The sequence below is a fragment of the Afipia sp. GW823-FHT06G09 genome (genome assembly GCF_058794875.1).
The window spans coordinates 280538-392835 of sequence record NZ_JBXAHF010000002.1 but is presented as its reverse complement, the minus strand read 5'-3'; the positions used below and the strand labels follow the sequence as shown (position 1 = coordinate 392835).

At 60.1% G+C, this 112298-nt stretch carries 108 protein-coding genes and 1 tRNA gene (2 of these 109 running past the window's edge); 57 read left to right on the top strand and 52 right to left on the bottom strand.

Features of this window, described 5'->3' with window-relative positions:
* From mtgA to AC1Q67_RS09470, 3 genes are all read left to right on the top strand, one after another.
* Positions 1–540, top strand: partial view of a monofunctional biosynthetic peptidoglycan transglycosylase gene (gene mtgA, locus AC1Q67_RS09480; RefSeq protein WP_492234320.1) — the 3' portion only. 135 nt of this gene lie to the left of the window's left edge; the window shows 540 of its 675 coding nt (coding positions 136–675); its start codon lies off the left edge, out of view; its stop codon occupies positions 538–540.
* A gap of 140 nt (positions 541–680) precedes the next feature.
* Entirely contained in the window at positions 681–863 is a 183-nt protein-coding gene (gene rpmF / locus AC1Q67_RS09475; RefSeq protein WP_002713690.1) for a 50S ribosomal protein L32, read from the top strand.
* A 147-nt stretch (positions 864–1010) separates the two neighbouring features.
* On the top strand, positions 1011–1703 hold the full coding sequence (locus tag AC1Q67_RS09470) for a hypothetical protein (RefSeq protein ID WP_492234321.1): 693 nt from the start codon (positions 1011–1013) through the stop codon (positions 1701–1703).
* A 6-nt stretch (positions 1704–1709) separates the two neighbouring features.
* Here AC1Q67_RS09470 and AC1Q67_RS09465 read toward each other — a convergent pair whose 3' ends face one another.
* Positions 1710–2027: a hypothetical protein gene (locus tag AC1Q67_RS09465; RefSeq protein WP_492234322.1), complete on the bottom strand. Its 318-nt coding sequence runs from the start codon at positions 2025–2027 to the stop codon at positions 1710–1712.
* A gap of 284 nt (positions 2028–2311) precedes the next feature.
* Here AC1Q67_RS09465 and AC1Q67_RS09460 point away from each other — a divergent pair, with 284 nt between their 5' ends.
* On the top strand, positions 2312–4006 hold the full coding sequence (locus AC1Q67_RS09460) for an EAL domain-containing protein (protein WP_492235678.1): 1695 nt from the start codon (positions 2312–2314) through the stop codon (positions 4004–4006).
* A gap of 57 nt (positions 4007–4063) precedes the next feature.
* On the opposite strand, the gene phaR is transcribed toward AC1Q67_RS09460, so the two are convergent.
* Positions 4064–4663 carry a polyhydroxyalkanoate synthesis repressor PhaR gene (gene phaR / locus AC1Q67_RS09455; protein WP_492234323.1) on the bottom strand — a complete coding sequence of 200 codons (600 nt, stop codon included), beginning with the start codon at positions 4661–4663 and terminating at the stop codon, positions 4064–4066.
* Between the two features lie 296 nt (positions 4664–4959).
* Here phaR and AC1Q67_RS09450 point away from each other — a divergent pair, with 296 nt between their 5' ends.
* The 3 genes from AC1Q67_RS09450 (at position 4960) to yddG (ending at position 7949) form a co-directional block, all read left to right on the top strand.
* Positions 4960–6135, top strand: a complete 1176-nt coding sequence (locus AC1Q67_RS09450) for an acetyl-CoA C-acetyltransferase (RefSeq protein WP_492234325.1) — start codon at positions 4960–4962, stop codon at positions 6133–6135.
* Positions 6136–6273: 138 nt separating this feature from the next.
* Entirely contained in the window at positions 6274–6999 is a 726-nt protein-coding gene (gene phbB / locus AC1Q67_RS09445) for an acetoacetyl-CoA reductase (RefSeq protein WP_492234326.1), read from the top strand.
* Positions 7000–7073: 74 nt separating this feature from the next.
* Positions 7074–7949 carry an aromatic amino acid exporter YddG gene (gene yddG, locus AC1Q67_RS09440; RefSeq protein ID WP_024575523.1) on the top strand — a complete coding sequence of 292 codons (876 nt, stop codon included), beginning with the start codon at positions 7074–7076 and terminating at the stop codon, positions 7947–7949.
* Here yddG and AC1Q67_RS09435 read toward each other — a convergent pair.
* Positions 7946–8383: a cupin domain-containing protein gene (locus AC1Q67_RS09435; protein ID WP_492234327.1), complete on the bottom strand. Its 438-nt coding sequence runs from the start codon at positions 8381–8383 to the stop codon at positions 7946–7948. The two genes, yddG and AC1Q67_RS09435, sit on opposite strands and share 4 nt — an antisense overlap.
* Positions 8383–9150, bottom strand: a complete 768-nt coding sequence (gloB, locus tag AC1Q67_RS09430; RefSeq protein ID WP_492234328.1) for a hydroxyacylglutathione hydrolase — start codon at positions 9148–9150, stop codon at positions 8383–8385. Before gloB ends, AC1Q67_RS09435 begins: the two co-directional genes overlap by 1 nt.
* A 127-nt stretch (positions 9151–9277) precedes the next feature.
* Here gloB and AC1Q67_RS09425 point away from each other — a divergent pair, with 127 nt between their 5' ends.
* Positions 9278–10033: a methyltransferase domain-containing protein gene (locus AC1Q67_RS09425; RefSeq protein WP_024575520.1), complete on the top strand. Its 756-nt coding sequence runs from the start codon at positions 9278–9280 to the stop codon at positions 10031–10033.
* Between the two features lie 57 nt (positions 10034–10090).
* Here AC1Q67_RS09425 and AC1Q67_RS09420 read toward each other — a convergent pair whose 3' ends face one another.
* The 5 genes from AC1Q67_RS09420 to AC1Q67_RS09400 all read right to left on the bottom strand — a co-directional run bounded on the left by AC1Q67_RS09420 (position 10091) and on the right by AC1Q67_RS09400 (position 17101).
* A complete protein-coding gene (locus tag AC1Q67_RS09420) occupies positions 10091–10804 on the bottom strand; it encodes a DUF4167 domain-containing protein (protein ID WP_492234329.1) in 714 nt (237 codons plus the stop codon).
* A 449-nt stretch (positions 10805–11253) separates the two neighbouring features.
* On the bottom strand, positions 11254–12141 hold the full coding sequence (gene prmC, locus AC1Q67_RS09415; protein ID WP_492234330.1) for a peptide chain release factor N(5)-glutamine methyltransferase: 888 nt from the start codon (positions 12139–12141) through the stop codon (positions 11254–11256).
* Positions 12138–13223 carry a peptide chain release factor 1 gene (gene prfA / locus AC1Q67_RS09410; RefSeq protein WP_492234331.1) on the bottom strand — a complete coding sequence of 362 codons (1086 nt, stop codon included), beginning with the start codon at positions 13221–13223 and terminating at the stop codon, positions 12138–12140. Before prfA ends, prmC begins: the two co-directional genes overlap by 4 nt.
* A gap of 60 nt (positions 13224–13283) precedes the next feature.
* Positions 13284–15551: a phosphoenolpyruvate--protein phosphotransferase gene (ptsP, locus tag AC1Q67_RS09405; protein WP_492234332.1), complete on the bottom strand. Its 2268-nt coding sequence runs from the start codon at positions 15549–15551 to the stop codon at positions 13284–13286.
* A 296-nt stretch (positions 15552–15847) separates the two neighbouring features.
* The gene (locus AC1Q67_RS09400) at positions 15848–17101 is read right to left on the bottom strand and encodes an aspartate kinase (protein WP_492234333.1); all 1254 of its coding nucleotides are present in this window, start codon (positions 17099–17101) and stop codon (positions 15848–15850) included.
* A 149-nt stretch (positions 17102–17250) separates the two neighbouring features.
* Between AC1Q67_RS09400 and AC1Q67_RS09395 the strand changes: the two genes are divergently transcribed.
* From AC1Q67_RS09395 to AC1Q67_RS09385, 3 genes are all read left to right on the top strand, one after another.
* Entirely contained in the window at positions 17251–17706 is a 456-nt protein-coding gene (locus AC1Q67_RS09395; protein ID WP_024575514.1) for a PH domain-containing protein, read from the top strand.
* 39 nt (positions 17707–17745) lie between these two features.
* The gene (gene ubiG, locus AC1Q67_RS09390) at positions 17746–18495 is read left to right on the top strand and encodes a bifunctional 2-polyprenyl-6-hydroxyphenol methylase/3-demethylubiquinol 3-O-methyltransferase UbiG (protein WP_024575513.1); all 750 of its coding nucleotides are present in this window, start codon (positions 17746–17748) and stop codon (positions 18493–18495) included.
* Between the two features lie 94 nt (positions 18496–18589).
* Positions 18590–19489 carry an EamA family transporter gene (locus AC1Q67_RS09385; RefSeq protein ID WP_492234334.1) on the top strand — a complete coding sequence of 300 codons (900 nt, stop codon included), beginning with the start codon at positions 18590–18592 and terminating at the stop codon, positions 19487–19489.
* Between the two features lies 1 nt (position 19490).
* Here the strand turns inward: AC1Q67_RS09385 and AC1Q67_RS09380 are convergent, their stop codons facing one another.
* Complete coding sequence (locus tag AC1Q67_RS09380; protein ID WP_492234335.1) at positions 19491–19940, bottom strand: EamA family transporter; 450 nt, start codon at positions 19938–19940, stop codon at positions 19491–19493.
* A gap of 134 nt (positions 19941–20074) precedes the next feature.
* Positions 20075–21049: an AraC-like ligand-binding domain-containing protein gene (locus AC1Q67_RS09375; protein WP_492234336.1), complete on the bottom strand. Its 975-nt coding sequence runs from the start codon at positions 21047–21049 to the stop codon at positions 20075–20077.
* Between the two features lie 602 nt (positions 21050–21651).
* Between AC1Q67_RS09375 and AC1Q67_RS09370 the strand changes: the two genes are divergently transcribed.
* Positions 21652–22236, top strand: coding sequence for a TetR-like C-terminal domain-containing protein (locus AC1Q67_RS09370; RefSeq protein ID WP_492234337.1), 585 nt, complete (start codon positions 21652–21654; stop codon positions 22234–22236).
* A gap of 9 nt (positions 22237–22245) precedes the next feature.
* Here AC1Q67_RS09370 and AC1Q67_RS09365 read toward each other — a convergent pair whose 3' ends face one another.
* From AC1Q67_RS09365 to AC1Q67_RS09350, 4 genes are read right to left on the bottom strand one after another with little or no spacing between them, the layout of a single operon-like run.
* Complete coding sequence (locus AC1Q67_RS09365; protein ID WP_492234338.1) at positions 22246–22713, bottom strand: DUF1178 family protein; 468 nt, start codon at positions 22711–22713, stop codon at positions 22246–22248.
* The gene (locus tag AC1Q67_RS09360; RefSeq protein ID WP_492234339.1) at positions 22710–23603 is read right to left on the bottom strand and encodes a carbon-nitrogen hydrolase family protein; all 894 of its coding nucleotides are present in this window, start codon (positions 23601–23603) and stop codon (positions 22710–22712) included. The genes AC1Q67_RS09365 and AC1Q67_RS09360 overlap by 4 nt, the downstream gene beginning before the upstream one ends.
* On the bottom strand, positions 23600–23875 hold the full coding sequence (grxC, locus tag AC1Q67_RS09355) for a glutaredoxin 3 (RefSeq protein WP_492234340.1): 276 nt from the start codon (positions 23873–23875) through the stop codon (positions 23600–23602). Before grxC ends, AC1Q67_RS09360 begins: the two co-directional genes overlap by 4 nt.
* A gap of 32 nt (positions 23876–23907) precedes the next feature.
* Entirely contained in the window at positions 23908–24729 is an 822-nt protein-coding gene (locus AC1Q67_RS09350) for a ComF family protein (protein ID WP_492234341.1), read from the bottom strand.
* A 98-nt stretch (positions 24730–24827) separates the two neighbouring features.
* On the opposite strand from AC1Q67_RS09350, the gene AC1Q67_RS09345 reads away from it, so the two are divergent.
* Entirely contained in the window at positions 24828–25688 is an 861-nt protein-coding gene (locus tag AC1Q67_RS09345) for a methyltransferase domain-containing protein (RefSeq protein WP_492234342.1), read from the top strand.
* A 1157-nt stretch (positions 25689–26845) separates the two neighbouring features.
* Here AC1Q67_RS09345 and AC1Q67_RS09340 read toward each other — a convergent pair.
* From AC1Q67_RS09340 to AC1Q67_RS09330, 3 genes are all read right to left on the bottom strand, one after another.
* Positions 26846–27250 carry a (deoxy)nucleoside triphosphate pyrophosphohydrolase gene (locus tag AC1Q67_RS09340; RefSeq protein WP_492234343.1) on the bottom strand — a complete coding sequence of 135 codons (405 nt, stop codon included), beginning with the start codon at positions 27248–27250 and terminating at the stop codon, positions 26846–26848.
* The gene (argJ, locus tag AC1Q67_RS09335; protein ID WP_492234344.1) at positions 27247–28488 is read right to left on the bottom strand and encodes a bifunctional glutamate N-acetyltransferase/amino-acid acetyltransferase ArgJ; all 1242 of its coding nucleotides are present in this window, start codon (positions 28486–28488) and stop codon (positions 27247–27249) included. Before argJ ends, AC1Q67_RS09340 begins: the two co-directional genes overlap by 4 nt.
* Before the next feature lie 158 nt (positions 28489–28646).
* Positions 28647–29573, bottom strand: a complete 927-nt coding sequence (locus tag AC1Q67_RS09330) for a peptidylprolyl isomerase (RefSeq protein ID WP_024575502.1) — start codon at positions 29571–29573, stop codon at positions 28647–28649.
* A 398-nt stretch (positions 29574–29971) separates the two neighbouring features.
* Between AC1Q67_RS09330 and secA the strand changes: the two genes are divergently transcribed.
* Positions 29972–32806, top strand: coding sequence for a preprotein translocase subunit SecA (secA, locus tag AC1Q67_RS09325; protein WP_492234345.1), 2835 nt, complete (start codon positions 29972–29974; stop codon positions 32804–32806).
* Positions 32807–32879: 73 nt separating this feature from the next.
* On the opposite strand, the gene AC1Q67_RS09320 is transcribed toward secA, so the two are convergent.
* The 4 genes from AC1Q67_RS09320 to AC1Q67_RS09305 all read right to left on the bottom strand — a co-directional run bounded on the left by AC1Q67_RS09320 (position 32880) and on the right by AC1Q67_RS09305 (position 37010).
* A complete protein-coding gene (locus tag AC1Q67_RS09320; protein ID WP_492234346.1) occupies positions 32880–34367 on the bottom strand; it encodes a L,D-transpeptidase family protein in 1488 nt (495 codons plus the stop codon).
* A gap of 389 nt (positions 34368–34756) precedes the next feature.
* Positions 34757–35719: an acetyl-CoA carboxylase carboxyltransferase subunit alpha gene (locus tag AC1Q67_RS09315; RefSeq protein ID WP_492234347.1), complete on the bottom strand. Its 963-nt coding sequence runs from the start codon at positions 35717–35719 to the stop codon at positions 34757–34759.
* Between the two features lie 167 nt (positions 35720–35886).
* Complete coding sequence (gene xerD, locus AC1Q67_RS09310; protein ID WP_492234348.1) at positions 35887–36846, bottom strand: site-specific tyrosine recombinase XerD; 960 nt, start codon at positions 36844–36846, stop codon at positions 35887–35889.
* Between the two features lie 17 nt (positions 36847–36863).
* Positions 36864–37010 (bottom strand): hypothetical protein, encoded by a 147-nt coding sequence (locus AC1Q67_RS09305; RefSeq protein WP_006022431.1) that lies wholly within the window; start codon positions 37008–37010, stop codon positions 36864–36866.
* A 193-nt stretch (positions 37011–37203) separates the two neighbouring features.
* Between AC1Q67_RS09305 and AC1Q67_RS09300 the strand changes: the two genes are divergently transcribed.
* From AC1Q67_RS09300 to AC1Q67_RS09285, 4 genes are all read left to right on the top strand, one after another.
* On the top strand, positions 37204–37827 hold the full coding sequence (locus tag AC1Q67_RS09300; protein WP_492234349.1) for a shikimate kinase: 624 nt from the start codon (positions 37204–37206) through the stop codon (positions 37825–37827).
* The gene (gene aroB / locus AC1Q67_RS09295; protein WP_492234350.1) at positions 37824–38966 is read left to right on the top strand and encodes a 3-dehydroquinate synthase; all 1143 of its coding nucleotides are present in this window, start codon (positions 37824–37826) and stop codon (positions 38964–38966) included. The genes AC1Q67_RS09300 and aroB overlap by 4 nt, the downstream gene beginning before the upstream one ends.
* Positions 38967–39045: 79 nt before the next feature.
* Positions 39046–40395 carry a hemolysin family protein gene (locus AC1Q67_RS09290; protein ID WP_024575495.1) on the top strand — a complete coding sequence of 450 codons (1350 nt, stop codon included), beginning with the start codon at positions 39046–39048 and terminating at the stop codon, positions 40393–40395.
* Between the two features lie 113 nt (positions 40396–40508).
* Positions 40509–40883 (top strand): endonuclease domain-containing protein, encoded by a 375-nt coding sequence (locus AC1Q67_RS09285; protein ID WP_492234351.1) that lies wholly within the window; start codon positions 40509–40511, stop codon positions 40881–40883.
* A 223-nt stretch (positions 40884–41106) separates the two neighbouring features.
* On the opposite strand, the gene AC1Q67_RS09280 is transcribed toward AC1Q67_RS09285, so the two are convergent.
* Positions 41107–41412 (bottom strand): BolA family protein, encoded by a 306-nt coding sequence (locus tag AC1Q67_RS09280; protein WP_492234352.1) that lies wholly within the window; start codon positions 41410–41412, stop codon positions 41107–41109.
* A 141-nt stretch (positions 41413–41553) separates the two neighbouring features.
* Here AC1Q67_RS09280 and AC1Q67_RS09275 point away from each other — a divergent pair, with 141 nt between their 5' ends.
* On the top strand, positions 41554–42201 hold the full coding sequence (locus tag AC1Q67_RS09275) for a J domain-containing protein (protein ID WP_024575493.1): 648 nt from the start codon (positions 41554–41556) through the stop codon (positions 42199–42201).
* Here AC1Q67_RS09275 and AC1Q67_RS09270 read toward each other — a convergent pair.
* Together AC1Q67_RS09270 and AC1Q67_RS09265 are read right to left on the bottom strand one after the other, a co-directional pair.
* Positions 42176–42706 carry a DUF1801 domain-containing protein gene (locus tag AC1Q67_RS09270; RefSeq protein WP_492234353.1) on the bottom strand — a complete coding sequence of 177 codons (531 nt, stop codon included), beginning with the start codon at positions 42704–42706 and terminating at the stop codon, positions 42176–42178. The genes AC1Q67_RS09275 and AC1Q67_RS09270 overlap by 26 nt on opposite strands.
* Positions 42703–43341 (bottom strand): DedA family protein, encoded by a 639-nt coding sequence (locus AC1Q67_RS09265; RefSeq protein WP_492234354.1) that lies wholly within the window; start codon positions 43339–43341, stop codon positions 42703–42705. Before AC1Q67_RS09265 ends, AC1Q67_RS09270 begins: the two co-directional genes overlap by 4 nt.
* A gap of 298 nt (positions 43342–43639) precedes the next feature.
* Here AC1Q67_RS09265 and cobS point away from each other — a divergent pair, with 298 nt between their 5' ends.
* Genes cobS through AC1Q67_RS09250 form a run of 3 tightly spaced genes read left to right on the top strand, consistent with a single transcriptional unit; the run spans position 43640 to position 47597 of the window.
* Positions 43640–44635, top strand: coding sequence for a cobaltochelatase subunit CobS (cobS, locus tag AC1Q67_RS09260; RefSeq protein ID WP_024575490.1), 996 nt, complete (start codon positions 43640–43642; stop codon positions 44633–44635).
* Between the two features lie 36 nt (positions 44636–44671).
* Positions 44672–46567 carry a cobaltochelatase subunit CobT gene (gene cobT / locus AC1Q67_RS09255; protein WP_024575489.1) on the top strand — a complete coding sequence of 632 codons (1896 nt, stop codon included), beginning with the start codon at positions 44672–44674 and terminating at the stop codon, positions 46565–46567.
* Positions 46568–46571: 4 nt separating this feature from the next.
* Positions 46572–47597, top strand: coding sequence for an esterase-like activity of phytase family protein (locus tag AC1Q67_RS09250; protein WP_492234355.1), 1026 nt, complete (start codon positions 46572–46574; stop codon positions 47595–47597).
* A 189-nt stretch (positions 47598–47786) separates the two neighbouring features.
* Here AC1Q67_RS09250 and rpmB read toward each other — a convergent pair whose 3' ends face one another.
* Complete coding sequence (rpmB, locus tag AC1Q67_RS09245; protein WP_006022419.1) at positions 47787–48080, bottom strand: 50S ribosomal protein L28; 294 nt, start codon at positions 48078–48080, stop codon at positions 47787–47789.
* A 382-nt stretch (positions 48081–48462) separates the two neighbouring features.
* Here rpmB and AC1Q67_RS09240 point away from each other — a divergent pair, with 382 nt between their 5' ends.
* The 5 genes from AC1Q67_RS09240 to AC1Q67_RS09220 all read left to right on the top strand — a co-directional run bounded on the left by AC1Q67_RS09240 (position 48463) and on the right by AC1Q67_RS09220 (position 54841).
* Positions 48463–49299, top strand: coding sequence for a DUF3108 domain-containing protein (locus AC1Q67_RS09240; RefSeq protein WP_492238149.1), 837 nt, complete (start codon positions 48463–48465; stop codon positions 49297–49299).
* Positions 49300–49645: 346 nt separating this feature from the next.
* Positions 49646–52969 carry a helicase-related protein gene (locus AC1Q67_RS09235; RefSeq protein ID WP_492234357.1) on the top strand — a complete coding sequence of 1108 codons (3324 nt, stop codon included), beginning with the start codon at positions 49646–49648 and terminating at the stop codon, positions 52967–52969.
* Position 52970: 1 nt separating this feature from the next.
* Positions 52971–53240, top strand: a complete 270-nt coding sequence (locus AC1Q67_RS09230) for an RNA-binding S4 domain-containing protein (protein WP_024575485.1) — start codon at positions 52971–52973, stop codon at positions 53238–53240.
* 93 nt (positions 53241–53333) lie between these two features.
* The gene (gene fdxA, locus AC1Q67_RS09225; protein WP_006022415.1) at positions 53334–53672 is read left to right on the top strand and encodes a ferredoxin FdxA; all 339 of its coding nucleotides are present in this window, start codon (positions 53334–53336) and stop codon (positions 53670–53672) included.
* 386 nt (positions 53673–54058) lie between these two features.
* Positions 54059–54841, top strand: a complete 783-nt coding sequence (locus AC1Q67_RS09220) for a CarD family transcriptional regulator (protein WP_492234358.1) — start codon at positions 54059–54061, stop codon at positions 54839–54841.
* A gap of 119 nt (positions 54842–54960) precedes the next feature.
* On the opposite strand, the gene AC1Q67_RS09215 is transcribed toward AC1Q67_RS09220, so the two are convergent.
* Together AC1Q67_RS09215 and AC1Q67_RS09210 are read right to left on the bottom strand one after the other, a co-directional pair.
* Complete coding sequence (locus AC1Q67_RS09215) at positions 54961–56448, bottom strand: M48 family metalloprotease (protein WP_492234359.1); 1488 nt, start codon at positions 56446–56448, stop codon at positions 54961–54963.
* Between the two features lie 4 nt (positions 56449–56452).
* The gene (locus AC1Q67_RS09210; RefSeq protein ID WP_492234360.1) at positions 56453–57262 is read right to left on the bottom strand and encodes a thermonuclease family protein; all 810 of its coding nucleotides are present in this window, start codon (positions 57260–57262) and stop codon (positions 56453–56455) included.
* A gap of 225 nt (positions 57263–57487) precedes the next feature.
* Here AC1Q67_RS09210 and AC1Q67_RS09205 point away from each other — a divergent pair, with 225 nt between their 5' ends.
* The 5 genes from AC1Q67_RS09205 to AC1Q67_RS09185 all read left to right on the top strand — a co-directional run bounded on the left by AC1Q67_RS09205 (position 57488) and on the right by AC1Q67_RS09185 (position 63383).
* A complete protein-coding gene (locus AC1Q67_RS09205) occupies positions 57488–58693 on the top strand; it encodes an ABC transporter substrate-binding protein (RefSeq protein ID WP_492234361.1) in 1206 nt (401 codons plus the stop codon).
* Between the two features lie 61 nt (positions 58694–58754).
* Positions 58755–59543: an enoyl-CoA hydratase gene (locus tag AC1Q67_RS09200; protein WP_492234362.1), complete on the top strand. Its 789-nt coding sequence runs from the start codon at positions 58755–58757 to the stop codon at positions 59541–59543.
* A 33-nt stretch (positions 59544–59576) separates the two neighbouring features.
* A complete protein-coding gene (locus AC1Q67_RS09195) occupies positions 59577–60326 on the top strand; it encodes a VOC family protein (protein ID WP_492234363.1) in 750 nt (249 codons plus the stop codon).
* An 8-nt stretch (positions 60327–60334) separates the two neighbouring features.
* Positions 60335–62452 carry an acetate--CoA ligase family protein gene (locus tag AC1Q67_RS09190; protein WP_492234364.1) on the top strand — a complete coding sequence of 706 codons (2118 nt, stop codon included), beginning with the start codon at positions 60335–60337 and terminating at the stop codon, positions 62450–62452.
* 127 nt (positions 62453–62579) lie between these two features.
* Positions 62580–63383: an SDR family NAD(P)-dependent oxidoreductase gene (locus AC1Q67_RS09185; protein ID WP_492234365.1), complete on the top strand. Its 804-nt coding sequence runs from the start codon at positions 62580–62582 to the stop codon at positions 63381–63383.
* A gap of 18 nt (positions 63384–63401) precedes the next feature.
* Here the strand turns inward: AC1Q67_RS09185 and AC1Q67_RS09180 are convergent, their stop codons facing one another.
* Both AC1Q67_RS09180 and AC1Q67_RS09175 read right to left on the bottom strand, forming a co-directional pair.
* Positions 63402–63674 (bottom strand): GlsB/YeaQ/YmgE family stress response membrane protein, encoded by a 273-nt coding sequence (locus AC1Q67_RS09180; RefSeq protein ID WP_024575475.1) that lies wholly within the window; start codon positions 63672–63674, stop codon positions 63402–63404.
* An 82-nt stretch (positions 63675–63756) separates the two neighbouring features.
* Complete coding sequence (locus tag AC1Q67_RS09175; protein ID WP_024575474.1) at positions 63757–64383, bottom strand: YidB family protein; 627 nt, start codon at positions 64381–64383, stop codon at positions 63757–63759.
* Between the two features lie 152 nt (positions 64384–64535).
* Between AC1Q67_RS09175 and AC1Q67_RS09170 the strand changes: the two genes are divergently transcribed.
* The 4 genes from AC1Q67_RS09170 to hxsC all read left to right on the top strand — a co-directional run bounded on the left by AC1Q67_RS09170 (position 64536) and on the right by hxsC (position 67880).
* Positions 64536–64612, top strand: a tRNA-Arg gene (locus AC1Q67_RS09170).
* 321 nt (positions 64613–64933) lie between these two features.
* Complete coding sequence (locus AC1Q67_RS09165; protein WP_492234366.1) at positions 64934–65245, top strand: hypothetical protein; 312 nt, start codon at positions 64934–64936, stop codon at positions 65243–65245.
* Positions 65242–66705 (top strand): His-Xaa-Ser system radical SAM maturase HxsB, encoded by a 1464-nt coding sequence (gene hxsB / locus AC1Q67_RS09160; RefSeq protein WP_492234367.1) that lies wholly within the window; start codon positions 65242–65244, stop codon positions 66703–66705. The genes AC1Q67_RS09165 and hxsB overlap by 4 nt, the downstream gene beginning before the upstream one ends.
* Positions 66705–67880 carry a His-Xaa-Ser system radical SAM maturase HxsC gene (hxsC, locus tag AC1Q67_RS09155; protein WP_235097872.1) on the top strand — a complete coding sequence of 392 codons (1176 nt, stop codon included), beginning with the start codon at positions 66705–66707 and terminating at the stop codon, positions 67878–67880. Before hxsB ends, hxsC begins: the two co-directional genes overlap by 1 nt.
* 307 nt (positions 67881–68187) lie before the next feature.
* Here hxsC and AC1Q67_RS09150 read toward each other — a convergent pair whose 3' ends face one another.
* Positions 68188–68493 (bottom strand): hypothetical protein, encoded by a 306-nt coding sequence (locus tag AC1Q67_RS09150; protein WP_235100098.1) that lies wholly within the window; start codon positions 68491–68493, stop codon positions 68188–68190.
* On the opposite strand from AC1Q67_RS09150, the gene AC1Q67_RS09145 reads away from it, so the two are divergent.
* From AC1Q67_RS09145 to AC1Q67_RS09135, 3 genes are all read left to right on the top strand, one after another.
* Positions 68405–68668, top strand: a complete 264-nt coding sequence (locus AC1Q67_RS09145; RefSeq protein WP_492238148.1) for a peptidoglycan-binding domain-containing protein — start codon at positions 68405–68407, stop codon at positions 68666–68668. The two genes, AC1Q67_RS09150 and AC1Q67_RS09145, sit on opposite strands and share 89 nt — an antisense overlap.
* Positions 68669–68845: 177 nt before the next feature.
* Positions 68846–69694: a hypothetical protein gene (locus tag AC1Q67_RS09140; protein WP_235097874.1), complete on the top strand. Its 849-nt coding sequence runs from the start codon at positions 68846–68848 to the stop codon at positions 69692–69694.
* Positions 69695–69742: 48 nt separating this feature from the next.
* Positions 69743–70267: a hypothetical protein gene (locus AC1Q67_RS09135; RefSeq protein WP_235097876.1), complete on the top strand. Its 525-nt coding sequence runs from the start codon at positions 69743–69745 to the stop codon at positions 70265–70267.
* A 9-nt stretch (positions 70268–70276) separates the two neighbouring features.
* Here AC1Q67_RS09135 and AC1Q67_RS09130 read toward each other — a convergent pair whose 3' ends face one another.
* The 3 genes from AC1Q67_RS09130 to AC1Q67_RS09120 all read right to left on the bottom strand — a co-directional run bounded on the left by AC1Q67_RS09130 (position 70277) and on the right by AC1Q67_RS09120 (position 74677).
* Entirely contained in the window at positions 70277–72763 is a 2487-nt protein-coding gene (locus tag AC1Q67_RS09130; protein WP_492234369.1) for a patatin-like phospholipase family protein, read from the bottom strand.
* Positions 72764–73201: 438 nt separating this feature from the next.
* Positions 73202–73468: a hypothetical protein gene (locus AC1Q67_RS09125; protein ID WP_235097880.1), complete on the bottom strand. Its 267-nt coding sequence runs from the start codon at positions 73466–73468 to the stop codon at positions 73202–73204.
* 39 nt (positions 73469–73507) lie between these two features.
* The gene (locus AC1Q67_RS09120; RefSeq protein ID WP_492234370.1) at positions 73508–74677 is read right to left on the bottom strand and encodes a tyrosine-type recombinase/integrase; all 1170 of its coding nucleotides are present in this window, start codon (positions 74675–74677) and stop codon (positions 73508–73510) included.
* Between the two features lie 238 nt (positions 74678–74915).
* Between AC1Q67_RS09120 and AC1Q67_RS09115 the strand changes: the two genes are divergently transcribed.
* From AC1Q67_RS09115 to AC1Q67_RS09095, 5 genes are all read left to right on the top strand, one after another.
* Entirely contained in the window at positions 74916–75392 is a 477-nt protein-coding gene (locus AC1Q67_RS09115; RefSeq protein ID WP_492234371.1) for a hypothetical protein, read from the top strand.
* Positions 75389–75628, top strand: coding sequence for a MerR family transcriptional regulator (locus tag AC1Q67_RS09110; RefSeq protein WP_235097886.1), 240 nt, complete (start codon positions 75389–75391; stop codon positions 75626–75628). Before AC1Q67_RS09115 ends, AC1Q67_RS09110 begins: the two co-directional genes overlap by 4 nt.
* A 380-nt stretch (positions 75629–76008) precedes the next feature.
* A complete protein-coding gene (locus AC1Q67_RS09105) occupies positions 76009–76581 on the top strand; it encodes a hypothetical protein (RefSeq protein WP_235097889.1) in 573 nt (190 codons plus the stop codon).
* Entirely contained in the window at positions 76581–76931 is a 351-nt protein-coding gene (locus tag AC1Q67_RS09100) for a hypothetical protein (RefSeq protein WP_235097891.1), read from the top strand. Before AC1Q67_RS09105 ends, AC1Q67_RS09100 begins: the two co-directional genes overlap by 1 nt.
* Positions 76932–77008: 77 nt before the next feature.
* Positions 77009–78043, top strand: coding sequence for a DUF4417 domain-containing protein (locus AC1Q67_RS09095; RefSeq protein ID WP_235097892.1), 1035 nt, complete (start codon positions 77009–77011; stop codon positions 78041–78043).
* Here the strand turns inward: AC1Q67_RS09095 and AC1Q67_RS09090 are convergent.
* From AC1Q67_RS09090 to AC1Q67_RS09080, 3 genes are all read right to left on the bottom strand, one after another.
* Positions 78030–78920 carry a hypothetical protein gene (locus AC1Q67_RS09090; protein WP_492234372.1) on the bottom strand — a complete coding sequence of 297 codons (891 nt, stop codon included), beginning with the start codon at positions 78918–78920 and terminating at the stop codon, positions 78030–78032. The two genes, AC1Q67_RS09095 and AC1Q67_RS09090, sit on opposite strands and share 14 nt — an antisense overlap.
* 879 nt (positions 78921–79799) lie before the next feature.
* Entirely contained in the window at positions 79800–82439 is a 2640-nt protein-coding gene (locus AC1Q67_RS09085) for a hypothetical protein (RefSeq protein WP_492234373.1), read from the bottom strand.
* The gene (locus AC1Q67_RS09080; protein ID WP_492234374.1) at positions 82429–84075 is read right to left on the bottom strand and encodes a site-specific integrase; all 1647 of its coding nucleotides are present in this window, start codon (positions 84073–84075) and stop codon (positions 82429–82431) included. The genes AC1Q67_RS09085 and AC1Q67_RS09080 overlap by 11 nt, the downstream gene beginning before the upstream one ends.
* A gap of 107 nt (positions 84076–84182) precedes the next feature.
* On the opposite strand from AC1Q67_RS09080, the gene AC1Q67_RS09075 reads away from it, so the two are divergent.
* Positions 84183–85100, top strand: a complete 918-nt coding sequence (locus tag AC1Q67_RS09075; protein WP_492234375.1) for a hypothetical protein — start codon at positions 84183–84185, stop codon at positions 85098–85100.
* A gap of 770 nt (positions 85101–85870) precedes the next feature.
* On the opposite strand, the gene AC1Q67_RS09070 is transcribed toward AC1Q67_RS09075, so the two are convergent.
* On the bottom strand, positions 85871–87292 hold the full coding sequence (locus tag AC1Q67_RS09070; protein ID WP_492234376.1) for a Shedu immune nuclease family protein: 1422 nt from the start codon (positions 87290–87292) through the stop codon (positions 85871–85873).
* 172 nt (positions 87293–87464) lie between these two features.
* Positions 87465–87752, bottom strand: a complete 288-nt coding sequence (locus tag AC1Q67_RS09065; protein WP_235097903.1) for a hypothetical protein — start codon at positions 87750–87752, stop codon at positions 87465–87467.
* Between the two features lie 552 nt (positions 87753–88304).
* Between AC1Q67_RS09065 and AC1Q67_RS09060 the strand changes: the two genes are divergently transcribed.
* From AC1Q67_RS09060 to AC1Q67_RS09040, 5 genes are all read left to right on the top strand, one after another.
* On the top strand, positions 88305–89066 hold the full coding sequence (locus AC1Q67_RS09060; RefSeq protein WP_492234377.1) for an XRE family transcriptional regulator: 762 nt from the start codon (positions 88305–88307) through the stop codon (positions 89064–89066).
* On the top strand, positions 89067–89687 hold the full coding sequence (locus AC1Q67_RS09055) for an RES family NAD+ phosphorylase (protein ID WP_235097907.1): 621 nt from the start codon (positions 89067–89069) through the stop codon (positions 89685–89687). It abuts the gene before it with no gap.
* 94 nt (positions 89688–89781) lie between these two features.
* On the top strand, positions 89782–91587 hold the full coding sequence (locus AC1Q67_RS09050) for an ATP-dependent nuclease (RefSeq protein ID WP_492234378.1): 1806 nt from the start codon (positions 89782–89784) through the stop codon (positions 91585–91587).
* Entirely contained in the window at positions 91584–93311 is a 1728-nt protein-coding gene (locus AC1Q67_RS09045) for a UvrD-helicase domain-containing protein (RefSeq protein WP_492234379.1), read from the top strand. Before AC1Q67_RS09050 ends, AC1Q67_RS09045 begins: the two co-directional genes overlap by 4 nt.
* A 91-nt stretch (positions 93312–93402) precedes the next feature.
* Complete coding sequence (locus tag AC1Q67_RS09040; RefSeq protein WP_492234380.1) at positions 93403–94254, top strand: hypothetical protein; 852 nt, start codon at positions 93403–93405, stop codon at positions 94252–94254.
* Between the two features lie 365 nt (positions 94255–94619).
* On the opposite strand, the gene AC1Q67_RS09035 is transcribed toward AC1Q67_RS09040, so the two are convergent.
* The 7 genes from AC1Q67_RS09035 to AC1Q67_RS09005 form a co-directional block, all read right to left on the bottom strand.
* Positions 94620–95891, bottom strand: coding sequence for a DUF2130 domain-containing protein (locus AC1Q67_RS09035; protein ID WP_492234381.1), 1272 nt, complete (start codon positions 95889–95891; stop codon positions 94620–94622).
* A 158-nt stretch (positions 95892–96049) separates the two neighbouring features.
* A complete protein-coding gene (locus tag AC1Q67_RS09030) occupies positions 96050–97618 on the bottom strand; it encodes an AAA family ATPase (protein ID WP_492234382.1) in 1569 nt (522 codons plus the stop codon).
* Positions 97619–97662: 44 nt separating this feature from the next.
* A complete protein-coding gene (locus AC1Q67_RS09025; protein ID WP_235097918.1) occupies positions 97663–98067 on the bottom strand; it encodes a DUF6634 family protein in 405 nt (134 codons plus the stop codon).
* A gap of 66 nt (positions 98068–98133) precedes the next feature.
* Entirely contained in the window at positions 98134–98922 is a 789-nt protein-coding gene (locus tag AC1Q67_RS09020) for a metallophosphoesterase (RefSeq protein ID WP_492234383.1), read from the bottom strand.
* Positions 98919–99521, bottom strand: a complete 603-nt coding sequence (locus tag AC1Q67_RS09015) for a hypothetical protein (protein ID WP_492234384.1) — start codon at positions 99519–99521, stop codon at positions 98919–98921. Before AC1Q67_RS09015 ends, AC1Q67_RS09020 begins: the two co-directional genes overlap by 4 nt.
* Positions 99522–99692: 171 nt before the next feature.
* Positions 99693–100265: a hypothetical protein gene (locus tag AC1Q67_RS09010; protein WP_492234385.1), complete on the bottom strand. Its 573-nt coding sequence runs from the start codon at positions 100263–100265 to the stop codon at positions 99693–99695.
* On the bottom strand, positions 100265–100591 hold the full coding sequence (locus AC1Q67_RS09005) for an HNH endonuclease signature motif containing protein (protein WP_492234386.1): 327 nt from the start codon (positions 100589–100591) through the stop codon (positions 100265–100267). Before AC1Q67_RS09005 ends, AC1Q67_RS09010 begins: the two co-directional genes overlap by 1 nt.
* 138 nt (positions 100592–100729) lie before the next feature.
* On the opposite strand from AC1Q67_RS09005, the gene AC1Q67_RS09000 reads away from it, so the two are divergent.
* Positions 100730–100996, top strand: coding sequence for a helix-turn-helix transcriptional regulator (locus tag AC1Q67_RS09000; RefSeq protein ID WP_492234387.1), 267 nt, complete (start codon positions 100730–100732; stop codon positions 100994–100996).
* A gap of 200 nt (positions 100997–101196) precedes the next feature.
* Here the strand turns inward: AC1Q67_RS09000 and AC1Q67_RS08995 are convergent, their stop codons facing one another.
* Complete coding sequence (locus AC1Q67_RS08995; RefSeq protein WP_492234388.1) at positions 101197–101472, bottom strand: hypothetical protein; 276 nt, start codon at positions 101470–101472, stop codon at positions 101197–101199.
* 610 nt (positions 101473–102082) lie between these two features.
* Positions 102083–102325, bottom strand: coding sequence for a hypothetical protein (locus AC1Q67_RS08990; protein WP_492234389.1), 243 nt, complete (start codon positions 102323–102325; stop codon positions 102083–102085).
* Between the two features lie 570 nt (positions 102326–102895).
* Here AC1Q67_RS08990 and AC1Q67_RS08985 point away from each other — a divergent pair.
* The 6 genes from AC1Q67_RS08985 (at position 102896) to AC1Q67_RS08960 (ending at position 108275) form a co-directional block, all read left to right on the top strand.
* Positions 102896–104371 (top strand): TolC family protein, encoded by a 1476-nt coding sequence (locus AC1Q67_RS08985; RefSeq protein ID WP_492235679.1) that lies wholly within the window; start codon positions 102896–102898, stop codon positions 104369–104371.
* 13 nt (positions 104372–104384) lie between these two features.
* Positions 104385–105776: a multicopper oxidase family protein gene (locus tag AC1Q67_RS08980; RefSeq protein WP_492234390.1), complete on the top strand. Its 1392-nt coding sequence runs from the start codon at positions 104385–104387 to the stop codon at positions 105774–105776.
* Positions 105777–105788: 12 nt separating this feature from the next.
* Positions 105789–106274 (top strand): cupredoxin domain-containing protein, encoded by a 486-nt coding sequence (locus AC1Q67_RS08975; RefSeq protein ID WP_492234391.1) that lies wholly within the window; start codon positions 105789–105791, stop codon positions 106272–106274.
* A 16-nt stretch (positions 106275–106290) separates the two neighbouring features.
* Positions 106291–107361 (top strand): lipid II:glycine glycyltransferase FemX, encoded by a 1071-nt coding sequence (locus AC1Q67_RS08970; RefSeq protein WP_492234392.1) that lies wholly within the window; start codon positions 106291–106293, stop codon positions 107359–107361.
* A gap of 27 nt (positions 107362–107388) precedes the next feature.
* Positions 107389–107688 (top strand): copper-binding protein, encoded by a 300-nt coding sequence (locus AC1Q67_RS08965; RefSeq protein WP_235097944.1) that lies wholly within the window; start codon positions 107389–107391, stop codon positions 107686–107688.
* A gap of 98 nt (positions 107689–107786) precedes the next feature.
* Entirely contained in the window at positions 107787–108275 is a 489-nt protein-coding gene (locus AC1Q67_RS08960) for a DUF411 domain-containing protein (protein WP_492234393.1), read from the top strand.
* Positions 108276–108414: 139 nt separating this feature from the next.
* Here the strand turns inward: AC1Q67_RS08960 and AC1Q67_RS08955 are convergent, their stop codons facing one another.
* From AC1Q67_RS08955 to AC1Q67_RS08940, 4 genes are all read right to left on the bottom strand, one after another.
* On the bottom strand, positions 108415–108666 hold the full coding sequence (locus tag AC1Q67_RS08955; protein WP_235097950.1) for a hypothetical protein: 252 nt from the start codon (positions 108664–108666) through the stop codon (positions 108415–108417).
* An 869-nt stretch (positions 108667–109535) separates the two neighbouring features.
* Positions 109536–109913: a copper-binding protein gene (locus AC1Q67_RS08950; protein ID WP_235097951.1), complete on the bottom strand. Its 378-nt coding sequence runs from the start codon at positions 109911–109913 to the stop codon at positions 109536–109538.
* A 208-nt stretch (positions 109914–110121) separates the two neighbouring features.
* Positions 110122–110967 carry a universal stress protein gene (locus AC1Q67_RS08945; protein ID WP_492234394.1) on the bottom strand — a complete coding sequence of 282 codons (846 nt, stop codon included), beginning with the start codon at positions 110965–110967 and terminating at the stop codon, positions 110122–110124.
* A gap of 90 nt (positions 110968–111057) precedes the next feature.
* Positions 111058–112298, bottom strand: the 3' portion of a protein-coding gene (locus AC1Q67_RS08940; protein ID WP_492234395.1) for a Glu/Leu/Phe/Val family dehydrogenase. 19 nt of this gene lie beyond the right edge of the window; the window shows 1241 of its 1260 coding nt (coding positions 20–1260); its start codon lies off the right edge, out of view; it ends in the stop codon at positions 111058–111060.

Sequence of the window (112298 nt, the reverse complement as noted above, 5' to 3'; positions counted from 1 at the left end):
GTCACCCGCAAGTGGGTCGATCTTGACGACATGTCCGAGGCTCTGCCGCGTTCCGTGGTGGCCGCCGAGGATGCCAAATTCTGTTTTCATCACGGCATCGACTGGGATTCTGTCCGGAACATTATTGAGGACGCACAGGACGGTGAGGTCGCCCGCGGGGGATCGACCATCACACAGCAGGTGGCAAAAAACCTGTTCCTCTGGCCGGGCCGAAGTGTGGTGCGCAAGGCGCTCGAGTTCCCGCTGGCAATGTGGATCGATCTGGTGTTGTCGAAGAAGCGCATTCTGGAGCTTTACCTGAATGTGGCTGAGCTCGGGCCTGACGGCCAGTTCGGAGCCGAAGCGGGCGCAAGTTACGCGTTCGGCCGCCCGGCGGCGGCGCTTTCGGCCCGTGAGGCAGCCCTTTTAGCCTCGATCCTGCCCAATCCGGTCACCAGAAGTGCCCGGAATCCCGGGCCGGGCGTACGGCGGATGGCGGGGACCTATGTGGTGCGGGCCCAATCAGCCGAAATCTCCGACTGCTGGGAGCGAAATCGCTGATTTTGGGCCTTTTTGACCCATTTTCTCGACCTATCCGGTCTAGCTTTCGCGGCGGCCTTCCTCTATAAGCGCGGCCTCAATCCGAATTCTGGAGAGCCCCCGCCCGGCGGGTGAGCCTTGATTTAGAGGACGACGATCCCATGGCCGTTCCACGCAGGAAAACATCGCCGTCACGCCGCGGCATGCGCCGCTCGGCGGACGCGCTCAAGAAGCCGACTTATGTCGAGGACAAGGATTCGGGCGAACTTCGCCGTCCGCATCACCTCGATCTCAAGACCGGCATGTACAAGGGCCGTCAGGTCCTGAAGGTCAAGAAGGACTAACGTCCGGATCGCAGCGCGCTGCGTTCAGGCAGCGCGCTTGCCCGCGATGCTGGCGGAGGCGCGCGAACGCGGCTTCATAAGAACGCCACAGACGCATGTGATGACCAGTGCATCACAGGATACTTTTTCAGAGAGAGCCTGCCGACGATGATCGGTTTTCCGCTGCTTCTGATTCCGTTCGCGATCTACAACATCTTCGTGTTCCTGATGCCGGGCGTGGCGTTCACCGCGCCGGTCACGACTGTCCCGTTGATATCGGGCGTGCAGTGGGCGCCGACATTCGGTGACGCGCTGCTGGCGCTTGCCGCGCTTCTCCTGATGTTTGAAGTCATCAAGGCTGCGCGTCCCGGCGCGCGCTATCTGACGGATCACCTGTTGTCGCTGATCGTGTCCGGCGCTGCGGTTGCGGAGTTTCTGCTGCTTCCGCAGTTCGGTACGTCGACATTCTTCCTGTTGACCGTGCTGATGGTCGTGGAGTTTTTCGCCGGGATCTCGATCGGCTTCCGCAACCGGCAGCGGCGTGTGCCGGCTGCCGTGCCTGCGGCCGCCGAACGCGAGCCTGCACCCGTCCCGGCCAGTCCTGCACCAGCCAATCTCGCGCCCGCCGAGCCGGCTTTCGACCCGCCGCATCGGGATGTGAAATCGGTTGAACCTGCATTCTCTCCGTCGCACCCGGCCGAACCCGAAACCTCACCAAAGCCGGTGCCGACCTTGGCTGTGATCCGCAATTCCAACGGCGTCACTCCGGCGGCGGATCGCAAGGTTTTGGACTGGAATGTCAGTGATCTCGTGTCGGACACCACGCCGGATGGCGCGGTTAACATGCCGCCGAAGCCCTGATCGGTCTCAGGCGATCTGCGACAGCGCTTTGCCGTAACAGTTTGCACGTGGTGCTGCGGCACGGTCATAGACCGCGCGGGCGTCCGCCGGAGTCGCGCGCCTTAAGGTGCGTGTCTGAGGCGTCTGCTCGGCCATGGCAATCAGGTGCGCCACGAAGGATGCGTCCGGGCGTGCCGGGCGCAGCGGAGGCGTCCGGGCTGGACGCCCAAGCTGCACCAGAGCCCGGCTGGAAACAGGCTCCGCGGCGGCGGGGGACGCGCCGGTAGCAGGCTGCTCCGCCTGCGCGCCTCGTGCGGTTGTCGCTGCGATCCTGGATACGATCATGGCTTGGCTGCCTGTCTCATTTTGGGACGCAAAGCGCCTCCTTCCTATGACATCGCAAGGGTCGTGCCGGATGTGGTTGGCAGCGGGTTACCTGCTTTTGGACATTGATAATCAAGCGGTTTGTCGGATTGTTCAGGAAGTTGGCCTAGGCTGATGGGCGCCGGACGATTTACTCTGGTTGTCGAATCACCCCGCCGTCTCGGAACGAGGCACCTTTGAAAGCTACGACGTTCCAAGCTTCGCTGGATACCGGACCTGCGATTGCACCCGGCGAGACACCCTTTTTGCACAGGGTTCTTCCCGCTGCCGGGAACGAATTGCTCGCCACCCTTGGGCAGGCCAGTTTTTCCTGGGAAATCGCGGGCGACACCCTGCACTGGAGCGACAACGTCGCGGCTGTGCTTGCCGATATTCCGCTACTGTCATTGTCGAGGGCCAGCGAGTTTGCGAAGCTGATCGAGCCGCTGCGCGCCATCCGCAACGACGCGGTGCTGAACTCCACTGCCACGGACAGCGGCGAGGGTGTGCCGTACCAGATCGAATACGGCGTGCGCGCCAGCACGTCGTCGCCGGTGCTCTGGGTCGATGAATGCGGCCGCTGGTTTGCCGGCGCGGATGGAAGGCCATCCCGTGCGCTGGGAATCATTCGCATCAACAACGAGCGCCACGCCCGGGACGAGCAGCTTCTGAAGCTTTCGCAGGACGATCCGCTGACCGGCGAATTCAATCGCACACGTCTGATTGCCGCACTGGCCGAGGCGATCGAAGAAGCCGGCCGTTTCCGCTCATCCTTCGCATTCATGCTGGTCGGCATCGATCACCTTGCACAGATCAACGATGCTTTCGGCTATGAGGTTGCAGACGAAGTTATCGTCGAGGTCGCGAAACGCATTCGTACGCGGCTGCGCGGCGGCGATGTGCTCGGCCGGTTTTCCGGCAACAAGTTCGGCCTGATCCTGAAGAACTGTTCCGTCGACGACATGCATGTCGCCGCCGAGCGATTCCTAGCAGGAATTCGGAATGAAATCGTGCCGACGCGCTCCGGCCCGGTAGCGCTGACCGCCTCGATAGGAGCAATCAACGCACTCCGGCACGCCAGCACTGTCGAAGAGGCGATGAGCCGGACCCAGGAGGCGCTCGATCTCGCCAAGGCGCGGCGCCGGGGTTCGCTGATGGTCTGGCGTCCGAATGTCGAACGTGACGCCCAGCGCCGGGTCAATATCCGGGTCACCGATGAAATCGTCACGGCGTTGAACGAACGCCGGATCGTGATGGCTTACGAGCCGGTTGTGGCCACGGTTTCGCGGCAGCCGGCGTTTCACGAGTGTCTGGTGCGGATGCGTCAGGAGGACGGCGAGTATTCGCTGTCGCCGGACATTGTCCCGGTCGCCGAGAAACTCGGCCTGATACGGCTTGTCGATCACCGGGTGCTCGAACTCGTTGTTGCGGAACTCGCGGATGCGCCTCACGCACAGCTCAGCCTCAACATTTCGCCCGATACGACCATGGATCCGGACTGGTGGGCCAGCATCGAATCGCTGATGCGGGCGCATCCGGGGGTCGCCGAGCGGCTGATCGTCGAGATCACGGAAACCGTTGCGATTCAGGATCTGGACGACGTTCGCGGCTTTGTTACGCGGCTGAAAAACTTCGGCAGCCGGATTGCGATCGACGATTTCGGCGCGGGTTACACGTCGTTCCGCAACCTGCGAAAGCTGGGCGTGGACATCGTGAAGATCGACGGCGCGTTCGTGCAGAACATCGCGCGATCATCGGATGACCGGGCTTTCGTGCAGACCCTGATCGATCTCGCCCACCGGCTCGGTATTAAGACGGTCGCCGAATGGGTGCAGGATGAAGAGTCCGCCAACCTGTTGCAGGGCTGGGGTTGCGACTACATTCAGGGGCGGCTGACGGGATTGGCGTCACTGACGAAGCCCTGGGCCATGGTTGAAAAGCCGGCCGCGGCAGCTAACTAACATCACCGTATCGGCGGCAGAACCTGCCGCCGCGTCAGGTTGCAAGAGCTGCTTCGGTCAGCCCTTGTTCTCTGATTCCTTCGACATCCGCTCGAGACGATCCTGCATCTCTTTCATCTGACGCTTGAGATCGTCGATGTCGGCCTCCGGGGCCTCGTTCGCGGTCGGCGGAGATTCGGCGGAGGGAGTTTGATTCCGCGCCGGCGCCCCGAACGGCTTGAACATCGCGAACGTGCGCTCGAACATTTCCATGTTGCGGCGGACGTGCTCCTCAAGCGGCGCGAACGGCGTGTTGCTGAAGGTGTTCGTCATCTGCTTGCGGAATTTTTCCTGCTCGCGGGTCAAGGTGTCGATGGATTGTTCGAGATACTTCGGCACCACCATCTGCATGCTGTCGCCGTAGAAGCGGATCAACTGGCGCAGGAACGTGGTCGGCAGGAGGTTCTGACCGGCCTTGTTTTCCTGTTCGAAGATGATCTGGGCGAGCACAGAGCGGGTAATGTCGTCACCGGTCTTCGCGTCGTAGACGAGGAAGTCTTCGCCTTCCTTCACCATCGCGGCGAGGTCTTCGAGCGTCACATAGGTGCTGGTGCCGGTGTTGTAGAGGCGCCGATTGGCGTACTTTTTAATGGTAATTGGCTGGTCGGATTTTGCCATGGAGTCACACGTACCTAGCGTAAAGAGGAACCGGCGAACGTTGCCGAGGGCAGTGCAAACAATGCATCGCAATAAACTAAGCACTTTCAGAAAGGTACGGCTACCGTTTTGTGCAGGACGGTTAATGTCAGGGCAGGGCGGGAAGCCGGAACCGCCCAGCAAACCGCCAGAATGCCTTTGGCTGGTTGACACGAAACGGCTAGGTTAACAGGATAGTGCGAGAGCCAGCCCGAGCCTTGCGGCGGCTTTCCCTCGCGCCCTCACGTCTTTCGACTTCAAAAAAGCAGGAGATGCCCATGTCCGACGATGTCGTCATCGTCAGCGCTGCCCGCACCCCGGTCGGCACGTTCAACGGCGCGTTCGCCAATATCCCAGCCCACGAACTTGGCGCAGTCGCTATCAAGGCTGCGCTTGAGCGGGCCGGTGTTGAGCCAGCGCGCGTTTCCGAAGTCATCATGGGCCAGATCCTGACCGCCGCTCAAGGGCAGAACCCCGCCCGGCAGGCCGCCATGAAGGCCGGCATTCCCGTGGAAAGCCCGTCCTGGGGCGTCAATATGCTCTGCGGTTCGGGATTGCGCACGGTGGCGCTGGGCTATCAGGCGCTAATGAACGGCGATTCCGAGATCGTGGTCGCCGGCGGCCAGGAATCCATGAGCATGTCGCCCCATGCACAGCATTTGCGCGCAGGCGTGAAAATGGGTGCTCTCGATTTCGTCGACACCATGATCAAGGACGGCCTGTGGGATGCCTTCAACGGCTACCATATGGGTAACACCGCCGAAAACGTCGCGCGTCAATTCCAGATCACCCGGCAGCAGCAGGATGAGTTTGCCGTCGGTTCGCAGAACAAGGCCGAGGCCGCACAGAAGGCTGGCAAGTTCAAGGATGAAATCGTCCCGTTCACCGTGAAGACCCGCAAGGGCGACATCGTCGTGGAAGCGGACGAAGGTCCGCGTCATGGCGCGTCGATGGATGCGATGGCCAAGCTGAAGCCAGCCTTTGAGAAAGACGGTTCGGTGACCGCCGGTAACGCGTCGGGCATCAACGACGGTGCCGCGGCGCTGGTGCTGATGACCGCAAAGCAGGCGGCCAAGGAAGGCAAGACCCCGCTCGCACGCATCGTCTCGTGGGCGCAGGCAGGTGTCGATCCGTCCATCATGGGCACCGGACCGATCCCGGCGTCCCGCGCAGCGCTCAAGAAAGCAGGCTGGAAAGCCAGCGATCTCGATCTGATCGAGGCCAATGAGGCTTTCGCCGCGCAGGCCTCCGCCGTGAACAAGGAAATCGGCTGGGATCCCGCCAAGGTCAATGTCAACGGCGGGGCGATTGCCATCGGTCATCCGATCGGTGCGTCCGGCGCGCGCGTTCTTGTGACATTGCTGCATGAAATGCAGAAGCGCGATTCCAAGAAGGGCCTTGCGACGCTTTGCATCGGCGGCGGCATGGGCATTGCATTGTGTGTTGAACGATAAAATTCTCTGAACGCACTGCACAATACAAAATCAAAATGCCCGGCAGTTTGCCGGGCATTTTTTCTTGCTGTTATCGCAATTGGCCTGAATACTTGTTTTCCAAAAACACTTCAGTGAACTGCGGAGGGGATACCTGATATGGCACGCGTGGCATTGGTAACAGGCGGAACGCGCGGCATCGGCGCGGCGATCAGCAAGGCGTTGAAGGCTGCGGGTTACAAGGTTGCGGCGAGTTACGCCGGCAACGACGAAGCCGCGGCGAAATTCAAGGCCGAGACGGGAATCCCCGTTTACAAGTGGGACGTCGGTGCGTTCGATGCGTGCGCGGACGGCGTGAAGAAAGTCGAGTCCGAGATCGGGCCGATCGACGTGCTCGTCAACAATGCCGGCATCACCCGCGACGTGCCCTTCCACAAGATGACGCTCGACCAGTGGAATGCGGTTATGAACACCAATCTCGGTTCGCTGTTCAACATGACGCGGCAGGTGATCGAGGGCATGCGCGGCCGCAAGTTCGGGCGCATCATCAACATCTCGTCGATCAACGGCCAGAAGGGCCAGTTCGGTCAGGTCAATTATTCGGCAGCGAAGGCCGGGGATATCGGATTCACCAAGGCGCTGGCGCTTGAGAATGCGCGGGGGGGCATCACGGTGAACGCCATCTGCCCCGGCTACATCAACACCGAAATGGTGCAGGCCGTGCCCAAGGACGTGCTCGAGAAGAATGTCATTCCCCAGATTCCCGTCAGCCGCCTCGGCGAGCCTGAAGAAATCGCGCGTGCCGTGGTATTCCTTGCCTCCGATGACGCCGGCTTCGTCACGGGGTCAACAATGACCATCAACGGCGGACAATACCTGCAATAAGCGAGCGATCCCGAATAGCGGGAATCGCTTTTCTGGATGTGGCGTTATCGCGGATTGAATGGCATTGATCCGCGATGACGTCATCAACCGCTACTCTTGTCGGCCTCGCTGCCATTGTGATGTGGTCGCTGCTTGCCGCGCTCACCGTGGCGACGGGCCGCGTTCCGCCGTTTCAGTTGCTGGCCATGACGTTTGCCATCGGTGCCTGCGTCGGCCCGTTGGCCTGGCTGTGGCGGCCATCGGCGATCCGCGCCTTGCGCCAACCGCTGCTGGTGTGGCTGGTCGGCATCGGCGGATTGTTTGGCTATCACGCGCTGTACTTCCTGGCGTTGCGACTTGCCCCGCCGGCCGAAGCGGGACTGCTGAATTATCTCTGGCCGCTCCTGATCGTGCTGCTCTCGTCGTTGCTGCCGGGCGAGCGGCTGGCGCCGCATCATATCGTTGGTGCGGTTTTGGGCTTCGCCGGGACGATCCTGCTGTTCGCAGGCAACGGCGGATCGGCACCAAATCCCGCGCATATTCCCGGATTCATCGCAGCCTTTGTCGCGGCCTTCGTGTGGGCGGGCTACTCGGTGATGTCGCGCAAGCTGGCGGCCGTGCCAACGGACGCGGTTGCCGGGTTTTGCCTTGCCACCGCAGTGCTGGCTGCGGCCTGCCATTTCGCTCTTGAGACGACGGTCTGGCCGGAAACAACAGCGCAATGGCTTGCCATCGTGGCACTCGGGATCGGGCCGGTGGGGATTGCGTTTTTCGTCTGGGACATCGGGATGAAACGCGGCGATATTCGCGTGCTGGGCGCTGCGTCCTACGCCACGCCGCTGCTCTCGACCGCATTCCTGATCATTGCCGGGTTTGCCAAGCCCACCGCGACGCTCGCCATCGCCGCCGCGCTGATCGCGGGCGGGGGATTGATCGCGGCGAAGGACATGATCGTCAAACGATCCCCTTAAGCCGGTGACCAATCTGGCGGCGCGAGCTCAAACTTTGCAAAGTCAAATCCGGGCGCCACAGTACAGCCGACCAGCGTCCAGTCGCCGGTGCTCTCCGCGGCCTGCCATGCATGAGCAGGTACAACAGCTTGCGGTTGTTCGCTGGCATTGAGATCCGATCCAAGCAGGATGGCGCGCTCGCCGCCGTCATCGGCGATCCGCAGTATCAGCGGATCGCCGGCATGGTAGTGCCAGATCTCCACCGCATCGACGCGATGCCAGTGCGATGTCTGGCCTCGCGTCAGCAGGAAGTAGATCGCGGTGGACGCGGCCCGCCCGCCATCGACGGAGCGCGAATCGCGAAACGTCTCGCGATAGTAGCCGCCTTCGGGATGCGGCTTCAGGCCGAGGCGCGCGATGATGTCATCGGCGGTCAATGCGGGCACGTCGTGCATCACGCCTTGTTCTTGCGTTCGCGCAGTTCGCCGAAAACATCCGCCGGGCTTTTTCCCGCGAGGCCGACAGCGGCGGCAACGGACGGAACGTCGGCGCGCAGGAACGTGTTGGCCTCCTTCTCGTCGCGGATCAGCGTCGGAACCGTCGGCTGGTTCGCGGCACGCAGCTTCGCCACTTCCTCGGCACGGGCCTTCAGCGCCGGATTGTTCGGCTCGATGCCCAGCGCGAACTTGACATTGGACGCGGTGTACTCGTGCCCGCAATAGACGCGCATGTCATTCGGCAGCGCGCGCAGTTTCAGCAGCGATTCCCACATCATCGGATAGGTTCCCTCGAAGACGCGGCCGCAGCCGATCGAGAACAGGGTGTCGGCGCAGAACAGCGCACGATCGGCGTCGAACACGTAGCTGATATGATCGAGGGTGTGACCCGGAGTTTCGAGCACGCGTGCGGTAAGATTGCCGACCTTGACGGTATCGCCTTCCTTGACGCGCTCATCGACAAGGGGAATCGCCGCGGCCTTGTCGTGCGGCGCCACCACGCGGCAGTTGTACTTGTCCTTGAGTTCGGCGATGCCGCCGACATGGTCCATGTGATGATGCGTGACGAGAATATCGGTCAGCGTCCAGCCCTCGCGCTGCAATGCCTTGATGATCGGTCCCGCTTCCGGTGCGTCGATCGAGGCGGTCGCCTTGGTGACCGGATCGTGAATCAGATAGCCGAAATTGTCGGACAGGCAGGGGAACAGGCGAATCTCGGCAGTCATGACAGCTCCATTTGTCGAGGATGGGCCACGCTAACACGGCCATACCGGCGGTGAAATACGTTAACGCCGTTCCGTGGATCGTCTGCGGACCGCTGCGCGCCGTATTCCAGCATGATAGACTGATCCCATGACAATCGACGTGATCGATCTGCGCAATTTCTATTCGCAGCGCCTCGGTGCGGTGGCGCGGCGTTTGATCAGCCGCGGCATTCAGCGGCACTGGCCACAGGCGGATGGTCTACGCGTCGCCGGACTTGGTTACCCGACGCCGTATCTCGGGCTGTTTCGAGAGGATGCTGAGCGGTGCATCGCACTCATGCCGGCCGCGCAAGGTGTCCTCAAATGGCCGACCGCACGACCGACATTGTCAACGCTGGTCGACGAATTCGCGCTGCCATTGGCGGACGCTGCGGTCGATCGCATTCTGCTGGTTCATGCGCTGGAAATATCGGACGATCCGGAAGGGCTGTTGCGCGAAGTCTGGCGCGTGCTGGCGCCCTCGGGACGGATGATGGCGATTATTCCCAACCGGCGCGGGGTGTGGTCGCGGACCGACAACACGCCATTCGGGCACGGCCGTCCGTATTCACGCTCGCAGATCACGCAACTTCTGAGACAGACATGGTTCACGCCGACGGCCTGGGGCGAAGCCCTGTTCGTGCCGCCATTCCAGGGCGGATGGGTGTTGCGTTCGGCGGTGGCGTGGGAGCGGATGAGCGCTGCGGTGTCGTCGCCGTTCGCCGGCGTTCACATCGTGGAAGCATCCAAGCAGGTTTATCGCGCGATCCCGGCGCATCGCGAGCGCACCCGGCTTATTCCCTCGATGCCGCCGGTTCTCCTGCCGACGCCGACACGGCGCGACGACCGGCCCGCCACAGGCTGAATGAAAAAGCCCGCCTGAGAGAACTCAGACGGGCCGTCACACCAGATCGAATACAGCTTACTCGCCTGCCGAGTTGAGATCCTCGCTGGCAGGCTGCGCGCCCTGACCTTCAGGACGCGGTCCGGGCGGCCGGCGCCGGCGGCGATGGCTGAAGCGTTCGCCATTCTGGTTGCCGTTGCTGTCCGTGTTGTTTCCATTCGGTTGCGGCTGTGCGCCTCCGGTGATGAAGGACGGAAGGCGATCGACCTGAGCGCCTTCGGCGGGCTGAGGCTGTGAACGCTGGTCGCGATCGCGGAAGTTCTGCTCGCGGGGCTGCTGCTGCTCACGCGGATACGGCTGGGCCTCACGCGGCTGGAATTGCGGCTGCTGCTGTTGCGACGGCGCGAAGCCGGGCTCGGCGCCGAAGTTGGAATAGCTGTCGCTGTCGTCGCCATTGTCGTCGAGGGCATCGCCTTCCGGACGCGGCATCGGTTGCTGCTGCGGCTGGCTCTGGCGGAACTGTTCCTGCGCCGCGGCGATCAGGCGGAAATAGTGTTCGGCGTGCTGGTAGTAGTTTTCGGCGGCAACGGGATCGCCGGAGGAACGCGCATCGCGCGCAAGCTGAACATACTTTTCGGCGACATGAGAGGCGGTGCCGCGAATCTTGATATCCGGCCCGTTGGACTCGAACACCCGGGTCATCGGGTTCTGTCCGCGCCGGTTGTTATTATTGTTGTTATTATTATTGTTCCGGCTGCGCATGCGCTTGTTGTTGTTCGGGCCGTTTCTCATCTGATGCCTTTTACCGATTTTGGATCGTGGTGATTGATGTGCGGACACGGCGCAATGCATTCGCGCAGGCGGCGATACCGTAAATAGTCAGACCGTGGTTTTCGTACGTCGCGTTCAACAAGGACGCGTTCTCCAAATGCCCGAAGGCAATGAGCCGTCTGAGCCGGATCAGCCTGAGCTAACAGGCGCGATGTTTTGCAGTTGAGTGTACAAGCGCAATATCAGGCTTTCGTTCGCTTCGCGGTCCCGAGCAGCGCAGCTCTTTCAGCCTTCGCGCTCGTCATGACCTGCCTTTTAGGAACCTTTCACCCGGCGGGCATCCCTTGCGGAATTTTTGGCTTCGACCCGTCATCTCTGAGCGGGGGCCACGGCCCTGAACCGATGCTGTGGCCGGAACGTAGTCGCTCCGGGGCAATATTCCAAGAGGTTTTTTCTGGCCCGGATACCCTTTAAATCGCCGCTTTTTGCCCCATGACGGCCCGATGAATGCCGCCCAGATCGGCCACAGGCGGCCGTGGGAGAGTTAATTTCGCGGCACGCATCAGATCGCTCACCGGCGTGCTTTGATCGTGTCCGGTCTCGACGATCAGGACGCCGCCCGCGCCGAGCAGGGCTGCCGCCTGAGGGATGATGGCACGATAGGCGTCGAGACCATCCGTGCCGCCATCCAGCGCCAGATGCGGGTCGTGATCGCGCACGTCGCGGTCGAGTGCGGCGATGTCCGAGGAGCGGATGTAGGGCGGGTTCGAGACGATCAGATCGAATGGGCCGGACAGCGCAGCCGCATAGTCGCACCGGACGAACGAGACCCGCCCGGCGAGGCCGAACCGGCGTGCATTCAACTCCGCGGTTGTGAGAGCTGCCGCGCTGATGTCGGTGCCAATGCCCGTCGCTGAGGGGAATTCGGAGAGCAGCGCGAGCAGAATCGCGCCGGACCCGGTGCCGATGTCTGCGATGCGGAGCGCCCTGGTCCCGGCGTCGCTCCGGAAAGTTTCAAGCGCAGCCTCGACGATGGTTTCGGTGTCGGGGCGCGGGACCAGCGTTGCATCCGACAGGTGGAAATCGAGTCCCCAGAATTCCTTGCGGCCGAGAATGCGGGCCACCGGTTCATGCTCGATCCGGCGCTGCGCAAAACCAGCGATCATTTTTGATTCATCGCCGGTGATCAGGCGGGCTGACTGGATGGCAAGGCCGGTGTGATCGAGATCAAGCGCCGCGCCGATCAGCATCCGAGCGTCGAGGTCCGGCGTTTCGACGCCGTTTGTCTTGAGTTGTGAGGCCAAGGCACGCCGCGTCGCCTCGATAGTCAGTCCGGCGAACGGGTCGTTCGCGCTCACAGCGTGTTGCCCTGTTCCGCGAGCAGCTTGGCCTGATGTTCCGTGGTCAGGGCATCGACCAGTTCACCGAGCGCGTCGCCCGCGATCACCTGCGGCAGCTTGTAGAGCGTGAGATTGATGCGGTGGTCGGTGACGCGGCCCTGCGGAAAGTTATAGGTCCTGATGCGTTCGGAGCGGTCGCCGGAGCCGACCTGGCCCTTCCGCTCGGCGGAGCGTTCGGCGTCGATACGCTGCCGCTCGGCGTCGTAGATGCGGGAGCGCAGGATGTTCATCGCGCTGGCGCGGTTCTTATGCTGCGATCGGCTGTCCTGCATGTTGACCACAATGCCGGTCGGAATGTGTGTGATGCGGATCGCGGACTCTGTCTTGTTGACGTGCTGACCGCCGGCGCCCTGTGCGCGCATGGTCTCGATCCGCAGATCGTCATTCTTGATGGCGACGTCGACATCTTCAGCCTCCGGCAGCACAGCCACGGTCGCCGCAGAGGTATGGATGCGGCCCTGGGTTTCTGTGTCGGGTACGCGCTGCACGCGGTGCACGCCGGATTCGAATTTCAGCTTGGCGAATGCGCCGCGGCCTTGCACCTCGGCGACAATTTCCTTGTATCCGCCCATGGTGCCCTCGGAGGCGGAAATCAGGTCCACCTTCCAGCCCTGCAATGAAGCAAAGCGCTCATACATGCGGAACAGGTCGCCGGCGAATAGCGAGGCTTCGTCGCCGCCGGTGCCGGCGCGGATTTCGAGCATAACGTTGCGCTCGTCCATCGCGTCCTTGGGCAACAGCGCGATGCGGATATCCTGCGCGAGTTGATCGCGCCAGGCTTCAAGCTGCGGCCGTTCGCCCTCCGCCATCGCCCGCATGTCCGGTTCGGTGGCGGGATCGGCGATCAGTGCATCAATGCCGGCGATCTCGTCCACTGCCGAACGATACGCCTTCACGGCGTCGACCACCGGCGTCAGTTCGCTCAGTTCGCGGGTGATGCGAACATAGGTTTCCGAGTTCACCTGGCCGAGCAGTTCGGCCTCAAGTGAAGCATGACGCGCCAGCAAGGCATCGAGTTTAACTTCGGGCAGTGTGGTCATGGGTCTCGATCGATCAAAATGAATTCAGCGGCGGGGCTTCGGCAATGTCCGGAAGCGTCGCTACAACGAAAGCCCTTCGGCTTCGGCGAATTCCATCAGCTTGCTGCGAATCGATACGCTTCCGGCCGGCGCATCCAGCAGCGGCATGATCATGGCCTCGGCTTTCCTGGCGTCGAGATCGAGAATCAGAGCCTTCACCGGACCATGCGCCGTCGCCGACAGCGACAGCGAGCGGTAGCCAAGCGCGATCAGCGCCAGTGCGCCGAGCGGCTGCGAGGCCATCTCGCCGCACAGCGAGACGGACTTGCCTGCCGCGTTGGCCTTCTTCGCGATGTCGCGCAGGGCCCGCAGGATCGGCGCCGACAGCGTGTCGAAGCGGTCCGTGACCCGCGAGTTGCCGCGATCGACCGCGAACAGAAACTGGAACAGGTCGTTCGAGCCGACCGAAATGAAGTCGACCCGCTTGAGCAGTTCGTCCATCTGATAGAGCAGTGCCGGGACCTCGACCATGGTGCCGACATCGACGCGCTCGGGCAGCGTGTGTCCGTGCTGGCGCAGATAGGTCAGTTCGCGCTCGATCACGAGCTTGGCCTGATCGAATTCATCGACCTGCGAGATCATCGGGAACATCACGCGCAGGTAACGCCCCGAGGCCGCACGCAGCAGCGCGCGAATCTGGCCGCGCAGCAGGCCGGGCCGGTCGAGGCCGAGCCGGATCGCGCGCCAGCCGAGCGCCGGATTTTCCTCAACGATGGTGTCCATGTACGGCAGGGCCTTGTCGCCGCCGATATCGAGGGTGCGGAAGGTCACCGGCTTGTCGCCGGCCGCGTCCAGCACGGTGCGGTACAGCGCGAGCTGTTCGCTGGTACGCGGCAGGCTCTGGCCGACCATGAACTGCAGTTCGGTGCGGAACAGTCCGATGCCGGACGAGCCGGTGTCGTCGATGTGAGGCAGGTCGATCACAAGACCGGCGTTGATCATCAGGTCGACTGGCTGGCCGTCCTTGGTTACGCAGGGCTTGTCGCGGAGTTCGCGGTACTGCTCCTGCCGGCGCGCGCGGAAGCGAACGCGTTCGGCGTAAGCGGATTGAATTTCGTTCGACGGGCGGATGTAGATCGACCCCGAGGTGCCGTCCACGATGATCGCGTCGCCGGGATCGGCGATGCCTGCGGCGTTCGCCACCTCGCCGACGGCGGGAATGCCGAGTGCGCGCGCGACGATTGACACGTGCGAATTGGCGGTGCCTTCTTCGAGCACAAGGCCGCGCAGCCGCTTGCGATCGTAATCGAGCAGGGCTGCCGGGCCCATCGAACGCGCAATCAGGATGGCGTTGTCGGGCAATTGCTCGCGTGACGGCGCGTGGTCCTGTCCGACCAGCTGGCGCATCAGCCGGTGGCCGAGGTCTTCCAGATCGTGCAGACGATCGCGCAGATAGGGATCGGTCGAGCGCAGCATGCGCGCGCGGGTATCCGACTGCACGCGCTCCACGGCGGCCTCAGCCGTAAGACCCGTGGCCACGGCTTCATGCAGTTTGTGCTGCCAGCCCTGGTCGTTGGCGAACATGCGGTAGGCCTCGAGCACGTCGCGGTGCTCGCCGCCTTCGGCGACATCGCCACGCTCCAGCATGCGGTCGAGATCAGAGCGAAGTTTCAGGATCGCCGTGTCTAGCCGCTTGAGTTCCTTGGGCAGGTCTTCGGCAATGTAGTTGGTGATGACGACGCGCGGTTCGTGCAGCACCACATGGCCGAGCGCGATGCCGTCCGAGAGGATCGCGCCGGTCTTATGCAACGAATGACGTGCGGCGGGCTCGGCGCCGGGACGTGCGATCGACGACAACTCGCCCGAGGCGATCATCTCCGCGACCACCATGGCGGTGGTCTGCAGTGCCTCGACTTCCTCTTCGACGTAGGTGCGGTGCGCGCGGTTCTGCACCACCAGCACGCCGAGCGTGTTGCCCGAGCGCAGGATCGGCACGCCGAGGAACGAGTGATAGATTTCTTCGCCGGTTTCCGGGCGATACGAGAACGCCGGATGCGACTGCGCGTTCGACAGGTTCAGCGGCGTGGCTTCGGAGGCCACAAGGCCGACAAGGCCTTCATGGGCGTTCAGCACCGTCTGGTGGACGGCGTCGCGGTTCAGGCCTTCGGTGGCGTAAAGCTCAAGGGTGTTGTCGACGCGCAGCACGTAGGTCGAGCAGACCTCCGCCACCATATTGGCGGCGATCAGCACCACGATCTTGTCGAGCCGCTCCTGAGCGCTGACCTGTTCGGCCATCACTTCGCGGAGCCGTCTCAACAAGACGCGGGGGCCTCCCAGCGCGCTCCGCATCCGTTGACATCCTTACCCGCAATTCCAGCACGGCCCGCAACCGGCTGCCATAGCGTTAACTAGCAGTAAAATAACGACTTTTCAGGTCTCGCGTAAACCGCTTGGCCGGTTTTGGGACATCGCAGACGGTCCAGAACCAGAGGCGCGGGCGCGGGTGCCTTATCCTGAGGCTATATCGAATTGAGGCGCGTTTTGCCAAGCAAAACACTTGCCAAAAAATACCTGCCAAAGATGAGAGGCAGTCCAGCAAAATGACCCCGGCAAATGCCGCGGCGGAGTGACGGCGGGACCGGGCCTCAGGCCTGATCCAGCCCGTAGAGCGTGTGCAGCGTCCGGACCGCCAGTTCGGTATAGGCGGCGTCGATCAGCAGCGAGAACTTGATCTCGGAGGTGGTGATGGCGCGGATGTTGATGTTGCGCTCGGACAGCGCCTTGAAAGCCTGCGCGGCGACGCCGGCATGGCTGCGCATGCCGATCCCGATCACCGAAACCTTGGCGACATCGGTGGCCGAGTCCATCGCCTTGTAGCCGATCTTGTCCTTCGCCTTGGCGATGGTGTCCTTGGCGCGGGTGTATTCAGAGGCGGGCACGGTGAAGGTGAGGTCGGTATATTTGCCGTCCTCGGACACGTTCTGCACGATCATGTCGACATTGATGCTGGCATCCGCCAGCGGCCCGAAGATCGCGGCGGCAATGCCCGGCTTGTCCTCGATATGGCGCACGGAAATCTGCGCTTCGTCCTTCGAGAAGGCGATACCGGTGACGACCTGGCTTTCCATGATTTCCTCCTCGCTGCAAATCAGCGTTCCCGGCGGCGTGCCGTGGGGATCGATATCTTCCGGCTTGTCGAAGCTCGAGCGCACGAACACCGGGACGTTGTGAACCATGCCCAGTTCCACGGAGCGGACCTGAAGCACCTTGGCGCCGAGCGACGCCATTTCCAGCATTTCCTCGAATGCGACCTTGTCGAGCCGCTTCGCCTTTGGCACCACGCGCGGATCGGTGGTGTAGACGCCATCGACATCGGTGTAGATGTCGCAGCGGTCGGCATGGATCGCGGCCGCGATCGCAACGGCAGAGGTGTCGGAGCCGCCGCGGCCCAGCGTGGTGATGCGGCCGGTTGCTTCGTGGATGCCCTGGAAACCGGCGATGACCGCGACTTCCTTGCGCTCCTTGAAGCGCTTGATCAACTCAGTGCCGTTGATGCCCGTGATGCGCGCGGAGGCATGCGCGTCACTGGTGTGGATCGGAATCTGCCAGCCCTGCCACGAGCGCGCCTGGACCCCCAGCGCCTGCAACGCGATGGCGAGCAGACCGGACGTGACCTGTTCGCCTGATGCGACGATCGCGTCGTATTCGCGCGCGTCGTGCAGCGGAGATGTCTCGGTGGCCCACGCCACCAGCTCGTTGGTCTTGCCGGACATGGCCGACACGACAACGGCGACGTCATGACCGGCGTCGACCTCGCGCTTCACATGCTGCGCGACGTTACGAATACGGTCGATGTTGGCGACAGACGTGCCGCCGAATTTCATCACAAGGCGGCCCATGGTAAATGGCGCGGTCCCGGTTAGCTGATTTCAGTAAGGAGCCGGTTCCGTGCAAAACGGAGGCATGGCCCCGAAAAGGCGGCTATACATACCCAGCAGGTCGGGGGCAAGCAACACGCTTGGTCCTGAGGACGTGATTGGGGACAGGAATGGGCCGTTATATCGACGATATCCTGCAGCCGGGGGAGAAGATCCTGTATTCGACCACGATTCACGGGATCGTCTATGCGCCAGGGCTGCTATGCCTCGCCGGTGCGGCGGCTTGTCTGGTGGCCTCGGGCGGGGGCGTTATTTTCCCGCTGGCCGCAGTGGGCGCCTTGCTGGGGCTTGCAGGCGTGTTTCTGGTGCTCAAGGCTTGGTTTCAACGCTGGATCACGGAGACCGACGTGACATCGCTCCGGGTGGTTCACAAGGAGGGATTTATCCAGCGTCAGACTTTTGAGATCAGTTTGGATAAAATCGAAAGCGTCGACGTGACCCAGAGTATCCTCGGGCGGATTTTTGGGTGGGGAGATGTCAGGGTTAACGGTGTCGGGGAGGGCACGAAGACGATAAAGATGATCGGCGCGCCGATCGAATTCCGCAATCACATCACGGCGCGCTAACGTTCGACAGGCATGTCGATAACCCGGTAAACGCTCGGTATGAGTACAAATTCTCCATCGGTGTCCACGGTCGATCCCGGCGAAGTCGCGCGGTTCTCGGAGCTGTCCGAACAGTGGTGGGACCCGAAGGGCAAGATGGCTCCGCTGCACAAGATCAATCCGCTGCGGCTGGCCTATATCCGCGATGCGGCGTGCCGCAAATTCGACCGCAACCCGAAGAGCCTGAACTGTCTGTCGGGCCTGCGCATTCTCGACATCGGCTGCGGCGCGGGCCTGCTGTGCGAACCGCTGACCCGGCTTGGCGCCCAGGTGATTGGCGTCGATCCGTCGGACACCAACATCGCCGTCGCAAAACTTCATGCCGAGCGGGGTCACCTCTCCATCGACTACCGCTGCACGACCATCGAAGAGATGGACCCGCGCGAGCGCTTCGACATCGTGCTCGCGATGGAGGTTGTCGAACATGTCGCCAATGTCGGGATGTTCCTCGACCGCTGTGCGGCGCTGCTCAAGCCGACCAGCATGATGGTGGCCTCGACCATCAACCGGACTTGGAAGAGTTTTGCGCTTGCGATCGTCGGCGCGGAATACATCCTGCGCTGGCTGCCGCGCGGCACCCATCAATGGGACAAGTTCGTCACGCCGGCCGAGCTGACGCTTCATCTCGAGCGCAACAAGCTCGCCATCAGCGATCAGGCAGGCGTGGTCTACAATCCGCTGGCCGACCGCTGGAGTCTGTCGTCCGACATGGACGTGAACTACATGGTGATCGCGGAAGCGGCGGTCTAGGATCGTGCAACACCGGCATGAGATCGTGCCGGTTGACCCGGGCGGCTGACAATGCCCTCTGGGGTGCGGCGCTCCTGCCGCTCCGGCCTTGCCCATGACCCAGTTCGTTTGGCTCTGGATCCCTTTCACCCTGCTGGCGGCGGGGGGACAGGTCGTGCGCAACGCCATGCAGCGCGGGCTGACGGCCCAGCTCGGGACGTTAGGGGCGACCCATATCCGCTTCCTGTTCGGATTTCCGTTTTCGCTGGTCTTTCTCGGACTGATTCTTGCCGTCAATGGCGACCGGTTGTCATGGCCCGAGACCGGCTTCTGGGCGTGGCTGGTGGTTGGCGGCATGGCGCAGATTCTTGCCACTGCCCTGATGCTGATGGCCATGAACGAACGCTCGTTCGTGGTGACGACGGCATATCTGAAGACCGAGGCCATTCAGGCGGCGATCTTCGGCTTTGTGTTCCTGTCGGATCATCTCACGGTACTGAAGATTGCGGCGATTCTGATCGCCACCATCGGGGTGGTGATTACCGCGCTGCGGCCCGGCGGCATGAAGGGGTTCGGCGATCTCAAGCCCACGTTACTTGGCCTTGTGGCGGCTGCGTTCTTCGCGCTCTCGGCGGTCGGTTATCGCGGCGCCATTCTCAATGTCACCGGCGTGAGCTTCGTCACTGCGGCGAGCGTCACGCTGGTGGCGACACTGCTGATGCAGACCATCGTGCTGTCCGGCTGGCTGATCGTGCGTTCGCCCGGAACGATGACGGCGATCTTCCGGCTCTGGAAGCCGTCGATGTTCGCAGGCTTCATGGGATCGTTCGCTTCATTGTTCTGGTTTCTCGCTTTCGCACTCACGGCTGCGGCGAATGTGCGGACGCTGGCGCTGGTCGAGGTGCTGTTCGCACAGGCCGTCGCCTACTTCTCGATGAAGCAGAAAATATCGCTGCGGGAGATGTCCGGCATCGCGCTGATCCTGATCGGCGTTGCGATGCTGGTGGCGGGCTGAACTATTTCTTGACGGCGAGCAGCACCGCGCCCGCGGCAATGAGCGCAATGCCAAGCCAGCCGGTGGCGGAGGGCCGCTCGCCAAGAAACAGAAACGCGAACAGCGCCACCAGCACGACGCTCAGCTTGTCGATGGGCGCGACAAGTGTGGCTGGCCCGAGTTTCAGCGCACGGAAGTAACACAGCCATGATGCGCCGGTTGCGAGCCCGGACAGGACGAGAAATGTCCATGTCCTTGTTGAGACCGGTCCCGGTGCACTGAACTGTCCGGTCGCGAAGAGAATAACCGCAAAGCTGGCCAGCACGATAACGGTGCGGATGAACGTTGCGAGGTCGGGGTTGATATCCTCGACGCCTATCTTGGCGAAAATCGCGGTCAGCGCGGCAAACGTCGCCGACAGCAGCGCCCACATCTGCCATGAACCGGACCAGGATATCGAATCGGGACTCATATCAGGTTCTCGGGTGGCTCCCAGGTTTGTTCCAGGACGCAGACTCATGAGCGCCGAGCCATTGCGCCTCGTCGGGTTACCCTAGCGGACCGCCGATGGAGGTCACCACTTTTTTCTCTCGAAGCGCGCCTAGGTCAGAGCCGGCCATCTTGCCGAGATTGCGCCGCCGATTTCTGATACTCGCGCGGTGAAGCCCCGTACGCTGCTTTAAAGCAGCGGCCAAAGTGCGTCATGTCCGAAAACCCCCATCCCTGCGCGATTTCGGCTATTGTTCGATGCATCTGGTTGGGATCCTCGAAAGCAACCCGGCAATGAGAGAGCCGCCGGGACAGAATGAGACGGTGAAGCGAGAGATCCTGTTCGGCAAGAATTGCGTTCGCATATCGGACGCTTATTCCGACAATATCGGCGACCTTCTGTCCGTCGAGGTCGGGATCGGTGAGCCTCGCTTCGACCACTGCACGAATCTGTCCCAGCAACAACGCTTTTGGATTCGAAACGCGGGCAGTAGCGCTCCCAGTTGTTCTCGAAATAGATAATCCGATTAAGTCGAGGACATGATTTCCGACCATTTCTTCCATTAAAGAAGTAATCGTCCCAGCGAGCAATGGCAGCTTTGCAGCAACAGAAAGTGCCAGATCATCGTCCGCCCGCTCTGCCGACACACGGCGCCCGATCAAATCCTGGCAACCACCGATTCGTGCGCGTAGCTCGCGACGCGGTGCCTTGATAACAAGGGTTTTCGAATCTTGCGAAAACCGCGCATCATAAGGCAAGCGCGGCTCAAGAAGTGTCAGCGAACCGGCGTCCAGGCTAACCTCGCGCGCGTTCTGGACGATAAAGATTTTACCCGACAACTGGTAACACAGGAACACTGTGTCTGGACTGGTGCGCCCAACGTGGGCCAACGTGTGAGCGACCTGCATCGGCGAGTTGTTGAATTCAACAAGGTCCAGATTGCCGAAGTTCGCGGCTTTGATCTCAGCCTGAAACGTCGCCCGATTCTCCGGCACAGAGTCATGACCGATGATCTCTTTGCAGGCGACGCTGTGCCAATAATCAAATCGGTCGCGGGGGTGAACCGCAGAGGTCGAGAATATCGCTTTCAACTGGTTGCCGTTCCTTAACCGTCGCTTAGCCGACGAATTGATCCATGGTAGCCGAATACAAGCACACACCATTTGCTAGCAACAAACGCAACTCGAAACTCCGTTGTTGGAGGTTCACTCTCAGGGAACCTAGGATTTTTTCGCCGGCATTAACGAAAATACGGGCTGCAGATGCAACGACCGACGATGCACGACCGTCAGGCGACACAACTGTCAGAACAACTGCCAGTAGAGCCGGGAAACGTTCCCCGCCTACGAGCCATTGTCCTCGCTAATGAGTCGAGGACCAGGCAGACGCTGGGGTTTCCGTCCTTGAGTCTGGCGAAGCCGAAGCGCGTAGCTTTCTCCACGCCACTTTACGCGAGATGCACGTCGGTCGATGGATTGTGGGCCACAAACTGCCGGGTCTTGAGCGTTTGGGACCTTGGGGCCCAAATTGAGGCGACTCTTCCGGGCGATCTGACCCAGTTCCACCTCTTATTCACGCCCCCTCCAAGGCTGGTCTCCAAACAATGTAGGAGAGTCAGCACACGCGGCAACCTGATCGAAGTTTTGTATCTGAGAAGACAACCGACCTTCTTCCTGAACGCGAGTCTGGATTTATGAGCGAACGTAGCTTTAACGTTGATCAAATGTTGTCAGCATCCTGGGATCAACTGCTCGCTAGAGATCTCGCCTCAGAGGTAAAAGATTTCTGCGGCGACAAGCGTTATCCGATCCCGGAATTGCGGAGATTCTTCGCCATAAAGGGGTATCGCGACCTGCTCGTTAGGTTGAAGACAGCATGCAAGGACCAAACGTCATTTGACGCCTTGAAGTCGGTTGCCCGAGAAATGCGACAGTATGCGTTGGACCGTCCCGCCTTGTGGGCTGCCACATCCAGAACGGCCACAATTGATTGTGCCGAGTGGCGGGCAGGCGACAAAGAACTTTGCGACTTCATTCAATCTGTTCTCGCTGAATGTGGAGTGCATGGGCAACACGCAGAAAGCGCTTGGTATATGCTTCGCAGCTTAGTGCGCGGCTTTACCATGCATCAGATCCTGGGTTCATTCTCGCAAGTCCATTCGTATGACGAGAGCTTCGAAAGGATGGTCGAGATGTACGTGGCCGGGGTGTGCTCGGTCGGAGCTTCTGCCAAGGCTGCCGTGCGCGACCATGCCGGAGCAGGGCTGGCCGCTTCATGAGAACGTGCCTTAATTCCTGTCGCCGGGCAGCACAGGAAGAGGAGCCACTTCGATGCCTTCGTCGATCAGCGCGCGCGCCTCTTCGGTGGTTGCCTCGCCATAGATCGCGCGATGCTCGGTGTCGCCGTAATGCATCTTGCGGGCTTCTTCGGGGAACTTGTTGCCGACATTGTCCGCATTCTTGAGAACGTTGTCGCGCAATTCCTTCAGCTTCGAAAGAAGCTCGCGTTCCTGCGGCGCCATCACCAGTGGTGTTGACGGTGTCTCTTCGGCAGGCGCTGCTGCAAGCTCAGGCGCCGATTTGGATTTTCCCTTGCGCGTGATGCGCGGAGCCATCATGGCCTTGTCCACCTTGGTGGACTCGCACGTCGGGCAGGCGATGAGCCCACGCTTGTGCTGACTGTCGTAAGCAGCGGAACTCTGGAACCAGCTTTCGAAGTCGTGGCCGCGCTCACAGCGCAGCGAATAGCGGATCATGCCGATCCTCGTACGAGATGCAGATAGTCCGGCCCGCCCTTCGGGTCCTTGAGGCCGAAGCGGCGGCCGTGCTGCAGGGACGGAATGCTCTTGCGCACCGCCTGAACCTTCGCCGGGTCGATCTTGGCCAAGACGACGCCGGTCTCGGTGCTGCCGCCTTCCGCAAGGATTTCGCCCCACGGATCGACGATCAGCGAGTGGCCATAAGTCTCGCGGCCGCTTTCATGCTTGCCCGCTTGTGCGGCGGCGAAGATGAAACAGCCATTCTCGATCGCGCGCGCGCGCAGCAGCGTGCTCCAGTGCGCTTCGCCGGTTCGCACCGTGAAGGCGGACGGCACCGCGATAAAGGATGCGCCGGCTTCTGCGAGCGCGCGATACAGCGCCGGAAAACGGACGTCGTAGCAGATGGTCAGCCCGAGCCGGCCCCATGGCAGGTCGGAAATGACCGCGGTTTCGCCCGGCTGATAGTTCGCCGACTCGCGGTAGCTTTCGCCGCCGTCGAGTTCGATGTCGAACATGTGGATCTTGTCGTAGCTCGCGAGGATATTGCCATCCGGCGCGATCAGGAACGAGCGGTTGGCCGCCCGTTCCGGTGTGGCGCGCACCGCGATCGAGCCGATGTGCAGATAGATTTTCAGCTCGCGCGCCAGCTCGCGATAGGCCTTGAGCGAACGGTCGTCTTCCTCGTTCGCGAGCAGTTCGAACAGCGCCTTGCGGTTCTGCTGGATGATGTTGGTGACTTCGGGCGTCTGGACATAGTCCGCGCCCTTGTCTTTCGCTTCGCGGATCAGCGCGATGCCCTGCTCGAGGCTGGTCTCCGGCAGCATCGCGGTGCGCATCTGCACCATGGCTGCGGTGAAGGGTGCGCCGCTTGCGACGGTTGTTGTCATGAGGACACCTTCTGACCCGCGAGCAGGCCATCGAGCCTGCCTTCGCGATCGAGTGCATAGAGGTCATCACAGCCGCCGACATGCTGCTTGTCGATGAAAATCTGCGGGAAGGTGGCGCCGCCATTGGCGCGCTGGACCATTTCGGCGCGCCAGTTGGGATCGACTGCGACGTCGAATTCGGTGAAGGCTGCGTTCTTGCGCGTCAGCAGGGACTTCGCAGCGCTGCAATAGCCGCATCCGGGGCGCGTGTAGATTTCGACGAGGGCGGCCATGGTCTGCCTTTGTGAAAGGGGAATAGCCCAAATTATATGGGGGTCTGAACGGTGTCCACAACCCGCGCGAACACCAGCACATCCACCGACGCAGCCCTGGCCCGCAGCAGCGCGCGTGCGCAGGCATCGACGGTCGCGCCGGAGGTCAAAACATCGTCAACCAGCACGATCCTGCGGCCCTGTACGGAAGATTTGTCTTCCGGAGGCACCTTGAACGCGCCCTGCACGTTGAGCGCGCGGTCTGCCTTGGAAAGACCAACCTGTTGCAGCGTCGGCCGCACGCGGCGCAGGACATTCCCGATCACCGGCAGGTGCGCGGATTTGCCGATTGCCGCCGCCAGCGCGCCGGACTGGTTGTAGCGGCGGCTCCAGCCGCGCCGCCAATGCAATGGCACCGGGATAAGGGCATCGGCCTCGCCGAGAAGTTCCTGACCGGCCCGGGCCATCCAGCGCCCCATGGTCGGGGCAAGATCGGTGCGGTCCTGATACTTCAGCGCGTGAACCATGGTTCGCGCCACCTCGTCGTAGCGGACCGCAGCGCGGGCGCGCTGATAGGCCGGTGGATTGGCGATGGCCTGCATCGACAGCAGACCGGGTCCCGGATCGTAGACGAAGGGAATGCCGAGACGCGCGCAGAAGGGCGGCGCGATGAACGACAGCTTGCCCCAGCACGCCGCGCAGAGGCCGTCGCCCGTGACGGGTTCATGGCAGGAGACGCACAGCGTGGGGAGCGCGATGTCGAGGGCTGCGCGTGGCAGCGAGGCGAGGGCCGCGCCGCAGGCTTTCAGCGTGCCGCGAAATCGTCCGCGCCACCGGCCTGAAGGATGCGACGATGCCTGATCCGGTTCGGACATGATCTACCCCGTGCTCGAAGCGTAATTCCAGCCTCTGCGCGAAACAAGCGGAGTTAAGGGAATTGCCAGGCCGGTCCTCAAGGGCGTACCTACCGTCCATGAGTTCACCTCCGACCGATCTGCCACCGCGCCTGTTCGATCGCGCCTTGCTGCGCCACCGGCAAAGCCGCGCCGCACGGCAGGGCGCCGAGTCGTTCCTGCTCGACCGCGTTGCGGAGGATATGGCGGAGAGGCAGCAGGCGGTGCTGCGCGAATTTGCCGAAAGCGCCGATCTCGGCACGCCCGGGGATCAGGTGCGTGCTGGACTCGCGCGCCATGTTCGGCAGTTGCGCGCAGTGGCGTTGCCGGTCTCCGACACCGAGCCGCTCGCGCTTGCACCGGCATCGTTCGATCTCATCGTTTCCGCGCTGGCGCTGCAATTCGTCAATGACCTGCCGGGCGTGCTGGCGCAAGTCCGCCGCGCGCTGAAGCCGGATGGGCTGTTTCTCGCCGCAATGATCGGCGGCGATACGCTGACCGAGTTGCGGCAATCCTTTGCGGCGGCGGAAGCCGAAGTGGAAGGCGGTCTCTCGCCGCGCGTCGCGCCGTTCGCCGACCTGCGCGACCTTGGCGGGTTGTTGCAGCGCGCGGGCTTCGCGCTGCCGGTGACGGATGTGGACCGCATCGTGGTGCGTTACGGCAATGCGTTCGCGCTGATGCAGGATCTGCGGCGGATGGGTGCGACCAACATCCTGAACGAGCGCCGCCGCACGCCGTCACGCCGTGCGACATTCCTGAAGATGGCGCAGATCTATGCGGAGCGGTTTTCCGATCCGGACGGACGCATCCGCGCCACCTTCGATGTTGTCTGGCTGTCCGGCTGGGCGCCGCATGAGAGCCAGCAGAAACCGCTCAAGCCCGGTTCGGCGAAAATGTCGCTGGCGGACGCGGTGAACAAGGCGCGCAAGGATACGACGTGATTTTTCTCGATGTCGTCCCCGCGCAGGCGGGGACAACGATTGAGTGTATGGCAAGAGTTTCCCACTCATAGTTCGTCATGGCCGGGCTTGACCCGGCCATCCACGTCTACTCTTCGATATTGCAAGCAAGGCGTGGATCACCGGGTCAAGCCCGGTGATGACGACTGAGAGCGTTGCAACGGCGTGCGTCATCTTGACTTCCCGATTCAATTTTCAAACAGCATGCGCGTGTGGGGCTTGCCCCATTCGCGCCAACGAAAGGCGTGCGCCATCGTTCTCGCGCATCGCGCGAGGTAAACTTGTAGTTCCGCCCCAAACTTTGAGGGGCATGGAGCGCCGCGAGGCGCACCTGGTGTTCGTTTCGCTTCCGGCATCGCTTGCGAGGCGATGGGATTCCGGAAGCGCATCGCCTTGCGGCGCTCCACTGCGGGACTTTGGGCGAGGGGACCGTACTTCCGGGTGCGGACGGGGGAGGTTACTCGACCCCTGATCCGGACGGCTTTCGCCGCCTTCGTCCGCTCCGCGTCCAGCCGCGAACGGCAGAGCCACATAGTTGGCCCGGACGGTGACCCCAGCCTCCCGGGCGCAACGGGTGCGAACCGTGCGCGCAGGCGCCGCATCCTGCTTCGCTTCAAAGCGCCCTCGAGAAGCGCCCCTCACAAACAGGACATGGCGAACTTAAGCGCGGTACGGAGCGCGGGGACGCGTATCCCCATCACGAAATGTTGCAGCCCGTCATTGCGAGGAGCGAAGCGACGAAGCAATCCAGTCTTTCGTGGCGACAAGTGAAGATGGATTGCTTCGCTGCGCTCGCAATGACGCACATGATTGCCGAGATATTGCGCATCTCTCAACGCGTCGTCCCCGCGCAGGCGGGGACCCATGCTCCCTGAATTGTCGATGTGAGGAAGATGCTGGAGCAACCTTCTCGCCATCACCACGGGGTGCGGTGGTTATGGGTCCCCGCCTGCGCGGGGACGACATCTGATGTGATGGGACAGTGTGCGCCGTTCAGAGCCTCATCACCCACAGGTGTCATCACCGGGCATAGGACGGCGTCGCTTCGCTTGCCTATGTCACGGTGATCCCGATGAATTGAGCATTGTGCCTCGACAATCGGGATGGCCGGGTCAAGCCTTGCCATGACAGTCGAGGATTTACAGCAGCAAATCCGTCAGATGCGCGATCAGCGGAATATCCGCGGGCGGCATCGGATAGTCGCGCAGCTTGTTGGCGCGCACCCATGCGAGCTGCTGGCCTTCATGCGGCGTCACGGTGCCTTCCCACTTCCGGCAGATGTAGAGCGGCATCAGCAGATGGAAGGTCTCATAGCTGTGGCTGGCGAAGGTGAGCGGCGCGAGACACGGCTCTTCCACCTTGATGCCGAGTTCTTCGCGCAATTCGCGGATCAAGGCGGGCTCCGGCCGCTCGCCCGGCTCGAGCTTGCCGCCGGGAAACTCCCACAATCCCGCGAGCGTCTTGCCCTCGGGCCGCTGCGCGATCAGGACGCGGCTGTCCGTATCGATCAGCGCGCAGGCGACAACGAGGACCAGTTTGATCACGAGCGGTAGTCGCCGTTGATCGCAACGTATTCCTTGGTGAGATCGCAGGTCAGCACGCGGTCGCGGCCCTTTCCAAGCCCGAGCCCGACCTTGATCTGAATCTTGTCCTGCTTCATCAGCGCAGAGACTTCCTTCTCGTCGTAGGACGGATCGCGCGCGCCCTTGCTGGCGACGCGGATGCCGTTGAACGCAATCGACAGCTTGTCGCGGTTAGCCGGTTCGCCAGCCTTGCCGACGGCCATCACCACACGCCCCCAGTTGGCGTCCTCGCCGGCAATGGCGGTTTTCACCAGCGGCGAGTTGGCGATCGACATCGCGATTTTCCGCGCGGACGTCTTTGACGTGGCACCCTCGACCACGACCTCGACCAGCTTGCGCGCGCCTTCGCCGTCGCGTGCGACCTGCTCGGCGAGGTCCGCCAGAATGCCGTTGAACGCCTTGGTGAACGCTTTCAAGCGCGGATCGGATGCGCGCGTGATCTTCGGTGCGCCATGTGCTGCTGCGGCGCCGGTGGCGAATGCCAGCAGCGTGTCCGATGTCGAGGTGTCGCCGTCGATGGTCACGGCGTTGAACGTATCCTCGACACCGGTCTTGAGCAGCGATTGCAGCGCGGCTGCCGAAATCGGCGCGTCGGTGAAGATGAAGGACAGCATGGTCGCCATGTCCGGCGCGATCATGCCCGCGCCTTTCGCCATGCCGTTGATGGTGACCTTGGCCTTGCCGAGCTTCACGGTGGCGGTGGCAACCTTCGGAAAGGTGTCGGTGGTCATGATCGCGGTGGCCGCGTTCATCCATCCATCGGGTTCGGCGGCCTTTGCGAGATCGTCGAGCACGCCGTTGAATTTCGTCGCGTCGAGCGGCTCGCCGATCACGCCGGTGGAAGCGAGAAAGATCTTGTTGGCACTGCTGTCGGTCGCTTTCGCCGCGATGGAGGCGGTCAGCGTGGTCGCCTGCTTGCCGGTCTTGCCGGTGAAGGCATTGGCATTGCCGGAGTTGACCACCAGCGCGCGCGCCTCGCCGCCCTTGAGCCTAGCGCGGCACCAGTCCACCGCGGCGCTCGGGCATTTCGATTTCGTGAACACGCCCGCCACCGTGGTGCCCTTGTCGAACAGCGCCAGCAGCACGTCGGTGCGGTTCTTGTAGCGGATGCCGGCGGCCGCCGTCGCAAGGCGCACGCCGTCGATCTGCGGCATGTCGGGGACATCGGTGGGGGCGAGCGGGGAAACGGCGGTGGACATGAGATCGGTGGCCCTGGATCGAGGAATGTCAGCGTGTGGCCGGATGATTCCAGCCCTCCACGTCTTACGCCTACAATTGTGAAGGCCCCAAGACGTAGATGCCCGGGGCAAGCCCCGGGCATGACGTCAGGTTACTGAAGGTTTGGCGTGAAGTCGATTTACTTCTTCGCAGGTGCGGCCGGAGCAGCCTTCGCATCAGGCTTCGCCGCCGGAGCCGCAGCGTCCGCCGGCTTGTCGAGGCGCTCGACCTTGGCTTCGGTGCGCAGCTTGGTGACGTAGTCGGCCTGTGCCTTGCGGATCACGAAGTTCTGGATCTGGCCCTTCACCTGCTCGAAGTCCGGCGGCTTGCGGTCGCGGGCTTCCTCGACCTTGATGATGTGCCAGCCGAACTGCGACTTCACGGGATCGGAAATCTTGCCGGGCTCAAGCGCGAAGGCGACGGCGGAAAATTCCGGCACCATCTGCTCCTTGGTGAAGAAGCCAAGATCGCCGCCGTCGGCTGCGCCCGGGTCCTTGGACTTTTCCTTGGCGAGCTTGGCGAAGTCGGCGCCCTTCTCGAGTTCGGCCTTGATCGCCTTCGCTTCTTCCTCGGTGGGGACCAGAATGTGCCGGGCGCGGACTTCCTTCTCGCCCGAGACCTGCTTGGTGGCGTCTTCATAGACCTTCTTCATGGCCTCGTCGGTGACGGCCGCCTTGCCTTCGGTCGCGAGCAGGCTGTCCATCAGAAGGCGGTCGCGCGCGAAGGCGACTTTCTGCTTGAACTCCGCCGAGTCGCCGACCTTCTTGGCTTCGGCGGCCTTGGCGACGATTTTCATATCGATCAGGAAGGCGATCAGATTGTCGCGGCGGGTTGCGGGGTCCATCTGCTGGAGGCTCGGTCCCAGCTCTTCCTCGGCGACGGTCAGATCGCTCTGGCGGATCTCAGCCCCGTTAACCTTTGCGATCACGGCATTGGCATCCTGCGCGCGGAGCGGCTGGCCGGTGCTCAGAACGACCGTGAGACAAATTGCAGCGGCCGATGTGAGCAGTCCTAGTCGCGCGCCCAGTCCGGTGTGGGAGGCTGTGCGGTTCGGAGAAACGGTCATGGAAAATCCTTATGGGTCAAAGGCTGGTTACCGAGCCGGCGTTCGCTTCGTGATGATGCGAATCTCAAAGACCGGAGGACCGGGCGGTTCGGGAGGCCGGACACTCGCCCAACCTCTGCCCGGACGCAACGTGAAAAACCCGCCAAAATCATGAAATCCTTGACAGGTTCGCGCGTTGACAAGGCTTTGGACGGCCCATATCTCTCCCGGCAGGCTCTCCTGGCTGCTGCGGGGCTTTGCCGCGCTCAAGCGGGTGAACCTTTAGAATTCGCTCCCGCACTCATCCTCGAGGATTCGCGCAAGGGTTTGCTCCATCAGCAATTCTGCGGACGTTTCATACCGGTTTCAGGGCTGCGGTGACTTCAGCCGCAACGCCAACTGCAAGACAGGAATTATTCATGCTCGGCGCGCTCGCCCGCAAGTTTTTCGGCTCCGCCAACGACCGGCGGATCAAGGGATACCAAGCCCGCGTCGATGCGATTAACGCGCTGGAACCCGAGATCGCGGCCCTGTCCGACGAGGCGCTGAAGGCGCGGACCGCCGAGTTCCGCAAGCAGCTCTCCGAAGGCAAGTCTCTCGACGATATTCTCGTGCCTGCCTTTGCGACCGTTCGCGAAGCGGCCAAGCGCACTCTCGGCCAGCGCCATTTCGATGTGCAGCTGATCGGCGGCATGGTGCTTCATGAAGGCGACATCGCCGAAATGAAAACCGGCGAAGGCAAGACGCTGGTGGCGACGCTGGCGGTGTATCTCAACGCGCTGGCCGGCAACGGTGTCCACGTCGTCACCGTCAACGACTACCTCGCCAAGCGCGACGCCGGGTGGATGGGACAGATCTATTCGTTCCTCGGCATGACCACGGGCGTGATCGTTCATGGTCTGGACGATGCGGAACGTCAGGCGGCCTATGCCTGCGACATCACCTACGGCACCAACAACGAGTACGGCTTCGACTATCTGCGCGACAACATGAAGTACCGGCTGGAGGACATGGTCCAGCGCGGTCATTTCTTCGCCATCGTCGACGAAGTCGACTCGATCCTGATCGACGAAGCCCGCACGCCGCTCATCATTTCCGGCCCGCTCGACGACCGCTCGGAATTCTACAACACCATCGACACCTATATTCCGAAACTGGAAAAGGTGACGGACTTCGAGGTCGACGAGAAGCAGCGCACGGTCACGCTGACCGAAGCCGGCATGGAGAAGATCGAGAACCTGTTGCAGGCCGCCGGCCAGCTCAAGGGCGACTCGCTCTACGACGTCGAGAACGTCTCCGTCGTCCACCACATCAATCAGGCGCTGCGTGCGCACTCGCTGTTCCAGCGCGACAAGGATTACATCGTCCGCGACGGCGAAGTGGTCATCATCGACGAATTCACCGGCCGCATGATGCCGGGCCGCCGCTATTCGGAAGGCCTGCATCAGGCGCTGGAAGCCAAGGAACATCAGCCGGTCCAGCCTGAAAACCAGACGCTGGCCTCGATCACGTTCCAGAACTACTTCCGCATGTACGACAAGCTCGCCGGCATGACCGGTACGGCGGCGACGGAAGCGGACGAACTGTTCGACATCTACAAGCTCGAGGTGATCGAGGTCCCGACCAACGTGCCGATCGCGCGTCTCGACGAGGACGACGAGGTCTATCGCACCGCCGAGGAAAAACATCGTGCGATCCTCGCGGAGATCGAGCAGGCCAACAAGCGCATGCAGCCGGTGCTGGTCGGCACGGCGTCGATCGAGAAGTCGGAAGTGCTGGGCGAGTATCTCGCCAAGAACGGCTACAAGCAGATCGACTTCGGCAATCCGAAGGCGCTGGAGAAGCTCTACGCGGCCGCGCGCGCCGGCAAGCCGGCCAAGCTGTTCGCGGTTCTGAACGCGCGCTTCCACGAACAGGAAGCCTACATCGTGGCTGAAGCCGGCGTGCCGGGCGCGATCACCATCGCGACCAACATGGCCGGCCGCGGCACCGACATCAAACTCGGCGGTTCGCTGGAAATGCGCAGCCAGATCGAGACCGCCGACATCACGGATGAGGCCGAGAAAAAGGCCAAGATCGAACAGATCAAGGCCGACATCGAACGCTTCCGCGAGATGGTGTTGAAGTCGGAAGAAGTCATCGAGATCGAACCGGCGAAGGGCAGCAAGCCGGCCAAGACCATCACCAAGCCCGGCGGCCTCTATATCATCGGCTCGGAGCGTCACGAATCCCGGCGCATCGACAACCAGCTCCGTGGCCGCGCCGGCCGCCAGGGCGATCCCGGCCGCACCAAGTTCTATCTGTCGCTCGAAGACGATCTGATGCGCATCTTCGGATCGGATCGGCTCGACAGCATGCTGACCCGTCTTGGCCTCAAGGAAGGCGAGGCGATCATCCATCCGTGGATCAACAAGGCACTGGAGAAGGCGCAGCAGAAGGTCGAGGCGCGCAACTTCGACATCCGCAAGAACCTGCTCAAGTTCGACGACGTGCAGAACGACCAGCGCAAGGCGATCTTCGACCAGCGCATCGATCTGATGCGCGACCAGAATGTGGCCGAGACCGTCGCCGACATGCGCCATGCGCTGGTTGACGATCTGGTTGCCAAACACGTGCCTGAGCATGCCTATGCGGAGCAGTGGGATGTGGCCGGGCTCAAGGACGAACTGAAGCGCGTGCTCGATCTCGACCTGCCGGTCGATGAATGGGCCAAGGAAGAGGGCATCGCCAACGAGGAGATGCTGTCGCGCATCGAGCAGCGCGTTGACGAGCACATGGCGGCGAAGTCGGCCCAGTTCGGTCCCGATGTCATGCGCTATGTCGAAAAGTCGATCCTGCTTCAGACCTTGGATCATCTGTGGCGTGAGCATCTGGTGATGCTGGATCACCTGCGGCAGGTGATCGGCCTGCGCGGCTACGGCCAGCGCGATCCGTTGCAGGAGTATAAATCCGAGGCGTTCAATCTGTTCGAGGGCCTGATCTCGCATCTGCGCGAGGCAGTGACTGCGCAACTGGTGCGGGTCGAAATCGTGCCGCCGGACGAGCAGCCGGAGCTGCCTCAGATGGAGGCGCACAAGCTCAATCCGAATACCGGTGAGGACGAGATGGCCTTTGCGCAGGCCGCTCTTGCGCCGGTCCCGGCCTCACAGCGCGATCCGCAAAATCCTGCGACCTGGGGCAAGGTTGGCCGCAACGAGGATTGTCCGTGCGGCTCCGGCAAGAAGTTCAAGCATTGCCACGGCAAGTTCGCCTGAGCGGCTTCAAGTCTTCAAATGCAAAACGCCGGTCGAGAGACCGGCGTTTTTTGTGGGCGATGACGATGCCGGTTTACCGGACTGTCGACCAGCGGCTGTCGAAGGAGTTCGCCTGCACTGCGGGCTGAGCACCGGCCAGCGATGGCTGCTGCGCCGGGGCGGCAGGCGCTGCTGCGGCTGTTGTGGCCGGCGCGGCAGCGGCAGGCTTGGCGGGCGCCTGAGCCTGCTGCGAGCGTTCGAGTGGAATGACGCGCGGCGGCGTGCTCTTGGCGGCTTCCCTGGTCGGCCCAGGTGATTTCGCCTTCGGGGCCGCAGTGACCGCGGTCGGCTTTGCCGGGGCTGCGGCGGGCGGTTGTGGATCCGATCCACGCAGGCCCACGGAACGGGACAGCTTGCTGAAGAAGCCTTCCGAGGAGCTTGCGCTGGCATTCGCGGACGCCGCAGGCGTGGTGCTGGTCACGGCCACCATCGGCTCGCTGTTGGACGAGGTAAAGCTGAACGACGGTACCGCCGGCTCGGGCGCCTTTGGAATCGTTGCGTGCGCCGGAACAGTGCCGGGAGCGGGACCGTTGGACGCGACGGCATAGTCGGTGACGTCCCGGTCGATCGCGGCTTCGCCTTCCGGCAGCTTGGAGGCGAACACCGGATGCATGCCGCCGTCGATCCCGGCGCGCGAACGCGCCGTCGCCGTGCCACGCGAGATCAGTTGCGCGGTCTTCAATTCATCCTGACGCTGCTTGTCCTGGACCGCTTCGGCGATCTCGGGCGAAACCTGATAGGCGGGGCATTGCGCGGAGGCGTTGAAGGTCAGCGGGCGGGTCGAACCTGCGGGCTTCTCCGCGTCGAAGACGTACTTCTTCTCGCAGAAATCGACCTTCGGCTCCTGCTTGGTGACCTCGAAGTGATCGTTGCCTTCCTTGATCATCTTCCAGAACGGCATGTTCGGATTGTTGCGGTGGCGGGCCATGTTCTGCGGCGTCATGCGGAACGGATAGGCCTGCACCTGAAATGCGTTCTGGCCGCCGAAGAAGGATTCACGGCCGAGCGCATAGATTTCCGAGATCTGTTCGTCGGTCATCGCGTAGCAGCCGCGCGACGAGCAATCGCCGTGGACCATCAACTGCGATCCGGTGCGGCCCCATGCCTTGTCGTAGGCATTCGGATAGCCCATGTTGAACGACAGGAAATACGCCGACGTCGGATTCATCTGCGCGGGCGTAATCGAGTAGAAGCCTTCCGGCGCCTGACGGTCGCCTTCCTTGATCTTCGGTCCAAGGTCTCCCGACCAGCGGCAGATCGGATAGGTCTTCAGCAGCGCGAACTTGCCGTTGCGGTCCTGCTTCCAGACTTCGAGTTCGGCTTCCTGCTTGAACAGGCGGACAAGCATCGGCGACGCCTTGTCCATGTTCTTCGATTCGATGTCGGCGAGCAGCTTGTCGGGAATCGGGCGGTTGGCCTTGGAGCTGGGCGAGAGCTGTTCGCCGTTGCATCCAGCAAGCAAAACGCCGGCCGCAAGCGCAGCCGACGTGACAAGCGCGCGAATGTGCGTGCGGTCAATCATGCAAGGCTCCGCGGCAGACCGGCAATCCCCATACTCCGGCTAGACCCAAGACTCGACCCCGGTGACAGATCGTCTTCCGGCAAAGTGGCGCGCAGGAGGCGGCCGGAAAACACTGTCTGTTAAAACAGGCCGCACGTGTTTTCGTCGTAAAAGCAGCGTTCGCTTTTTGGCTAAAAACGTGCGTCAGCAATTGAGCAATTATTATCCTTAAATACCCCTCCGTCGCAAGCCGAGCGCCCCGTCCCGCAGAGACGGGAAGCGTTTTATGGTCAACGCTAAGTAAATCAAAATGCAGAGGAAAAACGGCTAGGGCAGAAGCGGGCTTGTCTCGAAAAAGCCACGATGTGACTTCGCCGCATGGATTGCGCAGATTTGGCTTGGGCGATGCCCTAGCTGAGCTTGCGTCCGATATCGAGGAATTTCTGCCGGCGCTGGTTGCGGACTGCCTTGGAATCGAGGCTCCGCAAATCGTTGAAGGCCTGGGCGACAGCATCGCCGGCCCGGGCGATCATGGCGGCCGGATCGCGGTGCGCTCCGCCCGGTGGTTCCTTCAGGATGGTGTCGATCACACCGAAGCGGGCGAGATCCTGTGCGGTGATCTTCATGTTGATCGCGGCTTCCTGCGCTTTCGTCGAATCGCGCCACAGAATCGAGGCCGCGCCTTCCGGCGAGATCACGCTGTACACCGCGTGTTCGAGCATCAGCACGCGGTTCGCGGTGGCAATCGCGATCGCGCCGCCTGAGCCGCCCTCGCCGATGATGACGGCGACATTGGGCACGCCGAGATTGAGACAGGCGTCGGTCGATCGCGCGATCGCTTCCGCCTGTCCGCGCTCCTCAGCGCCGATGCCGGGATAGGCGCCTGCGGTGTCCACCAGCGACAGCACGGGAATACCGAAGCGATCCGCAAGTTCCATCAACCGGACGGCCTTGCGATAGCCTTCGGGCTTGGCCATGCCGAAATTATGCTTGAGCCGGGTTTCGGTGGTCGAGCCCTTCTCCTGGCCGATCACGCAAATGCTCTCGCCTCTGAAACGGCCGAAGCCGCCGATCAGCGCTTCGTCGTCGCCGAACTTGCGGTCGCCCGCGAGCGGCGTGAACTCGGTGATGAGCTGCTTGATGTAATCCACGCAATGCGGACGCAGCGGATGGCGCGCGACTTGAGTCTTCTGCCAGGGCGTCAGATCCGAATAAAGCTCGGTGAGCGCCTGCGCTGCCTTCTCTTCGATGCGCGACACTTCTTCGCCGATGTCGCTGCCGCTGGCGGCAAGCGCACGCAACTCGTCCACCTTGGCGTCGAGTTCGGCGACGGGTTTTTCAAAATCCAGATAGCTGCGCATCAGGTCCGGCATGTGACAAATATAAGGGGCAGGCGCGCTTGGGCGAAAGGCGCACGAATCGATCTTTTGGCCGTTCTCAATCGAGGGTCGAAGTCATTCGTGGGGCCTTTCAAGTCAAGAAGCGTCCCCAAGTCAAGCGCCGCGATAGAAAGTGCCAATATTGCTGGGTTTTTGGTGGGTCATTTGTCGGCCAGCGGATGCAGATCACGCACCAGGCTCTTCAGCCTCTCCTCGACGATGTGGGTGTAAATCTGGGTCGTGGAAATATCGGTATGACCAAGCAGCGTCTGGACGATTCGCAGATCGGCCCCGTTGTGAAGAAGATGAGAGGCGAAGGCGTGACGCAAGACATGGGGGCTGATCAGGCGGGGTGCAATACCGGCGGCGACCGCCAGTTCTTTGAGGTCGCGGGCAAAATGCTGCCGTGTCAGATGGCCGCTCTCACCCGATGACGGGAACAGCCATTTCGACGCGGCGGAAGATTTCTTCTGCGCGCGCCGCGCTTCTTCGAGTGCGGCGAGATAGTCGGCCATCGCCTGCTTCGATGTCTCGTTGAGCGGGACCAGACGTTCCTTGTTGCCCTTGCCGCGCACCACGATCATGCGCGCGTCGCGCCGCGCGGCGGAGAGAGGCAGCGTCACCAGTTCCGAAACGCGAAGTCCGGTCGCATAGAGGATTTCAAGCAGGCAGGAGAGCCGCAACGCGCGCAATTTCTGCAGCGGCGATTGTTCGGAGATGCTCGCCGATGTCTTCGCCTGTGTCAGCAGACGGTCGACGTCGGCGATGGACAGCACCTTTGGCAACGCGCGTCCGCGTTTGGGGCCCGACAGGATCGCTGCGGGATCGTCGTCGCGCCTGCGCTCGCTGAGAAGAAAACGAAACAGATGGCGTGTCGACGAGAGCTTGCGCGCCACGCTCGACGATTTGAATCCGCGAGTGTCGAGGTCGGCCAGATAGTCGCGCAGTGTCTGGGTGTCGGCGTTCAGGAAGGTCGATTTTTTTTTCGCGAGAAATTCGGAGAGGTCTTCAAGATCGCCGCGATAGGCATCGAGCGTATTGTCGCCTGCGCCCTGCTCGGCCGCGAGCATATCGAGGAACAGGCCGGTGAGCCGTGCGTCGGAGGATTTGTCGGACGGCATGACGTTCCTCCAGCCGCCTACTTCTTGAGGAATCTGTCGGGCGGAACGCTGACCGTCATTTCGCGCGGCTTGGGATTGACGAAATTGGCGAGCGCAAAGATGCCGCCGTAGATCAGCCCGCCGAGCACCGCCACGACAGTCAGGAAGCGAAACAGGCTGGGCATCGCGAATAGCCTCGAAATTAACCTTTGAGATGCGGCGCCAAAGGCGTGTTAACCGCCGGAACACTGCGGTTCGGACCGACTAAACTACCAACATGTTCGCGCCGTTTCGGCAAGAGTCTCTGGCAACGGGATCGGCAGGAGTAGTATAGGTGACACATTAGCTTAGCCGCATTTGCGGCCAACCGGGCCAGAGATGACCGAAACCGCAGCCAGCCATCAGGACGGCATGACCCATGAGGCTGACATCGTCGCGGCTCTGGGCGGCCGCTCGATCGTGCTTGTCGGCATGATGGGGTCGGGCAAATCGACCATCGGGCGCCGGCTCGGCGCGAGGCTTCACATCCCGTTTCTCGATGCCGATCATGAAATCGAGATTGCCCATGCGGGCATGACGGTCAGCGAAATCTTCGCGCAGCATGGCGAACCATATTTCCGCGATGGCGAAGCGCGGGTGATCGCGCGCCTCCTGGAGGCCGGCCCGAGCGTGATCGCCACCGGGGGCGGAGCGTTCATGCGCGAGGAGACGCGCAAGCGGATTCACGACAAGGCCGTCTCGATCTGGCTTCAGGCGGATGGCGACATCATTCTGCGGCGGGTCAAGCGCCGCGCCGACCGGCCGCTGCTGCAAACCGCCGATCCCGCTGCGACCATTGCGCGTCTGATCAGCGAGCGCAGCCCGTTCTATCAGCTTGCCGATCTGGCGATTGCCTCGCGCGATGTGCCGCACGAAAAGATCGTCGATGAATGCATCGATGCGTTGTCCGCCCATCTGCTGTCCGGCGGCGCGGCGTCCTCTTCCTCAAGCGAAACACAATGACGGTTGCTATCAAGAACAACAATCCGGTGACTGTCGGTGTCGCCCTCGGCGATCGCGCCTATGACATCGTCATCGGCCGCGACGTGCTGCCCTCGCTCGGCCATCGCATCGCCGCGCTGCGCCCCGGTGCACGCGTCGCCATCGTGACCGACCGCACCGTCGCCAAACACTGGCTCGGCAAGACCGAAGCCGCGCTGGCGGACGCCGGCATTGCATCGTCGCGCATCGTGGTGGGCGAGGGCGAGGCATCGAAAAGCTATGCGGTGCTGCAGGAGGTCTCCGAAGGACTGATCGCAGCGAAGATCGAGCGCAACGATCTGGTGATTGCGCTGGGCGGCGGCGTGATCGGCGATCTCGCTGGCTTCGCGGCATCGATCGTCCGGCGCGGCGTCGATTTCGTGCAGGTGCCGACATCGCTGCTCGCGCAGGTCGACTCGTCGGTGGGTGGCAAGACCGGGATCAACTCGCCGCATGGCAAGAATCTCGTCGGCGCGTTTCACCAGCCGGTGCTCGTGATCGCGGATACGGCGGTGCTCGACACGTTGTCGCCACGTCAGTTCCGTGCAGGCTATGCGGAAGTCGCCAAGTACGGCGTGCTCGGCGATGCGGAACTGTTCGACTGGCTGGAGGCCCATCACGGCGAGATATTCTCCGGCGGCGCCGCGCGCGAACAGGCCATCGCGGCCAGTTGCCGCGCCAAGGCGGCGATCGTGGCGCGCGACGAGCGCGAAACCGGCGACCGCGCGTTGCTCAATCTCGGGCACACGTTCGGCCATGCGCTGGAGGCTGCGACCGGTTTCTCCGATCGCCTGTTCCATGGCGAAGGGGTTGCTGTCGGCATGGTGCTGGCCGCTGAATTCTCGGCGCGTCTGAACATGATCTCTCCGTCCGATGCCGCGCGCGTGCAGCGTCACCTCGCGTCGGTCGGTCTGCCGACGCGCTTGCAGGATATCGCCGGCTTCCAGCAGGAAGGTCTTGCGGATGCGGACACGCTGATGACGCTGATGGCGCAGGACAAGAAAGTGAAGCGCGGGCGATTGACGTTCATCCTGCTGGAACAGGTCGGCAAGGCAGTGATCGTCAACGACGTCGATCCGTCGGCGGTTCGTGCGTTTCTTCAGGAAAAATTGTCAGGGTGAGGGTGAAGCTGTCTCAACGCGGCATGCCAGGACTTATCGTCGGCGCCCCGCATAAGGACGAGGCAGTCGCGGGACAAACATGAATTCAGCCGCCGTCAATCTGCTCATCGCCATCCTTCTGCTCGCCGCCAACGCATTCTATGTGGCGGCGGAATTCGCGCTGGTGAAAAGCCGCGGGTTTCGCGTCAAGGCGATGGCCGAGCAGAACCGCTTCGGCGCTCGGCTGCTGATGAAAATGATGGGCAATATCGAAGCCTATCTCGCGTGCTGCCAACTCGGCATCACCATGGCCTCATTGGGGCTCGGCTGGGTCGGCGAGCCGACCGTTGCGGCGCTGCTCAAGCCGGTGCTCGAGCCGCTGGGAATGCCGGAGTCTGCGCTGCATTTCACGGCCTTCATCACAGGCTTTCTGGTGTTCTCGTCGCTGCATATCGTGATCGGCGAGCAGGTGCCGAAAACGCTGGCGATCAGGCAGCCCGTGCCGGTCTCGCAATGGATCGCGTATCCGCTCTATGTCTCCTATCTCGTTCTTTACCCGCTGAACTGGCTGCTCAACGGCGCGTCGCGCGCGATCCTGCGGATGCTCGGCGTCAAGGAATCGTCAACGAACGAAATCCTCACCGATTCCGAAATCGAAGGGCTGGTGGAAGAATCGGCCGAGCACGGCAAGATCGAGAGCGGCGAGGCCGAATACATCCAGAACGTGTTCCGGTTCGGCGATCTTGCTGTGTCCGACGTGATGGTCCACCGCACTAAGATGGTCAGCGTCAATGCGGATGGCCCGCCTGACGCGGTCATCAAGGGAATTCTTGAGTCCGAATATACCCGGATCCCGCTTTGGCGCGAGAAACCCGAGAACATCATCGGCGTCCTGCACGCCAAGGATCTGCTGCGCGCCATCCGTGCCAACGACGGCGATCTGTCCAAGATCGACGTCGGTGCGCTCGCCTTGCCGCCGTGGTTCGTGCCCGAGATGCGGCCGCTGTCCGAGCAGCTCAAAGCCTTCCGCCGCCGCAAGACTCACTTCGCGCTTGTGGTCGACGAGTATGGCGAGGTCGAAGGCCTCGTGACGCTGGAAGATATCCTGGAAGAAATCGTCGGCGATATTTCCGACGAGCACGATGTTGCGGTCGCCGGTGTCCGGGCTCAACCGGACGGTTCGGTCGTGGTCGACGGCTCGGTGCCGATCCGCGATCTCAATCGCGCGATGGACTGGCATCTGCCGGACGAAGAAGCGACGACCATTGCCGGTCTCGTCATCCACGAGGCGCGCTCGATCCCCGACCGGGGCCAGAGCTTCACCTTCCACGGATTCCGTTTCAGGGTGCTCCGGCGCGAGCGCAACCGCATCACGGCGCTGCGGATCGTGCCGCTGCCGCGCGAGAGCGACACGCCCGAGAAAAAGCCGAAGGCGGGAACTTCGTTCTAGCGCCACTGACGTCGATGTGAGGCGATGAGATAGAGAGGAGCGCTCCCTGCTCCCCTCCCCCTTGCGGGGAGGGGTCGGGGGTGGGGGTTGGCCAAGCGTGACGTGAGCGGGCAATGAATGATCGTCAGCGACAGCTCGCACGGCGTATGCGCGCCCAGCCGACCGATGCTGAACGTGTCCTATGGCAGCGCCTTCGTCACGACATTGCGTTGACCGGCTCGCACTTCCGGCGGCAGGGATTGATTGGCCCGTTCATTGTCGATTTTGTCAGTCGCCGGGCAAAGCTTGTTATTGAGCTTGATGGTGGCCAGCACGACGTGCGGCGGGTGGCTGACGAGACGCGAACGAAAAAGATCGAGGCAGAAGGTTATCGTGTATTGCGGTTCTGGAATCACGATGTGATCCAGAATCTGGACGGTGTGCTTCATGAGATTCAGGATGCGTTGACCCCCACCCCCGCCCCCTCCCCGCAAGGGGGAGGGGAGTGATTGATGGATCGTGCCGCTGCCGCGCGAGAGCGACACGCCCGAGAAAAAGCCGAAGGCGGGAACTTCGTTCTAGCGCCACTGACGACGATGTGAGGCGATGAGATGGATGCGAGGAGCGCTTCCTGCTCCCTCGTCCTTGCGGGAATGGGTCGCAGAGAGGGTTTGCAGATCTTTGGCGCGCGGCAGTTAAATTTGCGGCGGCTGATCGACAACAATCAGTGCATCAGTGTTTGCACGCCTTTGCAGGGGCGGGACGCCGGGCATCCTCGCCAGGGGCATAGGTGTGCATCGCCAGCGCGTGGACAGAGCCTGCGAGTTCCGGCGCCAGAAGCGAATTTATCATGCGATGGCGCTCGATCCGGCTCTTCCCTTCGAATGCCTTCGACACGATATATATCCTGAAATGCGTCTCGCCGCCCGGCCTGTGGCCCGCGTGGCCCTCATGCAGATGGGATTCGTCGGCGACATCGAGGCTTTCGGGCGCGAAAGCTTCGCTCAACTTCTTTGTGATGTGATCTTTTGTGGTCATGATCTGCGCAATATCGTGCGTTATTCGCCAAGGTCAATGACCGTTTCAATTGCGGTTCACCGTCGCGGTGATGTATACTCCGCGACCGTAAAAAATCGCGTCAAAACCTGAAGCTTCCAGCAAGGCGTTACCACAGCAGCCATGGCCATCGACTCATCCAAATTCTTCGACAGCATTCGCATCAAGCCCACTAAAACCGCGGCGAAGCAAAAGGTTGCGCGCGAGGAAGTGGCGATGTGCGAGGCGCCCGGCTGCAAGAACAGGGGTGCGCATCGCGCACCCAAGGGCCGCGGTCAGGAGAAGGATTACTGGCATTTCTGCCTGAACCACGTCCGCGAATACAATCAGGGCTACAATTTCTTCCAGGGCATGAGTGACGAGGCGGTCGCGACCTACCAGAAGGATGCGCAGACCGGTCACCGCCCGACCTGGAAGATGGGTCAGAACGGAGCGAAGGGCAAAGGCAAGTCCGGCGCGGTCAACCTGGAAGACGCCGTCGATCCGTTCAGCGTCTTCAGCGAGATGAATGGCCGCGGCCGCTGGCGCTCGAACGCGAAGGCAGAGGAGCCGAAGGCGGAGACGCGGAAGATCTTCAACGCAGAGAAAAAGGCGCTGCTGGTGATGGGTCTCGGCCCCGATGCGACGCTTGAGACCGTGAAGGCGAAATACAAGCTGCTGGTGAAGCAGCATCATCCCGACGCCAACGGCGGCGATCGGTCGACCGAAGATCGCCTGATCGAGATCATCAAGGCCTACAACTATCTCAAGACGGTCGTGCGCGCGTCCTGAGCACGGCTGTCTTTGGTTTGCCGGGTGCGCGCTTTTTCTTTGAAGCTGCCTTCCTTGCTGACGCCACCTTCCTGGGAGGTGTTTTGCGTACGTGATAGGTCAGCGCCAGCCCGATGCAGTGGCGAAGCGCCTTTTCGGGAAACCGCGTTGCAACCTTGAACAGGATGCTCCGGTTACCGCCGTATTCCATCTGCGTCGGATAAAGCTCCCGGAAGGTTGGGACGAGATCGGTCTGGCAGTGGAAGTACATCGCGATGCGGCCATCCGACTTCTCGCGGTCGATCCGGATCGTGCTGCCGCTGCCGGATTCAGTCGTGAGATAGCTGGGCTGACCCCATTTCAGCGTTTCTTCCAGCGGTCCGACACCGTCGATGGCTTTTGCAGTCTCGAAAATGATCGCGCGCAGCGTCAGTAATTTCGCGCGGGCATCTTCGGGATAGGCCGCGAAAACCTTCGCGACATTGCGGTCCCTGAAAGTCCCGCCCTGTCCGGTCGTGCGCGTCATTGTATGCCTCTGCTAACGGCCGCATTGCGGCTGCTGCGCCAGTAATGAATGGCCACCGCGATCGTCCCGATAGCGATGATGCTGCCCACCAGCGGCACGCCGTAATGTTCGATCTTCATGCCCCAGCGCTCGGCAGCTGTGCCGGCCAAAATACCCGGCAACGCATGCGCCGGCGCCCATAACAGGCAGGCTGCTATGCTGGCGGGATAGAAGCGCCATGGCGGCATGCCGAGTGCCCCCGCGACGACCGGAACGAGCGCGCGGACAGGCGGCACAAAACGCGCGAAGAACACCGCAAATGTCCCGTAGCGGTGAAAGAATTCCTCGCTTTGTGCCATGACCGCCGGGTATTTCGACATCGGCCAGGATGTCAGGATCTCGCGCTGGCTGACATAGCCGATCGAGTAGGCGAGAGCCTCTCCGATGACCGCCCCGGCGATGGCGCAGGCCAGCACCGGCGTCAGTTGGAGATTGCCGGCCGGGATCAGCGCGCTGAGCGCCAGAATGACGGTCGATCCCGGTATCAGCGAACCGAGAATGGGAATGGCTTCGAGGAACGCGGCCAGGAAAATTGCGGCATAGGCAAATGCGGCGTGAAGCGAGACGAAGCTGATCAGTTGATTGAGATCACTCACCGGATGCCCGCTGCTGGCGCGATTCCTGCACCATAACATACACGGGAAACCGGAGGTGGCGCCGCAGGGGACCCGGCAAAACGGTCAAATCGGCTCGGTGAAAATCCGCCGCGTATCGCCGCAATCGCAGGGCAGACCTACCAAACGCGCAAAAATAGCTTATCTCAATGAAAATACACTGGAACTTTCATTGTATGGTGGGCTTCTGCCGTTTGCATCTGTCTGCTAGGTTGAATCACGCACCCCACCCGCAGCAAGCACGTCTGGTTTCGGGAGCATCCGGGACCACGGAGGACTGATGAGCGCCGCCACGACTCTATCGCAGGAACCCACGAACCTTCCCGACATGAAAGTGTCGGTCCGTCAGGTCTTTGGCATCGACAGCGACCTCGAGGTTCCTGCCTATTCCAACAGCGATCCCCATGTGCCCGATGTTGATCCGGACTATCGGTTCGATCGCGCGACCACGCTCGCCATCCTCGCCGGCTTCGCCAAGAACCGCCGTGTCATGGTCACCGGCTTTCACGGCACCGGCAAGTCGACCCATATCGAGCAGGTTGCTTCGCGGCTGAACTGGCCTTGCGTGCGCGTCAACCTCGACAGCCACATCAGCCGTATCGATCTGGTCGGCAAGGACTCCATCGTGGTCCGCGACGGCAAGCAGGTCACCGAATTCCGCGACGGCATCCTGCCGTGGGCGCTCCAGCACAATGTCGCGCTGGTGTTCGACGAATATGACGCCGGCCGCCCGGACGTGATGTTCGTGATCCAGCGCGTGCTCGAAGTGTCCGGCCGCCTCACGCTGCTCGACCAGAACAAGGTCATCAAGCCGCATCCGGCGTTCCGCCTGTTCTCGACCGCCAACACCATCGGTCTCGGCGATACGTCGGGCCTCTATCACGGCACCCAGCAGATCAACCAGGGCCAGATGGACCGCTGGTCGATCGTGACCACGCTGAACTATCTGCCGCATGACGAGGAAGTCGAGATCGTGCTCGCCAAGGCGAAGCACTATCGCACCGATGCCGGCCGCGACACCGTCAACAAGATGGTCCGCCTCGCGGACCTGACGCGCAACGCGTTCGCCAACGGCGATCTGTCGACGGTGATGTCGCCGCGCACCGTCATCACCTGGGCCGAGAACGCCGAGATCTTCGGCGACATCGGCTTCGCATTCCGCGTCACCTTCCTGAACAAGTGCGACGAGCTTGAGCGTCCGCTGGTGGCGGAGTTCTATCAGCGCTGCTTCAATGCGGAACTGCCGGAATCCGCGGTCAATGTGGCGTTGAGCTAGGATTGCCTCTCCCCTTGAGCGGGGAGGAAAGGTTGCATGAGCACGTCCAATATCAAGTTCAGGACCGGGTCGAAGGAATCGCCGACGGAGCCGTTCAAGCGCGCGGTGACGTCCGCTTTGCGGGCCATCGCCAAGCAGCCTGAACTTGAAGTGACGTTTGCCGCCGAACGTCCGGGCCTCTCGCCCGGCAAGGCGCGGCTGCCTGAACCGGCGCGAAAACTGACCCGCAAGGACGCGGCCATCGTGCGCGGCCATGCGGACTCCATTGCACTGCGGATCGCCTGTCACGACCCGAAGGTTCACCGCAAGCTGGTGCCGGGCAATCCGCAGGCGCGCGGCGTGTTCGATGCCGTCGAGCAGGCCCGCGTCGAGGCCATCGGCGCCAAGCGGATGAGCGGCGTCGCCAAGAACCTCACCGCGATGCTCGACGATCATTTCCATCGCGGCAAATACGACGAGATCACCGACCGCGCCGATGCGCCGCTGGCCGATGCGCTGGCGATGATGGTGCGTGAACGGCTGACCGGCCAGGCGCCGCCGGTGGCCGCGCGCAAGATGGTCGATCTCTGGCGTCCGATCCTCGAAGACAAGATCGGTGCGCGTCTCGACCGATTGAAGGAGTTCACCGAAGATCAAACACGCTTCGGCGATGTGGTTCACGATCTGCTGGACGCACTTGAGCTCGGCGACGAAAGTAACGCCGATCAGGACGAGGACGACAGTCAGGACGAGAATCGCGACGGCGAGAAGGACCAGTCCGGTGCGGACGGCTCGCCCGACAGCGAAGCCGCCGAGGAGATGAGCGCCGACCAGTCGCAGTCCTCCACCGAGGAGATGTCCGAGAACGCGATGGAGAGCGCGCAGGCGTCCGCCAGCGATGCGTTCGACGACAACGAAATGGGCGAGGACGAAACGCCGGGTGAAGCGCATCGGCCGCCGGGCCGCGGCGCCAACGAGCCGCGCGGGCCGGAATACCATGCCTTCGCGCCGAAATTCGACGAGGTGGTCTCGGCGGAAGATCTCTGCGAGCACGACGAACTGGAGCGGCTGCGCAGCTATCTCGACAAGCAGCTCGCGCATCTGCAGCACATCGTCGCGCGGCTCGCCAATCGCCTGCAGCGCAAGCTCATGGCGCAGCAGAACCGCGCCTGGGACTTCGATCTCGAGGAAGGCATTCTCGATCCGGCGCGGCTGTCGCGTGTCGTCACCGATCCGTTCCATCCGCTGTCGTTCATGCACGAGAAGGAAGCGACCTTCCGCGACACGGTGGTGACGCTGCTGCTCGACAATTCCGGCTCGATGCGCGGCCGGCCCATCACGGTAGCTGCGACCTGCGCCGATATTCTGGCGCGGACGCTGGAGCGCTGCGGCGTCAAGGTCGAGATTCTCGGCTTCACCACGCGGGCGTGGAAGGGCGGTCAGTCGCGCGAGGCGTGGCTGGCGGCGGGCAAGCCTGCCAATCCGGGCCGCCTCAACGATCTGCGGCACATCATCTACAAGTCGGCGGACGCGCCCTGGCGGCGTGCGCGCAAGAACCTTGGCCTGATGATGCGCGAAGGACTCCTGAAAGAAAACATCGACGGCGAAGCGCTCGACTGGGCGCACAAGCGCCTGCTCGGACGCTCGGAGCAGCGCAAGATCCTGATGATGATTTCGGACGGCGCGCCGGTCGACGACTCAACGCTATCGGTCAATCCGGGCAACTATCTCGAGCGGCATCTGCGCCACATCATCGAAGAGATCGAGACCCGCTCGCCGGTCGAACTGATTGCGATCGGTATCGGCCACGACGTGACGCGCTACTATCGGCGCGCCGTCACCATCGTGGATGCGGAAGAACTCGGCGGCGCCATCACCGAGAAGCTGGCTGAGCTTTTCACCGAGACTCATACTGAGGCTCCGACGCCGCGCCGCCGCAGACTGCATTCCTGAGATCATGGCCATCGACATCAGCCGCCGGTCGTTTCTGCGGAACGCCATGGCGGCGCTGCCGGCCGGCATGATCGGGGCCGGAGCGGAGTTCGCCCAGGCGCAGACGTCTTCGCTTGTGGTCAATGCCCGCAGGATCGAATCGTTCGATCCGCGCGATGCGTCCCACATCCGCTATGGTGCGCTGGAATTCCGCAGCGGGCTGGTGCTGACCTCGCCGTTCCGCGGCTTCGGCGGGTTGTCGGGATTGCGGCTCGACAAGAAGGGCGAGCAGTTCATCGCCGTCAGCGACAAGGGCAACTGGTTCACGGGCCGGATCGCCTATCGCGGCAAGGTCATGACGGGCCTTTCCGACGTGAAGTCCGCGCCGATGCTGGACAGCGACGGCAGGAAGATTACGGCACGCGGCTGGTTCGACACCGAGTCGCTCGCGCGCGATGGATCGGCGCTCTATGTGGGTCTTGAGCGCGTCAATCAGATCCTGCGGTTCGATTTCAGCAAAGGCGGCGTGCGCTCGCGCGGCGAGGTCGTGCCGGTGCCGCCCGAAATCGGCAAGCTGCCGTTCAACAAGGGGCTCGAGGCGCTTGTGTTCGTGCCGAAGGGACAGCCGCTTGCGGGAACGCTGATCGCGATTTCCGAACGCGGGCTCGATCCATCGGGAAACATTTTATGCTTTCTGATCGGCGGGCCTTCACCCGGACAGTTCACGGCAAAGCGCACCGGCAATTTCGACATCAGCGATGCGGTTCTGCTGCCGTCCGGCGATCTGTTGCTGCTGGAGCGGAAGTTCTCGCTGCTGGAAGGCGTTGGCATCCGCATCCGGCGCATTCCCGCCAAATCCATCGTTCCGGATGCGGTGATCGATGGGCCGACGATTTTCGAGGTCGATCTCGGATACGAGATCGACAACATGGAAGGGATCGATGTGCATGTCGCCGACGATGGCGCGACGGTGCTGACGATGGTGTCCGACGATAATTTCTCGATGATCCAGCGCACGCTGTTGCTGCAGTTCACGCTCATTGAGGAGTGATTATCGTCCACCGCTCGCGTTTTCTTCGTGATTGCGAGCGAAGCGAAGCAAACCGCTCTTTGAAACAGAAAGAAATGGATTGCTTCGTCGCTACGCTCCTCGCAATGACGGTGTCTGGCTTCGCACGAAAACAAAAAAGGCCGGGTCGAAACCCGGCCTTTTTGAAATCTAAAATTGCGGATCGAAGGATCAGCTCGCTGCGGCGAGCTTCTTCTTTTCGATCTGGCGCTTCAGCTCGACTGCCTTCGGCGACAGGTCGCCGGAGTTGGCCTTGAGCAGGAACGCGTCGAGGCCGCCGTTGTGGTCGACCGACTTCAGCGCATTGGTCGAGACGCGCAGGCGCACGTTGCGGCCCAGCGTTTCCGAAATCAGGGTGACGTTGCACAGGTTCGGCAGGAACCGGCGCTTGGTCTTGTGGTTCGAGTGGCTGACCTTGTGGCCAACCTGAGGGCCCTTGGCCGTCAATTCGCAGCGCCGAGACATCGTGTAATCCTTTGGCGAAACCTAGTGTCGCCCCGGACCGCCCAAAGGGGTCACGTGGGGGTTTAAACCGTCCATTTCAGGAACGGCGGAGCTATAAGGGGCTGGCGGCCCAGCGTCAAGGTTGAGAGGCGGTTTCAGCGGCTTTTCTGCGCGCCAGGGGGCAGGTAGCGGCGGCAGGAAATGACGATTTTGCCCGTCAAACCAGTGATTTCCTAACATATAATCGACGTAATCCGTGACCAGACAGATATCTGAGGCTATCGATACGACTTTCGCGGCCTATTCGGGAACAAGTCCCGCAGACGCTGCGCCCGGTGGCTCCGGTCAATCGCTGGTCAGCAGGATTTCGTCGGCAATGCCCCGGTTCCCAAAGCTTTCTTGGATGCTCTCCCGGACCGCCCAAAACCAGCTTTGTCTGGGTGTTGTGGCCGTCGTGGCTCCATTGGCGATGTCTGCCAGCCCGGCCAGCGCCCAGGGCCGTCTGGACGCCAAGTATGAAGCAACGCTCGCGGGCCTTCCGATCGGCAAGGGCGCCTGGGTGGTCGACGTCGCCGAGGATCAGTATTCGGCAGCCGTCAGCGGCGCCACCACGGGGCTGATGAAATCCATAGGCGGCGGCAATGGCACCGGCACCTCGCAGGGGCGGATCACCGCCGGCCAGTTTGCGCCACTGAGCTACATTTCGACGGTCAACTACGGCAAGAAGGCTGAGGTCATCCGCATCACGCTCGGCGGCGGCAATGTCAAAGACTCGTCCATCGAGCCCAAGCCGGACGAAAATCCGGACCGGATTCCGGTCACTGACGTGCATCGCCGCAACGTCCTTGATCCGATGACGGGTGCGCTGCTGAAAGTTGCGGGCACCGGCGATCCGGTCGGTCCCGAGGCCTGCCGCAAGACGCTGTCGGTGTTCGACGGCAGGATGCGCTACGATCTGCGTCTCGATTACAAGCGGATGGAAACGGTCAAGGCCGAGAAGGGCTATCACGGCCCCGTCGTGGTCTGCGCGGTCTACTTCACCCCGATCGCCGGCTACGTTCCCGATCGCGCCTCGATCAAGTACGTCGCCGCCCAGCGCAACATGGAAATCTGGTTCGCGCCCATCGCCGGAACGCGGGTGCTGGCACCCTTCAGAATTACGATTCCGACACCGCTCGGCACCGGCATGATCGAGGCGACGGAATTCATTTCGGCGCAAAAGACCGCCAAGACGAACTGATCAAGACGAGCGCCCCGATCCGGCAGCGCTGCGATTCAGGAACGAATCTCACCGTGAATCGTGTTGACTCTCCGGCCAATCCGATTCGACTCCGGATTTAACGATTTTATCCCGATCGCGGCATGCGAGGAGTAACTTCAAACCCCATATAGTATCGCCGGTCACCAGATTGTGCGACATGTTGAGGCCATATCGCCTGCTAGGCCGAGAGTCAGCGATTCGGGCTTCTTTCGTTCCTTACCCGTTCCAAAGCTTAAGTTGCGGCACGAAAAGCGTCGCATTGTGAGACACTTCTTTCAAACTTGCTGCGGCGTCCGCGTCGTGTGCGTCATGCGGACCTCTCGAAATGCCTCTGTCGTCTTCCGTTCCGCTGTTTTCCAATGAGCGCGCCCCCGGAGCCGGTGTTACGGCGGTGCTCGGCCCGACCAACACCGGCAAGACCCATCTCGCCATCGAGCGGATGCTGGCCCATTCGTCGGGCATCATCGGCCTGCCGCTGCGCCTGTTGGCGCGCGAGGTCTACAACAAGATCGCAGCACGAGCCGGCGCAGGCGCGGTCGCGCTCATCACCGGCGAAGAAAAGATCAAGCCGCCTCACGCGCGCTACTGGGTCTCCACGGTCGAGGCGATGCCGCGCGATCTCGATGTGTCGTTTCTGGCGGTGGATGAAATCCAGATCGCGTCTGACCTTGAGCGCGGCCACGTCTTCACCGACAAGATTCTGAACCGGCGCGGGCGAGACGAAACCCTCTTGCTCGGCGCGGCGACGATGCGGCCGATCATCGAGCGGCTGCTGCCCGGTGTGAACATCGTCACCCGGCCTAGGCTGTCGCAGCTTGAGTTTGCAGGCGACCGCAAGATCACGCGGCAGCCGCGGCGCACCGCGATCGTCGCGTTCTCGGCGGATGAAGTCTACGCCATCGCCGAACTGATCCGGCGCCAGCATGGCGGTGCAGCCGTGGTGCTGGGCTCGTTGTCGCCGCGCACCCGCAATGCGCAGGTGGACATGTTCCAGTCCGGCGACGTCGATTATCTCGTCGCCACCGATGCTGTCGGCATGGGCCTCAATCTCGACGTCGATCACGTGGCTTTCGCCTCCGACCGCAAGTACGACGGCTATCAGTTTCGCCGCCTGACGCCGTCCGAGTTTGCACAGATCGCGGGCCGCGCCGGCCGTGCGACACGCGACGGCACGTTCGGCACCACGGGCCGCTGCGCGCCGTTCGAGCCGGAACTGGTCAATGCGCTGCAGAATCACACCTTCGACAGCGTGAAAATGTTGCAGTGGCGGAACACGCGGCTGGATTTCTCCTCGCTGGGCGCGCTCCAGGTCTCGCTGGCGCTGACGCCGAACCACGAGGTTCTGACCCGCGCGCCGATCGCGGAGGACATCCGCGTGCTCGACCACGCCGCGCGCGATGAGGACGTTCGCGACATGGCCAAGGGGGCCGACGCCGTGGAACGGCTCTGGGAGGCCTGCCAGATTCCCGACTACCGCAAGCTGTCGCCCGCCGCCCACGCCGAACTCGTCACCACGCTGTATGGTTTCCTGATGCGGAAGGGCCGGATCCCGGATAACTGGTTCGAGGCCCAGATCGCGCAAACCGACCGCACAGACGGCGATATCGACACATTATCGGCCCGGATTGCGCAGATACGGACCTGGACATTCGCGGCAAATCGTCCCGATTGGCTGGTGGCCCCCGAGCGCTGGCAGGCAATTGCCCGCGCCGTCGAGGATAAATTGTCGGATGCCCTGCATGAAAGGCTAACTGAGCGTTTCGTTGATCGCCGGACCAGTGTATTGATGCGGCGCTTGCGGGAAAACACGATGCTGAATACTGAGATTGGGAAGACGGGCGAAGTGATCGTAGAGGGCCATATGATTGGCCGTCTCGACGGATTCATGTTCGCGCCAGAGTCCGCTGAAGCGGGCTCCGATGCGAAGGCCTTGCAGGCCGCGGCGCTCAAGGCGCTGGCCGGCGAAATCGATGCGCGCGCTGAAAAGCTTTCAAAGGCACCGGACGAACAGTTTGTGCTGGCGTCCGACGGAACGCTGCGCTGGACCGGCGACGCCGTCGCCAAGCTTGTTGCGGCCGACGATGCGTTGCATCCGCGTATCCGCATCATTGCGGACGAACGGCTGACCGGTCCGTCACGCGAGGCCGTGCAGACGCGGCTCGATCTGTGGCTGAAGACGCATATCGAAAAGATTCTCGGGCCGATGTTCGAGCTGTCGAAGGCCGAGGATGTCACCGGGATCGCGCGCGGCATTGCCTTCCAGCTGATCGAGGCGCTCGGCGTGCTGGAGCGGCCGAAGATCGCCGCCGAGATGAAGGATCTCGATCAGCCGTCGCGCGCAAGCCTGCGCAAGTACGGCGTGCGTTTCGGCGCCTATCATATTTTCCTTCCCGCACTGCTGAAGCCCGCCGCGCGCGGTCTTGCATCGCTGTTGTGGGGTCTGAAGCGCGACAATGTCGACTGGTCGGCATTGACCGGCGCGCAGCATCTGGCGGCGAGCGGGCGCACCTCGTTCCCGGCGGACAAGGCGCTCGATCAGGAGGCCTACCGCACGCTCGGCTACAAGCTGTGCGGCGACCGCGCGGTGCGCGTCGATATTCTCGAACGCCTCGCGGATCTCATTCGTCCGGCGCTGTCGTGGCGTCCCGGCTCGCCCGGTGACAAGCCGGCAGGCGCATTCGACGGCCGCTCGTTCACGGCGACACAGGCCATGACGTCGCTGACCGGCTCGGCAGGTGAGGACTTTGCTTCGATCCTGAAGGCGCTCGGCTATCGCATGGAAAAGCGTCCGCCGCTGCCGGAGGTCGTTGCGCCGCCCGTCGCTGCGGACACCGTGGCGGATGCGGCCGCTGAAACAACCGACACTGTGTCGGTATCCGAAGCTGTCGTGACGGAGCCCGAAGTTACAGCGGCAACGGAGTCGATTGCTAACGTGACGAACGACGCAGCAACGACCGATGCGCCGCCAGCGGCGGATGCATCTGCCTCGCGTCTACCCGAAGTGAATTTCGCCCCGCCGTCGGAAACCTCCGAATCTGTTGCGGAAGCGGCTGTGACCGAGACATCCGAACCGGCTGCTGTGGCCGAAGCCACTGAGATGGCGGCTGTTGAAGCGCCTGCTGGCGAGGCCGCGCCTGATCAGGCCGCCGAAGCGACGGCTCCCCCTGAGCCTGTGCTGGTGGAAGTCTGGCGGCCCGGTGGCCGCTCCGACGAGCGCCGTCCGCGCCATGACCGCAGCCGCTACAAGGGGCCGGATAAATCCGCCGCTCCCGCAGCCGAAGGTGAAGCCGCTTCCGGCGATGACAAGCGCGAGCGTCATGGCCGCCATCGCCGCGACCGCAACAACGAACATCGCCGGCCACGCGGTGACGCTCCGGCGGTTGCTGCGGAAGGCGCGGATGCTGCGCAGGCACGTCCGCCGCGCGAGCACTTCAAGGGCAAGGACCGCAATCAGGAGCGCGGCAAGGGCAAGTTCGACAAGCGTGGCCGTGACGGGCGCAAGGATGATCGCGACCGCGGTGGCGGCTCGCATCGCACTTTCGCGACCAGCGCCGTGCCGCGTGAACGTGACCGTCCCGCCGATCCGAACTCGCCGTTCGCAAAGCTCGCGGCGCTGAAGGAGCAGCTTGCGGGCAACCGCAAGGAATAATTTGGATCGTCAGCGCCTCGACAAGTGGTTGTGGCACGCGCGGATCGTGAAAACCCGCGTCGATGCGGCAGCGCTGGTCGCAAAGGGTCGCGTTCGCATCAATGGTATGCGCCAGACGTCGCCGGGACATGCGGTGAAGGCAGAGGACGTTCTCACCATCGCGCTCGACAGCCGGGTTCGTGTGCTGAAGGTGACCGGATTTGCGGACCGGCGCGGGGATGCGGCCGCCGGGCGCACGATTTACGCCGATTTGCAAACGCCCCCCGAGTAACCAATTGCCTCGAATGACGGGCAGAACTTCCCTTGCGGCGATGCACATCCTGCGCTACGCCAAACCTGAATTTTAGACCTTCCGGAGCCTTGGATGACGTACGTCGTCACTGAAAACTGCATCAAGTGCAAGTACATGGACTGCGTGGAAGTTTGCCCCGTGGATTGCTTCTACGAGGGCGAAAACATGCTTGTGATCCATCCGGACGAGTGCATCGACTGCGGTGTGTGCGAACCTGAGTGCCCGGCTGATGCGATCAAGCCGGATACCGAACCCAGCCTCGAGAAATGGCTGGAGGTGAACGCGGAATACGCCAAGTCCTGGCCGAACATCACCCAGAAGAAGGACGCGCCGGACGACGCCAAGGAATTCGACGGCGTCGAGGGCAAGTTCGACAAATATTTTTCTGCCAATCCGGGCTCCGGCGACTGATCTGGCCTGTCTGCGCCGCCCGAGGTGCGGGTAACTTTTAACCCTACCCTGCGATCAGGGCCTCCCGGACACCGTCCGAGGGGGGCTGTAGGGCATAAATCATTGATTTTTGCGGGAAATGTGCTATTTTGGGCACATTATAGAGCCGAACCCCCTTTTGTCCCCGGCTTAGGACTCGGACGGGTTCCCCGAGAAACCATTTGAACAGGGGCGTGGCGGTTCCACGCATAGGCGCTGTGTCAGACAAATTGCGTCATAAAAAGAACTCCAAAATAAAAGACAAGGGTTCCAAGGATAAGGGCACCAAGAAGGCGTCTGCGATTCGCAGCGCGCCGAAAAAGGATGCTCGCGCATCCGCCCCAACCTCAAAAAACAAAAGAAGCACAATGCCCAACAAAAAAACTGCAAAGCCGTCTGCGAAGGCCCCAGCAAAGTCCGCTGCGAAGCCTGCGAAGACGGTGTCGAAGGCTCCTGTCGCCAAGGCCCCTGTGAAGACCGTTGCGGGCAAGCCTGCCGCGAAGCCGGCTGCCGCCGCGCCGCGCGTGGAGGAGCCGAAGAAGCCGCTGACCCAGCGTCAGGGATTCAAGACCAACGAGTTCGTCGTGTACCCGGCGCATGGCGTCGGCCAGATTCTGGCGATCGAAGAGCAGGAGATCGCGGGCGCGCGGCTCGAGCTTTTCGTCATCAACTTCATCAAGGACAAGATGACGCTGCGGGTGCCGACGGCGAAGGTCGCCAATGTGGGCATGCGCAAGCTGTCGGATCCGTCGCTGGTGAAGCGCGCGCTGGAAACCCTCAAGGGCCGTGCACGTATCAAGCGCACCATGTGGTCGCGCCGCGCGCAGGAATACGAAGCGAAGATCAATTCGGGCGACATCGTCGCGATTGCCGAAGTGGTGCGCGACCTGTTCCGCTCGGAATCCCAGCCTGAGCAGTCCTACAGCGAACGCCAGCTTTACGAAGCGGCGCTCGATCGCCTGTCGCGCGAGATCGCCGTGGTTCAGCATGCGACGGAAACCGAAGCGGTCAAGGAAATCGAATCGAATCTCGCCAAGAGCCCGCGCCGTGGCGCTGCCAAGGCTGATGCCGATGCGGGAGCCGATGCAACTGCTGACGACGCCGACGATAGTGATGGCGACGACTCCGTGTCGGAAGACGAAGCCGCCTGATCGCATCGCGAGCGATTGAATCAAAAGCCCGGCTGCAGAGCCGGGCTTTTTTATCGAGAGTCATTTTTGTCAGGACATGATCTTGTCCGAAAACCGGTTCCCACTTTTCGGGATCATGCCTAATCCACGACGATCTTCACGCGATCGCGCGGCTTCACCGTTGAGCGGCTGTCGAAACCGTTCAGAACGCGAAACCGGTCGACCGGGCGGTCGACGCCCTGCATCCGGGACGCCAGCGATTCAATCGTGTCACCGGGCTGTACGGTCACGATCTTGATCCGCAGCGGCCGTGCCGCCTGAATCTCGGCCAGCGTCAGACGCCGGAAGGAATTCACCGTTTCGCGGAAGCTGCGGTCGCTTTCCGGCGTTTTCTTCTTCGCTGCGAAAATGAAGCGGTAGACATCGCTGCCGAAACGCAGGGCGTAAATCCTGAACTGCCACTGATCGCCGCTGGCCGTCGCGGTCGCGGACGGAAAGCCGTTGATGGTCACATCCTCGGTCGAGGCCTTGTCGACATTCTCCATCCAGCCGGAATTGAGATAGTCGCCAAGCGACTGCTCCGCGGGGACGCGCACCACGTCAAAGCGCATCGCCTGGGTGCCGCCTTCGCGAACGCCAACGACGGCCTGCGCGGTGTTCTCCAGCACGAAGCCGTCCGGCACCTGGAACGTGAAGCCAAGCTTGGGATGCAGGAAGCGGCGTCCGCGCACAAACCCTTCGCTGGGATCTTCGCCATAGACCAGATTGTCGATGGCGGAGAGATAGGCATCGCGGTCGCGTTCGCCGGCTTCCGGCGACGAGTACTGCCGCGCATTGGCCTGCGCATTCTGCACCCGCTCGGGGGTCGCCGGATGCGACGACAGGAAGTCCAGCGAGCGCGGATCGGCGGGCGCACGATTGGCTTTCAGCGCAGCGTTACGCTCCATCGCGGTGAGGAAGCGGGAAGCGCCGAACGGATCGAACTTGGCGCGCGCCGAGATGCCGACGCCGATCCCGTCGGCTTCGAATTCCTGTGCGCGCGAAAAGCTCGCCATCGTCAGCTTGGTCTTGGCCAGCGCCAGCGCGTTCATATCGGGGTCATTGCCCATGTCGGCGACGACGCGGGTGACGACGGCGGCCTGCTTGGCCTGGTCTTCGCGGATCGCCGCATGCTTGGCGAGGACATGCGCCATTTCGTGGGCGAGCACCGATGACAATTCCGATGTATCGCTGGCGAGCGCAATGAGGCCGCGCGTGACATAGAGCTGCCCGGTCGGAAGCGCGAAGGCGTTGACCGCGCCGGAATTCAGGATGGTCACCTTGTAGGTGAGATCAGGCCGCTCGGAGGCCGCGACAAGGCGATCGACGGTCTTGGTGATCAGGGCTTCCAGCCGCGGATCGTCATACGATCCGCCGTAGGACGAGAGAATGCGGCTGTGTTCGCGCTCGGTGGCCGGCGTCTGGGCCGCGGGCTTGTTCGGCTTGACCGGAGCGAACCCCGGACTGGATGCGGTCTGGAACCGGCCGAGGTCGCCGCAAGCGCCCAACGCCAATGACGCGCACAGCGTAGCCGCCGCGAAAACACGGTTGAGGTTCCTCGCCTCGCGTTGGTTCGCAGGTGTTGCCACGCCGCTATTTGCCCTCGTCCCTCGGTATCGTGTCCTTTGCGGCCACATTAGCCGCAGAAATCAACTCGATCTGCCCCACGTGAGTGACCTCAATCCTTGGGCCGCCACGCTTCTCGATCCAGCCTCGAACTTGAATTCTCTTGTTTTTCAGAGACTTAAGGTCGATCCCGGCGCCTTCCAGCGACGGCATCATGCGCCTTGAAATAGTCACGGCAAAGTCCCGTGTCCATCGCCGGCCGAAATTGACATAAAATACCGTCCCGGCGAGACGGGCCGACGAAACCGTCCCCTCCACCACGGCAAACCGTCCAATTCCAGCCAAAATATCGTCGGTGCTTTCCGCGTTTTTTAAGGCAGCCAGATTGGCCCAAATGCCGCGCCTTGCAGCGCGGGCGGAGGCTTCGGCAGCAAGCAGCACAGCGGAACACGCCTTGTCCGCCGCAGAGGGAGACGCCAGCGCTTCGCCGCGTGCCAGAAGTTCGGATTGAATGGGAGTCTCCGAACCTTGCAGAAAGACGAAGGCGGCCTGACGGCCGTAGCGATCCGGCCTGTCATCGGAGCCGTGCAATGTGACATCGCGGCCGTTGATCAGCGAAGCCAGCACTTCCTTGCCGCGAGCGGCTGCTTCTCCCGCCGGCTCGATTCCGGCGAGACGCACCTCACGCCCGTCATCGAGCCGGAATGTGCGGATGTCGAACACCTCGCTGACGCGGCCGTCACCTTGGCGAGCGAACTCGCATGCGGCATGAAGCGAGCCGCTGCTCGCGATCAGCAGCAGCGCGCAACAAAAGGTGATCGGGATGCGGCGGTTCATCACCACGCTGTCAGGCCTTGCGGGCACGCCGAAGCGAGTTCGGCACCAAACCAGTTTCGACCTGCGGAATGTGTTGCGGCTTGCCGATGTGAGTCAAGTGCGCGCGCATGTTGACCGGCGGCATTTGCATGGCCGGTTGCTTGCTGCCATGTCAGGGTTGCGCCATGATGAAAGCAATCAAAGATGCCGCCCGCGAAGGCGCGTCATCGATCACGGGAGACAACATTGAAGAAAATTCTCGCAGCCCTTTTCTCGTCCGCATTTGTGCTCACCTCGGGCGGCGCAATGGCGCAAGGCAAGCCGCCGCTGAAACTCGGCGCGATCCTCGACATGTCCGGCCTCTATGCCGACATCACGGGCGTCGGCAGCGAGACCGCCGCGAAAATGGCGGCGGAGGATTTCGGTGGTGAAGTGCTGGGCCGCAAGATCGAGATCATCGCGGCGGATCATCTCAACAAAGCCGATCTGTCGTCGAGCATTGCGCGCGACATGTTCGACAATCAGGGCGTTGAGGCGATTGTCGACGTTGCCGCGTCCGCTACCGCGCTCGCCGCCAATGAGATCGCCAAGGCACGCAACAAGATCATCATGTTCAACGGTCCGGGCTCCATCCGCCTGACGAACGAGGCCTGCGGCCCCTACACGGTCCACTACGTGTTCGACACGTTCGGGCAGGCCAACTCGACAGGCCTCGCTGCCGTGAAGGCGGGACTCGACACATGGTTTTTCCTGCAGGCTGACTACGCGTTCGGGCAGGATCTGGAAAAGGACACATCCGCCGTCGTGACCAAGATGGGCGGCAAGGTGCTTGGCACCGTCAAGCATCCGCTGAACACCTCGGACTTCTCGTCGTTCCTGCTGCAGGCGCAGAGCTCAAAGGCGAAGGTGATCGGCCTCGCCAATGCAGGCGGCGATACCATCAATGCCATCAAGCAGGGTGCGGAATTCGGCCTGATGAAGGGCGGACAGAAGATGTCGCCGCTGTTGGCTTTCATCACTGACATCGACAGCATCGGGCTCGAGACCGCGCAGGGCCTCGTGCTGGCCGAAGCCTGGTACTGGGATTTGAACGACGACACCCGCGCTTTCACCAAGCGTTTCCAGGAACGCGTCAAACGCGTGCCGACCTCCGCGCAGGCCGGCGTCTATTCCTCGGTGCTTCACTATCTCAAGGCGGTGAAGGAAGCAGGCACCACGGACTCGGCTGCGGTGATGAAGGTCATGAAGTCGACCCCGATCAACGACATGTTCGCCAAGGGCGGCAAGATCCGCGAGGACGGCCGCATGATTCACGACATGTATCTGTTCGAGGTGAAGAAGCCGTCGGAATCGAAGGCGCGCTGGGACGACTACAAGCTGCTCGCCACCATTCCGGGCGATCAGGCGTTCCAGTCGCTGGACGCGTCGCGCTGTTCGTTCATCAAGAAGTAATGTTGTCGCAAGCGCCGGCTGAGGCCGGCGCTTGTCCTCTGTTCAGCACAGGAAAATCCCCATGAGCGGCACCGTTCTGCAAAGCCTCGACCGTGGTCTTCTGACCATCACCATGAACCGGCCCGATCGCCGCAACGCGATCAATGCGGAGATGTCGGCAGACCTGATCGAGGCGGCGCGGCGGGCGGCGGACGATACGGAGGTTCGTGCGGTGCTGCTGCGCGGCGCCAACGGAACGTTCTGCGTCGGCGGCGACGTCAAATCGATGGCCGAGAACAAGACGACGCTGTCATACGAGGTGAAGCGCGCCAATCTGCGCCGGGGTATGGAAATCTCGCGGCTGTTGCATGAATTGCCGAAGCCGGTCGTCGCGCAGATCGACGGCGCGGCGGCGGGAGCGGGTCTCTCCATCGCGCTGTCCTGCGATCTGCGCGTTGCGGGGGCGTCTGCGAAAATCACGACGGCCTTCGCCAAGGTCGGCTTTTCCGGCGACTACGGCGGAACTTATTTCCTGACCCAGATGCTCGGCAGCGCCAAGGCGCGCGAGTTGTATCTCATGTCACCGGTGCTTACGGCGCAGGAGGCGCTGGCTCTCGGCATGGTCACCAAGGTCGTGCCGGACGCGGAGGTTGCCGATGCCGCGACGGAGCTTGCAATGTCGCTGGCGCAGGGGCCGACCGTGACGCTCGGCTACATCAAGCGCAACATCAACAATGCCGAACATCTCTCGCTCGAAGCCTGCTTCGATGCCGAGGCTGCGCATCATACCCGCTGCAGCGAAACGGCGGATCACCAGGAAGCCGCGAAGGCCTTCATGGAAAAGCGGGCTGCGGTGTTCAAGGGACACTAGTCCACTAAAAATCAAAAGCGGGAGTGAGCGCGAATGACGGACGCGACGAGGCTGCGGCAGATATGTCTCGTCGCGCCGCAGCTTGAGCCGGTGGTTGGCGACATCGCCGCCATCATGGGGCTGACGGTCTGTTATCGCGATCCAAATGTCGCCCGCTACGGTCTGGAAAACGCGCTGCTTCCGGTCGATACAATTCTGCTTGAAGTGGTGGCCCCGTTTCAGGGCGGTACGGCTGCGGGCCGCTTTATCGAAAAGACCGGCGGGCATGGCGGTTACATGGCGATCTTCTCCTGTGCCGATCCGCGCGAGCGGCAGAAGAATGCCGGAGAGATCGGCGTGCGAACCTCTCATGTCATCGATCGGCCGCCGTATCTCGGCGTTCAGCTTCACCCGCGCGATTGCCGCGCGGCGTTCATCGAGTTCAATCACACCAGTGGCAGCGACCACATTCGCGGCGCCTATCCACCGGCCGGGCCCGATTGGGACAAGGCGATCCGCGGCGATGTGACGACCGCGCTGACCGAGGTCGTGCTGACGAGTCCCGATCCGCGCGGGCTCGCGGATCACTGGGGCCGGATCATCGGAATCTCTGCGGTGGGAGCGGACATCACGCTGCCCAATTGCAGGATTCATTTTACCCAAGGTGGCAACGAGATCATGAGCGCGCTGACGTTTCGTGTCCGCGATCCCGCCGTTGTGCTTCATGCCGCGCAGGCGAGGGGATACGCCATCGCCGGAAATTCGTTTCGTATCGGCGGCGTCGATTTTCGTATCACCGCCTGAGACAAGACGTGACAAAGCATCCGCTGGATACATTCTTTTCACCGGGCAGCATCGCAATCATCGGCGCGTCGCGGGACGACAAGAAAATTCCCGGTCTGCTGCTGACGTTCCTGCGCCGGAACGGATTCGCTGGCGAAATATTCCCGGTCAATCCGGCCTATGACAGCATCGGCGATCTCGGATGTTTTGCATCGGTCGCTGCGATCGGAAAGCCGGTCGATCTCGCCATTGTCATCATTCCGGCGCGGGCGGTGCTCGGCGCGTTGCAGGAATGCGCCGCGGCAGGTGTGAAGAATGCGATTGTGATCTCCTCGGGGTTCGCGGAAGAGGGTGGTGAGAGCGCCGGCATGCAGGCCGAGATTGCCGAACTCGCAAAACGCACCGGCATGCGCATCTCCGGGCCGAACGCCGAGGGTTACTATAACGAGCCGCAGCGTATCGCGGCGACGTTCAGCCCGACGGTCGATGTCAGGCCGGACGCACCACGGCTGCTGGCAAGCCAGCGCCGTGTCGGCATCGTTGCCCAAAGCGGCGGCATCGGCTTTGCGATTTACAATCGCGCAAAGGCCATGGGCGTCGCTGTCAGCAAGGTCATCAGCACCGGCAACGAGTCCGATCTCGCCGCCGGTGAATTCCTCGACTATCTGGTTCAGGATGATGCGACCGACGTCATCCTGATGTTCATCGAAGGCATTCGCGACCCGCAGATGTTCGCGGCCGCGGCGCGGCGTGCGGCGGAGACCGGCAAGCCGGTGATCGTGATCAAGGTCGGCCGCTCGGGTGCGGGTGAGCGGGCCGCGGCCTCTCATACCGCGAGCATGGCGGGATGGACGGCCGCTTACGATGCGGTGTTCGCCAAATACGGCTTTGTCGTTTGCAACGATCTTGATGAGGCGGTGGCGATCGCTGCAGCATTCGCGGCGGCGCCGCTGCCGCGCGGCGACCGCGTGGCCGTTGTCACTGTCTCGGGCGGCGCGGGGGCCTGGGTCGCGGATGCGCTTGCGGGCGAGGGATTGCAGATTCCGGAGCTCGCCGCATCGATGCAGGAAAAAGTGCGTGCACTGATCCCGTCCTATGGTTCGGCGCGCAACCCGGTCGATATCACCGCGCAGGCGGTTCATAGCGGCGGATTGCAGAAGGTGATCGAACTGCTGGAGCAATCGAGCGATATCGATGCCATCGTCGTCGTGGTGTCGCTCGCCAGCGAGACGCGCATTCCGGTCAAGGCGGATGAAATCAAGCCGCTGATCGATGCACAGCGCAAGCCGATCCTGTTTTTCACTTACACCTTGCCGTCGCAGTTCGCGCGGACGGAACTGGCTGCTTCCGGGATTGTGGCCTTCTCCGGCATTACGTCGCTGGGGCGGGCCGTGAGCCAGCTTGTGAAGCGGAGCCGGTACGCACTCGCACCACAGGTGGAGGCCCATCCGTCGCGATTGGAGACGCCTGTGCCCGCGCGTCTGTCCGAGCATGAAAGCAAGGCGCTGCTGCGTAACGCCGGCATCGATGTGCCGCAGGAAATTCTGGTGCGGGACAAGGCCGCGCTCGCTGCGGCGCTCTCGACGACGGGTTTTCCGGTGGCGATGAAAATCCAGTCGCGCGACATTCCGCACAAGAGCGAAGCCGGCGGTGTGCAGGTGAACATCCGCGATGCCGATGAGGCTGCGGTAGCCTATGACGCACTGATCGGAAACGCGCGGCGGTTCAATTCCGCGGCCGGTATTCAGGGCGTGCTGGTGGGTCCGATGGCCGGGCAGGGCGTCGAGATGATTATCGGCACCATCAACGATCCCACATTCGGCCCCATCATCATGACCGGGCTCGGCGGGATCGCGACCGAATTGTTCAGGGACGTGGTCTATCGGCCGGCGCCGGTGAGCGAAGCGGAAGCCGCCGCGATGGTCGCCGAACTCAAGTCGGCTGCGCTGCTCGACGGATTCCGGGGCGCTGTGAAGGCGGACAAGGATGCACTGACCAAACTGATTGCGCGGATCTCCCTGCTTGCGGCCGAGTTGAAGGACTCTGTCTCGGAGATCGAGATCAATCCGGCGCGCGTGCATGAGGAAGGGAAGGGTGTCACGATCGTCGATGCGCTGATTGCAGGAAAAGCAGCGTCAGCGGGCTGACGGCGCGCGCAAGCATCATCGCGCATCTGCCATTCCTGCGCCGGATCGGATCAAAAATCGCTGTTCCGGCCGGAATTTGGCCGCTAGGTTGCGGCCCACAACGACAGCCTCGCAAGAAGGACAACAGATGGCCAAGGATGGATTGACGGCAATTGTAACGGGCTCGGCTTCGGGTCTTGGCGCGGCATCTGCCGCTTTGCTGGCAAAGCAGGGTGCGAGGCTGGTCATCAATTATTCGTCGAGCCAGAAGGAAGCCGAGCAGACAGCCGATGTGTGCCGCAGCGCCGGTGCAGAGGTTGTGGTCGTGCAGGGCGATGTGTCGCGCGACGAGGATTGCAAGAAGATCGTTGCCGCGGCCGCGCCGTGGGGCCGGCTCGACGCCCTGATCAACAATGCCGGCATGACCAAGCATGTCGATCACGGCAATCTCGATGGCCTGTCCGCCGAGGATTTCCAGCGCATCTATGCGGTGAACAGCATCGGTCCGTACCAGATGATCCGCGCGGCGCGCGCGTTGCTGGAGGCGGGCGCCAAGCACGCCGACCGCAGCTCGTCGGTGGTGAATATTTCGTCGATCGCGGGTATCGCCGGTATCGGTTCGTCGGTGGCCTATGCGGCGAGCAAGGGCGCGCTGAACACCATCACGCTGTCGCTGTCGCGTGCGCTCGCGCCTGTGATCCGTGTCAACGCGGTCTGTCCCGGATATATCGATACGCCGTGGTTCACCAAGGGCCGCGGCGCCGACCAGGCAGCGAAGGTTCGCCAGACGGTGATGGAACAGGCGCCGCTCCACATCGCGACCACGGCAGAGGATGTTGCCGAACTCGTGTGTTTTCTCGCGAGCCCGGCGTCACGCAGCATGACCGGAGAGATCGTGCGTATCGATGCCGGCGTGCATCTGGGCCCTGCGCTCCTGCCCAAGCGGACCTGAGCGCAGAACGCCTGCCGCTCAGACCTTGTTGCCGGGATCGGAGACGACGCCGCGCGCCACCAGCCGGTTCCAGATGAACAGCACCACCAGGGCTCCAATGGTGGCGGTGATGAATCCGGCGCCCTGGTTCGGACCGTAGTGGCCGATCGCCTGACCGATGAAGGTCGCCAGAAATGCGCCGGCGATGCCGAGGACCATCGTCAGGATGAAGCCGGTCGGATTATTTGGCCCCGGTGATAAAAGCCGTGCAAGAAAACCCGCGACCAGTCCGACGATGAGAACGTAAAGCATTGCTGGTGTCCTTCGTGCTGAAATTCAAAGAGCCGCTTGTCGGCGTGGAGCGAACAATCGCTCCACGCGGTCGTGATCCCGGTCAGATCCAGCGCGAGGCTTCCTTTTCGGTCGGAAGCCGTCCATCCGGCGTCAGCTGATTGATGACATCAGGCAACTGCCTGGCAAGACCCGCAAGCAGCTCGTCGCGTGACAGGCCGGTCTGTGATGTCAGCGTGCTGATCTGATCCGCACCGAGCGCGGAGGCGAGATCACCGGGGGAGATCTGCTTGTTGGGACCGGCGCTGACCCATGAGTTGGCGGTCTCGGTATGGCCCTTTTCCTGAAACTGCTTGAGCAGATCGTTCAGTCCGCCGCTCAGAACGCTTCCTGCTGCGCCGCCTGCCAGCAATCCGCCGAGAGCCCCTCCGAGCGGACCCTTCATCAGGTCGCCGAGTCCGCCGCCAAGACTGCCGCCAAGACTACCACCAAGTCCGCCGGTGCTGGCGGTCGTGGTACCCGGCAACGGGGTTGGTGCAGATGGCGCAGGCGCGTTGGGGCTTGTGCCCTGCTGGCTTCCGCCAAGATGTTTGACCGCCTTGTAGGCAAGAAGAGCAAGGATCGCCATGGTCATTGGCGACATCCCGCCGCTGCTCTGACCCGGTGAGCTTGGTTCACTTGGCCCGCGAGGTCCGTTTTGCATGCCGTTGAGAATGTCGAGCAAACCCATCGTTATCTCCTGTCGAACGCCCGCCCAGCGGAAAGACTAGTGTCCCGCCATGACGGTTACAAGGCGGGGTGGCGGTCGTGCACGCCCTCTGGTATGGAATTGCGAAAGTTTTAAGCGCTCTTGCCGTTCATCTTCGGTAAGAGATTGAGACCGGTCCCGTAGCTCAGCCGGATAGAGCGACGGTTTCCTAAACCGTAGGTCGGAAGTTCGAGTCTTCCCGGGATCGCCAGTCTTTCAACTCTAGAAACCCCTGCGAATTGGGCGTTTATCGACTTTCTCCATTTGTTCGCGCACCGATTTTGGTGCCAGTTCGTCGATTCCGCCTGGTTCGAGCAGTACGTGTGATTACAAGCAGTTACACAGGGTACCGTCTGCTCCATGCAACACGGATGCAACACGAGGAGGTCGGCTGCCGCCTGACGCGGACGACCGCCGCGAAGTAAAATAACGCGCCTGTAGACGAGGCTTGGTGGCGCTCGGTGAGACTCAAAACTTGCGCATCCGATGGTCCTGAGCGAGCATCTCGCGGGGATATGTCTGGGGGAGTGGAGTGACCGCAAACGCTGGCGACGACGCTGTTGCGTTCCGAGTTGAGTTCGATGCGCGCGTCCACTCGGAGCAGGCGCTGTTGCGGGCTTGTTACTCTCTCGACCATCTCTGTGTTTTCAAAATCGAAAACCAAAATGACCGTCGCTTCGTCTATTGTTCGCCTCGACGCGGGGTCGAAGGCATTGAGCCTTTACTTCGTTCGGCCGTGATCGATTTTTCAGTGCGTGAGAGCGTGGAAGCCAGAACGGGAGATCTACGTAATCTGATTTGGCGAACTGCGTTCGCCGAAGCCCGCGGGAGCGATACGAAATGAGCGAGCTTGCCAATTCGCTCGAGGCTTACCAACTAATGCCTTTTCGATTCCGGCGCCTCGAACGGACTCCGGATACCGTTCTAGTGACATCAGAAGCTGGTGAGCACGCCTTCCTCGACGAAAGCTCTTTCAATCAGCTTGTGAATTTGAAGCCGTTAAACCTTGGGATAGCCGACGACCTCGACGCCCGACAAATTCTCTGTAGGGATGACCGCTCGCTTGCGGTGAGGCTCCTTGCCACAAAGCTAAGGACGCGCAAATCTTTCTTGCGGCACGGGCCATCCTTGCACATTTTTGTCGTCACACTGTCTTGCGATCATTCGTGCGCTTATTGCCAGGTTTCGCGCCGCATTGGCAGCGCCGAGATGCCTGAAGGTGTCGCAGTTGCCGCCGTGGAGCGGATGTTCGAATCCCCGTCACCTGATCTCACTGTTGAATTTCAGGGCGGTGAGCCGCTGCTTGCATTTGATCGAATATCCCAGATCGTCAGACTCATCGAAGCCCGCAACGTTGATGGAAGGAGGCGTATTCGGTACACACTTACTTCCACGCTACATCACCTCGACGAGCGCGCGCTTCAGTTTCTGCAGCACTACAATTTTCACGTATCGACATCGCTCGACGGCCCGGCCAATCTGCACAATGGAAACCGGCCGTTGCCAACGCGAGATTCGCACACAAGAACTCTCGAAGGTATCGCAAAGGCGAGGGCCGCTCTTGGCATCGATGGCGTTGCGGCGCTGACGACTTTAACGAAGGCATCCCTGGAACAACCTGAAGCGATTGTTGACGAGTATGTTCGTCTAGGATTTCGCTCTGTCTTTCTGCGGCCGCTCAGTCCATTCGGTTTCGCAGCGCGCGCCGCGCGACGAATGGAGTACGGTACATCAGCCTTTCTCACATTCTACGAGCGCGCCTTGGGCCATGTTCTCGATCTAAATGCGAGGGGCGTTGAAATCGAGGAGGTATACACGGCCATTCTGCTAAAGAGCATCTTCACCTCATATTCAACTGGCTATGTCGATCTGCGTTCTCCGGTCGGCGCAGGTTTCGGTACGCTTGTCTATAATTATGATGGTGATGTTTACGCCTCCGACGAGGGGCGGATGCTGGCGGAGATGGGTGATAACTCCCTGCGGATGGGTAGCGTTCAAGATTTCTATCGCGACCTGATAGATTCCGATGCGATGCATCTTCTCGCAGCCAGCGGCCTTGCAGAGTCGCTTCCCGGTTGCGCGGATTGTGCTTTCGTCCACTACTGCGGCCCCGATCCGGCAAGGTCGCTTTCGTCGGCGGGAGAGCCTGCGGGACACCGTGCCTGGAGCGATCATTGCGGACGTCACACCGGCATTTTTGAGCTCCTCTTTGGCATTGTGCGCAAAGCAAATCCCGCCACCATGCGAACCTTCGACCGTTGGGTGCACGGAAGTCCGGGTGTGGACCGCGCGGAGTGCGCCTAATGTCGCTGGCGCTACATCTACGGGGCAAAATTTGTGGTCCGTTGCAACCAGGCCTCTACAAAGTGCTTAATGCCCGCGAGGCGATCGAATTGCGGGTGCCGTTGGAACGCGTCCTTATCGATTTTCGCTCAGGCTGCGATGTTGAAGCTGAGGCACTGAGGTCCATAGGCGTCGGCGGCGCGCTTCGCGAGTCGGAAGTTACGGGATTTCCGCTACCGTTTCTTCAATCACTTTCTATCGCCGCCGCAGTGAATGTCGGTGACGTAATCAGGCTTCAGCCGAGTGGGAAGATCAATGTCCTCTTCCGCAGGGGCGCAAACGCCAATACTCTTTTCCTAACGGAGAACTGCAATAGCCTCTGTGTGATGTGCAGCCAGCCGCCTCGTGAAGTCGATGACTCCTGGCGAGTGGATGAGATCCTCGATCTTCTCCCGTTAATTGACCATGATCTCGATACCCTCGGTCTGACAGGAGGCGAACCAACATTGCTCGGCGGGCGCCTTGTCGAATTGCTTGAGGCAGGAATGAGATCGCTCCCCACGACTACTTTCCATATTCTTACGAACGGGAGGCGTTTTCTGGATCGGGAATTCGCCGCAGCGTTCGATAAGCTCAGGGGCAGGGTCACTTGGGCCGTGCCGCTCTATGCAGATAATGCTCGTCTACACGACGAGGTGGTTGGTTCAAAAGGAGCATTCTCTGAGACAATGCATGGCCTGCATAATCTCGCGGAATATGGCCACAGCATTGAACTACGGACAGTCCTGCACGGGATGACGCTCCCGCGAATAACGCAGCTTTGTGAGTTCATCAGTCGCAATCTTCCGTTTGTACAACATGTGGCGTTGATGGGCATGGAGCCAATGGGTCTAGCCCGCACAAATGCACCTAGGCTTCGGTACGATCCAGAGCGATTGGGCCCCACGATCCTTGCAGGAACAAGTCGGCTGCACCAAGCGGGACTGCGGGTGTCCCTTTATAACATCCCGCTTTGTATGTTGGATCCTGTCCTTCGGCCGTTCGCTAAGAAGAGCATTTCTGACTGGAAAAACGAATTTGCGGCCGCTTGTGAAGATTGTGCACTCAAGGACGATTGTTGCGGATTTTTTCGATCGGCAGATCAAGAATGGCGGCGCCGCGTCGCGCATCCGCAACTGGCTACGGCGGCGGCATGAAGAGGGATTGGAAAAAGTTTCTTCGGGACGTTCTGGCATGGACCGTGCCCGTTGCGGGAACGGTTACGGTTTGGTCTCAAGCCAATGCACTTGTGTCACGAGACCACAGCGGGACTGATCTGCGCTCCGGTGGTAGCGGCTCGCCATTGACCTTCGAGCGACCTAACTACATCGATGGACCTGATATTTACGCAGCGCACCGAAGTCACTCGAGCCATCGCAGCCACTCGAGCCACAGGAGCCACTCTAGTCATTACTCCGGAAGCGGAGGTTCATATTCTGCTCCATTCTATGTGCCTCCGCCCGTCTACACGCCGCCTCCCGCAGACAGCGCGAAGCAGACTCCCAAAGCAGCAGCGCCCTCTGCACCTGGCGCGTCGCCGTCCACCTCGACGGAGCCTTCAACCATGGCGCCGGCGACATCTTCCCGCCCGCCGACCGTAACGTCGGCTCCGCTTCCACCGGTGAGTGGGGTCGCCCCCTTGCCATCTCCTGCACCACCGGCGCCGTCGCTGGCGCCACCCATGCAATTGGTACCGCAGCAGAGACTGGTTTCGCCGCCTACGACACCGCGGCCACCGCCGGCGGTCAGACCGCAGAACCCGGAGATCATGGTTATGCGTGTTCAACTCGAGCTGAGGGCACGTGGGCTATACAGCGGCCCAGTCGACGGAAAGTTGAGCCAGGAAACGCAAAATTCCCTCAGAGCATTTCAAATCATCAATAAGCTTGGTGAGACCGGCACGATGGACAATGGGACGTTGGCTAAACTCGGAATTGTCTATTAGAGGCGCAATCTGCGCGGCAGCCTACGTTGCGAAACTTCTGAGCAACTCCTGCAGTTCTCAGCGCACTAAGGCTGTTTCTTGAGTTTTCAGAGTAACTTAAGGTTATCACGCAAAGGTTGTGCGCGAGATAAATATCTACTAACTTGAAGCCTTCGAATTTCCGGCAGGCGTTCAAAAATGAGATTTTCGACTTTTATTGCAGTGCTGGCGTTAGCCAGCTTAGCGATGCTGCATTCTGCGACCTACGCCAAGGATTATACTTGCGGCGCGCTCGGATTGACCGAAGACGTTCTTCAGGACGGCGCTATTTTTGCTCAAACGGACGCAGGCTGGACGCGGTTTACGTCGGTCTCCGCGTTGAACCTTGCGGCGCCCAAGAAGCAAATGTTCGCTTACGTCGTTCGTCCCTTTTTCGGGAACGACAGGCGCGGAATTCTTGTCATTAAATCGAACCGCACAGCATTGGCCGGCGACAATGAAGAGCTGACAAAAAAAGTTCTGTTGGTTCGAAAAGACGTCAAGAGCGATGAGGGGTGCGACAGCGTGCCAGACTTCCCTCGGGAAGGATTACGAATTCCAACCCAAGCCTACGAAGACTACCATGATTATCCAGCGCGAGATCCGGCGTCTGTCCGCGCAGTCGAAAAGGTCATAAAGAGTTTCCACTTTGCTTATCGCTCCGATGCAAAACGCCGCTGCGTGCGCACGGACGACGATAGCTATGATAGTTGGCCTTGGAACCAAAACAGCAATCGAGCCCAATTCTCTTTCAATGAGCATGTGGTCGCGAGCGGAGTACTAGGGGAATGGCGATTGGTTTTTCCCGTGGCGTCTCCTTTTGAAAGAACGGCTGACAATCGGACGCGGGTGGTCAAATACCAGACATCGAACGGAAACGCCTGTGTGACTTTTGCAATCCCATTGGTTCCTCAGGAGTATATTATACGAATCAATGACTTGGAAGGTCGCGAAGCCCCGCCCTCAAATCGCCGCTTGCGAGAGAAACGTTGGCCAGGTCTTAACTGAGTATTATTGGAGTAGCGTAATGATAGGCGCGATCCGGGAGGCTTCGCTTTGAGTATTCTCGCCAACCAGAATCCTGCGGACGGAGGAAGCTACCGCCACGCTGCAGCGGAGATCGTGGCCGTTGCAGCCGGCTGCCTGCTGTTCGCCGCAAGTAGGAAATTGGTTTGGGGCCGTGAAGAGTCACTCGCCGAAGTGGGACTGTGGGCACTCGCGATTCTGCCTTACGCAGGCTATTTCTTCGTTATGAAGTTCGCGCCGTCTTCGCGCGCGGCCGTCGAGAGCGCTGACTTTCTTGCGATTTGGACTTCTTCGCTTTTAGCTTTCGTACTTCTACGCATTACTTCTTTGTCGAAGTTCTACGAGAATTCGATTTACGACACGTTCGGGCCGGGTACGCTTCGGTATTTAGTACTCTCGGCGATCTACATCGGATTGGGGTTTGTCGCCGTTGTTGCGTGGCGATTTCTTAGAACTCGTTTTGATAGCTTGGGTGGCGTTCTCATACAGAGACTCGTCAGCTTCTTTCTAGGCGTCGCGCTCTTTCTCAGCGGCATTTTCCTAATTGCGCTCTAGAGCCCGCAGCTAGGTAGATTTGGTTGCTCTGACTTTCGAGTAGAGCGTAAGTCTGTCCCACCTCACCAAAATTTTCGCAGGCTCGAACTCGATGCCAAGTCCGAGAGTATCAATAGCGTTCTTCATGTTTATGTAGCCGACATCCCGATAGGCCTCGATTTGTTGAGGAACGAAAAACTGATTGGTGGTGGATTGGTGTGGGAAATCGGGATACTGCGCGCGATATCCTTTCGCAGCAAAACTGGCGTCTGATGCCAGCGATAGTTTCACATATACAAGAACCCCGACTTTTCCATCAGGATACTCAATCGGAGCGGCGAAGAAGGGCTTCCGAACAAAGCGGACGCCATCCGGGTACCCCGGATGCGGTTGAGAAATGAGCTCGTCCAGCCGTCCCTCGAGGTTTATCCGCACATTAAAGTCTTCAGCAACACGCTGAACAACAGAATAGAGGGCGGGCATCGAGCTCGGGGCATCTTGCTCCCCATCCAACGTAACGATGATCGACACCTTCCGCCGTATGAGTTCATAAATTCCCAGATTGTCGAAGTGTCCACCGTCCGAGAGCTCGATGAACGAGGAATCACTCCGAAATCCAGATAGAGTCATGCCGTATCGAAAGCCAGGATTGAAATGATTTGGCATTTGGATTCGGCCTTTCGCTTCCCTCTTGTTGGGACGCCCGACCCATAATCCCAACCGCAAATTCAGAAGCATAAGAACAATCGAAAGGAGTCGGTCGCGTGTTACGCCGGCCCCGACGTAGGCCGCATTTGCGTTGAGCGCAGCGCCGGAGGCCGCCATCCCAGACGCTAAGCTTATCGGCCCGTGTTTGGAAATATGACGTGTTGTGACCTCCCAGCCAGTCGCCGGGGAGCCCATGTGTAGCGGAGTCAGAACGAAGCTATCTCCCCCGCGCGACATGATCGTTCGATCAGGATCGTTTACGAGTACTGCATTCGTATTCAGGATGGGGAAGGGGATAGGTCGCTTCGAACCATCCGGGTCAAGCCGGGGTGGCCAGAGTTCGGAGAGCGATAATCGGTCGGCGTCGGGGGAAGCGCCGACCAAGTTGTTTTGAACGCTCTCCGTAGATGGCATGAAAGCTTCCATCAGCCGATCGCGGTAGAAACGATGCAGGCCCACGTAGTTTACATTCGTGCGAAACGTCAAAAATATCGCGACGCCGCTTAGACCGAGAACGGCTCCCCGCAAAAGATTTTGCTTAGTCGAGTCGGATCCGACAACACACTCCGGGCAAAGAATAAGCTGTGCAATTAAGTATGCCCCGATGCCTAGTGCGTAGATAAACACCCCCGACGCGGCCATAAGGATCCAGCGAACGGCATTGCTCGGCGGCTTGTTTTGCGCTTGCGCCCCATGACCCGCGAAAGCGGACACAAGACCACTTACAGCCGCGGTGGCGGCGGCGGCCAATTTTAAAAGTGGGTCGGGATTGTTCGCTAACAGATACGGCACAACAGGAATCGTCGAGATAGCGAAGGCAATCAAAATCCGCGGAAGCCAACTACCAGCAACCACCTCCATAGCCCGTCGCCATTCGTAATTCATCGACATGTCTGCTCCCCGCACCTGGAGAACCCTGACGACGACAAAAAGAAGTGCAACTACGGTGGTGGTTATCGCAAGACCCTGAAGAATCGGACCGGCTTTTACGGCGATCTCCAAAGTAACCAAGCTTACGGCGACGGAGAGCGCGAGTGCAGCCTGAACGATCAAATACAGTCGACGTTTGGATATAGAGACGTGGTCGCGGTCTTTAGCGGGCGAGATCATCGTATCCAATGCAAATCCGAGCGCCCAAACCGTGAAAAATATAACCCCAAGGAAACCGGCTAAGGCTGAGAGTCCGAAAAACGTCTCCACAGGCCATGTCTTTGCGCACGACTCTCCGCACTGCCATCGTACTAAAATAGGAGAATAGAAGTTCGGCATATCCCTCAAAATCGTGTCGAACAATCTACAGATCACGACGCAGACCCACATCGCGAGGGCCGCGACTGGCAGCCAGGTTATGAGATTCAGAAAAAGAGTTCTGATCGTGACCGCGGTCATGGACCAAATACTCAATCCGTTCCCTGGTGTAAGGTATTTCCCGTGATTTCTGAGATAAGAAAGCCGCTTATCTTTTAGTTCATCGTGAGACTTGAGCGACCGATCGACTCCAAACGGAAAGTCGGATTTCTGGGTACCGCTCGAAGCATCCGTGCGCCAGAGCCACTGGAGTGCGGACGCAATGTAGCCGCCGCCCGAAACACTCGACATATAGTCAAAGTTTTTTAGGACGCCGTTGGCGCCAAGCGCCTGAAGAGCTCCTAAGCAAAAGATAGCCGACCGAATTCCTCCCCCCGATAGCGCAACGCCTGTCCACTCGTTGGCGTCGTATCGCTCTCGACCTCGTGCAATCTCTTCCTTCTCCCGCTCAAGCAGCTTCTCAATATCGTCTCTGCCGTAATAAAATTGGTCCGAAGACATAACTTCGTTCCTTCAAAATAAACGTGGGTGTAGGAGAGTAGACAACCAGGTAAGCCCACAAAGGAGCAAGCGGGTGGTGTAAGTAGCGCTTAGCGATGCATAGAAATAATTCTGGTCGTTCAGGGAGTGTAAATTAATTCTCCTCGGGTTGGCCAGCACGTCGGTAAGTCTGACGGAGCTTTTAGGCATTTGGCAAGGTCAATATTCGGATGGCACGACCGCGACAGAGCCAGTATCGGTGTAATCGTCGTATCTTCTAACCGGCGACAGTTGCAGTTGGCGATCCACGCGTCCCCTGCTTTTTTGAAGGCGATCGTATCGCGGGCGGGGACAAGGGTGCGGACGAACGCGGGGTTGCGAATGGCTCGTCTGCACCAAGGATGATCCTCTGCCGGAAGTCTGTAATGCCGAAGCACGAAGGCCACCCGTTCCGGCCGCTTAGCCGGCGACTGGTGTTTTGCGGGAAGAGACGATCAGGTGGCCTTCCTCAACTTGTCGCGAGAGTTCTTGGCTTTGGGACAGATCGCATACGGCGCTTGGCATTGGAGTCTCGTGATCTATTGCTAACTGATGCACACGCCGGAATCTGTTTGGCGTTGCCCAGTTGACTGACTCTCGTCCGCCAGCCAGCGTGCTCAAACCGCCGCATACCGGCTTCGATGTTTGGACGGCCCCAAAAAAAGCGGCGATGATAACTTCAGCCATGCATTTTCTTGTGTTTAAACGCAACTGTCGTCGATAGCATCAACTGGCCAGCACGATAGATTGGGTGCGTTGCGTCGCCTTCTCGACATCCATGCGGGCCTCGAACAGATAGCCGTAGGTGTCGAAGGTGAGGTCGATCGACGCGTGGCCCATCATCGTCTGGATCCTCTTTGGTGAGAAGTCGGCTTCGATCCAAACCGAGGCGCAAAAATGCCTCAGCGCGTGCATGCCGTACTTAGCGACGAGCTTGACCGTCTTTGTTCCGTCTTTGTCGACGATAACCTTCCTGTTGCAGACTCCGGCCTCGATTTGGACGAGGCGTAACCAGCGGTTCATGATGTTCGAATGGTTCTGCACCGTGCCGGTCGAAGTCGGAAAGACTAGGCCATAGTCGCTCTTCGGGCAGCGCAGCTTCCACTCTTTGAGCGCCTTGGCGACGATCTTTGGAAACACGATATCGCGCGTCCCGGCATCCGACTTGGGCGAGCCGATGTTGCCCCAGCGGTCGGCGCGCCTTGTCACGGACATTCTGTTATTCTTGAGGTCGACGTCGCTCCAACAAAGCGCGCGGAGCTCGGAACCGCGCAGGCCACAGAAAACGAGGACGAACAACATGGCGAGCCAGTCAGTCCAGTTCTCTGTCGTCGTGTCGATCATCGACCGGACTTCCTCGAGCCGCGGCATCGGCGGACGCTTCTTGTTCCTTTTGCCGTGCTTGTAGGGCGCGAGCGAGATGACGTTCTTGACCACCCATCCCTTCCGCTGGGCATAGCGGAGCACGGCACCCACTTCGATGCGGACGCGCCGGACAGTCTCCCTGGACAGCGATTTTTCCAGCACGTCCTCATAGAGAGTATTGGCATCGGCAACGGTGAGTTCGCCGATCTTGCGATCGCCGATGAGCGGTACCGAGTAGTCGCGCATCCGCTGCTCGTAGACGTCGACCGTCGTCTTTTCTAGTCCGTTTCGCTTGCAGTCCTTAATCCATGCATCCGCAGCTTCCTTGAACGTAGGGGATTCGCCGGCGGGCACGTGGGTGCCCTCCGCGATCTCCGAGCGCGCCGTGACGAGCCATGCGTCGGCCTCTCGGCGCGTCGCAAATTGTCGGTGCCTGCGCTTCTTTTTCAGGTCCCGATAGTCGACCTGCCAAGAGACGGTCCTCTTCTTTGTTTTCGGGTTGGTTACAAAACGCTTCCGGATACTTGCCACTTGACACCGCCTCTTACTGGGAATATCCCATTTACTTAATGGGTATATCACAGTTAGCAATGTCGCCGGTCAACCCTTTAAACTCGCTTGGTTAATGGCAAACTCTCGTGAATTGGTGGAGTGCATAGCGACGGTCACGGGCCGACCCGTGCCCAAGATTGTTGGCCATATGAGAAACTTGCGCGAGGCCAAGCCGAGTTTGGTGACGACCGGTGGAAGAGGGATCACTGCTCCGCGCATGACGGCCGCCGACGCAGCCTCTCTTGTTTGCGCCGTCTTTGGCTCGGAATCGGTGCAGGAGAGTGTCTCGACTCTCGTCGCGTTGAAGAGCCTTCCTGCATCGCCACACGGCGTCCGTGTACGACGGCCGACACCTCACGAAGACAGAGCACGGATGGTACCCCTCTTCACACTCGGACTGGAGCCGTCACATACGATCGTCGACGGACTGGCAGCAGCAATCGAGCTCTTCGACAGGGAGGAAGAACTTCGTCAACATTTCGATCCGCATGCACGGAGGGGCGAGGAGACCGGAATCTATGCGAGATTCGCGGTCCATTATCCAGAATACTTCGCTTCGCTTACGGTCGGCGTGCATGGTCAGTTTTCGGAGGGCTGGATCTACGGCCAGAAGCGCCAGCGGAAGTTCAGGCAGATTCGTGAGTGCGATGAGGGCGCGTTGCGCGACATCGCGACGTGCTTGAGGACGCCATGATCATGCGCGACCCTGGGGATGAGGAGCGCGGGAGTGGTGATCTATTGGCCGGAGGGGATCAGATCACGGAGTTCCTATTTGGAGCAGTGGATGATCGCCTGCGGAGGCGAGTCTACCATCTCGCCAAAGACCACGAACTCCCCGCCTTCAAAGTCGGCAGCACTCTCTACGCGCGAAAGTCCAAGCTTCTGGAGTGGATCCAGCTTCATGAGAAGCGTCCGCTATTTCCCAAGTGAATGCCACCTGGAGCGGGCCACGTGCCCACAGGAGGGGCGCAGGAGTCGGATGAGCCAATGTTCGGTTTCCGCAACCAACCCCCCGAATACACCCCGTAAAAAAGTGGGTTGCCTGATGCCGTGGCATTCTTCGCCCATTCCCTGTGACCTGAGTATTCGTAACCAAGCTCCGTGCTGGAACGCAGCGGGTCGTCTACTAAACCGACTCGGGGTATCGCAGGCTCGCCTGCCTGCGGCGATTCTCCGTACGGGTGCACCGCAGGGCCAAAGATGCATCCGGCAACTGGCTGAATCTTTGTAGGTTTTGGGGAGATACAGAATCTAGTTGCATTTGGGGCGCAAAACCCCCTATATGTATCTCACTAATCGCAGTGAGATAAATGAAGAATCTTTCCCTTCCCATGCTTCGACCCGGCAACGAGCCCATCTTGGCGGGACGGCTCACGGGCAAACGCGCCTTCGTCACAGCCCTTGAGGCGCTGCCAGAAATGGTCGAGCCCACACTAGTCCTGCTTGATTTCCGTAATGTGGACTTCGCCACTTCGAGCTTTCTCAGCGAGGTGGTGCTGCCGCTGCGCGATCACCTGCGTTTTCGCCATCCGCCGGGCTACGCCGTTGCCGCGAATCTTTCCGACATCGTGCGCGAGGAGATCGAGGAGATGTTGCGCCGCTCGGGCGATGCATTGCTCACTTGTAGGACCGATACCGAGGGGCATATCCGAGACGTACAGCTTTGCGGAAATCTCGAGGACAAGCTTCAAGAAACGCTCACCCTCGTCAGCCGCAAACGCGAAACGACCGCTGCCCAGCTACATGCTGAATCGCGGACCGTCGATGCTGTAGGTCCGACCGCATGGAACAACCGGCTCACGGCTCTAGCCGCGAAAAGTCTGGTCGTAGAAGTCCTGCAAGGCCGGACCAAGAAGTACCGGCCTGTTCTAGAGGTGAATTAATGGGACTCGATTTCATCCGGCTGACGGCCCCAGTCTTCACGCGCGCACTTGATCGCCGCGCCATCGAGATGCGCACGCCGAAGCTCTTCGGACGCGACATGGCGATTGTCTCGCGTACTGCGATCGCGGACATCTGCGGCGGTGCCGAGGTGATGGTGGGAGAACGGATACTGCTCCGCATGATGAAGGACAAGATCGTGGCGCAACGCGGCAATCTCGTGATCGCCGAATGTGTTAGCCCACCCGCTGAATTTGTAGCCCACCTGAACTCAGGGGCGGGTGTGGCACGGGGCGAGATTAAGTCCCTGCAACCCATCAGTCAGACCGTGGAGATTGGCATTTGCGACTGACGCCCCCGACACAGGAGGAGGCTGCCCGGAGCCTACGTCGCGAGCGGCGCCGGTGGGATGAAGGCGATGCACTGCCGATGGCGCTCGGATGCGCCGCCTGTATCGACCGTGAACTATGCGGCGGCGTGCGCAAAAAACAGGACTCATATTGGTGCTTCGACGATTGCTGTGGCGATCCAACCACCTGCGACGGCATGTGCCCGCGCAACGAAGCGGGCTTCATCGAGCGTATGCGCGAAATCAACGGGCTTGAGCTGGACAATCTACCACGCACGCAGCCCTGCCCCGCAACCGGCATTCCATCCTATGTTCCCTACATCTATCACGGCAACCGCCGCGCCTTGCCGCTCGACATACCGGCAGTCGCCCTGCCGCTGCGCCGATTCTACCGGTCCGACGGCAGCGTTGCGTTCACCAGCCGAGCGCACATCGAGGCTACCTTCGGCATCGCGCCGGGCACGCGCATCGTGCTGATCGGCAGCGGACGCGACAAGCCGATCGAAGCGTGGTGGGGGCTCAGCGACCAACGTCGCACGGTCATCGCAGCGTTGCGTGCGCTCGGCATCTCCCTAATCACCGGGCCGAACTACTCGATCTTCACCGACGAGGTTCGCTACAATGACATGTACAACATGAAGCGCATCGGCACCGCGTGGCAGGAGATCGTCGCCGGCGGCGTGCCCGGCGCCTATCACCTGAACGCGCGCACGCCACAGGACTATCGCCGCCTCGCGAGATTCATCGGTGAGCGCGAGGAAGTGAGCGAAGTGGCGTTTGAATTCAAGACCGGCGCATCTTGGAGGAAACGACGCTTGTTCCATCTCGCCGAACTGGCCCAATTGGCGGGTCGCGTGGGCCGTCCGCTCAACCTAATCATGGTTGGCGGCATCACCGCCCTGCCGATGCTTGCCGCCGCCTATGCAAAGATCACTTACATCGACACTTCGGCGTTCATGGGTGCTGTCCACCGCCAACGGATCTACGTTGCCAATGACGGCAAGATGCGGAAGGTCTCCGAGCTCACATTGACCGGACAACCGGTGGACGGGTTGGTGGCCGACAACATCGCGACGATGCGGGCGCGCGTCGATGGTTTTCTTAATGGCGCGTAGAAGAACCCGGCATCATCGGTCGGCAGCGCACCGCCGCCAGAAATCCTTGAAACGGGGTCTTCTGCGCCAGCCGCGCGGTTTTTAGTTCGGGCTGAGGTCCGCTGATCAGCAGGGCGTGGTCCCCCGAACGGAAACGCAAATCCGCATTCAAATGCGCAAGCCCGAGAAAGAGATCGCGGAAACCTAGGCCGTGACCCGACCCACGGCCGTGGCGCGAGACGTTTTCCTGCAAAGCTGCGTGCATTGCTAGGCCGTGGTCGGCGAGATCACCGAATTCTTCAGCCTCGCGGAGCGTCGCGAGCACTCCCACTCCGCCGTCCGCCGCGACGAACTCGAACAATGTCGGCTGCGATTGAAATGCGAGTATGCCGGACGCCGCGCGCCCCGAATGCTCGTGAATATTGGATTCTAGCTCGCGAAGTGCGGCCGCCAGACATTGCGCCGTCCGCTTGTCCAGACCCGCCGCCTCCGCCGCGGCCCGCGCCGCCATCAGGAAACGGTTGCGTTGGACATCGTCGTCTTCATTTAAGGGATCGAAGATCGTACGCAGGAAGCCGCGACGGCCCGCCTGATCCAACCACGAGTTTTGCCGACCCGAGAGCGCCATCCGCAAATCTATCTGCGTTTCGTCATCGAGCCACGCACTGCGCAACAACGGGCCACTGCGGCCATTCGTTTTCTCAAACATCAGCTCGATGAGAGGGCAGACCTCCGCCGCGGCGTAACGGGTCCTCGCTTGTTCCGTAAGACGACCGCGCGCATGGGCGCCGACGAGGTCGTCCACTACCTCAAAGGTCAGGTTCGCATGAGGCTCAATTCGGTCGGGAAAGTTCACAATTTGCTCTGCGATGCTTTCGGGCGAGGACTTCCGGATCATAAGATGCAGACATCTTAAGCGAGTCGCCAAAGGCGTACTATCCGGAGCCCGGCCGTACTTAAGTGGATTTCCCCGGAAAAGCACGCGATGCTGTTTGTGTTCTGCGCGCGCCGGCATCCTTTGCAAATCCTCGCGACACCATCGCCGAGTTGGGAATCACCTAGCACCGTGGAAATTTCTGCGTCCAGTGTCCGACGCATCGCAACACCGCACATTCGATCTCGGTTAACCATGCTGCCGCTTCGATGCGGATCTGCGTCCATTTCAGCTTGTGACCAGCAGCATCGTAGGTTACTTATTGTCACCAACAAAGTTCGTAACCCACAAGCGCGAGTGCACCGAATGCCAAGGCTGCGAAAGAGCAGGGACGACCCGATAGCGAGGCGCTGCGGTAGCGGCTCCCGGATCGCAACGTCGAGATCTCAAGGCGAGGACCAACAAAAATGACAGGCGAGCATTCCATGGGCGGGCTACAACCGAACGCAAAGATGCCCGAGCGCGTCAGACGACGGCCAACTCCTGAGGACTGGTCGGACGACGAATTGATGACGCTTGCTGAAGCGAGCGCATTGTTTTGGCCAGATGGGCCGCTCACCACAACGAGCCTGCGCACCGCCGTCCGCGATCAGGTATTGGAGGTCGCGGAAATCGCGGGGAAGCTCTTGACCAACAAGCGAGCCATCGGCCGCATGTCGGAGTGCCGGCCCCGTCGCGAGAATGAGCCCGTCAGCCCAGGACAACAGAATAGTGTGCCACGGTCGGTCGCAGAAGTTCGCGCCAAACGCGCACTGGAGTTGGAAAGAACCAGGATGGCAGGCTCGGGCCAAACGCGTTCGAAATGAATATAAGCATCGACGAGCAGTGCGGCCGCTTCTAGCGTCACGCGGCCAATGCGCAACCCGTAAACTGTGCAGTATCGCGGTGCATTGCTTTTAGAGCCGATCTGACCGTGTCCAGAGAGAGTGGCAATCGCCGCTCCTTCCTCAACGTTCGCCAGAACTCGGTGACGTTGTCGACCCTCCCGCCGCGTTTCGCAATCTCATCCACCAGAAAGGCATGCCACTTGGCGAACTCGTCGCGTGACAGCGGCTCGGCGATGGCAAGGTCGAACGTTCCGTTCCGATATTCGGAATAGAGCCGCTGCAACCGCTGTGGGCTGAGCCGGAATAGTTTACCGGCTTGTTCCGAATTCAGCTTCCAGTCGCGCAGCATGCCCGCGATGACCGGAAAATGCGCCCGCAACAGCTCCCGTCGAAATGCGGTGACATCGTCCGCTGTTGACCACTTCGCCTTGGTGATGGCGGCAAGACATGCCTTGTCAGCGATCGATAGCGCCGGCTTCACCCGGCCTGCCTTGACGGTGAAGAGCGATGGGTCCGCGGGGCGAGTTTTCCGCTGCCTTGCGAGGAAGCCATTGATAGAAGCGAAAGGCAGCGGAAAGCCAAACCGCTTGCGCAATGCGCGACAGAATTCGTTGGGCGTCTGCGCGTCCGGTCGCTTGGGCCACTCGCGCCGGATGAGCGCGAGCCATTCCGCGTGCTCGCTTGCTGAGACCGGAGGCGCGATGGCCCAGTCGAATACACCGGCCCGATAATCGGAACGCAGTTCGGTCATCAGGCCAATCGGACACCGGAAGAGCTGTGCCGCTTCCGGCACGGTCAGCTTGCGTGCATCGATCATCTCGAACACGAATGGAAAGTGTTCCTTCAGAATCGCTCGGCGTTGCTCCGACCGGTTGTCCTTCGTCCACAGCACGGACGCAATCAGCGCGATCCGCTGTTCCTCGTCCGGAGCGCGATCCACCCGTGTCGGAGGAACATGTCTCGCGGGTACCGGCTTCCTCTCGATCGAGCGGACCACGGTACGGACGAAATCGAATGGAAGGCGAAGGCCGAACTTCTTGCGCAGTTCGATACAGAAGGCCCGATCGCCCTGACCCTCCGGCCGGTTAGGCATCTCCCTGATCACGATCTCGCGCCAGTGATCGCGATCCTGTTCACGGTCGGTGCCAATGGCCAGCTCAAACGTGCCAGCCTTGAATTCCCCGCGAAGCTCCGAGAGCTTCGTCCGCGAAACCGCAAAAAGCGATGCGGCATCAGATACGCGGAGCTTGCGGGCCTTGATCAGTGCGAAGACGAACCCCGCGTTTTTGCGCAACATGGCGCGGCGAAACGCGATGCGACGTTCGCCCTCGGGCCACTTCGTGAGAGCGATTTTGTCAAGACGAGTCCGCTCGTCGGACGAGCAATCGCGGAGCGCACCGGACACTCGGTGGTCGGGACGTCCGCGATGTTCTTCTCGATCGGCGCGCGCGAGGCGGTTTCTGAAACCGTTCTTCGCGAAGCCGAACAGCGCATCGGCCTCCTTCATGAGAAGGCGACCCTGCGCAACCAGCGCTTCGATGTCGCGGCCGTACGTCGCGAATAACGGCTCACGTTTGGCAAGACGTTCCTCCCGGTTCTTCGACCAGGTGACGCGGGACAACGCCGCGACCGAGGGAAAAAGCGCACAGGTTGGATCGGCAAACCGGTGCGCGGGAGGAGCATCTTCCCCGATCCTTGCGGATCGATTCCGCAGGTACCGGCGTAACCTGGTAAAGCTTTCCCGCCTCATGCCGAACAGACGCGCGAGCTGGCGAACGGGAAGTTTGCCCGAATCCACGAGTTCGTTGATCTCCGCTTGGTGCTTCCTATAGGCCGCCTCTCTCGCAGCCGCCCGTTCGCGGCGGTTTTTGGGCCAGGTCATGGACGAAAGTTCCGCGATCAATGGGTGCGCCGCCGTCAGATCGCGCTTCGGCTTTCCCGGGAATGACCCTGCCGAGAGGCACGCGTCGTAGGTCGGCGGCAGGGCCGAAGCCGCGAACAATGCATCCCGCTTCACCAAGGCGATATTGCCGAATGGCCGGAGGCTGTCGCGAAAGGGATCGGTGCATTCGATCAGCCGCCGGAACGCTGGGAAGCTGACCGCCGACGTTTGGCCGCCGGCCATTCGACGCCGAAGGTAGGCTTCCACCACGTCTTCGCTGCCGTTCGGAGCGTCTTCTCCGGTAAGATTTTTCTCGAAGAATCTGCAGAGCATCTCCGATAGATTGTGGCCCACCCCGAACGTCTCGCCGGCGGTCCATAGGCTTGCGTCGAGAGTCTGTCTCTCGATCGGGCCGTCTGCGGTGGTGAGGAGCCGTGTCGATGCTGTAGCCGGACGCTTCCTCATCCAGTCACTCAAGATGAGGGCAAGCGCGGGCGTGATCGGCACTTCGAGTAGCTGGTCGCGGAAGGCCATCTTGATCAACCGCCGTTCGGGGTAGCAATTCTCGAAGGCGATCGCGCTAATCGTTGGGGATTTGAAGCCGGCGAGGGCGTGAAGGCCCATAACCAGTCGTTGACGGGCGGCGTACACCGGATCGAAGGAAAGGTGTCGTCGCAGCCAGAAGCCATCCTGCAAGAGGACGAAGACGTCGGCCACCGAAATATCGCGCCCGGCAAGGAGAAGAGGACAGCGCTCGGCTACGTCAGGCGGCATCGGCGACTACCATGAAGGGGCGCTCCGAGAATTTGCGGAGGTTGCAGAAAAGCAGATCGCGATCCTCGAACACCCGCGGCGTGCTCCACTCCTCGTTCAGATGGGTGTAGTAACGCTCGAGCGTATCGGGATGGGTCGAATAGGCGTAGGAAATGCTCATGCGATCCATGCCCGCATGGGTACAGATCGTCACACCGGCATGCTTGAGCATGTGGGGCGTCACGTTCTTCAGCCCGGCCAACTCGCGGACCTCGCGAAAGAGCGCCGCGATGCGATTCTTGGCCAGCTTCCTGCCGTCCGCGTCGTGAAGGACGTTCCGGTAGAGCACGTTCGACTCGCCGCGCGCGTTGCGGTCTTTCGCCTCCCAATCCGGAATAAGGAGATCGAGGGAACCAAGGAATTTCGATTGGCCGCGACGCTTGTTGGTCACTGTCGCCCATTGCCCCTGGCGAACGATGCGTCCGAGCGAAATGCTGATGTGTCCGATCTTTTCGTCCCAGTGCCACAGTAACTCGGGGAGATTGGCGTTCCGTGTGCCGGAGTAGAAATAAAGCCAAATGAACCGTTCGACGCATTCGTATCGCGCGGCCAATTCATGTCGGCCGATAAGTCTTCCGTCTTTGTCGAAAACTCGCCCCCGGCAGGCCCTCAGCAACCGAAGGACGTATGCGAACGGAATATACTTGTAGGCGGTACCGCGTACCTTGGGCCGATCAATCTTGATCGGAGAGAGCGAGTATTTGCGGCAGAACCAGTTAACGACGGTGATCATGATATCGACGTGAATGCGGGCCGTCATCGACGAGAGATATTCAATCTCCTCACCATCTGAGCTCTGCGTCTTGCTCTGAACGGTGGTGCAGTGGGCGCTGTACTGCCTGCCCGTGTTGATGCCAATCCTGTCCAGCGCGGCATCACCATTGAAGTCTTCGAAGGATTCAAGGATCGCGGCGGCGCGATTCCACGCATCGCGGTCGAGGGCATCCGGATTGTTGCCCGGGAAATGCTCGTCGAGATATTCGGCATAGACGCGTTTCATCGTTACGTCGCGGACGAGGACAGTCCCGAGGATCTCGCGCACCTTCGTCTCGACGAAGTCGCCGAGAGCGTAAAGCGCGCCAAGGTGGCTCTCCACATCCTGGTCGTCGGCGATTTCGATCTCGGTCGATACGCGCTGCGACCGATACTTGATGTAGACGAAACGCGGGCCCTTTCCGCCGCGCCGCCGGACCCACAGACGGGCGCCGGACGGGCGGCGCCCGCGCTTGCGCTTTCCACCCTTCCTGCCGCGTGCCTTTTCTTGGGCGTCGGCTACGTCCGCGAGCCTGCGCGCCCGATCGATCGGCACCCCGTCCATCACGAGGCGGCGGACCATCACTTCGAGCATGTCGACGGACGGTCCGGTGACCTTGCTCCAGCCGGAATACTCGGCCTCGTAGGGAAGCTTCATTTCCTCGCCGAAGGTGGCGATCATCCGCTCGCGCGCGAGCCGCCGAACCAGCGCGAGATCCTTCTCGGCAAGGCGCTTTTGACGTCCATCCCGTCGGGCCCCAGCGATGAGGTTGTCGGCAGCGCCGATCCAGGCAGGGCCTGCAAAAGGAGACAACCTTAAACTTTGAACGATGGCGCCGCTCACGTCGCTTGACCTCCGGACTAGGAAGTGATTCCGTCAGATTTGCACTAGTTTAATATGTTACTACCAGTCTAGTGATTATTCACTAGATTGCCAAGGAGACTCTTCGAATGACCGGTCGCGATCCGGATATCCGGTTAACGGAAAGTTTAAGGGCTGCGCGGCAGGACGGGCTGCCTTGGCATCATCTCGGTCGATTGCTGCAGGAGCGGTTCGAGGGCAGCCAGAATTGGGGCCGCCGGACTGAAGCCTGGGACACCGCAGGCGAAGCTGCCGGTTTGGCGCCCGTCGTGCTGAAGCGATTTTTGGTGCTGATGAACCGCCTGGACAAGGTTTCCCACGACGCTGGTGTGCCTGTCGCGGACCTGGTGTCGTCGTCGTACGGTGCGGTCGAACTGGCGCTACGGCTCTACGACCGCGACCCAAGGTCAGGCCTCGATGCGCTCGCTGACCTGCGCGAACGCCGAACGACCATAGAGGCGCTGCAGAAGAAATTGTCTCAGACCCCGGCGGGAGCGGCCGATCCGAGCGCCGTGTCCCGGTCGGTGTCGCTGCGGGAGCGCGGCATCTTGGTGCAGCGCTGCGAGGACGCGCTGGCGCAGTACGCTGGAAGGCTCTTTGGGGCGGGAAGCACAATCGTTCGCCGGCCGGTGCTTAGGCATTTTCGCCGCATCGGCTTCGAGATCCATTCCCGGGGTCGAATCCTCGGCGGTGCCGACCTCTATCTGGCAGAAGCGTCCGATGGTTCGAAGGATTCGTCGGAGGGACTCGCGCAGTCACTGCTGCTGGCCGGCTACCTGCCATCCTACTATCTCGTCTTCGCGCCTGGCGTGTCGGCGGCAACGGTCGCAGCCAGTGAACAGGCGCTAGACCTGCTCGACATGCCCAGAGTTGGAATCATCACGATCGATGAAACCGGCCATACGAAGAAGCTGCGGCCAGCGAAACCAAACGCGTCCTCTCGGCTGGCGTCCTATGAGGATATCAGGACGGCGTTCGCGATTCCGCACCGCTCCAGCCGAAGATAACGACACACCGCGAAGTGCCCCCATGCCACCGCCTGCGGCGGCGGGCGGCGTTCGTCTATGGTCATCCAGATGCGAACAGGAGATCCAGATGACTGCCGTATCAGCTGAATTGTGGCGAAATTGGACGAATCTGGCGAAGTTTGGGCAGCGGCTTTTGACTACCTAAATACCTCCAATAGACGGAAAGCTGGTACCCGAATTGGTATCGGAAATTGCCAGAATGAGAATGAATCGGACTGCGAAAGGAGGCTCAAATGGCCCCAAAAGGGGTCATTTTGGACGAAATTGAACGAGTTTTATGCATGTATAAGAGTACAGCGAAAACGTCCGACTGGACCTGCATTTTCGCAGAAAGTACAGCATTTTTAATATGATAGCTTGTTTGTTGGTGCCCCGGTGCCAAGTTTTGGTGCCTGAATTGGCCCCGAATTGTTCGCGCTCAGACGGAATGAATTGATGGTGGATTTCAGCGAACCCCGCCTTTTGTTGGAAGCAGTCGTGAGGGAGGAACCGCGCCCGACAGAGGGCAACTCTGCGGACCAACCCTCGTTGTTCGGTGACTAAAGGATTGCGCGCGCGGGCCTCTGCGTTGGCGTCTCGCGTTGCATGAGTGCCAGTAACACATCTGATGAGCCTGTTGAAAGCAGCAACGCATCCGATCACCACTGGATCTCTCTTTTGTGAGGCCACGCCAAGCGGCCGCGCTGGCAAATTCCACTTCGATTCACGTTCGCAACAGCCAACTCACACAGGCGGGATCACACCATGCGTCACTTCGCATCGGTTCCGTCTAGCTTCTCGTCGGGCATCGCATTGGAGGTTCCCAGAACTTCTAGGAGATGCTCCAGCTTGTGACCGAGTTCATCAAACGTAATAATGGTGACCGACTTCAGAGCGTTGCGAAAGAGTTCGAAGGATTTGAGCAGTGCAGCGCCTTCGGGAATTCGCCCCGCAATCACGAGGCCTTGAATCGCGTAGCTTTGGACGTCCCATGCGCCGGAGTTATCCTTGAGCGCGGGGATCGATTTTTGCAGATGATGGCGCTGGTCAAGTATCTGATTGACTGCGCCCGTGAGTTCGCGACTGGGTGCATGAAGATCGCCGCGATATGGCGTCTTCTCGATCAAGAGGGTATCGGGCGTCTTGATCTCGATTAGACCGAGGTTTCCGCTCGCCGCGGCTTTGATCACGAAGTCACTGATCTTATCGCCGGCTCCGCTGAATTTCCGTCCGCCGACCGAAATCTGTCCGCCGATCATCATAATCGGATGACCGAAAGCGAGACGCAACACGAACGGATTGTCGGTGAAAAAGGACTGCCATGCGCCTTCGTTGAGTTTCCTCGCAAGCATTTTTCTCAACCGCTCCGCGAGCTCTTCCAAGGTGACTATTTCGATCTCGCGGCTTAGCTTCAGAAGGGATTCGGGCTGGGTTCGTTGTATTGTGCGGGCGGCGGATACTGTTGCCTCAAACACGATCTTCTGATCAGATTTCGACAACGCGGTCCCTCGGACAACGCTTGCTCCAACGGCTTCCCGGATCGCATCTCTGCGGTAGGTCCGGTTTTTCACAGGAAACTTCGTTGAATCGATCGTCGAGAGCAGAGAGTTGTGTGTGACCATCCACTTCTCGTCAGTGGCCACGTTCAATGCTTTGTTGTGGATGCGGTTTATAGCCTTCCTCAGATCGTCGAATTGTCGCGCCGATACGACATAACTTCCGCCTTTGACGGTCGGCAAGTTGGTGCTGCGGCCCCGCCGAAGGCAAAGATCGACTACGCCCGAAATCTCTTCCACAGTCTTCGCGATGTGACGGATATCGAAATTAAGGCCGAGTCCGAAAAACGGGTCTTTTACGAAGCCAGATGGAAGTCTCTGAAAGAGCTCGCGGAGTTCATCTTCTTCCAGCGCAGCGCCGGCCAAGCCGAATTGGTCGAAGGTGATGGTGCGCAGGGTGTCGTATTTTGGCTCTAGGAACGATGGACTCGTAGCCGTCGTATTCAGTGGATACGTCACTACGACATCGGTTCGTTCGTCGGCTTCGACAAGGAGCCGCGATTTGACGGGGATGACGGATGGTCTGCCGCGGCTGGCGATCTCGATCGCCTGACGCGCTGGGCGATAGTGGAGCGTCCAACGTCCGGGTTTCGGGCGGCCGAGCTTTAACTCGGCCCCGTCTTCGGCCGTGGCCACAAATCCGGTACGGAAACGGTTAGGAGGCAGGCTAGTAGTCCTCTGTTAGAGAGCAGGAAGGGACCGATGCGCCTGCGCCGTAGATGGTCGTGAGATTTCATTTTCATCCGACCGACATGCTTTTCGGTTTGTCTGCAGGATGTGGCAACATGTTTGTGGACCCAGCCGCCGCCTATTTGCCCCTTGATTTAAGAAGCCGCACTCCCTCGCCGCGTCCCGCAACTGGTTTCGTGAATTCGACTCCGAATTTTTTCTCGAGCGCTATCGCTAATTTCTTCAGCACCGCCACCCGCCGGTAGTCCATCTGCTCGGAACTGTCGTTTTCCACGGTGATGACGGCTTTGCGGCTGACCGTCGCACTTTTCGCGAGCGTCGCCTGGTCGATGCCGACCAAACCGCGGGCGGCGCGTATCAATGCCGGTGTCGGCCATATCTGATTAGCCGGAATCTCGGTGATCATTCTTTATCCCAGTCCCGGGAACGACCATTAGATGCCGCAGCCGATATGGCCGACGACTCACTGTCGTGAGATTACAGCAGCCGCCGCTGCCGATGAAGGTGTTCGTTGTGCGACAACAGAGGCGATCCGCAAGACCGGCGACCGAATTGAGCATGACGCTGCGGCTAAATCCAAAGATGTTTTGGCCATGCAGTAGACAGAATATCAGTGACGACTTGCGATCGCCGCTTGGTGTGTGCGCCGTCGGTTAGTCGCACCGGACAGGTCGAACGAGTCCTTCTGATCCAGAAATCACCCGCGCGAAGCCGAACCGCGAGCGGAAATTGTCCGTCTGTGCGCACCGCATGGGTAAGGACCGCTGCCCGAAGTCCAATTCAGGCTGCCGGCCTCAACCGTTCTCAGCCGTAGCGGCAGTTCCTCCTATATGGTGTTCTCTCGCTTTTCGTATGCGGCTTCGCGAGTGAGAGCTTCGCCCGCGGCGAGACGGTCTCTTTACGAACTTGACGAACTTATCGAGTTTTGCCATATTGCCTTCTGGTAGGAGATAGTGACATGGCATCTTCAAAATCGAAGGCTGGCATGCGGAGCAGTTCGGGTCGGCAGGGACGAGCCGCATCGAAATCCACCCTGAAAACGGCCTTTTTCCTTGCCGAAGGCACAAGCCTGCCGAAGGGGGCCCCCGGCCTCAAGCTCCGGGTCCCGCGCAAGGCCTATCAGGTGCTCGTGAGCAAACCGGATCGCGTGAAGGCCGTGCTACAGCAATATGGCAACGCGGTCACAAGAAGCCGGGCCGCCGGGTACACCGTTAGCTTTCGCGTCGATGTGGATCCCGCGGGTGCCACGACTATGACCCCTGTTGAGGAAGTTAGGCCTGCACCGAAACATCTGCCCGAGGAAATTGTAGCGCCGAATGCGGACCTGCAGGTTGCGCTCGCGGCCGCCCGCGAGCGCGGCCGGCTGCGAGCCGCTGAGATCCTCAGTAGTGACGATATGCTGAGCGCCGAAGACTTCGCTAAACTGCTTGGGACGACGCGTGTGACGGTGAATACCAAGCGGCAGAGCGGTCAGATTCTAGGGCTGGACGGGGCGAAGCGAGGGTTTCGTTTCCCGACGTGGCAGCTCAATACCGAGGGGAAGCCCTTCGCTGAACTTGCAGTCTTGCACGATCTTCTCGGCGGAGCCTGGGCGGTCTATCGCTTTCTGGTCCAGCCGCACGGTGAGCTCGATGGATTGACGGGACGACAAGCATTAGAGCAGGGAAAGCCAAAGATGGTTTTGGCGGCTGCCGAAAGTGTCGGCCGAGATTTCCACTAGATGGTGAAGGTTCTCCCTCCGAAAGATTTTGCACGTGCAAAGCTTCAGATTCACCGCGTAGCGGCCGGACTTCGGTTCGGCCGTATCTATATGGACCGCTATCCCGACCCTCTCGGTTTTGGCAAAACGCCAAGCCGGTTCAGCGATTCTCGACGGCGCGCTACAGCACACCGTTTTGGTTTGCTATATCTCGGTGAAACCCTAAAGGTCTGCTTTTTGGAAGCGGTGCTTCGCGATCAGCGCGATGGCGTCATCGGTGATCTACCGATCGAGGAGAAGGAATTATTCGTTCGGCGCTTTGCGGTGATCGAAACGACAGCGACGCTCAAGATGGTCGATCTTCGCGATGATCGGGCCGTCGTCATGGGCGTTCCGACCGATGTGGCAAAGGCGAGCAACCAAAGCCTCGCGCGGAAGTGGTCCGTAGCGTTCCACGATCATCCGGAGAAGCCGGACGGCATTGTCTACCCGTCCCGGCTTAACGGACACACCAATCTCGCTGTATTCGACCATGCCATCGTAAAGCTGAGGGCGGGACGCGTGACGACACTTATAGGAACGCCAGGATTGGCCACCGTATTAAACGATCTGCAAGTTAGCATTATTGATTCGGATCCATGACGGCGATGTGGTCACGATCGGCGATCGTAGACAATTGCACAATTAAGCAGCCGTCTGCTTTCAATTAGGAGGCCGGCCTTTGCCGGAGCGGGCGATGTATCTTAAGAGCTTGACGCTGAGTAATTTCCGGTCGTTTGCGGAATCTGAAATTCCGCTGAGCAAAGATCTCACAATCCTTGTTGGCGAGAACAACGGCGGTAAGAGCAACGCTATCGATGCCATACGGCTGTTGACCACGCCGCTCGGCGGCCGACGTGAACTGTATTGTGAGACGACCGATATTCGTTTCGGTAGTACGAAGCGCATGTTCGAACTCATCGGTTGCTTTGAGGAGCTTAGCCCAGCACAGCAGGGACGCATGATCTCGGCGGCCACGGATCACGCCATCACAGGCTGCGTTTTCGGCCTGCGATATGACGAGAGCACAGGACGTTTCCCGGTTCGCCCGCTGCTATGGAGTGGCCTTCAGAAAGGCACACCGGAGGCCGGTTGCCACGAGATGGTGCGGCATGTCTATCTGCCACCGCTGCGTGATGCGAAAAGGGCGCTCGCGTCGGGCAATCCGACGCGAATCTATGCGCTATTGAATCATTTTCTCGACGGCGGTGACCCCGAGGTTCTGGCGAAAGCCCTGAGGCGCGGTGTTGACGCGGAAATCCTCGGGAAGGTTGGCGGGGCGGTGGAGGTTGGTCTCAGCGCGCTCACCTCCGGCGTCCGTCGACAATCGGCGGCACTGGGCTTTGCGAATGATGAGAAGCTGATCGATATTGCCCGCGATCTGCGGTTCAAGCTTGCCGACCATGGCATTGAGCCCGAGGATCTTCGGTATTCCGGCCATGGCTACGCCAATCTGCTCTACATGGCGACGATCGCAGTCGAACTGGAGAAAGTAAACGATGCCGACCTGACGTTGTTCTTGGTGGAGGAGCCGGAGGCGCACCTGCATCCTCAGCTTCAGGCGGCGGTACTCAGCTTTCTCGATGAGCAGGCTGAAAAATCGCGTAAACCGAAGCTCGGTCATCACGGGCCGGCCGGCGAATTGCAGATTATTGTGGCGACTCATTCTCCAAATCTCTCGGCATGGGTAGAGAGCAGAAAGTTGGTATTCTTTCGTTCATTTCTCCCGAAGCCGCCTGAGCCGGCTGACGACCCGGTGGTTGATCAGGAGACGCTCACGTCGGAGCCCCGGCTGCGCCGGGAAACCCGCTGCATTCCACTGGCCGAACTGGCACTTGATCCCGTTGAACGTCGCAAGGTGGACCGCTACCTTGACGTGACAAAATCAGCCTTCTTGTTTGGTGGGCGCATCCTCCTGGTCGAGGGTATTGCCGAGGCGCTGTTGCTGCCCGTGATTGCCAAGAAGATCGTGCTAAAGGACGATCCAGAAAAGTTGCGGCTGTTTCGCTCGGCGGTTTTTGTGCCGATCGATGGCGTTGACTTTGAACCCTATGCGAAGCTTCTGATGACTCCGCTTGATGAAGTTCGCATTGCAGACCGGCTTGTCGTAGTTACCGATGGCGACGGCGGCGATCTGGAAGTCGGGCAGGAGCCGCCTGGGGTGCTGCGGAAACGAAATCTCGATGCCATCGCCACTCGACTGGGCGCGGATGGATTGCTTGAGGTAATCATCAACGATTATTCGCTCGAAACTGAACTTGTAAGAGCAGGTAATGCGGCGCTTCTGAAAAACGTCTATCTCAAGCTTCATTCCCGCTCCGGCGACAAGTGGGATACCGCGATTGCCCTAAGCGGTGATGCCCAAGCGCTCGCCGTTCAGAAGCTGTTCGAGACAACGCGCAAGGGTGATTTTGCCCAGCTTCTGGCTGAAGAGATCAACAAGGGCGAAGCATTCGCTGTTCCCGGATATCTCAAGCGTGCGATCGATGTGCTGGTTGCATGACACCGAAGCTGTTCAGACCTACGGATGAGCAGACGCGGATCATTCACCACGATGGCTCTGCATTTATCTCCGCATGTCCAGGGGCGGGCAAGACGCGTGTTTTGGTCGAGCGAGCGCGTTTTCTCTCGGCTGACCAAGCGGCGGGACGCGGCGTCGCGTTTCTTTCGTTCACGATCGCAGCGGTCTCCGAACTTGAGGATCGGCTACGCCATGAAGGACTTCTTGAAACTCCGGTTTTTCCTCATTTCATCGGGACATTTGACGCTTTTCTCTGGCAATTCCTGATCTCGCCTTTCGGTGTGCCTGGTTGCGTGGTACGGCCTCGGTTGATCCCAGACAAAGATCAGCGGTCCATCCAGCCTTTTGCTGTCGCGCGGGCGTTGCCGCTGGAATGCTTCGACAGATCGACCGGCAACGCCATACCGGAGTTGCTCGCGCGTCACGGATTCAAGGGTCAGATCAAGGCGCACGAGACGGCAGCCCGCAATACCCGCACCCGTTTCCTGGAGCGAGGTGAGATCGATTTCACCGACGCTCGCGATATCGCACTGGCGCGGCTGCGCGACCCAGCTTCATCTGCCGTTCTTGCTCGTGCCTTGGGAGCGCGATTTCGAGAACTGGTCGTGGACGAGGCTCAAGACTGCAATCCGCTCGATCTTGGAATTATCTCCTGGTTCAAGGACGCAAAAATTCCGGTGAAAGTCATCTGCGATCCTCATCAGGCGATATACGGTTTTCGTGGTGGCGTAACGATTGAACTCGAGGTCTTTGCCCAGACTTTTCAGGACGATGAACGACTGCCGATGACCGGAAACTTTCGGTCAAGCCGCCACATTGCCAAGGCAATCGTCGCACTTCGGGCGCCCAATGCACGGTCCGTTGTCGACCATGCTCTCGGCAAACATCGCGATGATCCAACGCCGGTCTATGTCCTGTCCTATCGGGGTAACAGTGTGCCAGCGAGCGTCGGGATCAAATTCCGAGAACTGACGGAAGCGCTACAACTCGATCCAGGCCAGTGCCCGGTCTTAGCGGCGACGAGGCGAAGCGGGGCAAATGCGCTCGGCCATCCGGTTGATAACGGTGTCAAGGATCTCAGTTACCGATTGGCTGTTGCGATTAGCGACTACCATTTCTCATTTGAATTGGGCGGCAGAAAAGAAGGGCTCGAGGCGGTACACAGGATTATGCTGGAGCTTGAGGGCCATACCGCTGACAAGACCTATCATCAGCATATTGCTGACGCCGAACTTGAGCCTGGTGACTGGCGTGCTCGCGTTCTCGAACTTGTTGAGGAGCTTCGCTTCGACCCTGCACGCTTTGCCACTGTTGATGCATGGCATGATCACGCGCGTGTCTTGCTCGCTCCCTTGCTGCCGGTTGGTGGACAGTCGATCAATCAGCGGCTTCGCCGTAATGTGGATTTGCCAAAGGCGCTATCCACCGCCCCACCAAACGGGCATAGCGCGCGCACGATACACAGCGTGAAAGGCGTGGAGTTTCCTGCGGTGTGCGTGGTGATGTCATCGCGGACAGCCAAGGGGATTCTTGACTTTCTAAGCGCCAGTAACCCCACCACCGATAACGAGGAAGCGCGGAAGATCTATGTTGGCGCCTCGCGCGCACAGCGCCTGTTGACGATTGCGGTTCCAAGATCGCAGGCGTCGCGGCTGGTGACGCTGCTGCAGTCGATGAAAGGCGACGTATCTCTGATAGAACTGTGATGATCCGTCTTGAAGGTAGTCAAAGATTGGCTCGGAAGACGACACTTCATCGCACGTGTATTGGACCAAAAAGGAAGGGCCTGCGATCGCAATGGGACAGCTTGACGAAATCGTAATCGCGGCAATGACGCGCGCCATGCAAAAGGCTGAGCCTTTGCTTGCGGAAGCGCTCTCGCAGTATGGCGTCACATCTCCGGATCAACTGCTTCCCGGCGTCGCAGGAAAAGTCTTTCAGGACGTAATGCTTCGAGTCGCGGCGGAGAACTTCCCAAATGCTCAACTGGACGCTTTGAAGCATGGTTTGGCAGCATTTCAGCATCCTCTGTTTGAGACGGCTCTTCTACGGCTGAAAGCGCAATCGCTGTCGACCTCTGACGCATTCGCAATGGCCACAGGACGCGATGCTGCGATCGTGCTGGCGGGGCTAGGCCTTCGAGTTGCTCCGTTCGACCGCAAGACGCCGCGCATTCTTGCTGAACCAGATAACGATATCGATAAGGTGGGCGAGACCTTTGCAAAGTGGAAGTCAGCTTACGTCGGATATTCGCCCTGTGACACCCCATTCTACATGCTGTTGACGGATTGCGTGCGGACCATGCGCACGCAAATTGCAGATCGGCCAGAACTGAGAGAATTAAAAGATCTCGTGACGCGCACTGGCCTCGCATTGCCGTCAGGCCCATTCCCGGCCTTCAAACATGGAATCATTTTGATTCCCCGCGAGTCGGGCGACAGCGTCTCCACGATCTTTTTGAATAATCCAAATCCAAATGATGGATCTGTGGGATTGTACGCCGGCTGGTCAATCAACGGTAGCCGTGAAGGTGCTCCGAATAACGGCTTTTTGCCAGTGCCCCTACAATTTCTTGATGCAGCGATCAAGGAGCCGGAAATTGCCCTGTGGATCTGGAGGCCAACCGGCCCGCGCGTAGTGCTTAATTAACTTGGCAATATCGATTGTACTTTGTGCAGGAGTGGGAGGGGTATTTGGTCGACGTAATTTATGCTTTGCTAGGGGCGGCTGGACCAACTGAGCGTCACGTCGTCGTCATTGCTCATCGTATGGGACCGCCAAGCCTTGAGAAGGGTTATTTTTACGATTCCGCTGACCGCGATCATGGCGGTAGCGGTCCATTCGACTGGCGGCTAGACGACGCGGTCGCCCGTGCCAAACGGTTCGCTGCGGATATTGGGCTTACCCAAGTCGTGGTGCGTGCGAAGGGAGGTTGATCGGTCCTCATCGGAGGCGTTCCTTGAAGAGTGGTGAGTATCGGTCCGCCGCAATGGTCCTGAGCGGTTGCGCAGAAGTTATTCCGCAATGGTCTTGGCCTCGATCATCAGCACATCCAGACTTTCGATCTCCTGCATGGCGCGGCCGGCGATGCCCTGGAGGTCGCCGTAGAGGCCTGCGGTGGAATCCAGTACGCCCTTGAGCTGTTCCTCGCGCTTGGCCCACATCCGCATCATGGTCTTGCGCTCGCGGTCTAGATCGTCGCGCATGTCGGTAAATCTCTCGACGATGGCATCGATGCGGTGCCGGAACTGCGGACCGGTCAGGTACTTGTAGACCAGCTCCATCTTGGTCTGCTGACCTTCCTGGGCCTGACGGCTGCTGGCAAGATTGATCAGGGATTCCCGCAGCGCGATGGCCAGCGGGATTGCAAAGCGCGGCTCCGCCACCCAGACGTTGTCAACAAAGTCGAAGGTCTCGACGCCTTTCGGCAAGGCGCTTGAAACGATCAGTGCGATTTCAGCCTTGGCGGTACGCTGGTCGTCGCGCAACTTGGCGAGCCAGCCGTCGCTCCAGTTCTTGGTGCGCTTGGATTCCCAGAGAATGGCGCCGCAGGTCTGGCCCGCGGGGCCAAGCACGCGATGCAGGACATCGCCGCCGAACTCGCCCTTCGGCACCGGCTCGATCAGGTCGCGAGGGAAGCGGCCACGCAGAAGGGATTCGAGTTCAAGCTCGAGCGCTTCGCCTTGTAGCTGCTGCGAACCCTGGCTGGCCTTGCGCTGCAAATCCTCGATCTGGCGCTGCATGCCGGCGATCTGGGTTTCCTTTTCGGTGACCTTGGCCTTGAGCGCGTCTTCGGCTTCGAGCTTGGCCTTGTCGCGAACCGCGACAAGGTTCTCCTGCACCTTCTTTTCGACGGTGAGTTCGAGCTCCCGCTTGGCGTCTTCCAGTTCGCGCTCCTTGCGCAACATCCCAGCCTGGGCGGCCTGCGCCTCGACCAGCTTCGCATTGTTGGCGGTCAGGTTCTGCTGCAACTCGGCGAGTTGCTTATCACGCTGCTCGAGATCGTTGGCGAGCGCCACACGAGCCTTCTTGGCCTCGGCCTCGACGATGGAGGCGCGCTCGGCTTTCAATTTGGCGGCGACCTGTTCGTCAATTGCCTCCCGGGCTTTCGCAAGTTCATCTTGCGTCTTCTTGAGCGCGGCCTCGCGCTTGCCGAAGTCGGCTTCCTTGGCTGTAAGCTGCTGCTCGAACTGCCGACGGGTCTCGGCGATCAGCGGTGCGGCGAGGGATTCCGTCAGCTTGATTTCGGTGCGGCAGTTCGGGCAGACGATCTGAGGTTCGGTCACGGTGTGGGTCCTGTGAATGTTGGTGTCGAGTGTAGCGGGATTCGCGGGCTGGCCTAAGGCCGTGGCGTCGGTTGGTCTTGCTGCCGGGCGCCGCGGCAGGCGCGACATCGGCTGCAAATGACGAGAATTCGGTCTGTCATTCATGATCAGCGCCTTGTTTAGTTTCGGGCAGTGCGGAGATCGCGCTCCCGCAGGATGGCCTCAACCAGGCGCCGCAAACGCCGGACCGATCCACCACGCCAGTGAGCGGCGACGGCACTGCGCTCGGCGCCGTCGAGCGAAGTAACCCAGCGGCTATCGAGACCGCGCTCGCGGGTGAGATCGGCGATGACGGCCGGCAAGAGAGCATCGAGATCGCTGGCCGCCGGCTTCGGGAAGGTGATGACCCTGAACCTGTCGCGGATGGGTGATGGCAGCGGTTCGAGGCTGTTCGCGGTGGCGACGTAGCTGACCTGGCTGAGATCGAGCGTGACCTGCAGTGCGGGATCCGGGTAGCGGCAGCTGGTCTCCGGTTCGAGAAATCCAAGCAGGCAATCCCACAGCCGGCCATAGTCGGCACGGGTACTGGCCTTCTCGATCTCGTCGAGCAGCACCATCGGATTGGCGATCTTGCCCTGGGATACGGCGAGAAAGGGGTGGCACGGCTCGGCCGAATACCAGCGCTGGTCGGTCCCGCCGAACACCGCGCCGTCTGCGCGGGAGGCATCCTCGCGCCAGACATTGAGGCCCAGCACTTCGCCGAGACGCCGCGCGAAGCGCGACTTGCCGCCGCCGGGATCGCCGACGAGCAACAGTGGCCGCAAATGTACTGTCGCGCGGCCGACCAGATCGGCGAGCACGAAGTCGATCACCTCAGTGGCGTAGGGGAACTCGAACATCAGGGCATTGCGCGCCTGATGCAGCGGCGGCGCCATCACCAGAGGCAGGGCGGTGTTGATGACCGCCGTCATGGGACGCATGATCTCCTTGAGCTTGGCGTTCTTCATCTGCTCGTCGGAGAGACGGGCGACGACAAGATGATGCTCCGCTAGGACCGGAGCAGTGGATGCATCGGTGCGCGTTGTGTCTTTCGCTTCGTCGGCGTCCTGCCGGGCTTTTTCCCTGTTCCTCGCTTCCCGTTCCTCGATCTGTCGCCAGACCGCGCTCTCGGCTTCAGCTATACGGCGTTGAGCCATGAGGGCGCCCAGAATGCCCGCGGCATAGGCGGCTGACCCGGTTTCATCCAGCATGTGGCTGCAGCACGGCAACGCGGCCCAGCCAAAACAGAACTGCTCGAGTTCACGGCAAAGACGCCCGTCGTGATTGTTGCGCACGAACCCGTAAAACGTCATCAACAGGCTCTTGGCCACCCGACGGTGTTCGCCAAAAAACAGGCGGATATCATGCTGTACCGGCAGCGACAGCAGCCGGACACTGTCGGCCAGCGACCGCAGCTCCGGGCGGTCCTCGCTGACGGCTCGCTGATCCAGCTCGGCTGCGAGCAGTAGACCAAGATCGGTGCCGAGGTCTCTGTTGAAATCCCCCTCCCGGTTGATCAGCCATCCGGCATTGAGTCCGAGATTCGGGCAGAGCTGATCGATCTCCGCCGCCAGCCGCCGATCGACATGGTGGGAGGCGTTTGAGACCAGCATGGCGTAGCGCAAGAGCCGTGGCAGATTCCTGAACCGCTCATCAGCCTCCGAGGAATCCGCCGCGGCCCCTGTCGCGATGGCATCCCCGTCGATCACGGGCAGATCAAGATTGTTGATCTCGTCATCGGTAGTGTTGGCGCTCATGCCCGGTCCTCCGAGGTCTCATCATCGGGGGTGTCAGGCATTGTGATCTTCAGGGACGTCATGAGGCCGGCTTCAGTTTGGTTCGCGGGCGGACCGAGCCGGTAGTAGCGCGACAGAGTCCTGACCCACCGGCCCTTGGGATCCGCGAACCACAGCGGCGACGTCATGATCATGGGGCCCTTGATCAGGGGATGGCCGCTAACCTGGCCGATCAGCCGCAGGCCTTCCGGGCGGCGCAGCGGTGTCCAGTATTTAAGAAGAGGAGCGGTTCGCAGCCGCGCCGGCGAGACCGACCGGACCTGCTGAAGACGCGCGGCGTCATCGGCCAGCGCGCGCAGCCGCATCGTCAGGTCCGGGGTGGCGTGGATAGGATCAAGAAACGGGAACTGTTGTGTCAGCATGAAAGCACCAAAGGGAAGACTCAGATGATGGGGGTGAACGCGGCGTAATGGTCGGGACGGGCGGCCTCATGGACCAACCTCCACCACCAGTTCGCCGTTGAACTCCGAGTTCTCGAACCCATAGCCGTGCGGGTTGGCCAGCACGCGGGTTGGCCCAACGCGGTAGTCGCTGGAGTTATGGACGTGGCCGTGGACCCAGAGTGCAGGCTGGTAAGATTCGATGACGGTGGAGAAGTCAGAGACATAGGCCCCGGTCACGGGGTCGCTCTGGAAGCGGGGATTCACGGAATCCCAGTGCGGCGCATGATGGGTGACCACCACAGTCGGGCCGTCGAACGGCGTCGCCAGCGTCTCGGTGAGGAACGCTTTTGAGCGATGATGCAGCAGCGCCGCTTCCTGCGGCCGGAACCGCAGCCATGGCTGCTTCTGCCAGCCGATCAGGCGATGATCGTTCATGCCGTTGGCGCAGGCGTTCATCACCCCGGCCACATTGGCCGTGCCGAAGATGGCGTAGTCCGTCCACAGCGTTGCGCCAGCGACGCGAATGCCGTCGGTTGCAGCGCCATTGCCGATGACGATGCTGGTGTTCTCCAGCAGATGGATGTTGAACGACGGTGCGTGCTCTCTTGCCAGCGACAGTTCAATCGGCAGAAAGCGCCGATAGTACTCGTGGTTGCCCATCACCATGACGATGGGAATCACCATCGGCACGATGCGGCGCAGATGTTCGAATGCCTTGAGCACGCCTTCGCAGGTGTCGCCGGCCACGATGACCAGGTCGACACCCTCCTGAATCGTAATCGGCTTGATACGGGCGACATCGAGATGAAGGTCGGAGAAGGTCTGGATTTTCATGAGACGTCTCCAGCGTGGAACGCGGCGCGATGATCGTCCGTGTCGCGGTTTGCGGGCGCGTGGCGCGTCTTGAGTGCCTGGCCTTCTTTGGTCGCCTTCGCCTCCAGAGCGCGGCGCAGGTTGAGCTCAAGCCACGACACCGACAGCTTCCTGGCGAAGGGATGGTCGATCGGCACGCGGCGCAGGATATGCGACAGGACCAGTGCGGAGCCGGCATTGCCGCCAAGCGCGCTCGCCATCAAGAAGCTCATCGCCAGATCGACCTCCAGGGCGATCTCGGTGATGGGGAGGGTGCCGAGGGAGCGGAGGGCAATCCTGATGCAGGCAGCGGCATCCTCGTGCAAGCAGGCAAGCCACTGGCGTCCGGTAAAGGTGGCGATATTCTGCAGCGTCGCCCGCAACAGCAGATGCTGTGCGTCACTGAGTTGGTCGGCCGGCGTGGTGCGCCACCACTGTAGCGGTGAGACATCAAACGGCGACAGTGAGGATGCATCGCCGTCAAAATCTGCAAGCTTGTTCATCGGTGTGGGATGTACCGCGGTGGAAGGAACGGAAGTTTCAGGTGCGGCTGTAACAGTCTCGATCGTGGAGTCACGCATGACAAAACTCTCCTGTTCGCGCAGGCATGCCTGCGCACTGATCCTTTTGGGATAGGGATGACTTGAAGGTTTAGGGAGGAGCAGCCCCTGTTACGGAGCTCTCGCCTTGCCACGCGGGGCCGTGCAATGCCTCATCGGGCCACACCCCGCCTCGCCTACGGCGCGCCGGAACTACTCAAGCTGGGTCACGGAGAACTTGCCGAACTTCGGTCGCCAGTCGCCGAGCCCTTCGCGCAAGCCCGCAATCTCGAAAATCTCGATTACCTCGTTGGGATTGAGCAGGCTCGGCAAAAACTCGACATCAGCGATGACATGCCACTCGGGGAAACGCGGCCGCGTGCGCATGACCTTTGAATCATTGACGTTGACGGCAAACCGCAAACGAAACGCCTTGTCGTCCCACAGTGAGGGCAGATCATTCGGGCCCTCATACTGCAGCAGCGGCGAGATCGGGCAGGCGAAGCCGGCCTTTGCGTGCTTGCCCTTGCGGCGGGTCTTCGAAGCCGCAATGAAGGCGGCCTCGATGGCCTCGGACGGAACGCAAGGCTTGCCGTCGGACAGCCACAAACCGCCGTGCCATTCGACCTTGGCGATCTGCTCATGATCTGCCAGCGTTTTGTCGCGCTTCTTCGTCAGCCGTTCGAGGTCGATCTTGATCGGATCCAGCGGATCGGCGAGACGAGAACTGTGCATCAGAAGAGGCCGCTCGCCGCTGAGGCGGACGCGAAGGCGTTCGACAGACATTATAACGTCTCCTTGAACGTGGGGTCGAAGAGCGGGGAAGGGTTGTCCAGTGCGGAGCGAACATTCGCGAACGCAGGCATGCGCGGCGCATACCGAAGGCGCCGGAAATGATCCGTCACCACGCGATGGCAACTTCGGCAGAGCGTGGTCAGGTCGCCGGGCTGCTCGTTGCCGAGATTGGCGTAAGTCCGGTGATGGACTTCGAGCGCGCTGTCTTCACCGTCGCCATTGCACAGGCGGCAGCGAAAGCCTGCGGCCTCGAGTTCAGCCAGCCGCGCGGGGTTCGTCCGCCACGCGTTGCTCCCGATGTAAAGCCTGTAGTCCATTCAAGTATGCCCTTGCTTGTTTTCTAACTGTCCCTTTAAGGGACCGTAAGAAGTATTGCAAGCGAAGAGTCCCTCTGAGTGACACTCCTCAATTTTATAGTTAACCTTCCATAACGATTCGAACATCGGGGAAGCGAGTTGGCTACTGATAAGATTCCGACATCGCGCATGATACGCGCCGCGCGCGGCCTGCTTGGACTCGATCAGACAGAGTTTGCAGAAGCTCTTGGAGTCGCGCGCAAAACGATCATTCGCATCGAGGCCGATGATGCCGAGCCCACAAACCCGCGTAGACTTGCCATGCACAAAGCTATTCGTGAAAAGCTGGAGGATGAATTCAATATCCGCTTCGTCTTCGCGAGTAAGGCGAGCGGCGAGGGAGTGGTGATGAAGCGCGGCTCTTGATCAAGCCGAGCTTTCCTCGAACGCCGCAGAGCGAAAGAGCGAGACCGACGTGTGTTTCGCCGTTCAGTGCCGAAGCGACCGGTCTTCTTGGTTGAACAGGAGCGTGGACTCGGAACCGCGAGATTAGTGGAGAAAGAGCAAGCGTGCGTCGCAATTTGTTCGCGGCGGCAGGTGAGAAATCTCCGATCGTAGGTGACAAATCAGTCCGAGGAAGTGGTCGATCCGGAATCAGTATCGTGGCGACTTCTTACGTGTCTTGGTTTTTGGCCTTTGCAGCCTTCGCGGGGTAGCGTTTCTTTATTGGTGACGTTTTCACGATTTTCTTTCGGCTTTTCACTTTGGCAGCGTGCTTCTTTTTGTCGTCTTCTTCGCAGTTTTGGAGCGGGGCCGATGAGGCTCAGATCGCGAATGTCATGGCGACCGATATTAGGAATCAGATTGCGGCTTCGAAGGATTACGTCGCTAAGAATGGTCAAGAGCAATCGAATGCGAAGTAACCCATTGTTAGGTTCAGTGGCTCCGATTCGAAGTGATTGATCGCTCTTTCGCTGTCTAAACCAGCTATGACATCATCTTCGACAGTTGCCATTCTGGCTTCGTCGCTGAAGTTTCTCAGATGGGTTCCCAAGGTCAGGTTTTCGTTATACGCACCGGTGTCACGATCCTTACAATCTGTCCCTGCGAAGGCTAGGTCGATGAGGGGAGTCGGGACGGGCTGTTTACGGGGCTTTTGCTAGAAGGTCTTACCAGCCGTGCAGCGGACTTAAGCGGCCATTTGACGACGGCGGCTCTCTATTCACTGGATAATGGGAGAGTGGGAGCAATGGCAGATCTAAAAAACTAATGTTCACGCCTTCAAGACGCTGCGCCAATTTCCGTTGGCCACCTTTGTAAAGCTAAACTGGCGTCCCTGCCTTGAAGATACTGGCGAAATGAATTGCGGGAACTTGATAGAAACCGGATTTCCCGACTTGGCGAAGACTGTTTTTGCGGTTAAAGTTCTAGAACGCTAGATTTGCGGCGGGAAATAAGTGCTCAATGTTACTATGCTTGACCAAGGCAAAGCGATTGAAGGCCGGCTGGCTGTTAGCCATCGCTTATATGTTCTGCGTTCTGGCTCCCGGCATTTCCTTTGCGTTCAGCAACGGTGGGCGGGCTGCGCCTTGCCTGATTGAGGAAGGCCATGTCGTCGGCATTGTCCATGTCCACGATGTCAGTGTTGGTCAGCATATCCACACGGACGGATACGCGGATGCCCATTCGGCAATGTATGGGAAATCCGCGTTTCAGGGCGGCCATGGCGATGTACAGGCCGCGGTAAATGTGCAAGAGCCATCTCCGGCCCATGGAGAGCACAACGCTCCGAACGTTCAATGCTGCGGGATGGTGTGTCTGAGTGCACTGCCTGCAACCATCGTCGATATCGTAGACCCTTCTGTCCCGACCTCCATCTGCTCCTCCGAGAATTATCGGAGCATCGCAGACAGTACTCCTCCCATGCTCTACCGCCCCCCTATTTCCTGACATCACTTAAATGATGTGATGCAACGTCCTTTAAGGACGCTTGTATCTATGGCTCATCAGCAGTTCAGGAAAATGTCATGCCTTCGCAGTTTGGGGCGAAGACTGCTGCCGTTCATTCGGTAGTGATCGGATTCGTTCAAAGAAAATTTAACATTCTTACGGGAATGGCGGTCGTCGCTATTGCGCTTGGGGGATGTGTGCCGCCGGATGTTCCGTTGGTCCGAGCCGACCCGGTAGATCCAAGCGCCAAGGTTTCGGGCATTGTCTATCGATCTCGGTTCAGTTCCTACACGAGCATGCGCCCGGTCTCGCCGGGACCTTGGGTCGAACAAAACCAGCGCTCCGCGCCTAAGTCGAGCCAGTAGGAGCGGCAACATGGACATTTTCAGAGCTTCCCAAGCAACGCTCGCTCCGCTGATCATCCCACTTCTAAGTGTTCGGATCCGATTGATTCTGATCGTCGGACTGGCCGCTCTCACATCCGGCTGCGCACAGTTCTCCACCGACGGTGGGATGAGCTTCGTATCGGACGTCGCACGTCAGGAGATGAACAGGGACGTCGTCGCACTGAAGACGGCAGACGATGTGGCGTCATCGCGCGCCGTTGTTGACAAGCTTCTGGCGAGGAGTTTGACGGCCGATGCGGCGGTCCAGATTGCGCTGCTGAACAATCGCGGATTGCAGGCGGCGTTCAACGATCTGGCTTTTGCGGAAGCGGTCATGGTGGGCGAGAGCCTGCCGCCAAACCCGTCCATTTCGCTGTCGCGCATCGCGGGTTCAGCGGAAGTGGAGATCGATCGCCAGATCATCGTTAGCGTGCTGGCACTAGCGACCCTGCCGGCAAGATCTGAGATCGCAGCGGAAAAATTCAGGCAAGCGCAATTGCGCGCGGTCTGGGAGACGTTGCGTATAGCAGCCGACACACGCCGCGCATACTATCAAGCGGTTGCCGCGCGCGAGCTCAGTGAGTTCTTGACCCAGGCGGTAGGTGCGGCCGAAACATCCGCCAAGCTTGCGACGAGGCTCGGCGAAACTGGCGCCATGAACAAACTCGATCAGGCACGTGAGCAGGCGTTCTACGCCGAACTGGCCGTACAGCGTGCTACCGCAAAATCGGGCGAGGCGTCCGCTCGCGAAGCTCTGATCCGCGCGATGGGTGTGTGGGGAAGCGATCTCGAGTTTAGGCTTCCGAACACACTTCCGCCGCTGCCCAAGCGCGTGCAGGCGCTGGCCAACATTGAGGCCGAAGCCGTTCGGCGCCGCGTCGATTTGCAAATTTCACGGATGGAGGTTGACGCGCTCGCCAAGGCATATGGTCTCACCCAGGCGACACGATTCATCAATGTCCTGGATGCCGGCTACGCCGATAAAATCACTAGGGACAAGGCAACAGGCCAGCGTACCAAGGATCGCGGCTTTGATGTCGCGTTTGAAATTCCAATCTTCGATTTCGGTGAAGTGCGCGTGCGCGAAGCCGAGGCGACTTACATGGGGTCCGTCAATCGGTTGCTGCAACGGGCTGTCAACGTCCGTTCGGAAGCACGCGCCGCCTATCAAAACTACCGGTCGACATATGACGTCGCGAACCACTACACGCGGGAGGTTCTGCCGCTGCGGAAGATCATCTCCGAAGAGGCCCAGCTTCGTTACAACGGCATGCTCATCGATGTTTTCGATTTGCTGCTTGAAGCACGACAGCGCATCACCGTGAATTTGGCGGCGATCGCGATGCGGCGAGAATTCTGGCTTGCCAGCACCAACCTCACAACAGCCGTCGTCGGCGGCGGTTTATCCGGTCCAGCCGAGGTCGCGTTTGCAACCACCAGTACATCCGGTGCGGCAGGCGATTGAAAGGAGCACTGACATGATTTCAAGGAGAGGTTTACTCGGAAGTGCTGCGGTCCTTGCCAGTGCAACTGCAATTAGCGGACGTGTGCAAGCGGCAAACATTCCGGAAGCGGCGGTCACCACCACCAATACGATGCAACCGCCTTTACACCCGACAACGGGGCCGGATTATCAGCCGGTCGTGACGCTAAACGGTTGGACCTTGCCTTGGCGCATGAACGGTGACTGGAAGGAGTTCCATCTTGTCGCTGAACCCGTGGTCCGTGAGATGGCGCCTGGAATGAAAGCACACCTATGGGGCTATAATGGCCAGTCGCCGGGACCTACGATTGAAGCGGTCGAAGGCGATAAGGTCCGCATTTTCGTCACCAACAAACTGCCTGAACACACGACAGTTCACTGGCACGGAATGCTGCTCCCGAACGGGATGGACGGCGTCGGTGGCCTGACCCAACCGCATATCAAGCCCGGTAAGACCTTCGTCTACGAGTTCGTTCTGAAGAAGAGCGGCACTTTTATGTACCACCCACATGCTGATGAAATGGTGCAAATGGCAATGGGCATGATGGGGTTCTTTGTCGTTCACCCCAAGGATCCGACATTCATGCGGGTAGATCGCGACTTTGTCTTCCTGCTTAGCGCGTACGACATCGATCCCGGGACATATTTGCCAAAGGTCGCGGAGATGCTGAATTTCAACATGTGGACCTTCAACACACGGATCTTCCCCGGCATCGATCCGCTGGTTGTGCGCAAGAACGAACGCGTGCGGGTTCGCGTTGGTAATCTCACCATGACCAATCATCCGATACATATGCATGGTTACGATTTTGAGGTGACGTGTACGGATGGCGGATGGGTTCGGCCAGAAGCGCGTTGGCCGGAAGTCACCATCGATATTCCGGTCGGCGCCATGCGCGCTTACGAATTTGTAGCCGATGCGGAAGGCGATTGGGCGCTGCATTGCCACAAGTCACATCACACGATGAACGCCATGGGGCACAATATTCGGAATTTTATTGGTGCCCGAAGCCGCGATCTCGTCAAACCCATCCGCAAGCTCGCACCCGATTACATGGCAATGGGTAGTGCCGGCATGGCGGACATGGGTGAGATGGAAATGCCGTTGCCTGACAATACTATTCCCATGATGACCGGCTTCGGCCAGTTCGGGCCCCTTGAGATGGGCGGTATGTTCACGACGGTGAAGGTGCGCGATGGGATCGCCCCCGGCGATTACAAGGATCCAGGTCCTTACAAGAATCCGGACGGAACGGTGGCCTACGAGGTCGAAAATCCGTCCGCTGCTCCGGCGCGAAAGACAGAAGCACCTTCATCAAACAAACCAAATGTCGAAATCAATGTGGTCAAGCCAGGCACAAAGGGCAGCCACATGAGCAACCATTAACGGGAGAACCAAATGAGAAAACCTGAAGTTTACGCGGCAGCATTGGCATTGATAGGTGCTGCAACGATTTCAGCCAACGCAGGTGTAGGTGAACCAGGTCATAGCCACGACGCGGGCTACTCGGCGGGCGAACCTGGAGACTCCAAAAAGCCCGCCCGGATCGTGCAGGTCGTCATGCGAGAGTCGGACGGCAAAATGCAGTTCATCCCAGACCGTATCGAGGTTCGTGCTGACGAGCAGATTAAGTTCGTCCTCAAGAATAACGGCGACCTTGAACATGAGTTCGTGCTGGCAAGCACTGCGGACAATCTCAAACATGCCGAGGTAATGAAGAAGAATCCGGATATGGAGCACGATGACCCAAACGCCAAGCGGATTGATCCGAAGAAGAGCAGCGAGATCGTTTGGAAGTTTAGCAAGCCAGGTCAGTTCGAATTTGCGTGCCTGATTCCTGGACATCGCGAGTCCGGCATGGTCGGCACGGTTGTCGTAAAGTGAAGTGGACAACTCTGTCATGAAGGCGCGCTATCGAATGGAAGGTATTCTCGACAGTGTGCCTGATGACGTCTGGCACACTGAAATGAGCATGTTTTCTGACACGCATTATGAGCAGACCGCAATCTATAGTGCCGGGCAACGAGGAGAACGTTCGAGCCATATTCTATTAAAACGTGACGGTGTATCGGTTGGAGGCGCTCGGGTCGGCCTCTATCTTGTTCCTGGTCTCAAGCGTGGCTTGGCATTAGTTCGGTTCGGGCCTTTCTGGCGTAGGCCAGATTCCGAAATAAGTGACACTTACAAAGACGTTATTCGCGCTCTAATTGAAGAGTACGGCGGCAAGCGAAAGCTATATCTCATTGTGCGGCCTCGTCCGCATCCCGATTTTTATCCGCAAGAGGCGAAGGAGCTGCAAGAACTAGGCCTAACCGGCAATTCAACGACCATGCTCGACCGCTATTTCGTAGACGTGTCCATCGATGAATCCGAACAACGAAAGAGCTTGGGAAAGACATGGCGCTATAACCTACAAAAGGGATTGGGAAACGATCTTGATATTCGCATCGCCACTGATCCGAACACTATTAAGACATTCCAGGCCATCTACGGCGAGATGGTTCTTCGCAAAAATCTGAACTACCCCGGAGTCGATCTCCCTGCATTCATCCCTGATCTCGTGGGGCTTCCGGAGCGAATGAACATGCAGGTCGCCTTAGCTGACCATGAAGGGAAGGCCATCGGCGGTGTTGCATTCAGTATCGTGGGTGATCTTGCCTATTATGTCTTCGGCGCGAGCAGCAATAAGGCCGTCGAGCTGAATGCCGGCTACGTATTGCAGTGGCACGTCATTCGCTGGTTACACGAGCATTCCGCGGTGCGCTGGTACGAACTTGGCGGTCCCGGCGATCCGGGAATCAGGCAGTTCAAAAAGGGCCTCGCTGGCAAGCGCGGCAGTCTGCTTGCCGTCCAAGAATTTCACTTCTGTCCTGATTTTGTCGCGCGTTTGGTCGTTGGAGGGCTGTTTTCCCTGCGCGATGTGCGCAACAGGATGCAGCGCTGGCAGCGTGAAAGAAAACCTTCCCTATAACGGTCAACCAACTGAAAGGAAAAACACATGCGTAAAGAACTTCTGGCTATCGCCGCCGGACTTTCGATCGGATTTATGAGCTTCGTTGCGGAGGCTCAAACAGCTCCCGTTGAAGGCTCGGTCGTGAAGATCGATGAGGCTGCCGGAAAAATCACGTTGAAGCACGGTCCCATCAAGAAGCTAGATATGGATGAAGGGATGACGATGGTGTTCCGGGTTCAGGATCCTGCGATGCTGAAGACCGTCAAGGTGGGGGACAAGGTCAAGTTCGATGCTGACCGGGTCAATGGACAGATCACCGTCATCACCCTTCAAAAATCCAAGTAAAGGAGAGATCGGAACGATTCCGATCGACGCACAAATAATCGAATGCGATCGTATCGGTAATGATTAAGTCTCTTTGACAATAGCAGACAGGATTACGCATGAATAACTTGGGAAAATATCAACGCCTTTTCACGCGGCGAGGTACCCTCAGATTGACTGCTGCACTGGTGGCGTTTCCGCTAGGTGCTGCTGCTGCCGATAGAGCCGTGGTTTCGGTGTTTAAGGATCCAAATTGTGATTGCTGCACGGGTTGGGTTCGCCATCTCAAGGAAGCCGGTTTCGCGGTTAAAGTTGATGAAACGACAAGCCCCAACATTGTTCGGAAGCGTCTGGGGGTGCCGCCTGAACTGACCGCTTGTCATACCGCTGAGGTGGGCGGATACGTTCTGGAGGGGCATGTCCCCGTCGCTGCTGTACTGCAATTATTAGCGAAGCGACCCAAAGCTGTCGGGTTGGCAGTTCCCGGAATGCCCATCGGATCACCTGGAATGGAGGGCGGCGCGCCTCAGAAGTACGAAGTGGTCATTTTCGGAGCGACCGGGCAGCAACCATTCATGCAGTTTGTTGGTACGAAGGCCGCTAGTTGAGGTGCCTGAGGGCGACACTTAAGGAGCAGATGGTGCCGGCGCGGGTGTCCGAGGAGCAGACAGGCTGACGACAAACGTTTTGCGATTCATTCAAATCAACTCGCAGGAACATTTGCCGTCTTCCCAGCGCCGCGCGTTGCTATTTTTTGTCACCCATGTGGTGAGGCACCTCCGTTTTGGGACCGCCTTCATAGTGATGACCACCAGTCCCGGTGTTCACACCAGTCTTTTTAGACGGGGACTTTGGATGCGTCGTCGAGTGAGGCACTCCCGTTTTTGATCCTCCTTGATAGTGATGCGCATTTCCTGTGTCAGATGCGGTCTGCGCCATGGCGGGAACCGCCATGAACTGAACTGCAACTGCGATAGCAACCATCTTCCGCGTGATCATCGAACTTCTCCGTGTATGCATCGAATGTCGATATGAAAGCTGAAAATCTCGAGCGATATATTGATCGAAGTTAATGTTTGGTCGGACGTAAGCGACCAAATTTGTGCCTAGTATTTAAGCAAGAAATTTTAACAACATAGCGTAGACGCGTAGTAGGCCGACATTTGTGGAGATACGAGTCAGTAAATCGCGGGTTCACTTGCTTTCAGACAAGCCAATTACTTTGAATTTTTTCCCGATGTTGCACCTAGGAGTCAGAGATTGTCTGCGCCTATATTAGGATGAAGAAGTACTTACCGCAGCCTGTTTGGTGATTGCATAGATCGGATTCGTGGTGCGTTAAAAATACACGCTATTTGGACAATCGAGTCGGCCGGCGTGACGACGAAGCGGAGCCATCCTGTGTAATTTCTTCTGATCTTCGGCGTAAATCCGGCCGAGATCCGTAAAGCAGCCGTGACGGAGCTGATTGTCCTCAGCTAACACGATAACCGCGCTACATAGTGAAGTCGCTTGAGGAGTATGCCAAGCTGAAGCCACTAGGCTCGTCGCGACGCCAGAGTCATTTCCGGAGAGTGTCTCACGAGAATCGTTAGATCGCCGACACCATCTGAAGATTGAACCTAAGGTCAGCGGCAGTCTAGCCGCATTGTTCGACCAGCCGGAGGGCTCCGGTGGGTTCAGACCTCGTTAAGTAGCTGAACCAACATCGTGGCTCTCATCCGGCACAACAACATTCTAGGTAAACTAGGACAGCGCTTTACCAACGGCCTATGTTGGAGCCGATGATGACTCAGTGGGTGAATTTTTCTGAGGCGGTGCGCGCTCAATTGGGTAAAGTCCCTGCGACAGCTACCGAATAGCATCTGTCAGGGAATTTTGTCGATGTGGGTGATCATCACAGCGCCACGGTGTCGACCTACGATGAAATGAATATGATCGCCAGGTTTCAATCCGTTGAGCAGTTTACGAGAGGTAACATGGAAGACCATATACATGGCCGGCATCCATATGCTGCCATCGGGGCTTCGCATCTCGGGATGAAAAATATTGACCGTCCCCGGACCAGCGTCAAGCGCCTCCACTGTTCCCTGCGTTCGAACGTGGCGCGACGGTGGAAGTCCGTTTGTTGCTTGCATCTGCTCCATGCGCGTAAGCCATTCAACGCCGGTCATCGATGCGAAAGCCGGAAGAGTAGCGGTCATAAACAGGCCCGCCAATAATGCGCAAACCAATACCTTAAGCATCGCATCTCCCCGCAGACTTAGGGATGCACTGTTCTACCCTAGGTCTCTTTTCGACATCAGTATCCTCTTTACATTTTCGAAATTTTCCCAAAATTGATTTGGGTTAATATTGCGCATTATTATTTTGGCATGTTCTATGCTCGAAAAGTGAGTCATGCGCCGTGACCGTCCCTTAGCGTCACTACTGAGGTTGTGAGTTGGGTCGATCCTAGTGCGACATCATCACCCAGCACGGCGGTTGCCCGAGTATCGTGTATGTTGCGCCACCCCAAATAAACTCCCTTAGCCGAGAGCGACCATAAGCTCCCATTACTAGGAGATCGACATTGTTAGTCTTTACGTAGGCATCTATCACCGTTCCAACGGAGCTATCACCGCTTTTTATCGTTTCAAACGTCGCTTTGATGCCATGCTCAGCAAGATGTCTTGTTAAGGCCGCGCCGGACTCCAACTCTGCGGCGGTTCTATTGTCTGTCACAGCAAAGACGTGAATGATCTTGGCATTTTGAAGCAAAGGGAGCGCATCAGCTACAGCTCTCGCTGCATGCTGACTATGGTCCCAAGCAATCGCAACATGATCAAACGAACTAGGCAATGAGTCCGCCAACTCCTCCGAGAAAATCAAAATCGGTCGTCCGGATTCAAATATTAGCGCTTCGATAAATTTCTCCTGAGGGCCATCATATGCCCTGATTGCAACTAGCGTCAGATCCCTGAGACGCGCGCTTTCGATCAGAACAGAGGTCACATCCTCTGTAGTGCAACGCACCAATCTTTGCTCATGCGCTATCTGCGAGGAACGAGCGGCTTTTTCAAATGCTTGCAACATTTCTTCCGCAAGATGGAGGAGCTTTTGGGATTCCGTCGCCTCTACCGTGGAGAGATCATTCAGAATAAACGTCTCCGCATACGGAGTTGCGGGCTTGACAATCATTTCGATGGCGGAGATGCGAGCTCCAATGTATTTGCCGATTGCGACACTTTTTTCGATCGCGGCAGTCCCCGTTGGCTTCGGATAAGTTACGAGTGGTAACAGAATGTCCTTAATCGCCATGGTGCCTCTCCATATCTAAAATATTTAAGACGGCAATCGGATATAGATGTTGATCTTCCTCAAGGCTATGACTTGATCTTCCAGCACTCGTTATGGAAACAGTCCACGCATATTTTTCGCGGCACGTACACGTTCCACACCTATCGACATGGCAGCTGTTCGATTGAAGATTCTATCCCGCTTGGCGCGCAACGTCATTTGATCGAAAGCACGATCAAGGATCTGAAATTCGCGCTGCATAACCTCATCTTCTTCCCAGAATAATTGTTGCAGGTCTTGTACCCATTCAAAATAACTCACAATCACTCCGCCCGAATTGCAAAGGATGTCAGGTATCAGAAATATCTCTTTTTGACGCCTCTCCAGCACCAGATCGGCTTCCGGTGTAGTCGGTCCATTGGCTCCTTCTGCTACAATTCTGCACCGCAGTTCGTCGGCAGCCCTCGCGTCGATAACGCGCTCTATCGCAGCCGGCACTAAAACGTCGCACGGCAGCGTCAAAATGTTCGCCGGATCGTACGAAAGTTCGTTCGAGTAATCGGCCAGATTCCCATGTGCGGAGACGTGCTTTATCAAATCGGGCACATCGAGACCTGCCGCCCTATACAGGGCACCAGTGTGATCGCTTACGGCGATGATCCTGACGCCCATGTTGCTTAGTTCCAGCGCAGCAATTGAGCCGACGTTACCGAAACCCTGAATAACAGCCGTAGCATCACTCAAGTTGATCGATAGATCGCTCATTACCCGCCTGGCGAGATATGCGACGCCACGGCCCGTCGCTTCCCGACGCCCGAGCGTACCGCCAGCACTAACCGGCTTGCCGGTTACGATCTCCGTCACCGTGCGGCCGTGGTACATGGAATATGTATCCATGAACCACGCCATCACTTGCTCGTTCGTCCCCATATCGGGCGCCATAATGTCGGTGTGAGGTCCGACGAACGGAATCATCTCCTGCATATAGCGGCGCGATAGAGATTCTAGTTCACGCTTTGAAAGGCTGGCCGGATCGACGCCGATCCCACCCTTCGCGCCACCATACGGAAGGCCGACGAGCGCGCATTTCCAACTCATCCAGATCGCAAGCGCAGCGACCTCGCCGAGATCAACACTGCCCGCAAAGCGGGTGCCGCCCTTCGTTGGGCCCAACGTCAAGTGATGCTGGACGCGATAACCCTCAAACACCGCGGTGGTCCCGTCGTCACGATGGATCGGGCAAGAGATCGTGATAGCACGCTTGGGCATCAACAGACGATCGCGCTCGTTGATAGGGATCGACAGATGATCGGCTATAACGTTGAATTGTTGCGACGCCATATCGAAAACAG

What these genes read in the sequence shown, in the direction of transcription:
- ptsP (WP_492234332.1), bottom strand. Translation starts at nt 15,551, where the DNA reads ATGCGGAGCGCGCTGGGAGGCCCCCGCGTCTTGTTGAGACGGCTCCGC.
- AC1Q67_RS09025 (WP_235097918.1), bottom strand. Translation starts at nt 98,067, where the DNA reads ATGCTGACACAACAGTTCCCGTTTCTTGATCCTATCCACGCCACCCCG.
- AC1Q67_RS09085 (WP_492234373.1), bottom strand. Translation starts at nt 82,439, where the DNA reads ATGCCGCCTGACGTAGCCGAGCGCTGTCCTCTTCTCCTTGCCGGGCGC.
- AC1Q67_RS09010 (WP_492234385.1), bottom strand. Translation starts at nt 100,265, where the DNA reads ATGTCTGTCGAACGCCTTCGCGTCCGCCTCAGCGGCGAGCGGCCTCTT.
- AC1Q67_RS08960 (WP_492234393.1), top strand. Translation starts at nt 107,787, where the DNA reads ATGAATAACTTGGGAAAATATCAACGCCTTTTCACGCGGCGAGGTACC.
- AC1Q67_RS09270 (WP_492234353.1), bottom strand. Translation starts at nt 42,706, where the DNA reads ATGACGCGCACGACCGGACAGGGCGGGACTTTCAGGGACCGCAATGTC.
- AC1Q67_RS09125 (WP_235097880.1), bottom strand. Translation starts at nt 73,468, where the DNA reads ATGGCTGAAGTTATCATCGCCGCTTTTTTTGGGGCCGTCCAAACATCG.
- argJ (WP_492234344.1), bottom strand. Translation starts at nt 28,488, where the DNA reads ATGTCCACCGCCGTTTCCCCGCTCGCCCCCACCGATGTCCCCGACATG.
- AC1Q67_RS09195 (WP_492234363.1), top strand. Translation starts at nt 59,577, where the DNA reads ATGACGGACGCGACGAGGCTGCGGCAGATATGTCTCGTCGCGCCGCAG.
- AC1Q67_RS09180 (WP_024575475.1), bottom strand. Translation starts at nt 63,674, where the DNA reads ATGCTTTACGTTCTCATCGTCGGACTGGTCGCGGGTTTTCTTGCACGG.
- AC1Q67_RS08970 (WP_492234392.1), top strand. Translation starts at nt 106,291, where the DNA reads ATGAAGGCGCGCTATCGAATGGAAGGTATTCTCGACAGTGTGCCTGAT.
- secA (WP_492234345.1), top strand. Translation starts at nt 29,972, where the DNA reads ATGCTCGGCGCGCTCGCCCGCAAGTTTTTCGGCTCCGCCAACGACCGG.
- AC1Q67_RS09235 (WP_492234357.1), top strand. Translation starts at nt 49,646, where the DNA reads ATGCCTCTGTCGTCTTCCGTTCCGCTGTTTTCCAATGAGCGCGCCCCC.
- AC1Q67_RS09330 (WP_024575502.1), bottom strand. Translation starts at nt 29,573, where the DNA reads ATGACCGTTTCTCCGAACCGCACAGCCTCCCACACCGGACTGGGCGCG.
- AC1Q67_RS09435 (WP_492234327.1), bottom strand. Translation starts at nt 8,383, where the DNA reads ATGCACGACGTGCCCGCATTGACCGCCGATGACATCATCGCGCGCCTC.
- hxsC (WP_235097872.1), top strand. Translation starts at nt 66,705, where the DNA reads ATGTCGCTGGCGCTACATCTACGGGGCAAAATTTGTGGTCCGTTGCAA.
- AC1Q67_RS09290 (WP_024575495.1), top strand. Translation starts at nt 39,046, where the DNA reads ATGAATTCAGCCGCCGTCAATCTGCTCATCGCCATCCTTCTGCTCGCC.
- AC1Q67_RS09345 (WP_492234342.1), top strand. Translation starts at nt 24,828, where the DNA reads ATGAGTTCACCTCCGACCGATCTGCCACCGCGCCTGTTCGATCGCGCC.
- AC1Q67_RS09090 (WP_492234372.1), bottom strand. Translation starts at nt 78,920, where the DNA reads ATGATCCGGAAGTCCTCGCCCGAAAGCATCGCAGAGCAAATTGTGAAC.
- AC1Q67_RS09315 (WP_492234347.1), bottom strand. Translation starts at nt 35,719, where the DNA reads ATGCCGGACCTGATGCGCAGCTATCTGGATTTTGAAAAACCCGTCGCC.
- AC1Q67_RS09185 (WP_492234365.1), top strand. Translation starts at nt 62,580, where the DNA reads ATGGCCAAGGATGGATTGACGGCAATTGTAACGGGCTCGGCTTCGGGT.
- AC1Q67_RS09280 (WP_492234352.1), bottom strand. Translation starts at nt 41,412, where the DNA reads ATGACCACAAAAGATCACATCACAAAGAAGTTGAGCGAAGCTTTCGCG.
- AC1Q67_RS09350 (WP_492234341.1), bottom strand. Translation starts at nt 24,729, where the DNA reads ATGTCCGAACCGGATCAGGCATCGTCGCATCCTTCAGGCCGGTGGCGC.
- fdxA (WP_006022415.1), top strand. Translation starts at nt 53,334, where the DNA reads ATGACGTACGTCGTCACTGAAAACTGCATCAAGTGCAAGTACATGGAC.
- AC1Q67_RS09115 (WP_492234371.1), top strand. Translation starts at nt 74,916, where the DNA reads ATGACGGCCGCCGACGCAGCCTCTCTTGTTTGCGCCGTCTTTGGCTCG.
- AC1Q67_RS09040 (WP_492234380.1), top strand. Translation starts at nt 93,403, where the DNA reads ATGGGACAGCTTGACGAAATCGTAATCGCGGCAATGACGCGCGCCATG.
- AC1Q67_RS09105 (WP_235097889.1), top strand. Translation starts at nt 76,009, where the DNA reads ATGAAGAATCTTTCCCTTCCCATGCTTCGACCCGGCAACGAGCCCATC.
- AC1Q67_RS09150 (WP_235100098.1), bottom strand. Translation starts at nt 68,493, where the DNA reads ATGATCTCCGGGTTCTGCGGTCTGACCGCCGGCGGTGGCCGCGGTGTC.
- AC1Q67_RS09055 (WP_235097907.1), top strand. Translation starts at nt 89,067, where the DNA reads ATGGTGAAGGTTCTCCCTCCGAAAGATTTTGCACGTGCAAAGCTTCAG.
- AC1Q67_RS09360 (WP_492234339.1), bottom strand. Translation starts at nt 23,603, where the DNA reads ATGACAACAACCGTCGCAAGCGGCGCACCCTTCACCGCAGCCATGGTG.
- yddG (WP_024575523.1), top strand. Translation starts at nt 7,074, where the DNA reads ATGACGTCATCAACCGCTACTCTTGTCGGCCTCGCTGCCATTGTGATG.
- ubiG (WP_024575513.1), top strand. Translation starts at nt 17,746, where the DNA reads ATGAGTACAAATTCTCCATCGGTGTCCACGGTCGATCCCGGCGAAGTC.
- phaR (WP_492234323.1), bottom strand. Translation starts at nt 4,663, where the DNA reads ATGGCAAAATCCGACCAGCCAATTACCATTAAAAAGTACGCCAATCGG.
- AC1Q67_RS09005 (WP_492234386.1), bottom strand. Translation starts at nt 100,591, where the DNA reads ATGGACTACAGGCTTTACATCGGGAGCAACGCGTGGCGGACGAACCCC.
- AC1Q67_RS09470 (WP_492234321.1), top strand. Translation starts at nt 1,011, where the DNA reads ATGATCGGTTTTCCGCTGCTTCTGATTCCGTTCGCGATCTACAACATC.
- AC1Q67_RS09075 (WP_492234375.1), top strand. Translation starts at nt 84,183, where the DNA reads ATGACCGGTCGCGATCCGGATATCCGGTTAACGGAAAGTTTAAGGGCT.
- AC1Q67_RS08980 (WP_492234390.1), top strand. Translation starts at nt 104,385, where the DNA reads ATGATTTCAAGGAGAGGTTTACTCGGAAGTGCTGCGGTCCTTGCCAGT.
- AC1Q67_RS09300 (WP_492234349.1), top strand. Translation starts at nt 37,204, where the DNA reads ATGACCGAAACCGCAGCCAGCCATCAGGACGGCATGACCCATGAGGCT.
- AC1Q67_RS09305 (WP_006022431.1), bottom strand. Translation starts at nt 37,010, where the DNA reads ATGCCCAGCCTGTTTCGCTTCCTGACTGTCGTGGCGGTGCTCGGCGGG.
- AC1Q67_RS09015 (WP_492234384.1), bottom strand. Translation starts at nt 99,521, where the DNA reads ATGCGTGACTCCACGATCGAGACTGTTACAGCCGCACCTGAAACTTCC.
- AC1Q67_RS09240 (WP_492238149.1), top strand. Translation starts at nt 48,463, where the DNA reads ATGCTCTCCCGGACCGCCCAAAACCAGCTTTGTCTGGGTGTTGTGGCC.
- AC1Q67_RS08985 (WP_492235679.1), top strand. Translation starts at nt 102,896, where the DNA reads ATGGACATTTTCAGAGCTTCCCAAGCAACGCTCGCTCCGCTGATCATC.
- xerD (WP_492234348.1), bottom strand. Translation starts at nt 36,846, where the DNA reads ATGCCGTCCGACAAATCCTCCGACGCACGGCTCACCGGCCTGTTCCTC.
- phbB (WP_492234326.1), top strand. Translation starts at nt 6,274, where the DNA reads ATGGCACGCGTGGCATTGGTAACAGGCGGAACGCGCGGCATCGGCGCG.
- AC1Q67_RS09145 (WP_492238148.1), top strand. Translation starts at nt 68,405, where the DNA reads ATGCAATTGGTACCGCAGCAGAGACTGGTTTCGCCGCCTACGACACCG.
- AC1Q67_RS09175 (WP_024575474.1), bottom strand. Translation starts at nt 64,383, where the DNA reads ATGGGTTTGCTCGACATTCTCAACGGCATGCAAAACGGACCTCGCGGG.
- AC1Q67_RS09140 (WP_235097874.1), top strand. Translation starts at nt 68,846, where the DNA reads ATGAGATTTTCGACTTTTATTGCAGTGCTGGCGTTAGCCAGCTTAGCG.
- cobS (WP_024575490.1), top strand. Translation starts at nt 43,640, where the DNA reads ATGAGCGCCGCCACGACTCTATCGCAGGAACCCACGAACCTTCCCGAC.
- AC1Q67_RS08945 (WP_492234394.1), bottom strand. Translation starts at nt 110,967, where the DNA reads ATGGCGATTAAGGACATTCTGTTACCACTCGTAACTTATCCGAAGCCA.
- AC1Q67_RS09400 (WP_492234333.1), bottom strand. Translation starts at nt 17,101, where the DNA reads ATGGGCCGCCTTGTGATGAAATTCGGCGGCACGTCTGTCGCCAACATC.
- AC1Q67_RS09380 (WP_492234335.1), bottom strand. Translation starts at nt 19,940, where the DNA reads ATGAGTCCCGATTCGATATCCTGGTCCGGTTCATGGCAGATGTGGGCG.
- AC1Q67_RS09395 (WP_024575514.1), top strand. Translation starts at nt 17,251, where the DNA reads ATGGGCCGTTATATCGACGATATCCTGCAGCCGGGGGAGAAGATCCTG.
- AC1Q67_RS08975 (WP_492234391.1), top strand. Translation starts at nt 105,789, where the DNA reads ATGAGAAAACCTGAAGTTTACGCGGCAGCATTGGCATTGATAGGTGCT.
- AC1Q67_RS09210 (WP_492234360.1), bottom strand. Translation starts at nt 57,262, where the DNA reads ATGAACCGCCGCATCCCGATCACCTTTTGTTGCGCGCTGCTGCTGATC.
- prfA (WP_492234331.1), bottom strand. Translation starts at nt 13,223, where the DNA reads ATGACCACACTGCCCGAAGTTAAACTCGATGCCTTGCTGGCGCGTCAT.
- AC1Q67_RS08965 (WP_235097944.1), top strand. Translation starts at nt 107,389, where the DNA reads ATGCGTAAAGAACTTCTGGCTATCGCCGCCGGACTTTCGATCGGATTT.
- AC1Q67_RS09095 (WP_235097892.1), top strand. Translation starts at nt 77,009, where the DNA reads ATGGCGCTCGGATGCGCCGCCTGTATCGACCGTGAACTATGCGGCGGC.
- AC1Q67_RS09465 (WP_492234322.1), bottom strand. Translation starts at nt 2,027, where the DNA reads ATGATCGTATCCAGGATCGCAGCGACAACCGCACGAGGCGCGCAGGCG.
- AC1Q67_RS08955 (WP_235097950.1), bottom strand. Translation starts at nt 108,666, where the DNA reads ATGATCACGCGGAAGATGGTTGCTATCGCAGTTGCAGTTCAGTTCATG.
- AC1Q67_RS09045 (WP_492234379.1), top strand. Translation starts at nt 91,584, where the DNA reads ATGACACCGAAGCTGTTCAGACCTACGGATGAGCAGACGCGGATCATT.
- AC1Q67_RS09220 (WP_492234358.1), top strand. Translation starts at nt 54,059, where the DNA reads ATGCCCAACAAAAAAACTGCAAAGCCGTCTGCGAAGGCCCCAGCAAAG.
- AC1Q67_RS09020 (WP_492234383.1), bottom strand. Translation starts at nt 98,922, where the DNA reads ATGAAAATCCAGACCTTCTCCGACCTTCATCTCGATGTCGCCCGTATC.
- AC1Q67_RS09275 (WP_024575493.1), top strand. Translation starts at nt 41,554, where the DNA reads ATGGCCATCGACTCATCCAAATTCTTCGACAGCATTCGCATCAAGCCC.
- gloB (WP_492234328.1), bottom strand. Translation starts at nt 9,150, where the DNA reads ATGACTGCCGAGATTCGCCTGTTCCCCTGCCTGTCCGACAATTTCGGC.
- AC1Q67_RS09420 (WP_492234329.1), bottom strand. Translation starts at nt 10,804, where the DNA reads ATGAGAAACGGCCCGAACAACAACAAGCGCATGCGCAGCCGGAACAAT.
- AC1Q67_RS09065 (WP_235097903.1), bottom strand. Translation starts at nt 87,752, where the DNA reads ATGATCACCGAGATTCCGGCTAATCAGATATGGCCGACACCGGCATTG.
- AC1Q67_RS09365 (WP_492234338.1), bottom strand. Translation starts at nt 22,713, where the DNA reads ATGATCCGCTATTCGCTGCGCTGTGAGCGCGGCCACGACTTCGAAAGC.
- grxC (WP_492234340.1), bottom strand. Translation starts at nt 23,875, where the DNA reads ATGGCCGCCCTCGTCGAAATCTACACGCGCCCCGGATGCGGCTATTGC.
- AC1Q67_RS09050 (WP_492234378.1), top strand. Translation starts at nt 89,782, where the DNA reads ATGTATCTTAAGAGCTTGACGCTGAGTAATTTCCGGTCGTTTGCGGAA.
- AC1Q67_RS09285 (WP_492234351.1), top strand. Translation starts at nt 40,509, where the DNA reads ATGAATGATCGTCAGCGACAGCTCGCACGGCGTATGCGCGCCCAGCCG.
- hxsB (WP_492234367.1), top strand. Translation starts at nt 65,242, where the DNA reads ATGAGCGAGCTTGCCAATTCGCTCGAGGCTTACCAACTAATGCCTTTT.
- AC1Q67_RS09250 (WP_492234355.1), top strand. Translation starts at nt 46,572, where the DNA reads ATGGCCATCGACATCAGCCGCCGGTCGTTTCTGCGGAACGCCATGGCG.
- AC1Q67_RS09320 (WP_492234346.1), bottom strand. Translation starts at nt 34,367, where the DNA reads ATGATTGACCGCACGCACATTCGCGCGCTTGTCACGTCGGCTGCGCTT.
- AC1Q67_RS09100 (WP_235097891.1), top strand. Translation starts at nt 76,581, where the DNA reads ATGGGACTCGATTTCATCCGGCTGACGGCCCCAGTCTTCACGCGCGCA.
- rpmB (WP_006022419.1), bottom strand. Translation starts at nt 48,080, where the DNA reads ATGTCTCGGCGCTGCGAATTGACGGCCAAGGGCCCTCAGGTTGGCCAC.
- AC1Q67_RS09450 (WP_492234325.1), top strand. Translation starts at nt 4,960, where the DNA reads ATGTCCGACGATGTCGTCATCGTCAGCGCTGCCCGCACCCCGGTCGGC.
- AC1Q67_RS09385 (WP_492234334.1), top strand. Translation starts at nt 18,590, where the DNA reads ATGACCCAGTTCGTTTGGCTCTGGATCCCTTTCACCCTGCTGGCGGCG.
- AC1Q67_RS09110 (WP_235097886.1), top strand. Translation starts at nt 75,389, where the DNA reads ATGATCATGCGCGACCCTGGGGATGAGGAGCGCGGGAGTGGTGATCTA.
- AC1Q67_RS08950 (WP_235097951.1), bottom strand. Translation starts at nt 109,913, where the DNA reads ATGCTTAAGGTATTGGTTTGCGCATTATTGGCGGGCCTGTTTATGACC.
- AC1Q67_RS09425 (WP_024575520.1), top strand. Translation starts at nt 9,278, where the DNA reads ATGACAATCGACGTGATCGATCTGCGCAATTTCTATTCGCAGCGCCTC.
- rpmF (WP_002713690.1), top strand. Translation starts at nt 681, where the DNA reads ATGGCCGTTCCACGCAGGAAAACATCGCCGTCACGCCGCGGCATGCGC.
- aroB (WP_492234350.1), top strand. Translation starts at nt 37,824, where the DNA reads ATGACGGTTGCTATCAAGAACAACAATCCGGTGACTGTCGGTGTCGCC.
- AC1Q67_RS09370 (WP_492234337.1), top strand. Translation starts at nt 21,652, where the DNA reads ATGAGCGAACGTAGCTTTAACGTTGATCAAATGTTGTCAGCATCCTGG.
- cobT (WP_024575489.1), top strand. Translation starts at nt 44,672, where the DNA reads ATGAGCACGTCCAATATCAAGTTCAGGACCGGGTCGAAGGAATCGCCG.
- AC1Q67_RS09060 (WP_492234377.1), top strand. Translation starts at nt 88,305, where the DNA reads ATGGCATCTTCAAAATCGAAGGCTGGCATGCGGAGCAGTTCGGGTCGG.
- AC1Q67_RS09200 (WP_492234362.1), top strand. Translation starts at nt 58,755, where the DNA reads ATGAGCGGCACCGTTCTGCAAAGCCTCGACCGTGGTCTTCTGACCATC.
- AC1Q67_RS09130 (WP_492234369.1), bottom strand. Translation starts at nt 72,763, where the DNA reads ATGTCTTCGGACCAATTTTATTACGGCAGAGACGATATTGAGAAGCTG.